The following is a 93,550-nucleotide window of genomic DNA, read 5'->3' as shown; positions in this document are numbered from 1 at the left end:
GGTGCCCCACTCTATTTAAGTTATATGAAATGACCGCTAATTTTACCTGTTGATAAGTCAGATCACCAGCAATTGATCACAGATCCAGTGAATAAGATCCAAGTTATTCACAATAAATAGTGCAAAACTGGATGGATCCACACATCTTGCCCCTACTTTACTCACACAACGATCCACTTATGCCCGGATCCTTGCTAGTTATCCCCAAATCGAGAATACGATCTGGTTATGGTTAATAACATCTGGTTATTTATTCTATTGAGCATTTTCCCAGTAACATCCAACCCTATAAATATAAGGAGTTACCAAATGAATAACTGGATTAAGGCTGCAATTGCGGCTATCGCACTCTCTGCTGCTACTGTTCAAGCTGCGACTGAAGTTAAAGTCGGCATGTCTGGTCGCTACTTCCCATTTACGTTCGTTAAACAAGACCAACTACAAGGTTTTGAAGTGGATTTATGGGATGAGATCGGTAAACGTAATGACTATAGCGTTGAATACGTAACGGCAAACTTCTCTGGTCTGTTTGGTCTTCTTGAAACGGGTCGAATCGATACCATTTCAAACCAAATTACAATAACGGATGCACGTAAAGCGAAATACCTATTCGCAGACCCTTACGTAGTAGACGGCGCACAAATTACCGTTCGTAAAGGTAATGACAGCATTAAAGGTATCGAAGACCTAGATGGTAAGACGGTTGCGGTAAACCTTGGCTCAAACTTTGAGCAACTGCTGCGCAGCTACGACAAAGAAGGCAAAATCAATGTCAAAACCTACGATACCGGTATTGAACATGATGTCGCTCTTGGTCGTGCCGACGCATTCGTAATGGATCGCCTATCAGCACTAGAGCTTATCAAGAAGACTGGTCTACCATTACAGCTAGCAGGACAACCATTCGAGACAATCGAAAATGCTTGGCCTTTCGTTAACAACGACAACGGTCAAAAACTGCAAGCAGAAGTAAACGAAGCATTAGCAGCAATGCGCGCAGATGGTACGCTAGAAAGTATCTCTCAGAAATGGTTTGGTGCGGACATTACTCAGAAGTAACGACTCACTTTCCCATTTGAGGCCCACTGCTTTACACAGCGGTGGGCTTTTTGCTTTTGTGCACTGATTAAAAAGCCTGATATAACAGTATTTCCAAACAATACTTCCAATAAAAATATGAGATAGATTATGGGATTTGACTTTAATTACATGCTAGGTCTGTTGCCAATACTGCTGAAGTATTTAGGCACCACTATGGAGATGGCAATCTGGGGCTTATTTTTCGCCCTAATTCTATCTTTGATACTGGCGAACATTCGTGTATTCAAAATCCCAGTACTCGACCAGCTTAGCCAGCTGTATATTAGCTTCTTCCGAGGCACGCCACTGCTGGTGCAACTGTTCCTTCTATACTATGGCCTACCACAAGTGTTTCCGTGGATGGTTGGACTTGATGCGTTTGGCGCCGCGGTTATCGGCTTAACCTTACACTTTGCTGCTTACATGGCTGAAAGTATTCGTGCCGCGATTATCGGTATCGATCGTAGTCAAATGGAAGCAAGCCTGTCAGTCGGTATGACAACCAGCCAAGCCATGCGTCGAGTGATCTTGCCGCAAGCGACACGTGTAGCACTGCCTTCTTTGATGAACTATTTCATCGACATGATTAAGTCGACTTCACTTGCATTCACCCTAGGTGTAGCCGAAATCATGGCTAAAGCTCAGATGGAAGCTTCTTCAAGTTTCCGCTTCTTCGAGGCTTTTTTAGCAGTCGCGCTGATTTACTGGGGCGTGGTGGTTATCCTCACTCGTATTCAAATTTGGGCCGAAGTGAAACTGAATAAGGCGTATGTACGATGATCAAATTACAAAATATCCACAAGCAGTTTAGTGACACCGAAGTATTGAAAGGGATCGACCTCGAAATCAAGCAAGGTGAGATAATTGTCATCATAGGTTCAAGTGGTACGGGTAAGTCTACCCTGCTGCGTTGTGTGAATTTTCTAGAGCAAGCCGATCAAGGTACGATTTCGATTGATGATATCAAGGTTGATACTCAGAAACACACTAAAGCAGAAGTGCTTGCACTGCGCCGTAAGACCGGTTTTGTGTTCCAAAACTATGCACTGTTCGCTCACCAAACGGCAAGGCAGAATATTGCGGAAGGTTTGATTACCGTTCGTGGTTGGAAAAAGCAGCAAGCTCATGAAAAAGCACAACAAATACTCGATGATATTGGCCTAGGAGAGAAAACAGATAGCTATCCAGCAGCGCTCTCTGGTGGCCAGCAGCAACGTGTTGGTATTGGCCGTGCGATGGCCCTACAACCAGAGCTTTTATTGTTTGATGAGCCTACTTCAGCGCTCGATCCTGAGTGGGTTGGCGAAGTGCTTAACTTAATGAAAAAACTGGCAAATCAGCATCAAACCATGCTGGTGGTTACCCATGAAATGCAGTTCGCTAGAGAGGTCGCAGACCGAGTGATCTTCATGGCTGATGGTCACATTGTCGAACAGGGATCTCCACAGGATATTTTTGGTAATCCACAGGATCCTAAATTAAAGAAATTCTTAAATAAGGTCGGGATCGAATAAGGATCCTTGTGATTTTAGTTATTCTACGTATAATCCCCCGACCGGAATTTTAGTTAACCCAATCATTGACACTTTTTGTGACAGTGATTACAATTCCGCCTCTTTGTTGAGAGGCGTCGGTTTTCCTTTCTTATATAAAGAAGAGAAAAAATGCCCACGCCGGGTTTAACAAAAACCTAAAACTACTGATCAGTAAGGTAATTACAATGAAACGCACTTTTCAACCTACAGTTCTAAAGCGTAAGCGTACTCACGGTTTCCGTGCTCGCATGGCTACTAAGAACGGTCGCGCAACAATCAATGCACGTCGTGCAAAAGGCCGTAAGCGTCTTTCTAAGTAATCTTTGATTATTTTGAATAAGCTAGCCTTCGGTCGGGAGTTACGCTTGTTAACTCCCGAACATTATCAGAATGTCTTCAAGCAAGCTCATCGAGCAGGCTCCCCTCATTTCACCATCATTGCCCGAAATAACTCTCTTTCAAATCCTCGCCTTGGATTAGCTGTTCCGAAAAAGCAGATTAAAACCGCCGTGGGTCGTAACCGATTCAAGCGTCTTACTCGTGAAAGCTTTCGTAACACTCAACACAAACTTCCTAACAAAGATTTTGTTGTAATCGCTAAGAAGAGCGCGCAAGATTTAAGCAATGAAGAAATGTTCAAGCTACTCGACAAATTATGGCTTCGCCTGTCTCGCCCTTCGCGTGGATAGCGCTAATACCCATCTATTTTTATAGATGGTTTATTAGTCCACTCATCGGCCCACGCTGCCGATTTACTCCAACCTGCTCTTTATATGCGATAGAAGCGTTGAAAGCTCACGGTTTTGTAAAAGGGTGTTGGTTATCAGGCAAACGTCTATTAAAATGCCATCCTTTGAACGAAGGGGGCTTTGACCCCGTTCCACCAGTCCAAAAACAAGACAGAGATAAATAACGATGGATTCTCAACGTAATATCCTGTTAATCGCATTGGCTTTGGTTTCTTTCCTACTGTTCCAACAATGGAACGTAGCTCAGAACCCAGCTCCACAAGCGATTGAGCAGGCACAATCTGACAGCACCCTACCAGCGCCATCTTATGCAGATGACTTAGACCCAGCTCCGGGCCAACAAGTCGCTTCTGCAAAAACTATCACAGTAACAACTGATGTACTGACTCTGTCAATTGATACGGTTGGTGGTGATGTCGTTCAAGCAAACCTAAATGATTACTCTGCTGAGTTTGATTCTGAAGATACGTTTGTTCTTCTTAAGAACGAACCTGGTCACCAATTTATCGCACAAAGCGGTCTAGTTGGCCCACAAGGTATCGATTTAAGCAGCACTAACCGCCCTAGCTACACGGTTTCAGCAGACAGCTTCACGCTTGCTGATGGTCAGGATGAACTACGCATCCCGATGACTTACCAAGCGAACGGCCTTGATTACACGAAAACATTCGTCCTTAAGCGTGGCAGCTACGCAATGGATGTTGAATACGATGTAGTCAACAACTCTGGTACTAACGCGACATTCGGCATGTACGCTCACCTACGTCAAAACGTTATGGATGACGGCGGTAGCTTAACAATGCCAACTTACCGCGGTGGTGCTTACTCTACGGAAGATACGCGTTACAAAAAATACAGCTTCGACGACATGCAAGATCGCAACCTGTCTCTTAACCTAGCCAATGGTCAAGGTTGGGCAGCGATGATTCAGCACTACTTTGCAAGTGCTTGGATCCCACGCGATGAAGCAGGCAGCAACCTTTACACTCGTGTCATTGGTAACCTTGGCGACATTGGTGTTCGCATGCCGAACAAAACCATCGCTACTGGCGACGAAGCAAGCTTTAAAGCAACGCTTTGGGTTGGTCCTAAACTTCAAGACCAAATGGCTGCTGTAGCACCAAACCTAGACCTAGTAGTTGACTACGGTTGGTTATGGTTCATTGCTAAACCACTTCATACTCTGCTTTCGTTCATTCAAGGCATCGTTGTGAACTGGGGTCTAGCAATCATCTGTCTAACGTTTATCGTTCGTGGTGCGATGTACCCACTAACGAAAGCTCAGTACACGTCTATGGCGAAAATGCGTATGCTTCAGCCTAAGCTGACTGCAATGCGTGAGCGTATTGGCGACGACCGTCAACGTATGAGCCAAGAAATGATGGAGCTGTACAAGAAAGAGAAAGTAAACCCACTTGGTGGCTGTTTACCTATCATCTTACAAATGCCTATCTTCATTTCGCTATACTGGGCACTGATGGAATCTGTTGAACTGCGTCACTCACCGTTCTTCGGTTGGATTACTGACCTTTCAGCACAAGACCCATACTACATCTTGCCACTTCTGATGGGTGCTTCAATGTTCCTAATCCAGAAGATGAGCCCGACAACTGTAACGGATCCAATGCAGCAGAAGATCATGACCTTTATGCCGGTTATGTTTACATTCTTCTTCCTGTTCTTCCCTTCAGGTCTGGTTCTTTACTGGCTAGTATCGAACATCGTAACTCTGATTCAGCAAACGCTTATCTACCGCGCGCTGGAAAAGAAAGGCTTACATTCTAAGTAAGTTCGATAATAGAAAGAGATAAAGAAAGGCGACCAAAAGGTCGCCTTTTTGTTTTTAGCTGATTACAATTCAGCTAATTGATTAATCGTGAACGCCCCTTTTTGGCTCTCACATGCTAGCAGGCACAACTATGACTACAGATACGATTGTTGCTCAAGCGACCGCGCCCGGCCGTGGTGGCGTCGGTATTATCCGCGTTTCCGGCCCATTGGCGACTCAGGTTGCCCTAGAAGTAACAGGAAAAACACTCAAGCCTCGCTACGCTGAGTACCTACCGTTTAAATCTGACGATGGCATCGAACTCGATCAAGGCATCGCGCTTTACTTCCCTAACCCGCACTCGTTTACTGGCGAAGACGTATTAGAGTTGCAAGGCCACGGCGGACCAGTGGTTATGGATATGCTAATCAAACGCATCCTAGCCATTTCAGGCGTACGTGCAGCGCGTCCAGGTGAGTTTTCAGAACGTGCCTTCTTGAACGATAAGATGGATTTAACTCAAGCCGAAGCGATTGCTGACTTAATTGATGCCAGCTCAGAAGAAGCAGCAAAATCGGCGCTTCAATCGCTACAAGGCGAATTCTCTAAACGCATTAATACGCTTGTAGATTCTCTGATTTACTTAAGAATCTACGTTGAAGCAGCGATCGATTTCCCAGAAGAAGAAATTGATTTTCTTGCTGACGGTAAAGTCAGTACTGACTTACAGGCTATCATCGATAACCTCGAGGCTGTACGTCAAGAAGCGAATCAAGGTGCGATCATGCGTGAAGGCATGAAGGTCGTGATTGCAGGTCGCCCAAATGCCGGTAAATCGAGCCTATTGAATGCGCTGTCTGGCAAAGAATCTGCGATTGTGACCGATATTGCCGGCACCACACGTGATGTATTGCGTGAACATATCCATATTGACGGTATGCCACTGCACATTATCGATACCGCAGGCCTGCGTGATGCCTCTGATGAAGTAGAAAAAATCGGTATTGAACGCGCTTGGGAAGAAATTGCTCAGGCAGACCGAGTTTTATTTATGGTTGATGGCACGACAACAGACGCAACAGACCCGAAAGATATCTGGCCAGATTTCGTTGATCGTCTACCAGACAACATCGGAATGACGGTAATTCGTAATAAAGCGGATCAAACCAGTGAAGAGTTAGGCATTTGTCATGTTAACGATCCAACCCTGATTCGCTTATCAGCAAAAACAGGCCAAGGTGTCGACGCTCTGCGTAGCCATCTCAAGGATTGCATGGGCTTTGCTGGTGGTCATGAAGGTGGCTTTATGGCGCGCCGCCGCCACTTGGATGCACTAGAACGCGCATCGGAACACCTTGATATTGGGCAACAGCAGCTTGAAGGCTACATGGCCGGAGAGATATTAGCAGAAGAGCTTCGTATCACCCAACAGCACCTCAATGAGATCACAGGCGAGTTCAGTTCCGATGATCTTTTAGGTCGAATCTTCTCTTCATTCTGTATCGGTAAATAACATAAAGGCTGGCTTACGCTGGCCTTTTCTTTTGTAAGGACAGCTTAATGATCCACATTATTACAGGCAGCACCTTAGGTGGCGCTGAATACGTTGGCGATCACCTTAACGATCTTCTAGAGGCTCAAGGGCACGAGATAGAACTTCATAATCAGCCTGAATACAATAATATTCCTCAGCAAGGTACTTGGTTAGTGGTGACATCAACACATGGTGCGGGCGATTTTCCTGATAATATCCAACCGTTGATCAACGCATTGACTCAAGAATCTCCAGATTTAAGTGCTATTCGTTATGCTGTTATCGCACTTGGTGATTCAAGTTACGATACCTTCTGTTCTGCGGGAAAATCAGTCCACAGCCAACTGAAAAAACTCGGTGCACAACCTATTTCAGACTGCTTTACCATCGATGTATTGGAAACTCCGGTACCTGAGGATGCAGCTGAAGAGTGGTTTAACGATCATAGTGACCAGTTCTAGTCCCTCAATTTCCCCAAAAAGCGGCTTATGCCGCTTTTTTTGTCTCTGAATATCGTGATTGTGAATAACTTTTTTGAAAAAAATTCGAAAATTAAAGCAAAAACCTCAATTTCCTCTGTGGATAAGATCATACATATACGGTGATTAACCTATAGTTATCCAAATAACAACTTTCAAGCCAATTCTCCCCTGTGAATAAGTAGCCATTTTGATCCCAGCTAATCCTCATTATGATCAAAGTTAGATCACATACTTTGATCCAAAAAAGATCCATGATCTTGTTGATCATTTTTGACTTATCCACAGACACCCTCGATCCTAATAATAGATATAATAAAAGATCTCTATAAAGATCTTATCTATATTAATTAAAAACAGCTTTATCGAAAAATCCCAAAAACGTTTTCTCAAGCTATGAAAACAGGTAGAATATCGCTCCTTTTTATCAATCTAGAAAACGTTTGAATACCCGAGGTCGGTTCATGCTTTATCACGAAAAATTTGACGTCATCGTTGTTGGTGGTGGCCATGCAGGAACGGAAGCCGCACTCGCATCTGCACGTACTGGTCAAAGTACGTTACTACTCACTCATAATATCGATACGTTGGGACAAATGTCTTGCAACCCTGCTATTGGCGGGATCGGTAAGGGCCACTTGGTAAAAGAGGTCGATGCAATGGGTGGATTAATGGCGCAAGCTATTGATCATGCAGGTATTCAGTTCAGAACGTTAAACGCATCAAAAGGTCCAGCGGTACGTGCAACTCGTGCACAAGCTGACCGCGCGCTTTACAAAGCCTTTGTTCGAAATGTTCTTGAAAACACACCAAACCTAACTCTGTTTCAACAATCGGTTGATGACTTGATCGTTGAGCAGGATCAAGTGGTGGGTGTTGTTACACAGATGGGCCTTAAGTTCCGCGCTAACGCAGTGGTACTGACGGTCGGTACATTTCTAGGTGGAAAGATCCATATTGGTATGGAAAGTTCTTCAGGCGGTCGCGCTGGTGATCCACCATCGATCGCACTGGCTGACCGTCTTCGTGATCTTCCATTCCGAGTTGATCGCCTGAAAACGGGTACACCTCCTCGTATCGATGCACGTAGCGTTGATTTTTCAGAGTTAGAGGTTCAGCACGGTGATAACCCAACACCTGTATTCTCGTTCATGGGTAGCCGAGCTCAACAGCCTCGCCAAATTCCATGCTACATCACGCACACTAACGAAAATACGCATGACGTTATTCGCGCCAATCTCGATCGCAGTCCAATGTACGCGGGCGTGATTGAAGGTATTGGTCCGCGCTACTGTCCATCGATTGAAGACAAAGTGATGCGTTTTGCTGACAAGAACAGTCACCAGATTTTCATTGAACCTGAAGGTCTAACGACACATGAGCTATACCCGAATGGTATCTCGACAAGTCTGCCATTTGATGTTCAGGTAAAAATCGTTCACTCAATGAAAGGTTTTGAAAATGCTCATATCGTCCGCCCAGGCTATGCGATCGAGTATGATTTCTTTGATCCTCGCGACCTTAAGCTGACTTACGAAACTAAGTTTATTAAGGGTCTATTCTTTGCCGGTCAAATCAACGGTACCACTGGCTACGAAGAAGCGGCAGCACAAGGCTTGATGGCCGGTCTGAATGCAAGTTTGTTTACACAAGGCAAAGAGGGCTGGAGCCCGCGTCGTGACCAAGCTTACATGGGCGTTCTTATTGATGACTTGTCGACGATGGGTACCAAAGAACCTTACCGTATGTTCACGTCTCGCGCGGAATACCGTTTGTTACTTCGTGAAGACAACGCTGATATCCGCTTGACTGAGAAGTCGCGTGAGCTTGGCTTGGTGGATGATGCTCGTTGGGCTCGATTCAACGAGAAAGTAGAAAACATGGAGAAGGAACGTCAACGTCTAAAAGAAACGTGGATTAATCCAAAATCTGAAGATGTTGATCAACTGAACCAAATTCTTAAAACACCTATGTCTCGTGAAGCAAGCGGTGAAGATCTTCTTCGTCGCCCTGAAATGACTTATTCACAGCTAACGGCATTGGATCGTTTTGGCCCGGCATTGGAAGATCAACAAGCATCCGAGCAAGTTGAGATCCAAGTGAAGTACGATGGTTATATCCAGCGTCAACAAGACGAAATTGAAAAATCACTGCGTCATGAAAATACCAAATTGCCTGCTGATATCGATTACAGCAAGGTGAAAGGACTTTCTAACGAAGTGGTTCTTAAACTAACGACTGCTAAGCCTGACTCAATTGGTATTGCTTCTCGAATTTCAGGTATTACGCCTGCAGCAATCTCAATTCTGTTGGTTTATTTGAAAAAACACGGCCTGCTGAAAAAAGGTGAGGAAGCATAATGAGTGCATTACGCGAAAAACTGGATCACCTGATTGGCCAGACTGAACTTGAAGTATCTGAAAAGCAACGTGGCCAATTGGTTGGCTACGTTGAGTTACTGAACAAGTGGAACAAGGCTTACAACTTAACGTCAGTTCGTGACCCGCAAGAAATGATGGTGAAACATATCTTAGATAGCATCATTGTTAGCACTCACTTACAAGGCAAGCGCTTTATTGATGTTGGTACAGGCCCTGGTCTTCCTGGGATTCCGCTCTCAATCATGAACCCTGACTGCGAGTTTTACTTGCTCGATAGCCTAGGTAAGCGTATTCGTTTTATTAAACAAGTGATTCATGAATTGGGCATCGACAACGTGGTGCCGGTTCAAAGTCGTGTTGAAGAATTTCAACCCGAAGAAAAGTTTGATGCCGTGCTCAGTCGCGCATTTGCGTCAATGACAGACATGGTAGAGTGGTGTCACCATTTACCTAAAGAGCAATCCGGTGTATTTTTGGCTCTTAAGGGACAACATCCTAGAGACGAAATCGACCTGTTACCTGAATGGTGTTCAGTGACAGACATTAAAGCTTTGCAAGTGCCAGAGCTTGATGGAGAGCGTCATCTAGTTACTTTATCGCGTCAGGGATAATCAGCGAGGCCATAGTGGGTAAAATCGTAGCAATTGCCAACCAGAAGGGCGGCGTAGGAAAAACAACAACTTGCATTAATTTGGCAGCATCAATGGCGGCAACAAAACGCAAGATATTGGTTGTTGACCTCGATCCTCAAGGTAATGCCACTATGGCGAGCGGTGTCGATAAGTATCAAGTTGAAGCAACTGCTTACGATTTGCTGGTTGAAGACACCCCATTTGATGAGGTAGTTTGCCGAAGTACATCTGGCAATTATGACCTCATCGCCGCAAACGGTGATGTGACTGCGGCAGAAATCAAGTTAATGGAAGTATTTGCTCGTGAAGTTCGTTTAAAAAACGCACTCGAATCCATTCGCGACAACTATGATTTCATCTTTATTGATTGCCCCCCTTCATTAAACCTTCTTACAATCAACGCGATGGCTGCGGCCGATTCCGTATTGGTTCCTATGCAATGTGAATATTTTGCTTTGGAAGGTTTGACTGCGTTGATGGATACCATCAGTAAGCTCGCTGCGGTAGTAAACGAGAATCTGAAGATCGAAGGTCTTCTTCGTACAATGTATGATCCTCGTAACCGCTTATCGAATGAAGTCTCTGATCAACTCAAAAAACACTTCGGTAGCAAAGTTTACCGAACTGTGATCCCTCGAAATGTACGTTTGGCAGAAGCGCCGAGTCATGGCAAGCCAGCAATGTACTACGACAAGTATTCCGCAGGTGCTAAGGCATATCTTGCTCTTGCAGGCGAAATGTTGCGTCGTGAAGAAGTCCCAGTATAGGTCTAACCAAAGGAATTCGCTCAATGTCTAAGCGTGGTTTAGGAAAAGGGTTAGATGCATTGCTTGCAACTAGCTCATTGGCTCGTGAAAAACAACAAGTTGCTTCTCATAGTCAGGCTTTGTCTGCAGAAGGTGAGTTCACAGAGATTGCTATCGGTAGCTTGAAGCCAGGTGTATATCAACCGCGTAAGGATATGGCGCCAGAAGCGCTAGAAGAGCTGGCCGCATCTATTCAATCTCAAGGTATTATCCAACCTATCGTCGTGCGTCCTTTAGCGTATGGTCAATATGAGATTATCGCTGGTGAGCGCCGTTGGAGAGCTGCTCGTCAAGCTGGCTTAAAACAGGTGCCGTGCTTGGTCAAGAAGGTTGAAGACAAAGCTGCGATTGCGATGGCATTGATTGAGAACATTCAGCGTGAAGACTTGAATGTTATCGAAGAAGCACAAGCGCTAGAGCGCTTACAGAACGAATTCGAGCTGACACATCAACAAGTCGCCGAAGTGATCGGTAAATCGAGAGCAACGGTTAGTAACTTATTACGTCTAAATCAGCTAGAAAATGAAGTAAAAGGTTTAGTTTCCAATAAACAACTGGAAATGGGTCATGCTCGAGCATTGCTTGCGCTTGAAGGTGATACCCAGATTGAAGCAGCAAACACTGCGGCAACCAAAAAAATGACCGTGCGTCAAACTGAGCTGCTTGTCAAAAAGTGCTTAAAACCAGACGTTGAACCAGAATCGAAGCCTGAAGACACAGAAGCTATCGAACTTTCACGAAGACTCACGGAAAAATTGCAAGCAAACGTTTCAGTTACTCGTTCTGTTAGCGGTAAGTCAAAAGTGACGATTACTCTTGATGAGCCTCACAAATTAGAGCAACTTATTGCTAAACTAGAGTACTAAATGAGATAATTGATTTAGGTCAATTATGTAATAAACAAGTAATTTCGTACAAAAGTTGTCGGTTTGTATGCAAAAATGTAAAAGATTGCTGCATTGTGATTGCAATCAATTTGGCTGAACGTATAATTTTCGCCAATTTCTCAGCACGCTTATAAGCGAGTGGTAAAGTGGGCTTAAAGAGGAACGAATACATGGTAGCGGCGTTAGCAAGACCAGGACGAGTGCTTGCAAAGCAAATGTTATTGATCGAGCTTAGCGCGGTTATATTAGTGGCGATAGGGTTAGGTTTAGCTGTTAATCCTGATTGGGGTTTTGCTGCATTAATCGGTGGCGGTATTTTTGTCATCGCGAATGTAGTTTTTTGTGTGTGTGCTTTCCTATTTTGTGGAGCTCGTGCAACTAAGTTAGTTGCGGCGTCGTTCTATGCTGGCGAAGTGCTCAAAATCTTAATCACAGTTTTACTATTCTCTATTGTCTACATGTATATGCAGGTGGAATTAATTCCCCTCAAACTGACCTATTTACTGGTTCTAGGTATTAATATCTTTGCGCCAGTGCTTTTCATTAACAATAAAAAATAGGATGAGTTATGGCTGCGCCAACAGCATCCGGATACATTGAACACCATTTACAAAACCTTTCTTTAGCTAAGTTTGGTCTTGTAGAGGAAACAAGTTTCTGGAACGTACATATAGACAGTCTGTTTTTTTCTGTGCTGACAGGGGTGTTATTCCTTTGGGTTTTTCGCTCAGTCGCTAAGAAAGCAACAGTAGGTGTACCTGGTAAGCTTCAGTGTTTTGTTGAAATGGTAGTGGAATTCGTTGGCGACAACGTTAAAGAAACTTTCCATGGCCGCAATCCTCTGGTAGCTCCATTAGCACTGACTATATTCTGCTGGATTATCATAATGAACTTGATGGACTTAGTGCCTATCGATTTCTTACCGTATCCTGCAGAGCATTGGCTAGGTATCCCTTACTTGAAAGTGGTTCCTACAGCTGATGTAAATATAACAATGGCAATGGCTTTAGGTGTTTTTGCTCTGATGATCTACTACAGCATCAAAGTAAAAGGCTTAGGCGGATTTGCTAAAGAATTGGCACTGCATCCATTTAATCACCCAATCATGATTCCATTTAACTTGGTACTTGAGGTAATTTCGCTATTAGCGAAGCCACTATCTCTAGGTATGCGTTTATTTGGTAATATGTTTGCGGGTGAGGTGGTGTTTATTCTTATCGCGGCAATGCTACCGTGGTACTTACAATGGGTAGGTGCACTACCTTGGGCTATCTTCCATATCTTGGTTATTTTGATTCAAGCGTTTGTTTTCATGATGTTGACAATCGTTTACCTATCAATGGCCCATGAAGATAGTGATCACTAAAAAAATTTTTAAGCTTTATTCTAACTATTAATGTTAATCGGAGAACGTAAATGGAAACTGTACTAAGTTTTTCAGCAATCGCTGTTGCTATCATTGTTGGTCTTTGTGCCGTAGGTACTGCAATTGGTTTTGCTATTCTTGGTGGTAAATTCCTAGAAGGCGCTGCGCGTCAACCTGAAATGGCTCCAATGCTACAAGTTAAGATGTTCATCATCGCTGGTCTACTGGATGCTGTTCCAATGATCGGTATCGTAATCGCACTACTATTCACGTTTGCTAACCCATTTGTAAGTCAGCTAGCAGGCTAATTAACTCTTAATAGTTAATTAAATTTTTGTAGTTGATTCTTAACGAGGAGTAGCTGTTGTGAATATGAACGCAACTCTGTTAGGTCAAGCAATTGCTTTTTCGCTGTTTGTTTGGTTCTGCATGAAATATGTATGGCCACCAATCATGCAAGCAATTGAAGAACGTCAGAAGAAAATTGCTGACGGTCTTGTAGCCGCTGAACGCGCTGCTAAAGACTTGAACCTGGCACAAGCCAACGCTTCTGAGCAAATGAAGGAAGCGAAGCGCACTGCAACTGAGGTTATTGATCAGGCAAACAAACGTAAAGCTCAAATTATTGATGAAGCTCGCGAAGAGGCTCAGGCAGAACGCCAGAAGATCTTAACGCAAGCTGAAGCTGAAATTGAAGCTGAACGCACACGTGCCCGTGATGACCTGCGCAAACAAGTCGCAACTCTGGCTATAGCTGGTGCTGAGAAAATCCTTGAGCGTACAATCGATAAAGATGTACACAATGATCTTCTTAACAACATTACTGCAAAACTTTAAAGCAAGGGGCTGTATATGTCTGATTTGACTACAATCGCACGCCCCTATGCTAAAGCAGCGTTTGACTTTGCGGTAGATAAAGGTGAGCTAGACCAATGGGGTCAAATGCTTACTTTTGCTGCCGAAGTGGCACAAAATGATGATGTTCATAATTTATTAAGCAGTTCAATGACTGCTGAAAAGTTAGCTGAAATATTCATTGTAATTTGTGGCGAACAATTTGATGAATTCGGCCAGAACTTAATTAAAGTGATGGCAGAGAATGGTCGTTTAATGGCCTTTCCTGATGTTTGTAAACAGTTCTTATTGCTTAAACAAGAGCACGAGAAAGAAATCGACGTTGACGTTACTTCAGCGGTTGAACTTTCTGAAGAACAGCGCACAAGCATCATCAGCAAATTGGAACTGCGCCTAGCGCGCAAAGTTCAGCTGAATTGCAGTATAGATGAGACTCTACTTAGTGGAGTTATTATTCGAGCCGGAGACCTAGTCATCGATAACTCAGCGCGCAGTCGTTTAGACCGCCTGAGCGATGCATTGCAGTCTTAATGGGGATTGGAGCATGCAACTTAATTCCACTGAAATTAGCGATCTAATTAAACAACGTATTGAATCTTTCGACGTTGTTAGTGAAGCTCGCAATGAAGGTACTATCGTTTCTGTAAGCGATGGCATCCTTAGCATCCACGGCCTAGCGGACGTGATGCAAGGTGAAATGATCGAACTACCGGGTGGCCGTTACGCGCTAGCACTAAACTTGAACCGTGATTCGGTTGGTGCTGTTGTAATGGGCCCGTATGCTGACCTACAGGAAGGCATGAAAGTTACAGGTACTGGTCGTATTCTTGAAGTACCAGTAGGTCCTGAAATGCTTGGTCGTGTTGTAAACACGCTAGGTGAGCCAATTGATGGTAAAGGTCCTATCGAAGCGAAACTAACTTCGCCTGTAGAAATTATCGCACCAGGTGTAATCGACCGTAAATCGGTAGATCAACCTGTTCAAACTGGTTACAAGTCAGTTGACTCAATGATCCCTATCGGTCGTGGTCAACGTGAACTAGTAATCGGTGACCGTCAGACTGGTAAAACAGCAATGGCGATCGATGCGATTATCAACCAGAAAGACTCTGGTATTTTCTCTATCTACGTAGCTATCGGCCAAAAAGCGTCGACTATTGCTAACGTAGTTCGCAAACTAGAAGAGCACGGCGCACTGGCAAACACTGTTGTTGTTGTTGCATCTGCTTCTGAATCTGCAGCGCTGCAATACCTTGCACCGTATGCTGGTTGTGCGATGGGTGAATACTTCCGTGATCGCGGCGAAGATGCACTGATTGTTTATGATGATCTATCTAAGCAAGCGGTAGCTTACCGTCAAATTTCACTACTACTTAAGCGTCCACCTGGCCGTGAAGCGTTCCCTGGTGATGTTTTCTACCTTCACTCTCGTCTACTAGAGCGTGCTGCTCGTGTAAGCGAAGCATACGTAGAAAAGTTCACTAACGGTGAAGTGACAGGCAAGACTGGTTCTTTAACTGCTCTTCCTATCATCGAAACGCAAGCTGGTGACGTATCTGCATTCGTACCAACGAACGTAATCTCGATTACTGATGGTCAGATCTTCCTACAAACTGAACTATTCAACGCGGGCGTACGTCCAGCTGTTGACCCTGGTATCTCAGTTTCTCGTGTAGGTGGTTCGGCGCAGACTAAAATCATCAAGAAGCTATCTGGCGGTATCCGTACTGCTCTAGCTCAATACCGTGAACTTGCAGCATTTGCACAGTTCTCATCGGATCTTGATGAAGCGACCAAAAAGCAACTAGACCACGGTCAAAAAGTTACAGAACTGATGAAGCAGAAACAATATGCTCCTATGTCTGTATTTGACCAAGCTCTAGTAATCTTCGCTGCAGAGCGTGGATACCTTCAAGACGTAGAACTGTCTAAAGTTCTAGATTTTGAAGCTGCTTTACTGTCGTTTGCTCGTGGTCAATACGCTGATCTAGCAACACAGATCGACGCAACGGGTGCTTTCAACAAAGAAATCGAAGCTGAGCTGAAGAAGCTTGTTGACGATTTCAAGGCAACCCAGACCTGGTAATTGGTAGGTGGTCTTAGGGCCACCTCATACCATTAACGGAGAGTAACGATGGCCGGCGCAAAAGAGATACGTAATAAAATCGGTAGTGTTAAAAGCACACAGAAGATTACGAAAGCAATGGAAATGGTAGCAGCTTCGAAAATGCGTCGTTCTCAAGACGCAATGGAAGCTACTCGTCCATATGCAGAAACAATGCGTAAAGTGATCGGTCATTTGGCTAATGGTAGCCTCGAGTATAAGCATCCTTATCTTGAGGAACGTGAAGCCAAACGTGTTGGTTACATCATCGTTTCTACAGACCGTGGTCTTTGTGGTGGTTTGAACATTAACTTGTTCAAAAAAGCTATGAACGACATGAAAGATTGGTCTGAGAAAGGTGCTGATGTAGAGCTTGCAATTGTAGGCTCTAAAGCAACAGCATTTTTCAATAACAGCGGCGCGAAAGTAGCAGCTCAAGTTTCTGGTCTGGGCGATCGTCCAAGCCTTGAAGACTTGATTGGCTCTGTAAGCGTTATGCTGAAGAAATATGATGAAGGTGAATTGGATCGCCTGTTCGTAGTGTTTAACAGATTTGAAAACACTATGGTTCAAGAACCAACGATCGATCAATTACTTCCTTTGCCTAAATCAGACAGCGAAGAAATGAAACGCAGTCATTCTTGGGATTACATTTATGAGCCCGAGCCAAAACCACTACTAGATGCACTATTAGTTCGATACGTCGAATCTCAAGTGTATCAAGGTGTGGTCGAGAATCTTGCTTGTGAGCAAGCAGCTCGAATGATTGCAATGAAATCAGCAACAGATAACGCTGGTGACATTATTGATGACTTAGAACTTGTGTATAACAAAGCCCGTCAATCGGCGATTACACAAGAACTTTCTGAGATCGTTTCAGGCGCAGCTGCGGTTTAAGCTTAGGTAAAACTAAATAGTTAGAGGATTAACGATGGCTACAGGTAAGATCGTACAGATCATTGGTGCGGTAGTCGACGTAGAGTTCCCACAGGGCGAAGTACCTCGTGTATACGATGCTCTGAATGTTAATGAAGTGACAGAACGTCTAGTTCTTGAAGTTCAGCAACAACTTGGCGGTGGCGTAGTACGCGCAATCGTAATGGGTAGCTCTGATGGTTTACGTCGTGGTTTGACAGTTGAAAATACTGGCGCTCCAATCTCGGTACCAGTAGGTACTAAGACACTTGGTCGTATCATGAACGTCCTAGGTGACGCAATTGATGAGTGTGGTGAAATCGGTGCTGAAGAGCATTACGCAATTCACCGCGAAGCTCCAAGCTACGAAGAGCAGTCTAACGAGACTTCTCTTCTAGAAACTGGTGTTAAAGTAATCGACTTGATTTGTCCATTCGCTAAGGGTGGTAAAATCGGTCTATTCGGTGGTGCTGGTGTAGGTAAGACCGTTAACATGATGGAACTTATCAACAACATCGCACTTCAACACTCAGGCCTATCTGTATTTGCAGGTGTAGGTGAGCGTACTCGTGAAGGTAACGATTTCTACTTTGAGATGCAGGAAGCAGGTGTTGTAAACATCGAAAACCCTGAAGAATCAAAAGTAGCGATGGTTTACGGTCAGATGAACGAGCCACCAGGTAACCGTCTACGTGTTGCACTGACTGGTCTAACAATGGCTGAGCGTTTCCGTGACGAAGGTCGTGACGTTCTACTGTTTGTTGATAACATCTACCGTTACACACTAGCAGGTACTGAAGTTTCAGCACTTCTAGGTCGTATGCCTTCTGCGGTAGGTTACCAACCTACACTAGCTGAAGAAATGGGTGTTCTACAAGAGCGTATCACGTCAACTAAAGCTGGTTCTATCACGTCTGTACAGGCGGTATATGTACCTGCGGATGACTTGACTGACCCGTCTCCAGCAACAACGTTCGCTCACTTAGATGCAACGGTAGTACTTAACCGTAATATCGCATCTATGGGTCTATACCCAGCGATCGACCCGCTAGATTCTACTTCACGTCAACTGGATCCATTGGTAGTTGGACAAGAGCACTACGACATCGCTCGTGGCGTTCAGTCTACTCTTCAGCGCTATAAAGAGCTGAAAGATATCATTGCTATCCTAGGTATGGACGAGCTATCTGAAGAAGATAAGCAAGTTGTATCTCGTGCTCGTAAGATTGAGAAGTTCCTAACTCAGCCTTACCACGTAGCGGAAGTATTTACAGGTGACCCAGGCGTTTACGTACCTCTTAAAGAGACTCTACGTGGCTTCCAAGGTCTTCTATCTGGTGAATACGATGACATTCCAGAGCAAGCGTTCATGTACTGTGGTGCAATTGACGAAGCTATTGAGAATGCTAAGAAGCTATAAGGCTAACTAGGAGGCGATATGGCAGCAATAACCTTTCACCTAGACGTTGTAAGTGCAGAGAAACAAATTTTCTCAGGCCTTGTTGAGACGTTTCAGGTGACCGGCAGTGAGGGTGAGCTTGGTATTTTCCATGGTCACACTCCACTGCTGACCGCTATCAAGCCTGGTATGGTGCGTATTGTTAAGCAGCACGGCCACGAAGAAATTATTTATGTTTCTGGTGGTATGGTAGAAGTTCAACCTGGTACAGCGACTGTACTGGCTGATACGGCTATCCGTGGTGAAGAACTAGACGCAGCAAAGGCGGAAGAAGCTAAACGCAAGGCTGTGGAGAATATCCAAAATCAGCATGGCGACATAGACTTCGCACAAGCGGCCGGTGAACTGGCTAAAGCCATTGCTCAGTTACGAGTTATCGAACTGACAAAACAGCGCCGTTAATCTTTTATAAGATTATTGGTTCTGTAATAAAGGCGACCTTAGGGTCGCCTTTTTGCTTTTCTGGAATCACGGAAATGTTCAGTTTTACGTATCAGTAATGGTTTAGTTGCCATTGATATTTAATTTTTTGGCTAAAAACGGTTACAATATCGGCTTAATAAAAATAATGTTGGATAGGTTTACAATGAAGTTTAGTGCGGTAATTCTCGCAGCGGGCAAAGGCACTCGCATGTATTCAAACACACCAAAGGTTCTGCATACTCTTGCGGGTAAGCCGATGGTGAAGCATGTTATCGATACATGTAATGGTCTTGGTGCTCAAAACATCAACTTGGTTTACGGTCATGGTGGTGATCAGATGAAGGCTACTTTAGCTGAAGAATCGGTAAACTGGGCACTGCAAGCTGAGCAGTTGGGTACTGGCCACGCTGTGGATCAGGCATCTGCACATTTCGCTGATGATGAAAAAGTACTCGTGCTATACGGTGATGTTCCATTGATTTCACCTCAAACCATTGAAAACCTATTAGACGCTCAACCAAACGGTGGCATCGCGCTACTTACGGTCGTGTTAGATAACCCAATGGGCTACGGTCGTATTATTCGTCGTAATGGCCCTGTTGTGGCTATTGTTGAACAAAAAGACGCAACGGATGAGCAGAAGCTTATCAAAGAGATCAACACTGGCGTTATGGTGGCGACTGGTGGCGATCTGAAGCGTTGGTTGTCTGGCTTAAGTAACGATAACGCACAAGGTGAATACTACCTGACAGACGTTATTGCAGCGGCTCACGATGAAGGTCGTGCTGTAGAAGCTGTACACCCAGTAAGCCCAATTGAAGTTGAAGGCGTAAACGACCGCTCTCAACTGGCTCGTTTAGAGCGCGCTTACCAAGCAGAGCAAGCCGACAAACTATTGAAGCAAGGCGTTATGCTGCGTGACCCAAGCCGCTTTGATCTACGCGGTGAATTGCAGTGCGGTATGGATGTTGAGATTGATACTAACGTTATCATTGAAGGTAGCGTAAGCATTGGCGACAACGTGGTTATCGGTACCGGTTGTGTATTGAAAGACTGTGAGATCGATGACAACACCATCGTGCGTCCATACAGTGTAATCGAAGGTGCAACGGTCGGTGAAGACTGTACGGTTGGCCCTTTCACTCGCTTACGTCCAGGTGCTGACATGCGTAACAATTCGCATGTAGGTAACTTTGTTGAAGTGAAGAACACTCGTCTTGGTGAAGGTTCGAAAGCGAATCACCTTACTTACCTAGGTGATGCTGAGATCGGTCAACGTGTAAATGTGGGTGCAGGTGCTATCACTTGTAACTATGATGGCGCAAACAAGTTTAAGACCATCATCGGCGATGACGTATTCGTTGGCTCAGATAGTCAATTAATTGCTCCAGTTACTATTGGTAATGGCGCTACCGTTGGTGCTGGCTCTACAGTAACTCGTGATGTTGCTGAAAATGAGTTAGTTATCAGCCGTGCTAAAGAACGTAAGATTGCTGATTGGAAACGTCCAACTAAGAAGTAAGTACTAATGTCCAAAAGATATTCTGATACAAGCCAGTCGCAATGCTACTGGCTGCTTTCTAAATAACTTTAGATATAAAAAAAGGTTCATCGCGGATTAGCGGGAACTAAAAACAAAAACGGTAGTAAGTGATATGGTTTAGTCGCCAAACAAAAATCATACACAAACTACCGTTTCTATGCCGAATCATACTTTCCTATCTTCATTCTGGGAAGGCTTTCAAATAGTAAAGTCTCTCCAGACAGCATCACTTATTACCCTGACTCTTAAACCTAGCTCTGAGGCTAAATGCCTTTGTGGTCTTGAGGCCGAGGCTATCCATGAGTATCAATGGCGTCACGTAAAGGATGCCATGTTGCTCGGTGTGCCTGTTGAACTTTCCGTTCAAACTCGAAGGATTAAGTGTCGTGACTGCGGCATAAAAACAGAATCTCTCTCTTGGTTAGAGCCTTATGCTCGTATAACAAAGCGCCTAAAAAGCTATATAGAACAACTGCTACCCCTGCTTCCCATTAAGCATATATCCCAAATTACGGGCGTTCATTGGCACACCATTAAAGAAATAGATAAACGCCGACTTCGACAAGTGGTGCCGCCAGTGAAATGGGGTGAGCTAAAGCAGCTCGTGATGGATGAGTTCGCCATCTTTAAAGGGCATCGATATGCCACCGTCATCGCTGATGCGAAGACTCATCAAGTCATTTGGGTTGGATTAGGCCGCAGCCGCAAGGACATACGGCCGTTCTTCGAGCAGCTAGGCGAGAATGGGGTAAATATCGAAGCAGTAGCGATGGACATGAATACGGCTTTTGACCTTGAAGTTCAAGCGCACTGCCCGAACGCAAAAATCGTTTACGACTTATTCCATGTTGTTGCTAAGTTCGGTCGCGAGGTGATGGATAGAGTCAGAGTCGACCAAGCCAACAAACTCAAGCAAGATAAAAAAGCGAGGCAATGGGTGAAGCGCTCACGGTGGGTACTGCTGAAAAATAGAGGCAACTTAAATACACGTCAAGATAGCTATCTTACTGAAATATTGAATATCAATAAGGACTTAATGACCACTTATATACTCGGAGCCCAACTCAAAGAGCTTTGGTATTGTGAATCCGAAGGGCACGCGAAGGGGCTCTGGGACACGTGGTGGGAACAAGTGCAAGAGAGTGGAATTAAGCCATTGAAAGAGTTCGCACGAAAACTGAGTCCTTATCTTCACGGCATTATCGCATCGGCAAGTTATCCGTTGAACACCTGCACACTTGAAGGGATAAACAACAAGATAAAGTTAATCAAGCGAATGGGGTATGGGTATCGAGATACAGACTACTTCTTCTTGAAGATAAAAGCGGCTTTCCCCGGAAAGCCGCGATGAACCTAAAAAAAGAGCGAGATTACTCGCTCTTTTTTGTTTTTGTTAAACGAGAAACTAGTCTTGTTTATCGTCAGCAACTACTCGAGAGTTATCCGGTGTTGCGAAGTGTTCAGAAAGCTCTTTATTCGAAACAATATAGCCAATCCACAGTGCACCTAAACAAATTACTACCGCGATACCTGTTGCGCTTAGTGCTTGGCTTGCCATTGCTGCAACCAATGCACTTGCTAGGCCACTAATACTGATTTGCAGGCTGTTTTGTAAGCCAGCCGCTGTCGCAGGGCTCTGTTTCGCGCTTGATAGAGCACGGTTTACTACGATTGGGTAAAGTGCGCCATTCGCTACGGCAATTAGACAGAAAGGTGCCAGTAGAGGCCAGATTGAAGTCAGTGCCCATTGTGATGCAATGAAAATTAGTAATGCGGCAACACTAAACAAACCAATAAGATTTCTTAGTACGACACCATCGCCATACTTCTTCACAGCCTGCTTACCGAAGTAACCACCCGCCATAAATGCAATGGTTTGTGGAATAAAGCTCAAACCGATGTCTTTTGCTTCATAACCCAGCTGAGCCATGATCTCTGGCATACCGGTTAGGTAAGCGAAGAACGCTGCTGACGCTGAAGCAAACATCAACACATTACCCATGTAAGGCTTTGAATGAAGCAGTGCTTTGATATCGGTTTTGATCGACGTTTGTTTTACTTCTGGCGCTTCTTTTGGTTGAGCCATGGTCGTTGCGATCAACAATGCGCCCATTAGCGTCAGTGTGATAAAGATACTGTGCCAACCAAAGCTATCTGCTAGCAACACACCCAGTTGCGGTGCTAATGCTGGAGATAGCGCTACTAGAGGCATGATAGTCGCAAAAATTTGCTGGCTGCTGCTTTGAGAGTAACGCTTAATAACCATTGCTTGCCAAATTACCGCAGGCGCACACACACCGATCGCTTGAATGAAGCGCAGTGTTAGTAGGTGCCATACCTCGGTGCTGAATGCTAAGCCGAATGAAGCTGCAGTAAAGATAACAAGACCAACCGCTAGCGTATTACGGTGACCATACTTGTCACTCGCCAGGCCCCAAAGAAGCTGACCCATTGCCATACCACCAAGGAATACGGTTAGAGACAGAGCAATCTGCTCTGGACCAGTTGCAAAATCGACTTCCATTGCCTTAAATGCAGGAAGGTACATATCGGTCGCAATAAAGCCAAGCATGGAAAGAACTGCAAGGTAGACCAATTGAAATTTAGAAATATTCATAAGATGCCATTAAGCTAAAGGTAGTGATGTTTTTATCATCAAAAAAATTGTTAGATATTCAGGAGTAAGAACCCCTGTTTATTTATGCTGACATTCTATTTTTCAGAGCTGATAAAATAAAACGCTAAAATATGTAGTTATCAATCAAAAAATTTGAAGGCTTATGTTCTCTAAATCCTCGTTAGAAATGCTTGATACCGTTGCTCGCTTGGGCAGCTTCACTGCGGCTGCAGAGCAATTGCACAAAGTACCATCGGCGATCAGCTATGGGGTTCGGCAGGTAGAGCAAGAGCTTGATGTTCTACTTTTCAGACGCTTACCAAGAAAAGTAGAGCTGACGCCTGCTGGGGAGCTGTTTATTGAAGAGGCTCGTCAACTGCTGAGACAGATGGAAGAACTCAGTGCGCAAACTCGCCGAGCTGCGCGTGGTTGGAAGAAAACCTTACGTCTAACCCTTGATAACGTGGTTAAGCTCGACAAGATGAAGCCTATGATTGAAGAGTTTTATCAAACCTTTGAGTTCGCTGAGCTGCAGATCAACATGGAAGTGTTTAATGGTTCTTGGGAAGCCATTGCACAGGGTAGGGCCGATGTCGTCATTGGAGCCACTTCGGCGATTCCGGTTGGCGGTGACTTTGAAGTTAAGGATATGGGGCGGTTAGATTGGGCATTTGTAATGTCACCCAGTCACCCGTGTGTGCGAGAGCAAAACCTTAATGAAGTCTTTGTTAGCCAGTATCCTGCGATCTGCTTGGATGATACCTCTAGCGTACTGCCAAAGCGTCACACTGGCCATTATGCGAGTCAGAGACGTCTTCTATTACCTAATTGGTACAGTGCGATAGAGTGCCTCAAGAATGGTGTTGGGGTGGGTTACATGCCAAGGCATATTGCCGCGCCTATTATCGAACAAGGCTTGCTAGTGGAAAAAATACTGCCTGAACCGAGCCCACAGAGTCACTGTTGTTTGGTGTGGCGAAAAGACGATAACCATAAATTGATCGAATGGATGGTCAAATATCTAGGATCAAGTGAACAGCTTCACCAAGATTGGTTAGATCATCGTAAAGCACTTTAATGATCTATTTGAAATAAGATCGTGTGAGGTTTATCGGAAACGCTCAAATAAAAAGAGCGAGTTAATACTCGCTCTTTTTGGTTCGATAGCTTAACTCTTAAGACAAGAAGAACTTGTAGGAAGGGTTGTCTGTTTCATCTTTGCACTGGTAGCCAAGTTCTTCTAAGTGTGTAGAGAACTGAGCTAAATCGTCATCACCGAGCTCGAAGCCACACAGCACACGACCGTAGTCGGCACCGTGGTTACGATAGTTGAACAGGCTGATATTCCAGTGAGTACCTAAGGTATCAAGGAATTTAATCAATGCACCTGGGTATTCTGGGAACTCAAAGCTGTATAGGCGTTCTTTCAGAGGTTTCGATGGTTTACCGCCAATCATGTAGCGAATGTGCAGTTTTGCCATCTCATCATCTGAGAGGTCGACAACCGGGTAGCCGCCTTCACGTAGGTCATTGATGATGTGCTCGAGCTCTTCTTGTCCACCTTGCAGACGTACACCAACGAAGATATTCGCTAGGCTTTCGTCGTTGTGGCGGTAGTTAAACTCAGTCACCGCTCGACCACCAATAATGTTACAGAACTCTAGGAACGCACCTTGTCGCTCTGGAATAGTCACCGCAAGTAGACCTTCTCGTTTCTCACCCAATTCACAACGCTCAGAGACATAACGCAGACCGTGGAAGTTGGTGTTCGCACCAGACAGTACCGTTGCTAGTTGCTTATTTTGCAGTTGGTTTTGTTCTGCAAACTTCTTCAAGCCAGCCAGAGCAAGCGCTCCTGAAGGCTCAGCAATCGCACGGGTATCTTCAAAGATGTCCTTTACCGCAGAGCAAATTTCATCGCTGGAGACGGTAATATGACCATCAATGTACTGTTGGCAAAGACGGAAGGTTTCTTCACCAATGCGTTTAACCGCAACACCATCAGCAAACATGCTGACCTGATCCAGTACCACTGGTTCACCCGCATCCAGTGCTGCTTTCAAGCAAGCCGAGTCTTCAGGCTCTACCGCAATCACTTTAATCTCTGGCATTAGTTGTTTGATTAGCACTGCAACACCAGCGGCTAAGCCACCACCACCAACCGGCACAAAGATATAATCCATGTGGCCGTTTTGCTGCAGCATCTCCATACCCATCGTACCTTGCCCTGCAATCACGAGTGGGTGATCGAAAGGAGGAACAAAGGTGAAGCCATGTTCAGCCGACAGACGTTCCGCTTCCGCTTTCGCTTCATCGAAATTACTGCCGTGTAAAACGACCTTACCGCCAAATCCGCGTACTGCATCAACCTTGATGTCAGGTGTCGTTTTTGGCATCACGATTGTGGTTTGAATACCCAACTTAGAGCCAGATAACGCCATTCCTTGTGCGTGATTCCCTGCGGATGCCGCAATCACACCAGCGGCTTTCTGTTGCTCATTGAGGCTTGATACCATGTTGTAGGCACCACGCAACTTGAACGAGTGCACAGGTTGGCGATCTTCGCGTTTTAGCTGAACCTGATTACCGATACGCGCACTCAGACGTGGCATATCTTGCAGCGGCGTCACGATTGCTGCTTCGTAAACCGGTGCTCTCAGGATCTGGCGCAGATAATCTGCGCCACTTTGTTTTTTGGGGCTGGAGGTGTCATCACTCATAGTTAGCCCTCAAGCTTAGACTTATCACGCACAGCGCCTTTGTCGGCGCTGGTCGCCATACTTGCGTAAGCTTTCAGTGCGAAAGACACTTCACGTTGACGGTTTTCTGGTTTCCAGCCTAGAGCATCTTGCTTAACACGACGCGCTTCTAGTTCTGCTTCAGGAACATCAAGCGTGATTGAGCGGCTAGGGATATCGATAGTGATGATATCGCCTGTGTTCACTAGACCAATTACACCACCGCTTGCTGCTTCTGGAGAAGCGTGACCGATAGACAGACCTGATGTACCACCAGAGAAACGACCATCGGTTAGAAGAGCACAAGACTTGCCTAGACCCATCGATTTTAGGTAAGTCGTTGGGTAGAGCATTTCTTGCATACCCGGGCCGCCTTTAGGACCTTCGTAACGAATGACAACCACTTCGCCTGCTTTTACTTTACCCGCTAAGATGCCTTCTACTGCCGTATCTTGGCTTTCGAATACGATTGCAGGACCTTGGAATTTTAGGTTTTCTTCATCAACACCCGCGGTCTTAACGATACAACCATCAACGGCGATGTTACCTGAAAGTACCGCTAGGCCACCTTCTTGGCTGAATGCGTTCTCTTTGGTACGAATACAACCTTCTTTGCGGTCGTCATCTAGACGATCCCAACGGCAATCTTGTGAGAAGGCTTTGGTGGTACGGATGCCTGCAGGACCTGCACGGAAGAACTTAAGCACGGCTTCGTCTTCTGTTTGCATGATGTCGTATTGAGCGAGCTGCTCTTGCATACTTAAGCCAAGTACGGTGCGAGTTTGATTATTCAGTAGGCCTGCACGATCAAGCTCACCTAGGATAGCCATTACGCCACCAGCACGGTGAACGTCTTCCATGTGGTATTTCGGTGTTGAAGGTGCCACTTTACATAGGTGTGGAACACGGCGAGACATCGCATCGATATCATCCATATCGAAATCAATGTCGCCTTCTTGAGCGGCCGCTAAAAGGTGAAGTACTGTGTTACTAGAACCACCCATTGCGATATCAAGCGCCATCGCATTATCAAAGGCTGCGCGGTTTGCGATGTTGCGTGGCAGTGCTGATTCGTCGTCTTGCTCGTAGTAGCGCTTGGTTAGATCAACGATGCGCTTACCGGCATTGATGAACAGTTCTTCACGGTCTGCGTGCGTCGCTAGCATAGAACCGTTACCAGGCTGAGATAGGCCAAGTGCTTCTGTTAGACAGTTCATGGAGTTAGCTGTGAACATACCTGAACATGAACCACAGGTTGGACATGCAGAACGTTCTACTTGCTCACTTTGCTCATCTGAAATCGTTGGATCGGCACCTTGGATCATTGCATCAACAAGGTCGAGCTTGATGATTTGATCTGAAAGCTTGGTTTTACCTGCTTCCATTGGGCCGCCTGATACAAAGATCACTGGGATGTTAAGGCGCATTGCAGCCATCATCATTCCCGGAGTGATTTTGTCACAGTTAGAGATACACACCATTGCGTCCGCACAGTGTGCATTGACCATGTATTCCACTGAGTCTGCAATAAGCTCACGTGATGGTAGTGAGTACAGCATGCCACCGTGGCCCATTGCGATGCCATCATCGACTGCGATGGTGTTGAATTCTTTAGCGATACCGCCCGCTTTCTCTATTTCACCCGCAACCAGTTGACCCATATCTTTAAGGTGAACGTGGCCTGGTACGAATTGAGTGAAAGAGTTTACAACCGCGATGATTGGCTTACCGAAGTCATCATCTTTAACGCCAGTTGCACGCCATAAAGCGCGCGCACCAGCCATGTTGCGTCCGTGGGTTGTCGTTGCTGAACGATAGATTGGCATTGTTTAAATCCTTATAAAATATTTGGCTGTTGCTTACTTATTTGTTTGTGTTTGGTTTTCTGACGCATGGTCTGCTGGATAAACGTAGTCTAACCAGCCCCACTTATCTTCAGTGGTTCCATTGAATAAACCAAAGTAAGCTGCTTGAACTTTTTCAGTGATAGGACCGCGTTTGCCTTCACCTACTGTAATTTTGTCTACACTGCGAACCGGAACGATCTCTGCAGCTGTGCCTGTCATGAATACTTCATCGGCAAGGTATAGCGCTTCACGAGCAATGTTTTCTTCACGGATTTCGTAACCCATGTCTTTTGCTAGTGTCATGATTGAATCACGGGTGATGCCCGGTAGAATCGCGCTGGTTGCTGGTGGCGTTGATAACACACCGTTACGAATCACAAATATGTTCTCGCCAGCACCTTCTGAAAGGTAACCATCGACGCTCAGTGCGATACCTTCATCGTAACCATGACGACGAGCTTCACCACCAACCAGTAATGAAGATAGGTAGTTACCACCAGCTTTCGCAGCGGTAGGGATAGTATTTGGAGCGGCACGATTCCAGCTTGAAATCATCGCATCTACACCATTCTCTAGCGCTTCTTCACCTAGGTAAGAACCCCAAGGGAACGCAGCGATGATCAGATCCATCTCAGTATTTTCTGGCGGACACACACCCAAACCAACATTACCTACAAAGCCCAGTGGACGTATGTACGCAGACTGTAGCTTATTTTGGCGCAGCGTTTCGCGAGTCGCTTCCATAATTTCTTCCTCAGTAAAAGGAATTGGAAAGCGGTAGATTTTTGCTGAGTCTTTTAGGCGTCTTGCATGCTCTGGGTGACGGAAGATTACCGGCCCTTTTGGCGTGTTGTAACAACGAACGCCTTCAAACACAGAAGTACCGTAGTGCATTGCGTGAGTCAGGACGTGAACGTTCGCCTCTGCCCAAGGAACCATTTCACCGTTAAACCAAATATAGTCTGCTGTTTTAGCTGTCATGTTTGCGGTTCCTTATGCGTTTATCTTTTGCTGTAAGTTGTTATTTGGCAATTCATTACGACTGATAGAGATAACGTCAACGGAACGTACATCCCACAGCTTTTCGATTTGGTTTACCAAAAAAGAGATCGGACGGTCACTGTCGACAATGATCTCTACACTCGCCACTTTGCTTTCGTGGTTTTGAGTGCCCGCAACTTGCTTAACAATGAAGCCACGGTGACGAATAACACGAAGAACACGCTCTAGTAGTACTGGCTTATCATCGGCTTTGATGTCTAATAGGTATCTTTTCATGTTATGTGTTCTCCAACATCTCACTGTTTGAAGCACCTGGCGGTACTAGTGGCCATACGTTTTCTTCTTCATCGATAAGAACATGAAGTAGGTAAGCGGTTTTGCTTTCTAGCATCTCTTTCAATGCTGGTTCTACTTCTTCTTTACGCGTGATGGTTTTGCCCGGAATATCAAATGCTTTCGCGAGCATGACGAAATCAGGGTTGTCATCCAAGATGGTTTCACTGTGTCGGCCATCAAAGAACAGAGATTGCCATTGGCGAACCATGCCTAAGCGAGAGTTATTCAGAAGCACCATCTTGACTGGGATATGACGACGCTTTAGCGTGCCAAGCTCTTGTATGTTCATCATGAATGAACCATCACCAGAGATAAGAATTGATTGGTCATCAGGACGGCCAACCGATGCACCCATAGCGGCTGGTAAACCAAAGCCCATAGTGCCTAAACCGGCTGAGGTGATGAAGTTTTGTGGATCGCGAGGCTGAATGTGCTGAGCGGCCCACATCTGATGTTGGCCAACATCCGTCGAAATGATAGAGCTTGCTGGCATCATGTCTGATAACTGCTTTAGCAGTAGTGGAGCAAAGATCAGATCACCAGGGTGGTCGTAGCGCCACTTGAATGAGCTACGAAGACCTTCTGAGTGATGAACCCAAGATGAGATGTCTTGGCTCAGTTCTAGTTGAGGCAGGATCTTGTTGATGTCACCGCGAATTGGCGCATCAGCTAGGCGCAGTTTACTGAACTCTGCCGCATCGATATCGATATGGATAACTTTTGCGTGAGGAGCAAAAGTATCAAGCTTGCCTGTTACTCGGTCATCAAAACGAGCGCCAACAACAATCAACAGGTCACTTTCTTGAACCACTAGGTTAGCGGCTTTAGTGCCGTGCATACCAAGCATGCCAAGGTAGTGTGGGTCGTCACGCTCGATAGTGCCTAAGCCTTTCAGTGTGCTTACGGCCGGCATTGGGTTAAGGCGTAAAAACTCGCGAACTGCATCGGTTGCTTTCGCCAGTTGAACGCCACCACCTACGTATAAAACAGGGCGAGTCGCTTGAGACAAGAAGTACTGAGCTTGTTCAATAGCATCCGTTGTCGCAACAGGAATGGCTGGTGGTGTAAATTCAGGAAGAATTTTTACAGGGGATTCGGCTAGTTGAACATCTTTAGCGATATCGACAATAACCGGACCGGGACGCCCTGCTTTTGCAACGATAAATGCTTCAGCCAATGTTGGCGCAAGATCTTCAATATCGGTAACGAGGTAGCTGTGTTTAGTACATGACAGAGACATACCAATTACATCCATTTCTTGGAATGCATCGGTACCGATGTGGGAGCTAGCAACTTGACCAGTGATAGCGACGAGGGGGATGGAGTCCATAAAGGCATCAGCAAGACCTGTTACTAGGTTAGTCGCGCCTGGGCCTGAGGTTGCCATACAAACAGCCACGTCTTGTGTTGCACGCGCCATACCAATGGCAGCCATTGCAGCACCTTGTTCATGGCGACAAAGGATGTGTTCAACACCGCCGTCATAAAGTGCATCGTAGATTGGCATGATGGCACCACCTGGGTAACCAAATACGGTCTCAATGCCTTGTTGCTTGAGTGCGGATACGACTAGTTCTGCGCCTTTCATCGTAATCCCTCCGTATTACCTTTATTTTGGTCATTGTTTCCGTTGTCTTTGCACATCTTGTGCTCCCATTCTTCCTGTAAATCGGCAAGGCCGAAAATAATAAAAATAATAAAAATAATAAAAATTATAAAAATCGAATCGCTAAATTAGAAAAAACCCCCGGACTTTTCAGTGCGGGGGTTTTTTCTAATTCGTGGTTACTTTCTTCCCACTCGCCCCCGCGCAGTCTTAATAATGACTACGATAATCAGGTTAATCAGTGCGTAAATGCGAGCGTTAAAAATCATAATATTCGAGTTTTCTCGTTTATTGTCTTCAGTAAAAGTCTACATCTCTAGTGTTATCACACAAATCTGCAGTATGACAAGGAAAATGTCATTCTTTTTTCACATTAAAACACCATTCCACCAAGCTATATAACAACCTTATCGCTTTGGTGAGCAACGAATACCCAGAGCGAATACTTTTAAATCAAAGACAAAGGAAAGTTATGGGACTCGCGATAATTCATAGCCGAGCTAGTGTGGGAGTAGAGGCACCAGAAGTGACTGTTGAAGTGCATATAAGCAACGGTATGCCTGGGTTTACGTTGGTGGGTTTACCTGAAACGACGGTCAAGGAATCTAAAGATCGAGTCAGGAGTGCCATCATCAATTCTCGTTTTGAATTTCCATCGAAAAGGATCACGGTCAACCTCGCGCCTGCTGATTTACCCAAGGAGGGAGGACGTTTCGATCTGCCAATCGCGCTTGGGATTTTGGTGGCGTCAGATCAACTTCCGACATCAAAAATAGCTCAACATGAATTTATCGGTGAGTTGGCATTGTCAGGAGAATTGCGCTCGGTAAAGGGCGTTCTGCCTGCGACGTTAGCCGCCGATAGTGTCGAACGATGCTTAGTGGTTCCACACCAAAATGGTGATCAGGCGGCCTTAGTCGGCAAGGGGGCCCATAAATCAGCGCAAACCTTGCTAGAGGTTTGTGCGGATATGTGTGGCCAGGCTCAGCTTGGTCTATATCGAACCGAGCATCATCATGTCGATGTGTCTGATAGTCGTGACTTACAAGATATTATTGGCCAGCAGCAAGGTAAGCGAGCACTGGAGATCGCCGCAGCGGGCAACCATAACCTACTTTTTCTCGGCCCGCCTGGAACTGGGAAAACCATGTTGGCTTCTCGATTACGCGATTTGTTGCCTGAAATGAGTGACGGCGAAGCGATGGAAACCGCTTCGGTAGCCTCTTTAACGCAACAAGAGATCAATCAATACAACTGGAAACAACGACCTTTCCGTTCCCCACACCATTCGAGTTCGATGGCAGCATTGGTCGGTGGTGGCTCGATACCTCGCCCCGGTGAGATATCTTTGGCGCATAATGGCTTATTGTTTCTTGATGAGATGCCAGAGTTTGAGCGTAAGGTGCTTGATTCACTGCGAGAGCCGCTAGAGTCGGGTGAAATCATTATCTCCCGTGTCGCGGGTAAGACGCGTTTTCCGGCGCGCTTTCAATTGGTGGGTGCGCTTAACCCAAGCCCAACAGGATATTACGAGGGCAATCAAGCTCGAGCGAACCCGCAAATTATCCTGCGTTACCTCAACCGCTTATCTGGGCCATTGTTGGATAGATTCGATATGTCATTGGAGATCCCTCTATTGCCCAAAGGGATGTTAGCCGAAGGAGGCGATCGTGGAGAAACCACTCAAGTCGTGAAGCAACGAGTTAAACAAGCGCGTCAGTTGATGTTATCTCGAAACCATAAGTCGAATGCACTGTTAGGTAGCCGAGAAATTGAAAAGTATTGCCCATTGCGACGGGAAGATGCGGAGTTTCTCGAGACCGCACTGCATCGATTGGGTTTATCGATCCGTGCCTATCATCGAATCATCAAGGTAGCGCGAACCATTGCTGACCTTGACGGTAATGAGCAGATTGAAAAGAAGCATTTATCGGAGGCGCTTGGCTATCGAGCGATGGATCGCTTGTTGAAACAACTCACGGCTCAAGCGGTGTAGTCATGCCAGTCGTAGTAAATAACGGGTCATTTATTTACTACGATTGGTATAAAAACAAGAAAGCCTGCTTTTTACGCAGGCTTTCGTTGTTATGAACTAATGGTTATGAGCGAGTAGTGATGCCTAACTAGAACTTGTAGTTCAGGCCGACTGAGACGATGTATTGCGATTCATCGTAGAAGGTTATATTCGAGTCGCTGGTGCCATAACCCGCAAGAGAAACAAACGACCAGTTTTCCCAATCCATAAATCGGTCATATTCATACGCGGCAAACAGGTTGATGTTGTCATCACTGCGTTTCTTGTCGTAGATCGGGTTGCTGGCATCGTAAGAACGTTGGTTGTAGCCCGCCGTTAGTGCATATTGATGGCGACCCATGCCACCAAATAAGCTGACTTCACCACCAAATTGGTCGTAAGACTCAGCGTTACCGTCGGCATCTCTTGTTTGATAAATGATCGATGGGATAAGCATCATGGTGCGGCTCAATGGAACGCGGTATTGGCCTTTCAGGTAGAAAGTTTCGGCATCACGCTGTAGAGCTTCTTCAACTCGATCATCTTTCACATCTTTAGTCGCGTAGGCCATGTCTAGCGAGAATGCAGAACCTGCGATGCTACTTAATTTCAAACGAAAGGCATTGCCGGTTTCATCGGTTTTGCTTCGAGCAACGTCTTCTGTGTATGGATTCGCCCAAGTTTCACCTGACATAATGGTTGGCAGGAGTGACGCGTCGATGGTCATGCCTGACTCTAGTTGGTATTTATAGCCAACCTCCAGCACTACAGTACCGGTTGCCACATCATCACGAGCGGTACCTGTGTACACCTGGTGATTTAGCTTCTCACCAAAGGTGTAAGCGACACTGCCTAAAGGTGCGACAAGAAATGAGCTTTCAGATGAGGCTTTCTGTTTATTTGACGAGAGGGTGCTATCAGCATCGGTATTAAAATTTGAGGAGGAAGAGGTTACCCCGGTATTGATAGAGATTTCACCACTGAAACCTTGTTCGTCTGCAAGTTTGGCAAAGGCTGGCGAAGTAACAACGCTTAATGCGAGAAGTGTGATTTTTATTTTCATTTAAGGGCTCCTTGCCCACCGGTTCTTAGGACGGGTTATTAATACCAGTAAAGCTCTGAGTTTTATGGCTGATTATTTATCAATGATGATTTTTGAACTAGGAAAAAAAAGGAAGCCGAAGCTTCCTTTAATCATTACCTTACTTCTTTAACAAGAAGTTAACCAGCTCGAAGTACTCATCGAGAGAGTTAATACCTTGAGCGTCAATCAGGTAGCGGTTGTTTACTACAACAGCTGGAACGCCTGACAAGCCGCTGTCTTTGAATGCTTTGTCGAAGCGACGAACCATCGAATCTACTGCAAAGCCGTTGTATGCCGCATCGAATTTCTTAGCATCAACGCCTTCATCTAGGAAGATTTGACGCAGTTCTGCTTCATCGCGTGGTGGCTTGTTCATGGTGTGGATGCGGTTAAACATCACTGGCACCATTTTATCTTCAATTTTCAGTGCAATCATGGTCGCGTAAGCTTTGCTCATTGGCAGGCCCATGTTGCCACCCATGAATGAAACATGGTTCTTCTGTAGCTTAGCGTCTTTAGGTAGCTGTTGTTTTAGCTGCTGGATGATTGGCTCAAAGCTATTACAGTGTGGGCAGTAAAAAGAGAAGAACTCTGTCACCATTGGTTTTTTTGATGCTTCTAGATCGAGAACTTTGTAGTGTTCACCTTCGTTAAATTTCGCAGCGTGAGCTGAAAGGCTCAACATGATCAATGAGAAAAATGCGAATAGCTTTTTCATTTATCCAATCTCCATTATGTTTGAATTTTTATCTAGTTGTATGTTGCGATTGCGTTTACCACTGAGGCATTAACGAAAGTGGTGGCTCTTGCAGGGTAGCAATTTGCTCTTTACAAGCAAGTACTTGTTGCTCCCAATATTTCGGGTCATTAAACCATGGGAAGGCCAAAGGAAACGCTGGATCGTGCCATCGCTTCGCCAACCATGCCATGTAATGCACCATACGTAGACCGCGTAGTGGTTCGATTAGTTTCAGTTGTGAAGGATTAAAATCACAAAACTCTTGATAACTCTCTAGCAGAATATCGAGTTGCATCAGCTTATCTTGGCGCTCACCGTTAAGCAGCATCCATAGATCTTGAACAGCAGGACCATTACGCGCGTCATCAAGATCGACGAACATTGGCCCATCGCGCCACAATATATTGCCCGGGTGGCAGTCGCCATGGAGACGAATGTTGTCAATGTTACTCGGCCACTGGCTCTCTAGTTCTTTAATCAGAAGGTCGACGTCATTGAAGAACGCGTTCTCTAGGTGCGTTGGGATAAACTGAGAGTTCTCTAGAATCTTACGTGGCTGATAAAGGTATTCATCTAAGCTGATGGTCGGGCGATGCTGAAATGTTCTTCCGGCACTGGCTTTATGAATACGGCCAAGGAAGCGTCCAACGCCTTCCAATTGATCTAGATTATCGACTTCATATTGCCTGCCACCGACACTTTCAAATAGTGCAAATAGATAGCCTTGATATTCATGCAAGGTTGCGCCGTTGATTCGCATAGGTGGAGCAACCGGTAACTCTTGTTCGATCAGCTCTAACGCGAAGTCGTGCTCTTCTTGGATCTGTGCGGTGTTCCAACGCTGCGGACGATAAAACTTAACGACGTAGCGTTTACGGTCTTCATCGGTGAATTGATATACCCGGTTTTCGTAGCTGTTGAGAGCGAGAAGCCCGGATTCAGCACGAACTCCAATGCTCTCCAGTGCGTACCACATGAAGTCAGGAGTCAGGTTATCAAAGTTAAAGGCTTGCATCGTCATAGAATAAAAAAGGCTCATTACTGAGCCTTTTTCCATTTATTGGGGTGTTATACCAAGCACTAAGGTGTCTGGTATCAGAGCTTCTTGATAAAGCGGCTTTCGACTTCCATCGTAAACTCTTCATTATCCGAGAGTATAAACTGAATTGTCGAAACTGGTGAGCTCAGTTTTTCTGGATCGACGCCTAAGCTGATAGGAAGGTTTAAAACCTCACCTGGGTCTACGGTGATCGTTTGTTTACCGTACCAGATAGAATCTGGTAGCCCGCTGACTTCAAGCTTGTACTCTTGCTCTTGTTGAGTTTTGTTGATTACTTTCAAGTTGTAAGTATTTTCGACAAGCCCTTGGCTATTGATTCTAAATAGCTGGTTTCTATCTCGTAGAACACTTAAGCCTGCAGGATCAACACTCGCTATCTGTGCGAAGAACAAACCCAGCATGACGATCAATATAGCGCCATAACCTAGCAGCTTAGGACGCATCACCTTGGTTGTGTGACCATCGAGTCTGTGTTCGGTGGTGTAGTTGATTAGGCCTTTGTCATAACCCATACGTTCCATGGTGTTGTCGCAGGCATCAATACACGCGCCACAGTTAATACACTCGTATTGTAGGCCGTCACGGATATCGATACCCGTTGGGCACACTTGAACACATAAATTACAGTCAATACAGTCGCCTAGACCAAGTTCTTTTGGATCGGCTTTACGAGAGCGAGGGCCGCGGCTTTCACCTCGTTCAGTGTCGTAACCCACGATGAAGGTATCTTTATCGAACATTGCAGATTGGAAACGCGCGTAAGGACACATGTGCAGACAAACAATAGAACGCATCCATCCGGCATTCGCATAAGTACACCCAGCAAAGAACAATACCCAAAACACCGGCCAGAAAGTCGAGTTAAAGGTAAAGAAGCCAACCACCAGCTCTTTGATTGGGATGAAGTAACCGACAAAGGTTAAGCCCGTCGCAATCGCAATCGCCCACCACGCGATGTGCTTGATGGTTTTTCTGAGAATTAAATTGCTCGTCAGTTTGCCCGAGTCTTGTTTTCTTCGCTTGTTGGCAGCACCTTCCAGTTTCTCTTCGAACCAGATGTACATGAAGGTCCAGACGGTTTGTGGGCATAAATAACCACACCAGACTCGCCCTAAGAAGGTGGTTATGAAGAATAAGCCAAACGCAGCAATCATAAATAGGATGGCGAGTAGGGTCAGATCTTGTGGGTATAACGTGGTGCCAAAGAAGTTGAACTGCTGGCTACCGATATCGAGCAAGATCGCTTGTCGTTCACCAAATGGAATCCATGGGATAAGCGCAAAAAGTAAAAGCAAGAACCAACCGCCGTAACGACGAAGTTGTTGGAATTTACCTTTGCTTTCTCGAACATAGATTCGGTTACTTGGGTTAAATCGATCTCCATTACCTTTATGTGTTTTTGGGTTAAAGGTTTTAGGAGTCACATCTTTGATGTCGATTTTATCCTGACTCATGGACTATCCTTTTTGTGGCTTGTTTGCCCGGTTAAGTCGGGCACGACGACATTACTTGAAAGTATGGTTTAGAGAACCTGTAGAAATTGAGCTTGGTGCATTTGTTGGTATCGCACTCACTCTTATTATTTTAGAAGATTCTTATGGATGGCGATTATAACGACAATCTTGTTCTCATTTCTTTAACGCTATCAACCTTTAACAACAAAAGTCATAACAGTTGTGACGAAAAAATAGCGAACAGAAACAAAAAAGCGACCGAGTGGTCGCTTTTCGAAATTGATTGTTTTATTTATACGGCCATTGAGTTCTAACCAAATAGGCGATTAAAGAAGGCCACGCGCTTTTAGAATTGCCGTTTTGAAATCATCTTCTTGGTCTTTTTTAAGACCTGGGATCATTTCATCTTTTTCGCTGTTACGCATTTTTAGATGGTAGATAAGAACATCGTCAGTCAGCTCTTCTAGCTTGCCTTGGTAGCCTGCTTCGTTTGATAGCTTAATGATGAACTCTAATAGGTTAAGCTCTTGATCTTTATGCCACTCAGGCTCCATCAGTTCAAGCAGTTCTTCAATGCGGTGACACTTCATACTTTACTTCTCCACAAATTTTATAATGATTTGTGGTTAAGGTATCAAATCGGGTAGGGAATACCAATGTGTAAAGGCATTTCAAGATGGGACCGGGCAAGAAAAAAGCGCAGTAAAAACTGCGCTTTTCGTTAAGCGGCTTTAATTACTTTTGTTGCAGTCGGTGCTAATAAAGCAGTCTTCTGAACGAGAGTCATTGTAGGAGCCAATTTCTTAGCCGTTGGAGCAGCAACAAAGCCACTACGACGACGCATCGCACTACGGTTGGTGTGCGAGAACCTGACAGCTGTTGGGCGCATTAATTTACCTAACGGTCAGGCATATCCATTGCCAATCTAATGGCCTGACTTATCATGAGCTTCGCTTCAATTACTTGAAGAGTCACTCGTCTGGCTTTCGCCAATCCGAAAAATAAATCAGGATAATGATATGCATGCATATCAAGGCTTAGATTATCACTATCTAAGTTATCGATCGACGCCTGAGTGATAATTAAACGATATTAGAGCTAAAATAGTGTGAGCAGTATATTTGAGTTTGAACCTCTTTCAGGCTTAAGATGATGCTTTAAAGGAGGTGCATATGTCGTTCTTAAAGAAAACGTTAGCTAGTTTTGGTATTGGATCTGCCAAGGTGGATTCTGTATTGCAACAGGAAGTGCTTTACCCAGGCAAGAAGGCGAGCATTATTGTGCATGTCTATGGTGGCGCTCAGCCACAAGAAATCGACAACATTGATCTCAACTTGTGCTGTCGTTACGTCAAAGAAGTCACCATGAACTCGCAAAGGCAAGAGGGCGGTCATAAACGCCGAATGCATCAGACGTACTCGTTGGCTAAATGGAGCCTGCCGTATGCCTTTGTGATTCAGCCGGGAGAAACCCGTGACTTTGAATGTGAGTTTGATGTACCGCTGAATACACCAGTCACGATTGGTGATTCAAAGGTGTGGCTGGAAACCGGGTTGGACATTGCGATGGCGATTGACCCATCGGATAAAGATACCTTAACGGTTCGTCCTGATGCACTCCTCGATGGCATCTTTAACGAACTTGAAGCTCAAGGGCTACGCATTCGCCAAGTCGAGTGTGAGGCGGTGGAAGGTTTCGAGTTACCGTTTGTGCAAGAGTTCGAATTTGTTCCGACGACTGGCCCTTATCATGGTCGCTGGCGTGAGCTTGAGGTTGTTGCTCATCGTGGTGAGACAGAACTTAAGTTGTGGTTTGAGATAGACCGCAATCGCGATGGCGCAAAAGGCATGTTGGCGAGTTTGCTGGGAATTGGTCAGCTACAGCGCCAATTGAGTGTCCCGCTTGATACCTCACCAGAAGACGCAGGTAAGATGGTGGTCGAGTATTTAGAAAGCGCATATTAGCTGAATCGCACATTTTATAAGTCATTTTGTCATAAAAATTTAAGCTTACACGTGTAAGCTTAATGTGTAATACTGGGGCAATCGAACATTTACTCTAGTAGGATACTCATGTCTGCATCATCAGCCAGCGAATACAGTGACATCGAAGAACGCGCTAATGCGATAACCCATGGTTTGGGCGTCGTACTTGGCGTAGTGGGCCTGATCCTGTTACTGATTCGTGCGTTTGATTACCAAGCTGACATGCTAACGGTTGCCAGTATGGCGGTGTATGGCAGCAGTATTATTCTGCTCTTTCTTGCTTCCACGTTGTACCACTCGATCACCACTGAGAAAACCAAGCGCTTACTCAAAACGCTCGATCACTGTGCGATTTATTTGCTGATTGCGGGCAGTTACACGCCGTTTCTTTTGGTGGGCTTAAGAACCCCATTAGCGATGGGCTTGATGGCGGTGATCTGGGGAATTGCGCTGGTGGGCATCATCATGAAGATTGCTTTCGTATACCGATTCAAGCGCTTATCGCTGTTCATTTACTTAGCGATGGGTTGGCTATCTTTGATTGTGGTTTATCAATTAGCGATGAACATCGATATAGGTGGTTTGGTGTTACTGGCGGTTGGCGGGGGGATTTACTCGCTGGGTGTGATTTTCTATGTGGCAAAACGCATCCCTTATAACCATGCCATCTGGCACCTGTTTGTGTTGGCGGGCTGCGCTTGCCATTTCTTCGCTATCTATCTGTTTGTGACACCGGTTTAGCGAGCCAGCACTTCAACGATTTCAGCTTTGATTTGATATTCTGGGTATTGATCAACAGCTAGGTTAAGCGACGTACCTTCGGCATCGGTTTTTGGTCGAAGGTAGGTATCTGCCATACGCTTTATCGATTTCCAAACCGCTACTGTTTTCTCTTCTAATAACTCACCACTTGGTGAATATACACCTAACTTCAAAGACACTAAGATGACAGCCTGCGTACCTTGGTTAGTAATAGCCGTAGGGATGATCAGCTCGCCGTCTTCATAGCGACTTGTTCCGAGTACAACATCCACTCCTGATTGAGACAGCTGTAAGCTTGGCTTCTTGCTATCAACGATAATCGTCGTACCACGCATATTAGTCGCGATTGGGACAGCTACAACCGGCGCTGCTACAACAGGGACTACGATTTCTGATGTTGTTGCCGTTTGTTTCTGTGCCACGTATTGCCACGTAAAGTCATCTTTTAGAAGTATCTGTTTACCATCTTGCAGAGTCACCATTTGGCCGGCGAATGCAGAGCTGCTAAGCAGTGCGCTTGCGATAAGTAGGTATGATTTCATCTGTGTTTCCTTAAATATTCGCGTAATTAGCGTCGCCAAAAGGCAGGGAAAAATAGAACAATTAGCGTCAGTATCTCAAGTCGGCCCATCAACATACCTAAACTTAATAACCATTTAGCGGCGTCTGGCAGTGGTGCAAAGTTACCCGTTGGACCGATCACGCTGCCCATGCCAGGGCCCACGTTGGCAACGGCTGTGATAGCGCCAGATATACTGGTCACAGGATCAAGCCCCATCGCGCTCAAGCCGCCTGCAATTAAGATAATCGTGATAAAGAACATCAAACCAAATGCCACGAGTGAACGCACAATATCGTCATTCACCGGTCGCTGATTGTAGCGTTGAACAAACACGCCCGATGGGTGAATTAGCTTCATCATTTGTTTGTGGAGCATGGTCATCGCGATCTGGAAACGGAAGATTTTAATACCGCCAGAGGTTGAACCCGAGCAAGCGCCCGCCATCATTAGGAATGCAAACAAGGTGGTTGGCAGTGCACCCCAGGCGGTGAAGTCTTCTAAGCCAAAACCGGTTGTGGTGACGACTGACACAATGTTGAACATCGAAACACGCATCGCATCCATGACAGTGTAGCCATCTCTAACCACCAACCATGTTGATATTACGGCGCTGGTGAACAAGAACAGGTACGTGAAACCTCTCACTTGCGCGTCTTTGTAGAGGATCGAGAGTTTTCGGCCTCGCAGTGCGCTAACAAACAGTAAGAACGGCAGTCCACCAAGGAACATGAACAGGGTTCCCACCCAGTGAGCACTGTTAGAGAAGTGGTTCATCGAGCCATCTGAGGTTGAGTACCCCCCCGTCGACAGTGTTGTGAACGCGTGATTGATCGCGTCAAAGATGCCCATGCCTGCAAACAAATAGCTAATGATGCATAAACCAGTCAGAACCAGATAAACCGCCACGATGTTCTTCGCGACGGTTTTTGCTCGTGGGCTGCTTTTATCTGACCAGTCGGATGATTCGGTTTGGAACAGGCGCATACCACCAACGTTGAGCATTGGTAGAACTGCTACCGCCATCACGATAAAGCCGATGCCGCCTAACCATTGCAGTATAGAACGCCACAACAGAATGCTTGGTGCCATGCTGTCTAAGCCGCTTAATACGGTTGAGCCTGTCGTGGTGATACCTGACATGGTTTCGAAGTAGGCGTCAGTGAAGCTGATGTGGTTAATGAAGACAAATGGCAGGGCGGCAAAGGCGCTGGCAATTGTCCAAACCAAAGAGGTGATAAGGAACATGTCCCGCACCCCAAGTCGGAACTTAGCGGAGCGGCCCAAGCTCAAGCAGATGAACGCCACAATGTGCGTGATCACTACCGATTGACCAAACTCGAGGAAGCCACCGGTGCCAGTAAAAAAGGCAACCAATGTGGGGATGTACATGAAAAGGGCGAGTTTTGATAACACTAACCCTATCACTAATAATATCGGACGAAAGTTGACCATAGCTTAATAGACCATAGCTTTAATTGATTACAGCTTTGTGCCGGAGCGTCCTTCTCACAAAAAGAAAGTTGCGAGAAGAAGCTTACGAGAACAAGGCTATAAGAAGAACGGGCTCGGTTGGAATAGAGACTCAACATCCGGTACGTATTTCTTGTCCACTAGGAACATCACTACGTGGTCATCCTGTTCGATTACGGTTCTATCGTGCGCGATAAGCACCTCTTCTCCGCGAACAATCGCACCAATAGTGGTGCCCGGTGGCAGTTTGATGTCGCCAATCGCTCGGCCAACGACTTTAGATGTGGTCTCGTCACCGTGAGCAATGGCTTCAATCGCCTCTGCAGCGCCGCGACGTAGAGAGGATACGTTAACAATATCAGCACGACGAACGTGAGTAAGCAACGCAGAAATCGTCGCTTGCTGTGGAGATATCGCAATATCAATCACGCCACCTTGAACAAGGTCGACATAAGCGCCACGCTGAATCAGCACCATTACTTTCTTGGCACCCATTCGCTTCGCCAGCATCGCTGACATGATGTTGGTTTCATCTTCATTGGTTAGAGCAATGAACACATCAACTTGATCGATGTTCTCTTCGGTCAGCAGCTCTTGGTCGGCTGCATCGCCACAGAATACGATGGTGTTTTCTAATTCTTCAGACAGCTTTTCGGCACGAGTGTAACTGCGCTCAATAAGCTTGATGCTGTAGCTCTGTTCAAGGCGTTTTGCCAAGCTTGCACCAATGTTACCACCGCCAACAATCATGATGCGACGATACGGTTTCTCTAGACGCTGAAGCTCACTCATTACTGAGCGGATATGGTTACTCGCTGCCACAAAGAAAACCTCATCATCGGCTTCAATGATGGTAGTGCCTTGTGGGCGAATAGGGCGACCTTGACGGAAGATAGCGGCTACACGAGTATCAATGTGCGGCATGTGCTCACGCAAAGCAGACAGTGCGTTACCAACCAATGGTCCACCGTAATAAGCTTTTACTGCTACTAGGCTAACTTTCTGTTCAGCAAAACTCACAACCTGCAGTGCACCTGGATATTGAATCAGGCGCTCGATGTAGCTGGTGACGAGTTCTTCTGGGGCAATTAAATGATCAACCGGAATCGCCCCTGATTTGAAGAGTGCTTCTTTCTCTTCTAAATACTGTGGAGAGCGGATTCGGGCAATTCGGTTTGGCGTATTAAACAGAGAGAAGGCAACCTGACATGCGGCCATGTTGGTTTCATCCATATTGGTTACGGCAACCAACATGTCGGCATCTTGCGCGCCCGCTTCACGTAGTGTGTTCGGGTGGCTGGCATAACCGTTTACAACCCTAAGGTCGTATTTGTCCTGAAGTTCACGAAGTCGGTCGGCATTACGGTCGACGATCGTGATGTCATTGTTTTCACCCACTAGGTTTTCAGCAAGGGTACCGCCAACTTGTCCAGCACCTAGAATAATGATCTTCATAGCCTTTCTCTTATTTTTTGCCGTTGTAATTCTAGTGATCTCTTTTCGCTTTGATAATGCACTAGAAAGAAACAGCGGCTAAGAAATAAATTCTTAGCCGCTGTTAGTTGTTATGCCTGTTTTACTAGAACTGCGTAGTAGAAGCCATCCATATCTTCTTCTCCAGGTAGTATTTGACGCCCCGGATTTTCGATATCAGACCCAACAAGTGTTGCGTTCTCTGTACGCTCTAGGAATGCCTTCACTTGCAGCACATTTTCTTGCGGTGTGATAGAACATGTCGCATAGACCATGGTGCCGCCTTCTTTCAGCTGATTCCACATTGCATCCATGATCTCACTTTGCAGTTCTGCTAGTGCGTCAATATCAGATGCGCGGCGTAGCCACTTGATGTCAGGGTGGCGACGGATTACACCCGTTGCTGAACATGGAGCATCAAGCAGGATGCGGTCAAACTTATCACCCATCCACCACTCTTCAGGATAGCGAGCATCGCCACAGATTACGTCGGCACGCAGTTGTAGGCGTTCTAGGTTATCGTAAACACGGTCTAGACGCTTGATATCGCAGTCAATCGCAACCACTTCTGTGTCTTTAGTATGCTCAAGAATGTGCGCGGTTTTACCACCTGGCGCTGCACAACAGTCTAGGATTAGCTCACCATCTTTTGGTGTTAGGTAATCAACGGAAAGCTGAGCGGCTGCGTCTTGTACTGATACCCAACCTCTGTCGAAGCCAGGAAGTAAAGTAACATCACAAGGCGCTGCTAATTTTATGGCATCTGCAGCTTCAGGGTGCAGTGTGTATTCAATGTTTTCGTTTTTCAGTAGTTCGGCGTACTCGTCACGAGTGTGGTGCTGACGGTTTACGCGCAACCACATTGGTGCCTTGCTGTTGTTTGCTTCAATTAATTGCTCCCACTGATCTGGGTAGCTTTCTTGAAGCATTTTAAGAATCCAGCTTGGGTGAGTGTATTTACCCGCATTGTGGCTAACCGCTTTTTCATCCAACTCTTCTTGGTCACGCAGGTAGCTACGTAACACAGCGTTGATCAAACCGCTTAGGCTTGGACCACGCAATGTTTTGGTTGCCTCAACAGTTTCAGCAACTGCAGCATGCGAAGGAATACGCATAAAGCTCAGTTGGTAAATACCCACTAAAATTAGGTGGTGGAATACACGCTTTTTGCCTTTAAGTGAGTTGTCCATTAATTCGTTAGCGATTGACTCTAAGCGAGGCAAGTAACGAAGTGCACCGTAGCAAATCTCTTGCAGTAGAGCATGGTCTCGCGGACGAATCGTTTTTTGAGCCGCAGGGAGAGCGTGTGAAAGAGAGTGGCCTTTGTCGACAACTTGGAATAGGACATTTGCAGCAGCAGCGCGAACATTCATGAGGGATACCGAATATTTATTTGAATACATGAGGGCATCTCTGCCCTCGTAAAGGTTTTCTAAGCTATTTTATCTAAAGCTACACGTTTCTAAGTGCATATAAAGTAGCTTTAAAGTGGTTAAGAAAGTTGAGTACCAACTTCAAACCAGCTTGCACGTGAGTTCAAGATATCCTGAACTGACATGGCTTTCTTACCTGGAACTTGTAGCTGTTCCAATACAAGTACTTTATCGCCAGTAGCAACATAGATACCCGTTTTATCAGCTTTGATAATTGTGCCAGCTGGCGCAGATGTTGATTCTTCATCAACACGTGTTTGCCAAACCTTAATGCTTATATCTGCATCAGAGCTGCTATCAACAATCGCAAAGTGACTCATTGGCCATGGATTGAAAGCGCGTACACAACGTTCGATGTGTTCTGCACTGTCATTCCAATCAATTTTAGCTTCTTCTTTGCTTAGCTTCTTCGCGTAGTTAGCAAGTTCGTCGTCTTGCTTTTCTGCGACGGCTTTACCTGAAGCGATGTTTGCTAAACAATCAACAAGAGCATCAGGGCCAAGGCCAGCCAACTTCTCGTACATTGAAGCGCTCGTATCTGTAGCTTCGATTGGTAGCGTTGCGATGCTTAGCATATCACCCGTATCTAGGCCGATATCCATCTGCATGATCGTTACGCCTGTCTCTTTATCACCCGCCCAGATAGAGCGTTGGATAGGAGCAGCACCACGCCAGCGCGGTAAGATAGAACCGTGCACGTTGATACAACCCAAGCGAGGTGTATCTAATACAGCTTGTGGAAGAAGCAAGCCGTAAGCTACGACAACCATGATGTCAGCATTCAAATCGGCTAGTTCTTGCTTAGCTTCATCTGACTTGAAGTTTTCGGGTTGGTAAACCGGAATATTATTTTCAAGTGCGATGTTTTTTACTGGACTCGCAGTCAGTTTTTTACCGCGGCCTGCTGGACGATCTGGCTGTGTGTAAACAGCAATAACTTCATGCTCCGAAGACAACAACGCCGCCAAGTGACGGGCGGCGAAATCCGGAGTACCTGCGAAGACAATTCTTAAAGATTGACTCAAGGTAGACTTCCTTCTTAATTTAGTAATAGCAGCGGTTATTAACCTTGTTTCTCGTTGAAACGTTTAATCTTCGCTAGCTTATCTTGAATACGTTTGCGTTTTAGTGGCGATAGGTAATCAACAAACAACTTGCCTTCTAGGTGGTCAAGTTCGTGTTGAACACAGATAGCCAGAAGGTCGTCAGCGTCGAATGTGAATTCGTTGCCTTCACGGTCTAATGCTTTAACCGTTACTTCTGCAGCGCGAGGTACTAGAGCTCGAGCGCCTGGTACAGATAGACAGCCTTCTTCGATACCATCTTCGCCACGTTTGTCGGTAATTTCAGGGTTGATCAGAACCATAGGCTCGTCACGTGTTTCTGAAATATCGATAACAACGATGCGCTGGTGGAAATCTACTTGCGTTGCCGCAAGGCCGATACCTTCTTCGTCGTACATGGTTTCAATCATGTCATCAACGAACTTTTGAATCTCTGGGGTAACTTCTTTTACCGGTTTCGCCACGGTACGTAGACGATCATCTGGTAATGTTAATACTTGTAATACAGACATATACACTCGAAATATTGAACTGTGCCGAAACAGCTTAAACCTTGTTGGCTCAATTCTAGACATTTTAGAGGTCAAATGACAGCATCCTGAAGGTAATTCTCTAATCAGATGTCATATATTCAGACCAAGGAACCTAGGTCATGCGTCATTTTTCTCCCACTTTTTCTCTTATTTGTGCCTCGTTTTCGTTCGCCGTTACGGCTGAAAATAGTGAGCAACCTTTAACCATCAAACAAGATGCACCTCAGGCCTATGTGGTGGTTAAGGGGGATACCTTATGGGATATTTCCGCGATGTATCTCGATAGCCCTTGGTTGTGGCCAAGGCTATGGCAGGTAAACCCTGAAATAGAAAACCCTCACCTTATTTACCCCGGAGATAAATTGTCTCTGGTTTGGATTAATGGCGAGCCTGTGTTGAGCCTCAAACCCGTCATAAAGCTAAGCCCTAAGATTCGTGTATCAGAGAAGAAAGCAGTACCTACTGTGAATGAGGGGCTTGTTCTACCGTATCTACAATCTGACCGCTTGGTTGAGCAGCAAGATATCCAGTCAGCGCAACGAGTGTTAGGGACCAGTGATGGCAAACGCTTCTTATCGGGTGAAGACCGATTGTTTATTTCTGGGAACCAGCAGCATCAAAAATGGGGTATCTACCGTGCCGTCGAGACTTATCAACGACAACAACCTCAAGCGAGTATTACCTCTTTGCGTTTGGTCGCCACGGCGCGCTTGAAAGAGGTGGATGCTGAGTTCAGTAGTTTACAGATAGAGACTCAACTGCAAGAGGTGTTACTTAATGACCTCGTGTTACCTGAACTTGGCGTTGATCAGATGAAGCTCTCAACCACATTTTATCCAGCGCCTAGTGCTGCGGGGCAGTTTGCTAATATCTTGGGTTCATTAGATGGCAGCCAATACAGTGCAAAGAATCAAGTGGTCGTTATTAATAAAGGCTCACAGGACAATCTTCGCCAAGGCTCTATGTTTACCCTCAGTGAAAGCGGCGCTGTGGTGTTTGGTAAGCAAGGTGAATACAGCTACAAAGAGTCTGCAGCGAGCGATAAGGTGCAGCTGCCAAGTACCTCACTTGGTAGTTTGATGGTCATTCGTCCTTATGAGTATTTTAGCTTGGCCTTGATCACTCAGAGCTCAAAACCGGTTAGTAATGATATTCTGGCGGTATCACCTTTGGATCTGGCTTTGAAGGAAGAAGCTAAGGGCACCGAGTGAATGAGCAACAACTGAGTGCTTGGTTAACTCTAAGTTTTGTTCCGCAATTGGGTGGCAAGCGCCTTTCTCGACTGCTGAGTATTGATTCTCCTTTGAATATTGTTGGTTACTCAAGTCAGCAACTGCAAGCGCTTGGTTTGTCTGCCAAGCAAATTGCCTATCTAAGAGAGCAAGCCCCAAGAGAAGTGGAGGCTTGCCTAGAGTGGCAAGCAAGACAACCCAACCATCACATCATTACCCCGAATTGCTCGCATTATCCCAAACTGCTGAATGAGACCGCCTCCGCGCCAAGCGTGCTTTTCGTTAAAGGTCACGTTGAAAAACTGATTGAGCCTCAAATCGCTATGGTCGGCAGTCGCAATGCCAGTCTCGAAGGGTTGCAAACCGCGAAGTCCTTCGCCAAAGAGTTCGTCCAAAATGGTTTGATTGTCACCAGTGGCTTAGCACTCGGTATCGATGGCTATGCTCATGATGGTGCTCTAGATAAAGGAGGGGAAACTTTTGCTGTATTGGGTTCTGGATTGGATTCCATTTATCCTGCGCGACACAGAAATTTAGCCGATAGGATCTGTGAAAATGGTGCGTTGATTTCAGAGTTTCGCCCAAGTGCCAAACCACGACCTGAACATTTCCCTCGCCGTAACCGTATTATAAGTGGGTTATCGCTCGGAACCTTGGTGGTTGAAGCGGCTGAGAAGAGTGGTTCTTTGATTACAGCTCGCTATGCCATGGAGCAAGGCCGAGAGGTGTTTGCGCTTCCTGGCTCTATTCATAACCCAACCAGTCGAGGAGGTAATAGCTTAATCAAAGCTGGAGCATGCTTGGTACAGAGTGCACAAGATGTTCTGATTGAAATAAAGAGTCTGTTAGACTGGTCTATCGATCAGCAACCCAGCTTGTTCGAACCTACGCCCAGTATGGGGGAAAATGAACAATTGCCATTTCCACAGCTGTTCGCTAACGTAGGGCTAGAGGCGACACCCGTTGATATTTTGGCACAGAGAACCCATATACCTGTGCATGAGGTCATGATGCAGCTTTTAGAGCTTGAGCTCTCAGGGCATGTTGTTGCAGTTTCCGGTGGCTATATTCGAAAGGGGAGAGGCTAAGCTATGATGATGGACATACTGATGTACTTGTTTGAAACCTACATCCATAGCGATTCTGAATTGCAGGTGGATCAAGATGAGCTGGAAGATGAGCTTCTTCGAGCAGGGTTTCACCAAGATGATATTTATAAGGCCCTCCATTGGTTAGAAGATCTTGCGGCATTGCAAGATACTGAGAATCAAGCGGCGATTACTATGTGTTCCAATACCTCGATGCGTATTTATACCAGTCGAGAGATTTCACGTATTAATATGGAGTGCCGAGGTTTCTTATTGTTCCTTGAACAGATCAACGTACTCACGACAGAGATTCGTGAAATGGTGATTGATCGTGTGATGGGGCTTGAGACGAGCGAATTTGAATTGGATGATCTGAAATGGATTATCTTAATGGTGCTATTTAATGTGCCGGGTAATGAAAGTGCTTACACGCAAATGGAAGAGCTGTTGTACACCAAAGAGCAAGGTATCTTGCATTAATACAGGCTTGTCATGAGTAGTAAGATTGATAATCAGCTTTTTTCGGCACATGAACATGCATTAGAGCATGAACCATGTCCACAGTGTGGTGGAGAGCTTCAGCTTCGCCATGGTAAGCACGGCCCATTTTTAGGCTGTAAGCAGTATCCTAGCTGTGATTACATCAAGCCTCTGCATCAGAACGATGGCCACGTAGTGAAAGAGCTGGGTGTACCGTGTCCTAAATGCCAAAACGAATTGGTATTAAGGCAAGGTCGCTTTGGTATGTTCATTGGTTGTAGTAGCTACCCAACGTGTAATCACATCGAATCTTTGGACCAACCAAAAGAACAACCTGAAGAGCAGCCACTTGTTGCTTGTCCTGAGTGTGGCAGAGGCCATTTGGTTGAGCGTAAATCTCGCTATGGCAAAACCTTCTATGCGTGCGATAACTACCCTAAGTGTAAGTTCGCCGTTAATCAGCCACCTGTTATAGGTCGTTGTGAAGAGTGTCAGTTCCCGCTGTTGCTGGAGAAGAAAACGGCCAGTGGCACTAAGAAGCAATGTGCTGATCGCAAGTGTCATCACATTCAATCTCAATAACTTGATGTTATAGACAAAAAACGGCGCTCACTGAGCGCCGTTTCTATATCCAATAAACGTTCTATATTCATCAAGCAATGTAGATTTACTTCATCTGCTCAGCAAATTCATGCACAGCAGGGTAGGCTTGCTTATCGAGAATGTCTGCCAGTGAGCATAGCGCTCTTTGCAGCTCTGCGTTGTAGTCAGCGCTCACGTTAATGTGGCCCATCTTACGACCTGCACGCTTCTCTTTACCATACCAATGAACATGGCAACCACCTTGAGCAAGAATTGCTTCAGGTAGGGTATCTTCACCAAGGATGTTGATCATTGCGGTTGGACGAATCAGCTTAGTGCTGCCTAATGGCATCCCACATACGGCACGTAGATGATTCTCAAACTGACAAGTTTCAGCGCCTTGTTGTGTCCAGTGGCCCGAGTTATGAACACGTGGTGCAATCTCATTTACCAGCAGTGAACCTTGAACATCAAAGAACTCTAGCGCGAGTACGCCAACGTAATCCAAACGCTCTGCAACTGCGGTGAACATGGTCTTAGCTTGTTCTTGCAGTTCAATGTCGTCAATCGCTGTTGATAAGCTCAACACGCCATCGGTGTGAACATTCTCAGCCAGTGGGTACACTTGGATCTCGCCATTGGCACCACGAGCACCCACCAGTGAGACTTCGCGGTCAAACGGGACAAACTCTTCAGCAACAATCGCTTGGTTGTCTGTTGCAGCGATGCACTCAGCCATTTCTGTCCAAGTCGCGTCAACATTATCTAATGTCTTTAAGCGCCATTGACCTTTGCCATCGTAGCCACCAAGTGTGCTCTTCAATACCATTGGTAAGCCAACGTGAGCGATCGCAGCGTCAAAGTCTTCGCGAGAGTTAATCACGTAGTACTTAGCATTTTTCACGCTTGCTTCGTCTAACAGGGCTTTTTCAAGGCGACGGTCACCGCCAGCTTTGATTGCTTCTGTTGTCGGTAAGAACTTACCGCTGCGCTCACACACCTCAAGTACATCATGAGGGATATGCTCGAATTCAGCAGTAATGACGTCCGCACGCTCAATCGCATTGTCTAAGCCGCTGCCTAGAATCGCTTGCGTTAATGGGTGAACAATATTTTTGCTGCCAACATCAAAAGCAGAAATTTCAATATTCAGCGGCGCCCCAGCTAGGGACATCATGCGAGCAAGTTGGCCCGCGCCTAACACAAGAACATGCATGGGAATTAGTCCTCTGCAGGGTTTGGATTAGCCAGAACCGCTTCTGTTTGCTCAGAGCGGAACGCTTCTACTTTTGCCATCACTTCTTCATTGTGAGTACCAATGATTTGGGCTGCTAGGATACCAGCATTGGCAGCGCCAGCTTCACCGATAGCCAAAGTACCTACCGCAATGCCTTTTGGCATCTGTACGATAGAAAGTAGCGAGTCCATGCCTTTTAGTGCTTTAGACTGAACTGGAACACCAAGAACTGGGACGCTTGTGAAAGCAGCCGCCATGCCTGGAAGGTGAGCTGCACCGCCAGCACCAGCAATAATCACTTTAATACCGCGCTCTTTCGCACTGGTTGCGTAGTCTGCAAGCAACTGAGGTGTGCGGTGAGCAGAAACCACTTTTGTTTCGTACGCCACGCCAAACTGATCCAACATTTCTGCAGCTAGCTTCATTGTTGGCCAATCAGATTTAGAACCCATGATAATACCGACAGTCATCTCAAACTCCTTCAGGTACGATTTAATTAGTGATTAGATATTTTGCGCGCATTATACGGGTAAAATTGCTTAAGGAAAACGTTTGCGTCAGTCTAAGTTGTTAATTGATACATTTTATAAACAAATAGCTTTAGTCACAGTGAGTGATAATTTGTACACTTAGCGAGTTCGATAACAGAATTAATGAGGCAACCCTTGGATAACTTTCAACATACTTTGCAGGCATTACAACAAGGTGAAGTCATTGCTTACCCGACTGAAGGCGTTTTTGGGATCGGTTGTGATCCCGATAATCCACAAGCCATTAAGAAATTGCTCGATTTAAAACAGCGGCCGATGGAGAAAGGGTTGATCCTAATTGCAGCGAGTTACGAGCAGTTGCTGCCCTATATTGATGAAAGCCAACTGACTGAAGCGCAGTTAGCGACCGTAAAAGCAACATGGCCGGGACCTGTGACTTGGATAATGCCAACCAGCAGTAAAGCAACTGATTGGGTCAGTGGCCAATTTGAATCCATCGCGGTGCGAGTGACGGATCACCCTTTGGTTCAAAGAATGTGTAATGAGTTCGGCAAGCCGTTAACCTCTACCAGTGCCAACCTGACTGGCGAGCCGCCTTGTATGACGACTGAAGAAGTTCAACAGCAGCTGGGTCAACACTTAGTCGCGATTCTAGAAGGTCAAACGGGTGGCCGTGAGAAGCCAAGCGAAATTAGAGATGCAAAAACGTCGAAAATATTAAGACAGGGTTAAACCCTGCAAAGGAAGTAAGATGTCAGCAATTGATAAAGAAGCAGTAAAGCAGTTTTTACTGAGCCTACAAGATTCGATTTGCCAGCAGCTTGAGCAAGCTGATGGTACTGCACTGTTTGAAGAAGATGCATGGCAGCGTGAACCTGGCGAGCGCCTTGGTGGCGGTGGTCGAACTCGTGTGATGACCAATGGTGCGGTATTTGAGCAAGGTGGGGTTAATTTCTCTCACGTAGCGGGTAAGGCAATGCCTGCCTCAGCCACGGCTCATCGCCCTGAATTAGCTGGACGTAAGTTTGAGGCAATGGGTGTCTCATTAGTTATCCACCCTAAAAACCCATATATCCCAACCTCACACGCGAACGTTCGATTCTTTATTGCGGAAAAAGAGGGGGAAGACCCGATTTGGTGGTTTGGTGGTGGTTTTGACTTAACGCCATTTTATCCTTTCGATGAAGACTGCCAATCTTGGCATCAAACCGCTAAAGATCTTTGTGCGCCGTTTGGTGATGATGTTTATCAAGAGCATAAAGAGTGGTGTGATAAATACTTCTATCTGCCTCACCGAGACGAAACACGCGGTGTCGGTGGTCTGTTCTTTGATGATCTGAATGAGTGGGGTTTCGATAAGAGCTTTGCTTATATGCAGGCGGTCGGTGAAGGCTTTGCAGCCGCCTATCTACCAATTGTAGAACGACGTAAAGATACGTTTTACGGTGAGCGCGAGCGTGACTTCCAACTTTATCGTCGTGGTCGCTATGTTGAATTTAACCTAGTTTACGACCGTGGCACCTTATTTGGTCTGCAAAGCGGTGGGCGCACAGAGTCTATATTAATGTCGATGCCGCCATTAGCTCGTTGGGAATACCGCTACGAGCCACAAGCGGGTTCACCAGAAGCTCTGCTTTATAGCGACTACCTAAAGCCTCGAGTTTGGTAGTTCTTCCTTCCTTATAGGGATAGTGATAGGGTCATCTATATAGATGACCCTTTTTTATTTCTGTTAGGTAAGGATATGACACAGCAAGTAGATCGTTATGCCGTTTTCGGTAACCCCATTGGGCAAAGCAAATCGCCATTCATTCACACATTATTTGCTCGCCAAACCAGCCAACAACTTACCTATACAGCACTCCAGCCAGAACAAGGTGAATTCATCATTGCTGCTCAAGCTTTTTTTAGTGAGGGTGGTAGAGGGTGTAATGTCACAGCACCTTTTAAAGAAGATGCGTATCAGTTCGCTAATCGCCTGACTGAAAGAGCTGAACTAGCAGGTGCCGTAAACACACTTAAGAAGCTCGATGATGGAGAGATTATTGGTGATAACACCGATGGTGAAGGCTTAGTTCAAGACCTTCTTCAACATCAAGTTGCGTTAAAAGGAGCTCGCGTTCTTCTTCTTGGCGCTGGTGGTGCTGCGAGAGGAGTGATTCAACCTCTTCTCGATCAAAAGCCACAACAGCTGGTGGTCGCTAATCGAACCAGCTCCAAGGCTGAACTTCTGGCTGAGATGTTTTCTTCGCATGGCAACATCAAGGGGATGGGGCTAAGTGATGTTAATGAAGGCTTTGATGTCATTATTAACTCTACTTCGTCTGGTCTAAGTGGGCAGCTTCCTGAAGTGTCTGATGCTATTTTCAATTCTAATAGCGCCGTTTATGACATGGTTTACGGATCTGGAACCACAGTATTTAATCAATGGGCATTAGATAACGGTGTTCATGCTGCTTATGATGGTTTGGGTATGCTAGTGGGGCAGGCAGCAGAGAGCTTTATGCTTTGGCGTGGCCTTCGCCCAGGAACAAAACAAATTTTAAGAGAATTACGTAGAAACTTAGAGATGTAACAAGGTAATTATAAAAAATGAATCAATCAATTCTATTTCCGGATATCCAAGATTGGGATGAAGCAAGTCAATCTATCACCTTCCCAGCACAACAGTCGGGTGCATTGATCGAATGTGTCTTATCTATTGAAGAATTATCACGATTGGCAGGTAAAGAGATAGAAGAGGGCGATCAAGCTTTAGTTATCTTTTCTGAGTTACGTTTTGATATTGAAGAGCTAGCGGAAGAGTTAATAGAAGAAGAGGAGTATGACTCCTCTAATCGGATTCAAATCAAAATGCTTTAGACTGGCAGCACAGAGTCTAGATAGTCGTTTTTATTCTGAACATAGTTGTCAGCTGACTTCTGTAAAAAGGCACGCTCTTTATCATTTAATGGGCGTGCTTGTTTTACTGGGCTTCCTACATATAGATAACCGCTTTCAAGTACCTTATTAGGTGGAACCAAGCTACCAGCACCAATCATCACTTCTTCTTTAACAATAACGCCATCAAGCACGATAGCTCCCATGCCAACAAGTACGCGATCTTCAATAGTACAGCCATGCAGCATTACTTTATGTCCGATAGTGACATCATTACCTATTAATAGAGGATAACCGTCAGGGTTTTCTGCATTCTTATGGGTGACATGCAAGACGCTGCCGTCTTGGATATTCGTTCTTTCCCCAATATGAATGTGGTTCACATCTCCTCGAGCTGCAACCAAAGGCCACACGCTAGAGTCGTCACCGATTTTGATATCACCAACCAGTACCGAACTTGTATCTATATAGACACCTTGTCCAATCTGAGGGGATATTCCTTTATAACTGCGTATTGAACTCATAAGTCCTCCTTTATATAGGTACCTTAAGCCCTTAATTAAGGGGAATACTAGTGATAATGAGGTGTTTTGAACAAAAAACGCTCGAACAATCAAAAAAGTAAGAAAAACTTCAAAAAGGGCTTGCCAGTGTGATCGAAATCTCTATAATGCGACCTCGTTGAAACGGGAAGGCTTCGTAAGAAACCAAAGCGAATCAACAAGCCAAATTAGCCAAGCTAAGCGCTTGAAAAAAGTTTTGAAAATAGTGGTTGACACTAAAACTTAAATCGCTAAAATGGCCGTCCGATTTGAGCGAAGCTCAAAAAGGAAAAGCTCTTTAACAATTTAAACCTATCAATCTGTGTGGGCACTCGTTGATGAATATCAAAACGTTATTACTTAGGTAATAGCAGTTACTTCGGTAACAAACTTGATTTCAATGAACTGAGTGGCCAATACAAAGTTAAGTTTACTTAATTTTGGCACAGTCAATTCATTACCATTCTGTTGGAATGGTAATAGCTTTAAAATTACATTCTTTATTTATAAAGAATAGTTTTGAAGTCAGTATTCGTTGAGTCACAAAATCTTAAATTGAAGAGTTTGATCATGGCTCAGATTGAACGCTGGCGGCAGGCCTAACACATGCAAGTCGAGCGGAAACGACACTAACAATCCTTCGGGTGCGTTAATGGGCGTCGAGCGGCGGACGGGTGAGTAATGCCTAGGAAATTGCCTTGATGTGGGGGATAACCATTGGAAACGATGGCTAATACCGCATAATGCCTACGGGCCAAAGAGGGGGACCTTCGGGCCTCTCGCGTCAAGATATGCCTAGGTGGGATTAGCTAGTTGGTGAGGTAATGGCTCACCAAGGCGACGATCCCTAGCTGGTCTGAGAGGATGATCAGCCACACTGGAACTGAGACACGGTCCAGACTCCTACGGGAGGCAGCAGTGGGGAATATTGCACAATGGGCGAAAGCCTGATGCAGCCATGCCGCGTGTATGAAGAAGGCCTTCGGGTTGTAAAGTACTTTCAGTTGTGAGGAAGGGTGTGTAGTTAATAGCTGCGCATCTTGACGTTAGCAACAGAAGAAGCACCGGCTAACTCCGTGCCAGCAGCCGCGGTAATACGGAGGGTGCGAGCGTTAATCGGAATTACTGGGCGTAAAGCGCATGCAGGTGGTTCATTAAGTCAGATGTGAAAGCCCGGGGCTCAACCTCGGAACTGCATTTGAAACTGGTGAACTAGAGTGCTGTAGAGGGGGGTAGAATTTCAGGTGTAGCGGTGAAATGCGTAGAGATCTGAAGGAATACCAGTGGCGAAGGCGGCCCCCTGGACAGACACTGACACTCAGATGCGAAAGCGTGGGGAGCAAACAGGATTAGATACCCTGGTAGTCCACGCCGTAAACGATGTCTACTTGGAGGTTGTGGCCTTGAGCCGTGGCTTTCGGAGCTAACGCGTTAAGTAGACCGCCTGGGGAGTACGGTCGCAAGATTAAAACTCAAATGAATTGACGGGGGCCCGCACAAGCGGTGGAGCATGTGGTTTAATTCGATGCAACGCGAAGAACCTTACCTACTCTTGACATCCAGAGAAGCCAGCGGAGACGCAGGTGTGCCTTCGGGAACTCTGAGACAGGTGCTGCATGGCTGTCGTCAGCTCGTGTTGTGAAATGTTGGGTTAAGTCCCGCAACGAGCGCAACCCTTATCCTTGTTTGCCAGCGAGTAATGTCGGGAACTCCAGGGAGACTGCCGGTGATAAACCGGAGGAAGGTGGGGACGACGTCAAGTCATCATGGCCCTTACGAGTAGGGCTACACACGTGCTACAATGGCGCATACAGAGGGCAGCAAGCTAGCGATAGTGAGCGAATCCCAAAAAGTGCGTCGTAGTCCGGATTGGAGTCTGCAACTCGACTCCATGAAGTCGGAATCGCTAGTAATCGTGAATCAGAATGTCACGGTGAATACGTTCCCGGGCCTTGTACACACCGCCCGTCACACCATGGGAGTGGGCTGCAAAAGAAGTGGGTAGTTTAACCTTTCGGGGAGGACGCTCACCACTTTGTGGTTCATGACTGGGGTGAAGTCGTAACAAGGTAGCCCTAGGGGAACCTGGGGCTGGATCACCTCCTTATACGAAGATACTTACGATGAGTGTCCACACAGATTGATTAGGTTTAGAAAAGTAAAGAGACGAAGAACTCCCAAGTTCTTCAATATCCAGTGTCCCGTTCGTCTAGAGGCCTAGGACACCGCCCTTTCACGGCGGTAACAGGGGTTCGACTCCCCTACGGGATACCATTGGGTCGTTAGCTCAGTTGGTAGAGCAGTTGACTTTTAATCAATTGGTCGCAGGTTCGAATCCTGCACGACCCACCATTTCCTCCCAAGGAAATAAAAATATGGGGCTATAGCTCAGCTGGGAGAGCGCCTGCCTTGCACGCAGGAGGTCTGCGGTTCGATCCCGCATAGCTCCACCATTCTTTCTCCATGAAGGAATTAAAACTATCATGGGCGATTAGCTCAGTTGGGAGAGCACCTGCCTTACAAGCAGGGGGTCACTGGTTCGAGCCCGGTATCGCCCACCATCTTTAAGCATTCTCGTAAGAGAGTATTTAAAAATGGTTTTGAAAGTTTAAAACTTGAAAAACTCTTGCTCTTTAACAATTTGGAAAGCTGACTGATTGATTACTTACGAGTAATTCAATCAAATTTAAAAGTTCTCAATGTTTATCTTTCATTAGATAAACACAACAAACACATTCAAGTGTCTTGTATTCGAATCAAACTTTAGTTTGATTCACAATTGAGTCCGGCAAACAGTTATCAAGAATTAACCCTTCTTGATGACAACCAAAAACCTTGGTTAGTTGCCATACGCTTATTTGTCTTCACTTTTTAAAGTGAAAGCAAATAGAAACCCTTTCGGGTTGTATGGTTAAGTGACTAAGCGTACACGGTGGATGCCTTGGCAGTCAGAGGCGATGAAAGGCGTAATAACTTGCGATAAGCCCAGATTAGGTAGTAATAACCTTTTGAGTCTGGGATTCCTGAATGGGGAAACCCACTTACATAAGTAAGTATCCTGTTGTGAATACATAGCAACAGGAGGCAAACCGGGGGAACTGAAACATCTAAGTACCCCGAGGAAGAGAAATCAACCGAGATTCCGAAAGTAGCGGCGAGCGAAATTGGATTAGCCCTTAAGCTTTTAATGAGACAGACGAAGGCTCTGGAAAGTGCCGCAGTAAAGGGTGATAGCCCCGTAGTCGACATCTCATAATCAGTGAAAACGAGTAGGGCGGGACACGTGATATCCTGTCTGAATATGGGGGGACCATCCTCCAAGGCTAAATACTACTGACTGACCGATAGTGAACCAGTACCGTGAGGGAAAGGCGAAAAGAACCCCTGTGAGGGGAGTGAAATAGAACCTGAAACCGTGTACGTACAAGCAGTAGGAGCACCTTCGTGGTGTGACTGCGTACCTTTTGTATAATGGGTCAGCGACTTAATTTTAGTAGCAAGGTTAACCGTTTAGGGGAGCCGTAGGGAAACCGAGTCTTAACTGGGCGTACAGTTGCTAGGATTAGACCCGAAACCAGGTGATCTAGCCATGGGCAGGTTGAAGGTTGAGTAACATCAACTGGAGGACCGAACCGACTAATGTTGAAAAATTAGCGGATGACTTGTGGCTAGGGGTGAAAGGCCAATCAAACCTGGAGATAGCTGGTTCTCCCCGAAAGCTATTTAGGTAGCGCCTCGGACGAATACTACTGGGGGTAGAGCACTGTTAAGGCTAGGGGGTCATCCCGACTTACCAACCCTTTGCAAACTCCGAATACCAGTAAGTACTATCCGGGAGACACACGGCGGGTGCTAACGTCCGTCGTGGAGAGGGAAACAACCCAGACCGCCAGCTAAGGTCCCAAAGTATAGCTAAGTGGGAAACGATGTGGGAAGGCTCAGACAGCCAGGATGTTGGCTTAGAAGCAGCCATCATTTAAAGAAAGCGTAATAGCTCACTGGTCGAGTCGGCCTGCGCGGAAGATGTAACGGGGCTAAGCTATACACCGAAGCTGCGGCTACGTACCTTAGGGTATGTGGGGTAGGGGAGCGTTCTGTAAGCCGTTGAAGGTGTGCTGTAAGGCATGCTGGAGGTATCAGAAGTGCGAATGCTGACATGAGTAACGATAAAGGGAGTGAAAAACTCCCTCGCCGGAAGACCAAGGGTTCCTGTCCAACGTTAATCGGGGCAGGGTAAGTCGACTCCTAAGGCGAGGCCGAAAGGCGTAGTCGATGGGAAACGGGTTAATATTCCCGTACTTCTTACAATTGCGATGGGGGGACGGAGAAGGCTAGGTGGGCCTGGCGACGGTTGTCCAGGTTCAAGTACGTAGGCGGAAAGTTTAGGTAAATCCGGACTTTCATTAACGCTGAGATACGATGTCGAGCTACTACGGTAGTGAAGTCATTGATGCCATGCTTCCAGGAAAAGCCTCTAAGCTTCAGATTGTAAGGAATCGTACCCCAAACCGACACAGGTGGTCGGGTAGAGAATACCAAGGCGCTTGAGAGAACTCGGGTGAAGGAACTAGGCAAAATGGTACCGTAACTTCGGGAGAAGGTACGCTCTTATCAGTGAAGTCCCTTGCGGATGGAGCAGACGAGAGTCGCAGATACCAGGTGGCTGCAACTGTTTATTAAAAACACAGCACTGTGCAAAATCGTAAGATGACGTATACGGTGTGACGCCTGCCCGGTGCCGGAAGGTTAATTGATGGGGTTAGACTTCGGTCGAAGCTCTTGATCGAAGCCCCGGTAAACGGCGGCCGTAACTATAACGGTCCTAAGGTAGCGAAATTCCTTGTCGGGTAAGTTCCGACCTGCACGAATGGCGTAATGATGGCCACGCTGTCTCCACCCGAGACTCAGTGAAATTGAAATCGCTGTGAAGATGCAGTGTACCCGCGGCTAGACGGAAAGACCCCGTGAACCTTTACTACAGCTTGGCACTGAACATTGAACCTACATGTGTAGGATAGGTGGGAGACTATGAAATTGCGTCGCTAGATGTGATGGAGTCGTCCTTGAAATACCACCCTTGTAGTTTTGATGTTCTAACGTTGGTCCCTGAATCGGGATTACGGACAGTGCCTGGTGGGTAGTTTGACTGGGGCGGTCTCCTCCCAAAGAGTAACGGAGGAGCACGAAGGTGGGCTAAACACGGTTGGACATCGTGTGGTTAGTGCAATGGCATAAGCCCGCTTGACTGCGAGAATGACAATTCGAGCAGGTGCGAAAGCAGGTCATAGTGATCCGGTGGTTCTGAATGGAAGGGCCATCGCTCAACGGATAAAAGGTACTCCGGGGATAACAGGCTGATACCGCCCAAGAGTTCATATCGACGGCGGTGTTTGGCACCTCGATGTCGGCTCATCACATCCTGGGGCTGAAGTCGGTCCCAAGGGTATGGCTGTTCGCCATTTAAAGTGGTACGCGAGCTGGGTTTAGAACGTCGTGAGACAGTTCGGTCCCTATCTGCCGTGGGCGTTGGAAAATTGAAAGGGGCTGCTCCTAGTACGAGAGGACCGGAGTGGACGAACCTCTGGTGTTCGGGTTGTCATGCCAATGGCATTGCCCGGTAGCTAAGTTCGGAATCGATAACCGCTGAAAGCATCTAAGCGGGAAGCGAGCCTTGAGATGAGTTTTCCCTGGCACTATAAGTGTCCTAAAGGGTTGTCGTAGACTACGACGTTGATAGGCAGGGTGTGTAAGTGCTGCGAGGCATTGAGCTAACCTGTACTAATTGCCCGTGAGGCTTAACCATACAACACCCAAGGGGTTTTGTGGACTCAGAAGTACCAGACCTTGAATGCGTTTGAAGAGAAATAACTTTTAGATAAGCTTTCCGAATTTTAAAATTTGCTTGGCGACCATAGCATTGTGGACCCACCTGATTCCATGCCGAACTCAGAAGTGAAACACAATAGCGCCGATGGTAGTGTGGGGTTTCCCCATGTGAGAGTAGGACATCGCCAGGCTTTAAATATCGTTACCTGTGTATACACGTAACAACATCTACAGTGTACTAATCTGTTGATGACAATTTGTTGGAGGGATGGCTGAGTGGTCGAAAGCACCGGTCTTGAAAACCGGCAACCGTTAATAGCGGTTCTAGGGTTCAAATCCCTATCCCTCCACCACCATTGAAAAGCCCGCTGAGAAATCAGCGGGATTTTTTCATATTTGTCGTTTAGAAAAACAAAAAAGAGCACTAACGTGCTCTTTATCTGTGACTCCACACCGGCTTGTTATCACTTATAGATAACTAGTCTTGGAGGTATTTACCTTCAGCGACCTGCCAAAATGCTCTAATTAACGGATTTTCTAACTGCGATCGCTTACAGCACACTCCCAATTCAAACGGCTTGATTGGCTCTATTTTTAAGCGGTCGACTTTATCTCTCACAGGGCTGTTGTTAATTACAACGTCTGGCGCGATACCAACCCCACAACCAAGAGCAACCATACTTACGATCGCTTCATGACCTGATACCTGAGCGTAAATGTTGGGCTTTATCTTCATCTTTTTGAACCACGCGTTCGCACGTTCTCGTGCAGTACCTGCTTCTGGGATGATAAAAGGTACTTCATTCCAGTTTGGTTTATCTGATTGCAGCTGCTGGCTAAAACTACTCACACCGGATGGGATGATGACTGACAGTGGTATATCGCTGATGGTTTCGAACTCTAATCTTGAGGGAAGAATGTCTGGCTTCGCTGAGATAGCAATATCTGCTTCATCATTTAAAATTTTGTCGATAGATTGAGCCGGATCGCCTGTAGAGAGCTTAAATTCAATGTACGGATGAATAGCTCTGAATTCTGTTATGAGCTCAGGTAGATGGCTGTAACTAGCCGTTACCGAGCAAAATATGCGAATTTCACCTTTAAGTTCTTGCTCACCACCTTTCAGGTGAAGATTGTATTGCTGCCACTCTCCAACGATGCTTAATGCTACTGGCAATAGGTGCTTTCCTGCTGGAGTGAGATCAACACTGCGGTTATCTCTGATAAGCAATTCTTGCCCCGTTTCTTCTTCAAGCTTTTGTACCTGACGACTAAGTGCTGAAGGACTGACGTGCATAGCAGCAGCGGTTTTGCTGAAACTTTTGCTATCACATAAATGTATAAATAATTGTAGAGATTTTATGTTCATGTTTTGCGATCGTTTCCATGTTGCATTTATTGCAATAACTAATTGTGAATATATCACTTTCAGCAACGGAGTGTCTGTTTTAGTATGAAGTCATTCGATAGAGAGATATCGACCTTACGGACTTATTTTTAAAGGAGTGCCCTAGAATGGCTAACTATTTCAATACATTAAACCTTCGTGAACAACTTGACCAATTGGGTCGTTGCCGCTTCATGGATCGTGAAGAATTCACGACAGAAGCTGAATATCTTGAAGGTAAGAAAATCGTAATTGTTGGTTGTGGTGCTCAAGGCCTAAACCAAGGTCTGAACATGCGTGATTCTGGCTTAGACGTATCTTACGCTCTACGCCAAGCGGCAATTGATGAAAAGCGTCAATCATTCAAAAACGCTGATGAAAACGGCTTTGTTGTGGGTAGTTACGAAACGCTAATCCCTCAAGCAGATCTAGTTATCAACCTTACTCCAGACAAGCAACATACAAACGTTGTTGAAACAGTAATGCCTCTAATGAAGCAAGGCGCTGCTCTTGGTTACTCTCACGGCTTTAACGTTGTTGAAGAAGGCATGCAATTACGTTCTGACCTTACGGTTGTTATGGTTGCGCCTAAGTGTCCTGGTTCTGAAGTACGTGAAGAGTACAAGCGTGGTTTCGGTGTTCCAACATTGATCGCTGTTCACCCAGAAAATGACCCTAAAGGCGAAGGCTGGGATATCGCTAAAGCTTGGGCTGCAGGTACTGGTGGTCACCGTGCAGGTTGCCTAGAGTCTTCATTCGTAGCTGAAGTTAAATCTGACCTTATGGGTGAGCAAACAATTCTATGTGGCATGCTACAAGCAGGTTCTATCGTATCTTACGAGAAGATGATTGCTGATGGCATCGAACCAGGCTACGCAGGTAAACTTCTACAATACGGTTGGGAAACGATTACTGAAGCACTTAAGTTCGGTGGCGTAACTCACATGATGGATCGTCTATCTAACCCAGCTAAAGTTAAAGCGTTTGAGCTTTCTGAAGAGCTTAAAGACCTAATGCGTCCGCTTTACAACAAGCACATGGATGACATCATCTCTGGTCACTTCTCTAGCACTATGATGGCTGACTGGGCGAACGATGACGTGAACCTACTTGGCTGGCGTGAAGAGACAGGTGCAACTGCATTTGAAAACTACCCAACTTCTGACGTAGAAATCTCAGAGCAAGAGTACTTCGATAACGGTATCCTAATGGTTGCTATGGTTCGTGCTGGTGTTGAGCTAGCATTCGAAGCTATGACTGCATCTGGTATCATCGATGAGTCTGCTTACTACGAATCTCTACATGAGCTTCCACTAATCGCAAACACAGTTGCTCGTAAGCGTCTTTACGAAATGAACGTTGTAATCTCAGATACTGCTGAGTACGGTAACTACCTATTCGCTAACGTAGCAACACCATTACTACGTGAGAAGTTCATGCCTTCAGTAGCAACTGACGTAATCGGCCGCGGTCTAGGTGAAACATCTAACCAAGTTGATAACGCTAAGCTAATTGAAGTAAACGAAGCTATCCGTAACCACCCTGTAGAGTACATTGGTGAAGAGCTACGTAGCTACATGAGCGACATGAAGCGTATCGCTGTAGGCGGTTAATTAGTCGCTTAGATACTGATAAATTTGCAGAAAAAGCGAAGCAGTATCACTAACTCCTTACAGGTTGGAGTTATAAATAAGCAACACAACATCTAATAAAAAGGCTTGGTCGTCGTTGACCAAGCCTTTTTGCTTTTAGTAACAAAGTCTTAAAAATCAATCAAATGAACATTTGAACATTGTTTGATCAGTCTTCGTCGACTTTTAGTTCTTGATTGATCTTCAGAAATACAAAAGGGTTGGTGCTTTCACACCAACCCTTTCAGTTTTCTTGCTTTACGCTTACTTGTCGGCAATCTTTGCTTCTAAGTCCGTTAGCTTTTGTTCCATTTCAGTCAGCTTTTGGCGAGTGCGCAGTAGTACTTGTGTTTGAACATCAAATTCTTCACGGCTTACAACGTCTAGCTTGTTCAGTTGGCCTTGGATAACCTGACGAACTTTTTGATCTACGTCTGAACCAAGCTCTTTTACTGGTTGAGGCATAGAATCGTGGATCTGCTTAGCAATCTGCTCTAGTTTTTTTGGATCAAACATATCAATTAAAACTCCTGAATATTTATCACTATTCTATTTAATCACACTTGAGATGTCGCCTATGGCGTACAAAAAAAGGCCACCGAAGTAGCCTTTTTATTGTTATTACGACTTAGTGATTACTTATTATCAGCTAATTCTCTGTGCGCTGCTTTTGCTTCATCGACGCGAGCTAGCTTTTCTAGGTCTTTGTCTTCAACAAATACAGGCAGAGGTTTGTGTTTTTCAGCCAAGTAGCTGTAAATCACTGGCAGTACAAATAGCGTGAAGATAGTACCAATCGCTAGACCTGCAACGATTACGATACCAATACTGAAACGTTGAGCCGCACCCGCACCACTTGCGTACATTAGTGGGATTAGACCCGCGATCATCGCAGCCGTTGTCATCAGGATTGGACGAAGACGAACCTTCGCCGCTTCCATTACCGCTTCAATACGAGTCTTGTGATTGTGTAGCTGTTCTTCTTTCGCTACCTCACAGATCAAGATACCGTGCTTGGTAATCAGGCCGACCAAAGTGATCAAACCAACTTGCGAGTATATGTTCATCGTTGCCGCACCCCAAGCCAGAGCGATTAGGGCACCACAAATCGCTAGTGGTACAGATACCATAATAACAAGTGGATCTTTTAGAGATTCAAATTGAATCGCCAATACCAAGAAGATGATAGCCAACGCTAAACCAAAGGTCGCGTAAAGTGCGCTACCTTCTGTTACGTATTGGCGTGCTTCACCCATGTAGTCATGGTTATAGCCACTTGGAAGCTTATTGGCAGCTGTGTCTTCAAACCACGCAATTGCATCACCCATTGCAGCGCCTGGAGCCGGTACCGCACCAATCGTAGCCGAGTTCAATTGGTTGAAGTGAGGAAGAGAGCGAGGCTCTGCCACAACATCAATCGTAATCAAACTGCCTAGAGGAACGGCGTTACCATCAGCGGCACGTACGTAGTAGTTGTTCATTGACTCTGGGTTCAAACGGAATTTACGTTCAACTTGAGGAATGACCTCGTAAGAACGGCCATTCAAGTCGATACGGTTTACGTAGCCATCTGACATCATGGTACCGAGTGTGATACCGATATCTTGCATGGTCACGCCGTATGCGCCCGCTTTATCCTTGTCAATGTTGATCTTCATGGTTGCTGAGTCGTAGTTCAGGTCGAGATCTGAATACACGAACAGTGGATTTGAAGAGACATCAGCCAGAATGTCTGTGGTGATTTGGAACAAGCTTTCAAAACTGTTTGGCGTTGTAATAACAAACTGAATTGGAAGACCTGAACCGGCACCTGGTAGTTCTGGCATTTGGAATGCAGTTACCGCCATTCCTGGAACGTCTTTCACCAAATTACCAACGCGGTTTGCTACTTCAGACTGGCTTGCTTCACGCTCACTCCATGGAACCATAGATGCGATACCAAAAGCTTGGTTTGCATTAGGCACACCTGTAAATACTTGCGCGTAAGCTACTTCTGGCTGATCAGACAGAATCTTATTTACGTCGTTCATGGTGTTTTGCATGAAGTCTAAGTTCGCATTCGACGGTGCTGTACCCATCAACATGATTACACCTTTATCTTCTGAAGGTGCTAACTCACTAGGGATGAACTTGAACAACAACGGCAAACTTGCAAATACGATGATAGCAAAACCAATAAATACTGGACGATGTTGCATTACCGCACCAAGCATACGCTCGTAACGGTTAGTCATGCCATCCAGCACGCTGTGAACTTTCTGCTCAAACTTGCTCGGCTCAGCGTGAGCTTTTAGCATTTTTGAACACATCATTGGCGATAGCGTTAGTGCCACGATACCCGAAACAAAAACTGAACCAGCTAGGGTTAACGCAAACTCTTTAAATAGCGAGCCTGTGATACCACCCATCATCGCGATTGGAGCGTATACCGCACCTAGCGTTAATGTCATTGCAATAACAGGGATCGCAATTTCACGGGTACCGATAATTGCTGCTCGGAAAGGGGATTCCCCGAGCTTGATATGCCGGTCGACGTTCTCTAGTACTACGATTGCATCATCTACTACCAGGCCGATGGCGAGTACCATTGCCAGTAGTGTCATCAGGTTCCAAGAGAAGCCCATTGCCTGCATCACCATTGCCACACCAATCAAAGACAGTGGGATAGTCACGATAGGGATCAGTACCGCTCGGAATGAACCTAAGAACAAGGTAATTACGATCAATACGATTAATGCTGCTTCAAGGATGGTCTTAATAACCTCTTGAATTGATTCGTTAATCGCAATGGTTGAATCGTACATTACATTCATCGAGATGTTGCTTGGTAGGTTCTTCTCTAGTTGAGGAAGAAGCTCAAGTACATCTGCAGCGATGTTGATTGGGTTAGCACTTGGTGCCGCGTTAATAGCTGCAACAACCGCTTCTTGACCATTAGCACTTGCGCGGTAAATGTCGTGGCTTTTCTCTAGCGAAACCTTAGCGATGTCGGATAGGCGAATGATCTCACCTTCACCGCTCTTCACTACTAGGTTTTCTAATTCTTCAGTGTTTGATACCTGAGTATCTGCACTGCCGTTGTAAAGCACGAACTCACCGGTCGCTTGACCTGTCGCTGATTGGTAGTTGTTAGCGTTCAGTACCGTCATCACATCAGATGCAGTTAGGCTAACCGCCGCCATTTTTGATGGGTCTAGCCATACGCGCAGTGCGTATTTCATACCACCATATAGGTCAACTTTGGATACACCATTTACCGTAAATAGCTGCGGGTTGATTACACGCTCTAGATAATCGGTAATTTGGCTTGATACGAGCTCATCACTGGTAAAGCCAATATAAAGTACCGCGGTCGTTGAACCAGTCGACATGGTTACGGTTGGATCTTCGGCTTCTTTTGGAAGCTGAGAACGCACCGAGTTTGTCTTGGCCAGTATGTCAGACAGCGCCGCATTCGGGTCGGTGTTCAACTTCATGTTAACTGTGATAGTTGAACTACCCAGTACAGAAGATGAAGTCATATAGTCGATATTATCCGCTTGAGCCACAGCCTGTTCGAGGGGCTGGGTTATAAAGCCTTGGATAAGATCGGCACTTGCACCGTAGTAACTCGTTGTTACGGTTACCACGGTATTCGTCATTTCAGGGTATTCACGCACCTGCATTTTGAAGATTGCTTGTAGACCAAGCAGCGCAATCAAAAAGCTGATGGATACCGCTAGAACTGGACGTTTAATAAAAACATCAGTAAAGCGCATTGTGCCTCCAGTTACAGCTTAGGTGTTTCAGATGGTGGAGTGATTGCATCACTTTCAACAACCTTAACTTTGGCACCGTTACTTAGACGTACTTGGCCAGAAGTTACAACTGTATCACCGGCTTTAACGCCTTCAAGGATGTGTGCGATCTCAGCGGTACGCTCACCTACTTTTACAACATGTTGAGCAACACGTTGAACGCCGTCTTCTTCCGTAAGGATGTATACATTGTCACCATATAAAGTGAAAGTAATCGCTGTTTGAGGCAAGGTTACTTGGTTCTCTAGCTTAGGCAGAATGATGTTAGCGCGAGCGAACATGCCGCTACGAAGTTGGCCATCATTGTTTGGAATATCCGCTTGAACTTGAATAAGACCACTTTGGATACTTACCGCTGGTTCAATGGCACTGATAGAGCCTTCAAACGGTTTCTCCGGGTAAGCATCAACAAATATGTCGATAGCCTGACCAACATTGATACGAGAGATATCTGTTTGAGATACAGTAAAGCGCAGGCGCATAACACTGGTATCTTCTAAACGAACAATATCCGTACCCGACTGCAGGTATTGACCTAGGTACACATTACGGATGCCGACTTTACCGTCGAATGGTGCACGGATTTCACGACGTTCGATCGACGCTTTCAGGCTTTCAATATCAGCCGATAGAGAGAAGTAGTTCGCTTCCGCTTCATCGTATGCTTCTTTAGAGATAGAGCCTTTTTTGAATAGACCTTGGTAACGCTTGTACTTTGCTTTTGCAGCAGGTAAACGCGCTTCCGAACTTTTCAGGTTCGCTTTCTCAACATCTGAATCTAAACGAACAAGTTGCTGGCCATTTTTAACGTCAGTGCCTGATTCGAACGAGATTTGATCAATAACGCCGCTGGTTTCGTTAGCCAGTGTTACACCTTGGTTTGGTTCGATGAAACCAATCGCTTCAATCACTGGAATCCAGTCGATCGGCTGAACTTCAGTCACCGTTACCGGAAACTCTGGCTCAGGACGGTTTGCCATGTACTCAGCAATTTTTTGTTGTTTGAACATGTTGAACCCGATAACGCTGCCGAAAAGCAGTACAGCGATGAGTAACATGAAGAAAGTCCACTTTTTCATTATGGTCAAAACTCCGATCTAGTGTGTAATTATTGCGTCCCAACTGGCTTCAATGGCTGCTTCTAATGCGGCCTCATCCATTTGGTAAAAACCTAAAGAGTGCTTGCGTGCAAGTGACACGCTAGCGGCTAAACTTAAACCACTTAAAATTTCATTATTGAGTGGTTTAAAAATTCCTTGCTCTTTACCCTCGTTAAACAGTAGCTCAATTTGGGCAAACATTTTTCTTTCAAGTTCCCTAAATGCCATGCTATTTATTGCAGGTAGAGAATCGTACTGAATCCTGTTTTTGATTGCTGCAGGGTTCGTGCCCGCTAGGTCCCATATGTTTAACCACATAGTTCTATAACGTAGCTTTATTGAATCTGAATCATTAACACCATTTTGAACAGCGTCCGCGACTCTTTGAGTTACCTGAATGCGAACATCTTCAATTAAATGGTCTTTATCATCGAAATATCGATAAATAGTACCGGCAGCCACACCTGCTTCTTTGGCCAATTTTTGCATTGATAAGCCTTGAAAGCCTACCTCGGCAATTAACTTTTCCGCAGCAGAGAGTATCTGTAAGCGTTTATCTTGAGATGTATTATTGGTCATAGACTAATCACTAGTGAATGAACGTTCATTCATTGTAGCCTGAATTACGTACATTTGTGCAACAGAGTTTTGCATAAATAGAGTAAAATTCTTGTGTAAGAGAGCATAGCATTCGTACCGTTGCACCATTATTATAGGCGCGCGTGAACAAATAGACCTTTTAACCATGTTGAGAAAGTAATGAAACTGAACCCAAGACAAGATGAAGCTGTGAAATACGTCTCTGGTCCTTGCCTCGTTTTAGCGGGCGCAGGCTCAGGTAAAACACGTGTAATCACCAATAAAATCGCTTATTTGGTTCAGGAATGTGGTTATAAAGCTCGTAACATTGCTGCGGTAACTTTTACTAATAAAGCGGCACGCGAGATGAAAGAGCGTGTTGGGCAAACTCTGGGTAAGGGCGAATCGAAAGGGCTGATTGTTTCGACCTTTCATACCATGGGTTTAACCATCATTCGTCGTGAATACAAAGCGCTGGGTTTGAAAGCGGGTTTCTCTCTGTTTGATGACCAAGACCAACTAGCTTTGTTAAAAGAGCTAACAGAGAGGCAGATCGATGGTGATAAGGATTTGCTGCGCGCTTTAATGAGCACCATTTCGAATTGGAAGAATGACATGCTGACGCCAGATCAGGCGAAAGCTCGAGCTCAAGGCGAACAAGAGCAGTTGTTTGCATTCTGTTTTGAGATGTACCAGAAACAGATGAAGGCATACAACGCGCTTGATTTTGATGATCTGATCGCGATGCCGGTATTGTTACTGAAAACCAATCAAGAGGTGCGTGAGCGCTGGCAGTCTCGTATTCGTTATTTGCTGGTCGATGAATATCAAGATACCAACACTAGCCAATATGAGTTGGTTCGTTTACTGGTGGGTGAACGTGGTCGTTTGACGGTCGTAGGTGATGATGACCAATCTATTTACTCATGGCGTGGCGCAAAACCACAAAACTTGGTTCTGCTAGGTGAGGATTACCCGAACCTACGTTTGATCAAACTAGAGCAAAACTACCGCTCGACCAGTCGCATCTTGCGAGCAGCGAATATCTTGATCGCTAATAACCCTCACGTCTATGAGAAGTCATTGTTCTCTGAAATTCCGGACGGTGAAAAGCTCAAGGTACTGAATGCTAAGAATGAAGAGCATGAAGCAGAGCGTATTACCGGCGAGATCATCGCCCACAAGTTTCTGAATCGCACAGAATATAAAGATTACGCAGTACTTTACCGAGGTAATCATCAATCGCGCTTGATTGAAAAAGCCTTGATGCAGAACCGTGTGCCTTACAAGATCTCTGGTGGTACCTCTTTCTTTGCTAGAGCTGAGATTAAAGACATCATGGCTTACCTACGTGTGTTGGTGAACCCTGATGATGACAACGCCTTCCTGCGTATTGTGAATACGCCGCGTCGTGAGATCGGCCCTGTTACGCTGGAAAAATTAGGCAGCTACGCCAACATGCGCGGTAAAAGTCTGTTTGAAGCCAGCTTCGAAATGGGTTTAGAGCAAACGCTGACGGGCCGTGGTTTGGAAAACCTGCGTCGTTTCAGCGATTGGATTGTTCGTATCTCGGATAATGCAGAGCGTGGTAATACAGTTGAGGCGGTTCGTTCTTTGGTTCGTGACATTAATTACGAAGATTGGCTCTACGAAACCTCTCCAAGCCCGAAAGCCGCTGAAATGCGAATGAAGAACGTATCTGATCTTTATAGCTGGATTGTGGCTGACCTCGAAGGTGACAACTATGATAAAGAAGAGAAGACGCTACGAGAGGTTGTTCAACGTTTAACTTTGCGCGACATGATGGAGCGTGGGGAAGATAATGACGATGCAGACCAAGTTCAACTAATGACATTGCACGCTTCGAAAGGCCTAGAGTTTCCGTATGTATTCTTGATGGGGGCTGAAGAGGGCATCTTGCCACACCAAACCAGTGTTGATGAAGGTAATGTAGAAGAAGAGCGTCGTCTTATGTACGTAGGGATTACGCGAGCGCAGAAAGAGCTGACTTTTACTAAGTGTCGTGAACGTCGTCAGTACGGTGAATTGATTAAGCCAACACAAAGCCGCTTCCTTGACGAGTTGCCGCATGATGATGTGGAGTGGGAAAGCGTTAAGAAACCACAATCCGCTGAAGAAAGAATGGAAAAAGGACAGGCACACATTGCTAATATTCGTGCGATGTTTAACAAAAAGTAGCGTCTGGTTCTGAAAGCATTAAATAGAGACAAATAAAAAGGTGACCATAGGGTCACCTTTTTTGAATCTGGCATTTTTAATTACAGATCGGTAAATTACAGACCAGCAATCATGTGCTCGATAGCATCTTTGATTTCGTCGTCTGAACAGTCCATGCATGAACCTTTCGCTGGCATTGCATTAAAGCCGTTGATTGCGTGGTTAGCTAGGATATCGCGACCTTGAGCTATACGAGGTCCCCAATCACCAGCATCACCTGTTTTAGGGGCGCCACTTACGCCAGATGCGTGACAAGCGATACAAAAGGTACCGTAAACTGTTGCGCCATCACGAGGGCCTGTTGGTTCTGCGGCTACTGGTTCGCTGCCGACTAGGTAAACTTGACCAACTGGTTTGATGCGTTCAGCAATTGCATCTTGCTCTGCTTCGCTAAGGCCTGAAGCCATTGCGCCAGTTGAAAAGGTTAAAACTGCGATGACAACGCTTAAAATTCGACGAGACATATCCATTAAACTCACTTTACATTCCCAAGGTAAGTACGTGCTTACCAATTTATAGTGTTGGAGGGTGTTTTGGCTTCACCAGCAAAGAGCAACTGTTAAACCAATGTAAATAATGGGTGATTATATCCCGATAAGTTGTTGCAATAAACAACAACTTATAAGCTGTGGCGGGTTGTAGTACTCAAATAAGGGGTTTATCACATATTAACTGTCGAAAAAGAGACCAAACAGAAAAAAAAGTTAAAAAAGTACTAGACGGCATTGGGTGATATACGTATTATTCCACTCCGCCGACAGGGCATGCGCCTGTAGCTCAGCTGGATAGAGCGTTGGCCTCCGGAGCCAAAGGCCGAAGGTTCGAATCCTTTCAGGCGCGCCATCCGGTCTCTTACTTCGGTAAGTGAGAAATTGGCAAAAAAGAAATAATGGTGGCTATAGCTCAGTTGGTAGAGCCCTGGATTGTGATTCCGGTGGTCGCGAGTTCGAATCTCGTTAGCCACCCCATTCTTTCTTTACAAAATATCGGTAGCTTCGGCTTCCAGTGTTGATTCATTATTCCCAAGAGTCGATACAAAATTAGTCGGTGAATAGCGCAGCTTGGTAGCGCATCTGGTTTGGGACCAGAGGGTCGGGGGTTCGAATCCCTCTTCACCGACCACTATTTCAATAATCGCTTTTAAGCGGTTATATAAAAAATTAGTGGTGGCTATAGCTCAGTTGGTAGAGCCCTGGATTGTGATTCCGGTGGTCGCGAGTTCGAATCTCGTTAGCCACCCCATTAATTTTGGTAGCTTCTTTGAAGTTCCCAGTTTGAGAAATCAAACAAAACGTCTCGGTGAATAGCGCAGCTTGGTAGCGCATCTGGTTTGGGACCAGAGGGTCGGGGGTTCGAATCCCTCTTCACCGACCACCTTAAGAAGCCTCGTCAGAAATGACGGGGCTTTTTTACGCCTAGAATTTAGATAATTTGAGACCAGAGGGTCGTGGGCTGGATCGCCAGTCCGATCAAATCCCTCTTCACCGACCACCTTAAGAAAGCTCATCAGAAATGATGAGCTTTTTTTCTATCTGGAGAAAAGATAATGGTGTATTCGTGGGCTGGAAGCCCAGTCGCATCAAATCCTTCTTTACCGACCACCTTTAAGAAAGCTCATCAGAAATGATGAGCTTTTTTTCATCTGTAGATCACTAGGCTGGAACCCTAGTGGGGTTCGTCTGATGTTCAAAGAATCTCTCTTCACCGACTACATTAAGAAGCCTCAGTCGAAATACTGGGGCTTTTTTGCATCTGGGATTTATTTAATTTGGGACCAGAAGGCCGTGGACTTGCCGCCAAGCTGATAGATCGCCAGCTCGGTGGTTCGTCAGGCCGCAGGAAGCGCTTCCGCGCCGAATCTCTCTTTATTTACCACAATAGAGATTTCAGTCGAAAGGTTGGGATTTTTGACATCTGTCGTTTCAGTTATTCTTGATTTTGAATACTGAGAGCCTAAATATTTCAACGCCTTGCTTGATGTAGCCTTGGTAAAATCCATATTCTATATAAGGCGATCTCTTGCTTTTTTCTAGATTATCGCGCCTTTCTAGAGGTGTCTGCTTTATTAAATGGGCTGATCGATATCTAATTTTATATAAAATTCACCGCCAATCATTCGACAAATTAATAGGTTTGGTCTAAAGATTTCTATGAAAAGTGAAATTTGACGCTAAATATGTTCCCTAAGGTCTGTATTTGACAGTTTTCTTTACATCAAGTCGCTCAAAATCGTCTCCATTTTAGTAAGTCTTTCGTTTCACTGGTTGGTATTCGCTGAAATGATGTGAGGGGTAATATATATGGTTAATATGCTTCTATCTGGTTGTTTTGTTTGCTTGAATGACAAAAATTAGCGTTTGTTTCTATAGTGTTAATTGTTTTTTGGAATAATTATTTGTTTTTAGTGACTGGTAGTGAGATCTGCTTTTAACCATAGGTTTAACTCTACAAGTAAGTGGTAGTAAGGGATTTGTGAGTATTTATTATCGACAATAGAATGTTGATTTTTATTACTATATGCTCTCTGGGTGAATAGTTATGTGGTGCTTTTGCTTGTTAAGCGTTTAATGTCGACTTTTTATCCTATTTTTGTTGCTTTTCTGTGAATTATTTGCCAAATTGTCAACCGTATAAAATATCAGAACAATATTCTGGTAAGAATGGATTCAATTTTGCAGACAGGGCAGAGAGCTGCCAAAGCAGTAGAGGTCTGGTAATGTCACTTTTAGAAGTAAAAAATCTTCGTATCGAATACCCATCTCGTCATGGAGTTCACGCAGCAGTAAAATCGCTTTCGTTCAACATTGAACGTGGTGAGATTGTTGGCGTTGTAGGGGAGTCTGGTGCCGGTAAATCAACAGTAGGCAATGCTGTGATCGATCTACTGAGCCCTCCTGGTCGCATTGCTAGCGGCGAGGTATTTTTGGATGGCGAAAAAGTCTCTGGCTTATCTCCTGAACAGATGCGTTCTGTTCGCGGCTCAAAGATTGGTTTTATCTTCCAAGACCCAATGACTTCTCTTAACCCTCTATTCACAGTAGAGCAGCAGTTAAAAGAAACGATTCATGCCAACATGAAGGTTTCGGATCAAGAAGCTTACCAACGCTCATTAGACTTGATGAACCAAGTTGGTATTCCGCAACCAGAAAACCGTTTAAAGCAGTACCCACACCAATTCTCTGGCGGTATGCGTCAGCGTGTTGTTATCGCGATCGCATTGGCAGGTGAACCTGACTTAATCATCGCAGATGAACCAACAACCGCACTGGATGTGTCTATCCAAGACCAGATTTTGGGTTTAATTCGCGACCTATGTATTAAGAAGAACGTAGGTTGTATGTTGGTCACGCACGACATGGGTGTCGTATCTAACGTTACCGATCGCGTAGCGGTTATGTATCGTGGTGATTTAGTTGAGTTTGGCCCGACGGCGAAAGTCCTTGGTACTCCTGAACACCCTTACACGCACAGTCTTATCTCAGCGGTTCCGCGTTCAGATCGTAAACTCGATCGTTTCCCTCTTGTGAGCTACATCGAAGAAGCGCACGAGATGGAACCACTTGATGTGAAAAACCACTGGTTAGGTCAAAGCCAAGATCACCGTGATTACACTGGCCCGTTGTTGAATGTTGAAAACGTCAACTTACGCTTTACCACCAAGGATTCTTTCTTTGAGAGTCGTCGTGAGTACGTTCAGGCGTCAAACAATGTGAGCTTTGAAGTACACGAAGGTGAAACTTTTGGTCTTGTGGGTGAATCTGGTTCGGGTAAATCAACGATTGCTCGTGTGATTGCTGGCTTGTACGCACCCAACTCAGGCAAAGTGACCTTTGAAGGTATTGACCTTACTGGGCTTAAGTCTGAGAAAGAGCGTCGCCCAATGCGTCGCCAAATGCAGATGGTGTTCCAAAACCCATACACATCAATGAACCCTCGAATGAAGATCTTCGACATCATTGCTGAACCTATCCGATTCCATAAGCTTACGCGCAACGAGAATGAAACTCGTCAGATCGTTCACGACCTGCTAGAGCACGTTGGTTTAGGCAAGATGGCTGGAGTTAAATACCCACACGAATTCTCAGGTGGCCAACGTCAGCGTATTTCTATCGCTCGCGCCTTGGCAACTCGCCCACGTCTTCTGATTTGTGATGAACCTACGTCGGCGCTGGATGTGTCGGTACAGGCTCAGATTCTTAATCTATTAAAAGACTTACAAGACGAGCTCAACCTAACCATGCTGTTCATCAGTCACGATTTACCGGTTATTCGTCAAATGTGTGATCGTGTTGGTGTGATGCAAATGGGAGAGCTATTGGAAGTAGCGCCAACAGAGCAGTTGTTCCAATCGCCTCAGCATGAATACAGCAAACACCTAATTTCTTTAATGCCTGAATTTACGGGTTTAAGAGAAGAAAAAGCAGTGGCAAAAGCCGCGATATAAAAATCAGCAGGCTGGAGTTTGGCTTGCTAAAAACAATAAACAGACGCAAATACAACAACTAGGGATCTGGATTCCCGCATGAAGGAGTTATGCAATGAAAACCATGAAAAGCAAATTAGCAGTAGCTTTAATGGCAGCTGGCCTAAGCTTTAGTGCAGCAGCAGCAGATATTACCGTTGGCTACGCAGCTGACCCGGTATCACTTGACCCGCACGAGCAGCTGTCTGGTGGCACACTGCAAATGTCTCACATGGTGTTTGACCCTCTAGTACGTTTCACTCAAGAGATGGATTTTGAAGGCCGCCTAGCATCTAGCTGGGAGCGTGTTGATGATACGACTTTCCGTTTTAACCTACGTAAAGGTGTGAAATTCCACTCTGGTAACGAACTGACTGCTGATGATGTTGTGTGGACTTTTGAACGTCTACAAGCTTCTCCAGACTTTAAGTCTATCTTCACGCCATACGAAAAAATGGTAAAAGTGGATGACTACACAGTTGAGCTAGTATCAAAAGCGGCTTACCCACTAGTACTACAAACAGCAACTTACATCTTCCCAATGGACAGCAAGTTTTACTCTGGTCAAACAGCGGAAGGTAATGATAAATCTGAGCTAGTTAAGCACGGTAACTCGTTCGCTTCGACTAACGTTTCAGGTACTGGCCCATTCATCGTAACTCAACGTGAGCAAGGCGTTAAAGTAACGTTCGAGCGTTTCAACGATTACTGGGACACAGAAACTGAAGGTAACGTAGACAAGCTAACACTTGTGCCAATCAAAGAAGATGCAACGCGTGTAGCAGCACTTCTTTCTGGTGACGTGGATATGATTCACCCAGTAGCACCAAATGATCACAAGCGTGTTAAAAACGCTAAGAACATCGATCTAGTAACGCTACCTGGTACTCGTATCATTACGTTCCAAATGAACCAAAACAGCAACGAAGCACTGAAAGATGTGCGCGTTCGTCAAGCAATCGTTCATGCGATTAACAATGAAGGTATTGTTAAGAAAATCATGAAAGGTTTCGCGACAGCTGCTGGTCAGCAAAGCCCAACAGGCTACGCGGGTCACAACGAAGATCTAGTTCCTCGTTACGATCTGAAAAAAGCGAAAGAGCTGATGAAAGAAGCGGGCTACGAAGATGGCTTTACACTAACTATGGCAGCGCCTAACAACCGTTACGTGAACGATGCGAAAGTAGCGCAAGCGTCTGCGGCGATGCTGTCTAAGATTGGTATCAAAGTTGATCTTAAGACGATGCCTAAAGCACAGTACTGGCCTGAGTTTGACCTATGTTCAGCAGACATGATGATGATCGGCTGGCACTCAGATACAGAAGATTCAGCTAACTTCAACGAGTTCCTAACGATGACTCGTAACGAAGAGACTGGCCGTGGTCAATACAACTGTTCTGGTTACTCAAACCCAGAAATGGATGCGATTGTAGAAGCTTCTAACACTGAAACTGACCCTGTTAAGCGTTCTAAGATGCTGAAAGGCGTTGAAGCAACACTTTACAATGACGCAGTATTCGTACCTCTACACTGGCAAAGTGAAGCGTGGGGCGCGAAATCTAACGTAGGTGCAGCAGACGTAGTAAACCCAATGGTTATGCCTTACTTCGGCGACCTAGTTGTAAAATAATCTAGCTTGCTAGAATCGAGAGCCTGAAGCTTTCAGGCTCTCAATATTATTAAGATATAGATTTAAGTTTCGGTATTTGGTCTTCCTTCAGTCTGGCTAAATACCTTTTTTAAGACTGAATTTTTTGTTGTCTAGTCGCGGATTTCGATTAGACAGTCATGGATAGATAAGGGGCAAGGAATGGTTACGTTTCTGGTCAAGCGCCTGTTTCAGGCACTGATAGTGATGTTTGTGATCAGTTTGGTGGCGTTTGCCATTCAGGATAACCTGGGCGACCCGTTACGTGAGTTAGTCGGTCAATCTGTTTCAGAGGCGGAGCGTCAAGCGCTACGCGATGAACTCGGCTTAAATGATCCCTTCGTTACAAAATATACTCGCTTTATAGGCGCAGCCCTACAAGGTGATCTTGGTACTTCATATTTCTTTAAACGCCCTGCTGTGGACGTAATTTTAGACAAATTGGTCGCGACGCTTGAACTTGTGTTCGGTGCTTCTCTGATTATTGTTTGTCTGTCGATTCCATTAGGCGTTTATTCTGCAATACACCCAAAAAGTTTCTTCACTAAATTGGTCATGGCGGGTAGTAGTATCGGCATCTCGGTACCTGTTTTCTTAACTGCAATCATGCTGATGTATGTGTTCTCTATTGAGCTAGGTTGGCTACCGTCATTTGGACGTGGTGATACTGCAAACTGGTTTGGTTGGGAGTCTGGCTTCTTAACGCTCGATGGCCTTGCACACTTGGTACTGCCGAGTATTGCTCTAGCATCTATCATGCTGCCTCTGTTTATTCGTCTAGTTCGTTCTGAAATGCTAGAAGTTCTAAGTTCTGAATACATTAAGTTTGGTAAAGCGAAAGGCCTAGCGCTAAACAAAATCTATTATCAACACGCATTGAAAAACACCATGCTACCGGTTCTTACTGTTGGTGGTGTTCAGATTGGTACTATGGTGGCATACACCATTCTTACTGAAACGGTTTTCCAGTGGCCTGGCACAGGTTTCTTATTTTTAGAAGCGATCAACCGTGTAGATACACCGCTGATTACCGCATACGTTATTTTTGTTGGTCTTATTTTCGTAGTGACTAACACGATTGTTGATTTGCTTTACGGTGTTATCAACCCAACCGTTAACATCACAGGGAAAGGAGCATAATCATGGAACAGACATCGACAGTGCCGTCTCGCTGGGAACGTTTTAAGCAATCAGACATTGTGTATTACTTCTTACGCGACAAAGTGGCAATGGTGAGTTTCGCCATTTTCTCAATCTTCTTAGTGATGGCACTAGCAGCACCTATTCTAGCGCCAACAGACCCGTACGACGTGACATCGATTGATATCATGGATTCAGAGCTGCCACCATCATGGATGGAAGACGGCGAAGAACGTTTCTTGCTCGGAACGGATGAGCAAGGCCGTGATATTTTATCTACCATGCTTTACGGTTCGCGCTTATCACTGACCATTGGTTTCTTAGCGGTAGGCCTACAACTGACGCTTGGTATCATAATTGGCTTGTCTGCGGGTTATTTCGGTGGCCGTATTGATAGCTTCTTGATGCGTTTCGCTGATGTTCAGCTTTCGTTCTCAACCATGATGGTTGCGATCATTGTTTCGGCCATCTTTAAGGCAAGTTTCGGTAGTGACTTCTACGCGCAATATGCCGTTGTTATGCTGGTGGTGATCATCGGTATTGCAGAATGGCCACAGTATGCGCGTACTATCCGTGCATCGGTATTAGCAGAGAAGAAGAAAGAATACGTAGAAGCGGCACGTGTGATGGGCTTTAGAGCGCCTCGCATCATGTTCCGTCATATTCTGCCTAACTGTTTATCACCGATTTTGGTTATCTCTACGGTACAGGTGGCAAATGCCATCATGTCAGAAGCGGCACTTTCTTTCCTAGGTTTAGGTCTTCCGGTAGACCAACCGTCACTGGGTGCTCTGATCAGTACAGGTTTTAACTACATTTTCTCAGGAGCATGGTGGATCACAGCATTCCCAGGTGTGCTTTTGGTAACATTGGTTCTAGTTATTAACCTATTAGGCGACTGGTTACGTGACGTGTTTAACCCTAAAATTTATAAAGGGTGATAGCTCTGATTGATTTTTAGATAAAAAAGTCACTAAATTAAGAGCCGTAAGCAATTACGGCTCTTTTTTTGCTTAATGGATCTGGAACTTAGTATCATTGATAGTGTCAATAATACTTAAAATGGAATTCATGTTTTATCGACATCGATTCGGTAATAATTAACCCGTAAGGGTTTAAGTGGTGGTTATGAAATTGACAATGAATGCTGTATGTCGTGCTGTGATGAGAAATTATCGTATGGGGCTTATCGCTGCATCTCTTTTGGTCTCGAGCCAAGTGAATGCAGAGTCGGTTCTATGTGATGCCACTCAAGCAAGCACCAACCAATTACCACAGCTAGAGCAGTCATGTCCGATCGGTAAGGGTGTGTGGGGAAGCAAGGCGCCTAAACGTCATTCAGATAACGAGCTGTTTTGGGTTCAATGTGGCCTGCTGAACAAGCCTCTGTCACTGAGCCGAGCAAAGCCTTTGTATGAAAAAATCTCGACCAACGTTTGGATGAAGCCTGAAGGCGGAGACTATCGTTGCTTAATCGGGCCTTATTCTACCTTCTCTGATGCGAGAAAAGACTTAGCTCAGGTGCGTAAGGTGTCTGGCTATAACGAAGCTTTTATTCGCATGGTCGATAAGTCGAAAACCTCATCACAGCCTATCGTTGCAAAACCGGCAGAGCCAAAAATGGTTAAGCCTAAGGCTCCTGTAAAACCAAAACCTGCTCCGAAACCTGTGGCAGCTAAGCAAGCGGCAGCGGTAACGAGTGCTGCAGCTATTCAGGCGCTACCAAGCGGTAACGCGAATTCAGATAACGATTTGGAAATCGAAATTCGTGTGACAGCCAATGTTGCGGGTAGCCAATATGCGATTCCTTACCTTCTAGACCATCAACAACAGTTCTATATGGAGCAAGGTAAGCCTTGGAGCCGCCTAGATTTCGATAGCGCTGAATTGGTGTGTAGTCAGGTCAACATGAAGCTGATTAGCGAAAAGCAGTGGCAGAGCATCTTGAGCTCAAAGGTTATGGAAAAACAGAACTGGCCAATGCATCTACCTTATTGGGGCGCAGATAAGAAAGGCCTGTTTACCAACGGAAACGTAAACCAATTGAAAGGTTCTTCACTGCTTAATGTGATGTGTGTGAAGTAGCGAAGACCCGTTGTAATACCAAATAAGCCTCAGCCATTGCTGGGGCTTTGTTGTTTATACACCTTCCTTTTTCAACATCGGTTCGACTTCTGGACACTCTTTCTTTATACGAATTTGACTAAAAATCGCTAGAAACTGTTCAAATAGAGCAATTGATGCGTAGAAAACCATAACTCAAGCAATAAGGTGATTGAGATTATGAGTTTAAAAAAACGATTAGAAGACGTGGCTCCACGCTTTGAAGCTGGAGGGAAGTACGAAAAGCTTTACCCTGTGTATGAGGCTTTTGCGACCATATTTTATACGCCCGGCAACGTAAACCAAGGCTTGACCCATGTTCGAGACAGCATCGATCTCAAGCGTATTATGATTCTGGTGTGGCTAGCGACCTTTCCCGCGATGTTTTGGGGGATGTATAACGTCGGACACCAAAGCTTCCTCGCATTAACGTCCAGTTATCAACTTAACGAACTTACCTCTGTTATTGAAAGCAGCTGGCGCTTGTCATGGGCATTTGGTGATGCACAGTCATTGATAGCAAGTGGCTGGGCAAGTCAGATGTTGCTTGGTGCACTCTATTTTCTACCTGTTTATGCCACAGTGTTTGTTGTTGGTGGCTTCTGGGAGGTCTTGTTTGCAGTCGTTCGCAAGCACGAAGTTAATGAAGGCTTCTTTGTCAGCTCGGTGCTGTTTGCACTAATCCTCCCGCCAACCATTCCGTTATGGCAAGCCGCATTAGGTATCACTTTTGGTATCGTTGTCGCCAAAGAGCTGTTCGGTGGTACAGGACGAAATTTCCTTAATCCTGCGTTAGCTGGACGGGCTTTCCTCTATTTTGCTTATCCAGCCAACATGTCGGGTGGGCTTGTGTGGGTTGCCGCTGACGGCTATTCAGGCGCGACACCACTGAGTCAATGGTATGAGGGTGGTAGTACTTCGCTAATCAACAATATGACTGGCGAGGCGATCACCTGGATGGATGCGTTTGTCGGTAATATTCCAGGGTCGATGGGTGAGGTTTCTTCATTGCTTATCATGATGACGGGTCTGATTCTGATTGCCATGAAGATAGCCTCTTGGCGCATTGTGGCGGGTGTGATTATTGGCCTTGTGGCGACCTCTAGTTTGATGAATTGGATCGGCTCCGAAACCAACTCGATGTTTTCGATGCCGTTCTACTGGCACTTTGTGTTGGGTGGTGTTGCCTTTGGTACCTTCTTCATGGCAACAGACCCTGTATCTGCCGCGTTTACCAATCAGAGTAAATGGGCCTATGGGATTTTGATTGGTGTGATGACGGTTGGTATACGAGTGCTCAACCCTGCTTATCCAGAGGGCATCATGCTGGCTATCTTGTTCGCCAACCTCTTCGCCCCACTGTTCGATTTTATTGTGAAAGAGCAAAACATCAAACGCAGGCAGAAGCGGACATTGCGTTGATTTGAGTGAATAAGAGGGAAAGTTACTCCCATAAGAAAGGCTTACATTGATGTAAGCCTTTTAATTTTTATCGCGACTGATTTGAAGTTGATTTAACTCCACTTCAAATCAATCTCGAACGGTTGGGTGTGGCCACAATGCTCACCACACATTTCGTCGTAGGCACTGTTGTGAACCAGCATTGCCGACGCCACGCCTTGGTCGCTAAAGTGGTCGCGTGCTTGGTTAACACTCAAAAACTTCATTGGGTGCTGGTGGTCGTCTTTGATTAACTGTTTTTGCTCGCCAATGATTTGGTAAGCCAAGTAGATCCCGCCTTCAAATGATTCAATTAGTAGATTCATCACAAACTCCATTGCTGTTCTAGATAGGTTTTGGTTTTTGTATCTACGTTGATGGTTGTTTGAAGGTTCATGTGGGGTAAAAATGAAAAAAAACAGAAGCAATACTTCTGTTTTTTTTAAGAGGTAATCAAATCAGTGATTAGTTGATTTTCTGCATGATGCTAACACGGCCTTTTGTTGATCCGTTTGGAGTCATTTTACGGCGAGTTAACAATCCTTCATCCCAGTCAGTGCCAGCAGGTTGGTATTCCCACTTAACGAAGTACTCATTGTTGCTATCACAAGTATTGTCCTCAGGAATGCTTGAATCTGGATCAAAGTCATCTTGGTCGCAGAAACGAACTACAGTGTTCAGTTCTGTTAGTGTCGCTTTTGAAGCTCGGTCTGTTTGACCAAGCCACCAGTAATCGATAGCACCTAACTCCGCGTAGGTTGCATCAAACTGGCCAATATCTTCTGGTGAAGATTGGCCGCCGTTTTCGCTGCCACACTCAAAACCTGATGTAGTTACTTTTGTTGCGCCAAATACCATGGTACTTACGGCAACTTCGCCATTGTCACAGAACTCTTTTGTTTGCCATGTACCAGTGAAATCCACGTAACGTTCAGAATCTTTCGCTGGAACTTCGTAGTAGTACGCAACACGCTCTGTTACGCGAGATGGGTTATTGCTAGCGTTGCTACCCAGAGTTTCTTTCTTAACGATCTCAGAATAAATGCCTGTTACAGGATCGAAAGAACCAGAAGTAGTATCACGAATCCAGTTTGATGTGTTGCTGTCTTCATCTTTGTCATCCCAGACATTGTTTGCTGTGTAGTGATTCAAGTCTGATGCTTTTTGTGCATCAAATGGCTTCCATCCTTCGATGTCTGCGGCTGTGAACTCTTCGTCAGCGGTTGTTGATTGTGCTAAGTCTCGCAGTTTGTAGGCAAAAGCATCATCGAGAACATATGCAGTATCAGGTGTAAGATCGCCATTCTCATGGTCTATTTGGTTATCACCATCAATATCACAACCCTTCCTTTCTGGATCTTCTTCTTCGATCCATTGGTTTGTCGCATCAGAAACACATGTTAGGTACTGTTCAGCAAAGCTTTCTGATAATGAATAGTCGTTAGATCCCGTAAGCATCGTTACTGAGTTCGCAGAATTCACTTTGAATGTCATTTCGGTCATACCGCGAGTACGCTCGAACATTTCTTCTTCCATTAGCTTATCAGCATGGACGTAGGTGAATTGGTCTGAGTTCTGGGTTACATCAATATAACGAACGAATTTACCAGCAGTGATAAATGGGTTTGCAGAGTCATCACCGCGTTCCATTGAGCCAAACGCAGACTGCATATGCGTTAGAGCGTCGCTTTCTGAAGTGATATTTGCAGCTTCTACACCCATCGCATCTAGGAAGGCAATCACGCTAGCACGGTCATCAAGACTTAGGTCTTTCATCTTCGTCAGAGTTGCAGTATCAGGTTCACGTAGCTCATCTGGGAGAGTTAACACTTCGTCTGAAGTGTCACCAAACTGGTTATCCATAGACTGAAGTAAAATTGCTAGGTTAAGTGCGCGAGCGTATTTACCTGCCGCTTCAAATGGAGTCAGTACATCACGGTTTGATGCTGCGCCTACTTTTAAGCCGTTTTCACCACCAATGAAGAAGGTCACTGTGTCGTTAGTTTTAGCGGTAAATTCGCCTTCGCTATTTGTAACACCGTTTAAGCCAGAACTGGTGTTGTAGTAGATACCTTCAACAGCTGCATCGATAAATTTGTTGGTTGTTGTTGATGGTTCTGTCGGTGTTGTGACACCTGAATTAGAACTGTCGCTACCACAACCTGTTAAAGCCACTGCAATCGCCGCTGCGAGAATACTCACTTTTTTCATTACTCGTACATCCTTTATGTAATAGAGCTATTTGTTATTTTTATGCGTGTAATTTTATAGCGCGCGATTGTAGTGTGATATTACTTCCAAGTTAAGTATGTAAAATGCTGTTCGGTTAATAAATATTCAAACCATACGGTAAAAAACACAAAAAGCCGACATCTGTCGGCTTTTTCATAATATTTCTTTGACTTACAAAGGTTTAACGCATGGTCACAAATTCTTCGCTGCCCGTTGGGTGGATAGCCACAACAGAGTCGAAGTCTGCTTTGGTTGCGCCCATCTTCATTGCAACGCCGAAGCCTTGAAGCATTTCATCAACAGTGAAGCCGATGCCGTGCAGGCCGACTACTGTCTCTTCTTCACCAGCACATACAAGCTTCATCTTACAAGGTTGACGGTGCTTGGTTACTGCTGTGTACATTGCAGTGAAGCCAGATGTGTAAACCTTGATGTTGTCTTTGCCGTACTTCTCTTCAGCTTCTTGAGTTGTTAGACCGATCGTGCCGATAGGTGGGTGGCTGAATACAACAGTAGGCACTAGCTCGTAGTCCATCTTAGCGTTCGTTTTGCCGTTGAATAGGCGCTCAGAAAGCTGACGACCGGCTTTAACCGCGACAGGCGTTAGTTCGATGCCGCCTTCCATGATGTCGCCAACACAGTAGATGCCAGGAACGTTGGTTGCTTGGAACTCATCTACCTTGATGTAGCCGCGGTCGTTGGTTGCAACACCCGTTGATGCTAGGTTGATAGCGTCAGTCGCTGGGTGACGGCCGATAGCCCAAATTAGGTGGTCAACGTTTTGAGTGTTGCCGTTCTCTAGGTGCAGAGTCAGAGTACCGTCCGCTTCTTTCACAACTTCTTTAGGTACAGAATGCGTGTGAAGTGTTGGGCCTTCCGCTTCCATTACTTCAACCAATGTTTCGATGATCATTGGGTCAAAGCTACGAAGTGGTGACTCTTTACGACAGAACAGGTGGGTTTCTGTGCCAAGTGCACTTAATACGCCTGCGATTTCTACCGCGATGTAGCCTGCACCGATTACAGCAACACGCTTTGGTTGCTCCATCAGGTCGAAGAAGCCGTTTGAGTCGATACCGTGCTCTGCGCCAGGGATGTTTGGAATAGTTGGACGACCACCCACTGCGATCAGAATGTGATCAGCTGTGTAATGCTCACCGTTAACTTCAACAGTCTTCTCATCGACAAACTTAGCAAAGCCTTTGATTACGTTTATTTTGTTGTTACCCAAAACGCGATCGTAAGATTCGTGGATACGTCCAATGTACGCTTGGCGGTTTTCAACCAGCTTGCCCCAGTTGAAGCCTTTTACTTCAACGTCGAAGCCGTAGTCTTCTGAATATAGGTTGATCGCTTCAGCAACCTGAGCACCGTGCCACATCACTTTTTTAGGAACACAACCAACGTTTACACAAGTACCACCAAGGTCTTGAGCTTCGATAAGTGCAACTTTTGCACCGTGCATTGCTGCGCGGTTAGCTGATGCGATGCCGCCTGAACCGCCACCGATACAGATGTAATCAAAATGAGTCGCCATTACTTTCTCCATTTATTGAAGGCTGTAGTCACAGTGAGAACACTGGATACCTACGTCCTATAGATTCTTAAATTGTCTAATTATTATATTGAGGGCAGATTGGTTGAACTCAATCTCCCTGTTTAAAATTTATTCGTGTATGTCACAGTCTATTGAAGATTCTTCAAACTATGCCATCGAGTTTGAGATTACTCGGGTACGATCCACTCTACTTTGAAGTGACCGGTCGCTGGCGCAATTGCTTCCTTCAAGAATGGAAGAATTTCATTCATTTGGCTTTCTAGCTTCCAAGGCGGGTTGATCACAATCATGCCTGATGCTGTCATGCCACGCTCGTTGGTGTCTGGTGATACGCCAAGTTCGATTTGTAGAATTTTGTTGATGCCTAAGCCTTCAAGGCCTTCGATCATGTCTTCGATATCACAACGGTTTACCACCGGGTACCAAATTGCGTAGATACCGGTTGCCCAGCGCTTATGGCTTTGAGCAATCGCAGTCACAACATCGCGATACTCTTTTGCCAGCTCGTAAGGCGGATCGATCAGTACCAAACCACGACGCTCTTTTGGTGGCAGGCTGCCTTTTAAGCGTTGGAAGCCATCTTCTTTATAGATAGACACCTGACGATCGCGGTGGAACTCTTGCTCAAGCAAAGGGTGGTCTGCAGGGTGAAGTTCGGTTAATACCATGCGGTCTTGATCACGCAGGTGTGCACGTGCAACACGTGGTGAACCTGGATAGAAACGCAGTTTTTCGCCATTGTTGAGTGCAGAGATAGACTCAAGGTAGCTTTGAATGTCTTCAGGAAGTTCTGTTTGTGCCCAGACGCGTGCAATACCTTGTTTGTATTCGCCAGTTTTTTCAGACCATTCATGCGTTAAGTCGTAACGACCTACACCAGAGTGAGTGTCATGATAAACAAAAGGCTTATCCTTCTGTTTCAAAGAATTAAGAATAAGGCTCTGTACGATATGCTTTACTACGTCGGCATGGTTGCCTGCGTGGAAGCTGTGGCGATAACTTAACAAATTAAACTCTCGTAACACTCTCGAAGTAGAGTGTGGTTAGTGTAGGTAGGGTTAATCTGACCATTATAACCCTCAATGAGCTATAAATTCTCGAACAATTCAGGAACAGTCGACAGCTATATGCAGTTAGTTATTGGTTCTACTATTGAAATTTGCCTTCATGGGCACTATTTAATAACTATTCGCAGGTGATTTTTTAGGGCGCTCCTGAGCCTGATGACTGTAAGACGACCTCATTATAGAAAGACGAAAGTCTCCAAAGCCAAAGGAATGTTTATATGTCTAATCCGCTATTAACCTTCACGGACTTACCTCCGTTTTCACAAATCAAGCCTGAGCACGTTAAGCCTGCGGTTGAGCAAGTGATTGAAGAGTGTCGCAACAAGATAGAACAAGTACTTGAAGGTAATACTTCACCAAGCTGGGACAACCTCGTTGCTCCGATTGATGAAGTGGATGATCGTCTAGGCCGCATTTGGTCACCAGTAAGCCATATGAATTCTGTGATGAACAGCGATGAGCTGCGTGACGCTTATGAGAGCTGCCTGCCGGTACTTTCTGAATACGGTACTTGGGTTGGCCAACACAAAGGTTTGTTCGAAGCGTACAAAGCGATCAAGGCGAGTGAGGCATTCTCGGCACTCGACCAAGCTCAACAAAAAACCATTACCGACGCGCTACGTGATTTTGAATTATCAGGCATTGGCTTACCAGCTGACGAGCAGCACCGCTACGGCGAAATCAGCAAGCGTCAGTCTGAGTTAGGCTCTCAATTCTCAAACAACGTGCTTGATGCAACCATGGGTTGGAGCAAGCAGGTGACAGACGTGGCTGAACTGGCCGGTATGCCTGAATCAGCACTGGCGGCAGCACAAGCCGCGGCAGAAGCTAAAGAGCAGGAAGGTTACCTACTGACTCTAGATATCCCATCATACCTACCGGTGATGACCTACTGTGATAACCAAGAACTACGTAAAGAGCTGTACGAAGCTTACGTAACGCGTGCTTCAGATCGCGGTCCAAATGCTGGCAAGTGGGACAACACTGAGATCATCACAGAGCAACTTAAGCTGCGCCACGAGATCGCACGCATGCTTGGCTTTAGCACTTACAGCGAAAAATCTTTGTCGACTAAGATGGCAGAAACGCCAGACCAAGTACTTGGTTTCCTTAACGACCTAGCAGTAAAAGCCAAACCGCAAGGTGAGCGCGAAGTAGAAGAGCTACGTCAGTTTGCTGAGAAAGAGTTTGGTGTCTCTGAGCTAAACCTGTGGGACATCGCTTACTACAGCGAGAAACAAAAACAGAACTTGTTCGAGATCTCTGATGAAGAGCTTCGTCCATACTTCCCTGAGTCGAACGCAGTTTCTGGTTTGTTCGAAGTACTAAACCGTGTGTTTGGTATGTCGGTGACTGAGCGTGAAGGTGTGGATACATGGTATGATTCAGTGCGTTTCTTCGACATCTTTGATGCGACAGGAACATTGCGCGGTAGCTTCTACCTGGACCTATACGCACGTGAACACAAACGTGGTGGCGCTTGGATGGATGACTGTCGCGGTCGTCGCATTACTCAATCTGGTGAACTACAAACACCTGTTGCTTACCTAACGTGTAACTTCAACAAGCCAGTTGGTGATAAGCCTGCACTGTTTACCCATGATGAAGTGGTTACCTTATTCCACGAATTCGGCCACGGTATTCACCATATGTTAACGCAAGTTGATGCGGGTGCTGTGTCAGGTATCAATGGCGTGCCTTGGGATGCAGTGGAGCTACCAAGTCAGTTCCTCGAAAACTGGTGTTGGGAAGAGGAGGCGCTGTCGTTCATCTCTGGTCACTTCGAAACGGGTGAAGCCTTACCAAAAGAGATGCTAGAGAAGATGCTAGCAGCGAAGAACTTCCAGTCAGCGATGTTTATCCTGCGTCAGCTAGAGCTTGGCCTGTTCGATTTTACGCTGCACACAGAATACGATCCAGAAGTCGGTGCTCGCGTACTAGAAACGCTAGCTGACGTGAAGTCTAAGGTATCGGTACTGCCAAGCCTTGATTGGAACCGCTTCTCACACAGCTTTGGTCACATCTTTGCTGGTGGTTACAGCGCAGGTTACTACAGCTACCTATGGGCAGAAGTGCTATCGGCAGATGCGTTCTCAGCATTTGAAGAAGAAGGTATCTTCAACACTGAAACGGGCAATCGCTTCCTGAACAACATCCTTGAGATGGGTGGCAGTGAAGAACCGATGGAGCTGTTTAAACGCTTCCGCGGTCGTGAGCCTCAAATCGATGCGATGCTTCGTCACGCGGGCATTCAAGCTTAGATTTTCGTTTATATAGCTTAGATTCGAGACGACATAAACTAGATAAATTAAAGGCTGAACATTGCGTTCAGCCTTTTCTTTGTGGGTCACCCAAACATAATCTAGTGCGTATATAGATTATGGATTCACATTGCGATTGATTGGGTTTTGCAGCGAGATAAGAGTCTCAGTCGATTGAACCTCGTCGATCGCCTGCAATTTATCAATCAGCACGAACTGCAATTCTTCTATCGATTTACACATCAACTTGACGAAAATATTGTAGGCGCCGGTGGTGTAGTAGGCCTCAACCACCTCATCTAAAGCATTGAGTTTGGCAATGGCTGAATGGTAATCGCGGGCTGCGTTAAGGTTAATACCAATAAAGCAGCACACGTCGTAACCCAGCTTTTTGGTGTTTACCACAACTTCTGTTCGCTCAATAATGTCTGCTGATCTCATCTTTTCGATGCGAACGTGAATCGTCGCAGGGCTGACATCGAACTGCTTTGCCATTTCAGCATAAGGAGTACGTGCATCTTCCATCAAAGTTTTGAGAATGGCACGGTCTAGATCATCTAGACGAGCTGTAGTTGTGGACATGCATAATCCTTAGATTGAATGAAAAACATACCGGCTTGAGTACACATCATAGCCAAGGGTGATAATATTAGCAGTAACTATAGGGTTAGGGTGAATTCAGTGCGATTTTCGTTATTTTTTATTGTGATGTGTTGGAGTGTTTTTGCTTCAGCTCAGGCAAAAGATGTGTTGGTTATTCACTCTTATCATCAAGGCTTTTTTTGGACGGATGATTTCCATAAAGGGCTGGCTGAAGAACTCGATCGAGATGGGTTGTCTTACCGGGTTGTTTATCTCGATACCAAGCGAACTCAAAACGCTGAATACTTAGAGCGAATCTATCAGCTATACCGCACCAAGCTGTCACATGAAGAGTTTGCCGCTGTAGTCGTCAGTGATAATAACGCCCTCAATCTGATGAAACGCTTAGCGCCCGAACTCAATGGCACGCCTGTTATTTTTGGCGGCATCAACAATTTCTCTCCACAGATGATAGAAGGCTTGCACGCGACTGGTATCACTGAAGATATTGATATGGCGAGCAATATCGAGTTGATTAAGCGACTGCAATCTACGGTTAAAAAAGTATATGTGGTCACCGACCATTCGGTAACGGGTGAAGCTATTCGCGCCCAAGTGGATTTGTTCCTACAAAATCGTCCTGATTTTTCTGGGCTGGTGGAGCAATATACGCCTGATTCTTATCAAGAACTGATGACGTTCGCGCAACGCGCTGATCTAACCAAAAGCTTGTTGTTCTGGGCCTACTACCGCGACATCAATGGTCGTGTCAGCAGCAAAGAAGACTGGCGTCAACTCAACAAAAAAACTCAGATGCCATTGTATATTGTGCATGATTTAGGACTTGGGTTTGGTGCGATTGGTGGCGTGATCCACAGTGGAGAAACGCAAGGACGAGACACTGGGCGAGTGCTACTGAATGTGCTCGCTAATCCGGATAAACCGCTGCCCCAAGTGGTTGCTGGCGCGCCAGAAATCAAACTCGATTACCAACAAATATCTCGTTGGGATTTGGGCGCAGAGAATGAAGCGGCGGTGACTTTCTTAAACAAACCCAAGCCATTTTGGGTTCGTTATCTCGATGAAATTCGTACGATCGGCCTGCTTTTCTTAAGCATGTTATGTGTGATCGTCACCTTGATGTACTACCTTAATCGCCTTCAAAAAAGTGAACGTACAAGCCGTCAGAGCCAACTACTTCTTGAGTCGATATTCGATCAAAGCCTGCAATTTATGGGAATTATTGATAAGGGCGGAGTGTTAGTGTCGAGCAACAGCAAGTTGCATGAACTTTTGTATAACCAAGGCTATAAATTGGGAACATCTCTTCAACATCACCAACACTGGGAAGACTCGGCTAGGCAGGTGTTGAAGGAGTATTTCATCTCTCGAGAGGAACATCAGGTTTTACGATTTGAAGCGGAAGTGTGGTGTCGTGATCGTGGTGCGATGGTGTTAGATATCTCTTTAAAGCCTATGCCGGGCAGTGAAGAGGATGATGTTCAGTTCTTATTTGAAGCTCGTGATGTTACTTCGGGTAAGCTCGCGGAGAATAAGTTGTTCCAGCGTGAAGCCAATCTCAAGCTGTATTACGACAAACAACCCGTGATGATGATTACGCTCGATGGCAATAATCGCATTCAACAAGTGAACCAGTTTGCTGAGCAGTTACTAGGTTACCCGCTAGACCAGCTACTAGGTCATCGTCCTAGAGAGTTCTATGTCGATGAAAACTCAATGATCCCGCGTCATATCTTATTGCAACCACAACATAAGATTCGTGGCGTATGGCGTCGTGATATTGAATATCGCCATGCTAATGGCAGCACCATCTGGATTCGTGAAAATATTCGCCCGCTGGTTGAGTCTGATCAGTTGTTGATTGTTGGAGAAGACATTACCGAAACTCGTGAGTTGTCTGAAAAGCTAGAATATCAAGCTCGTTATGACTTGCTGACGGACACGTTTAACCGTAACCACTTTGAGCAAGAGCTGCAAAAGGCGCTCAAAGAGGTTGAGAGCCACATGCGAACTCACGCGATGTTGTTCTTGGATTTAGACCAACTTAAGGTCTTGAACGATACGGCGGGGCATGAAGCGGGAGATGCCGCAATCATGTTTAGTGCTAAGCTGCTGGAAGAGGTTCTGCCATACAATGCCGTGTTAGCGCGAATGGGTGGTGACGAATTTGCAGTATTAATGAAAGACTGTACTGAGCGAGATGCGGTGAATGTGTGTCGCAGTATTATCTCGACGATGAGCGAGAACCCATTCTTGTGGGGTGATATTCGCCTTAATCTTACCAGCTCTATTGGTATCCGATTGATTGACCATACTGCGGCCTCACCACAGATGGTACATGCTCAGGCCGATGCTGCTTGTCATGCTGCTAAAGAGGAAGGGCGTAACCGTTACAACCTGTACCATCAAGATGATGAAGACTTGCGTCGTCGTCACCTAGAGATGGAATGCGTGAATCTAGTGCATGAGGCTTTGGCTAACGATCGCTTAGAGTTGTTTGCTCAGCGCATTCTTGGTTTAGACAAAGACAGCGAGAAAATGCACTTTGAAATCTTGGTTCGCATCAAGAATATCCACGGTGAATACATCTCTCCGGGGATTTTCATGCCAGCCTCAGAGCGTTATAACATAGCGCATTTGATTGACCGCCAAGTTGTCAGTCAAACCTTGAGTTGGTTGGAGCAACGCCCTGAGGTTATTGAGGAACTAGGGATGTGTTCAATCAACCTTTCTGGTCATTCGATGGGTAATCGAGAATTTGTCGAATTCTTGATTGAGAGCTTGAGAGACTCGTCGATACCGTGCCATAAAATCTGTTTAGAGATCACCGAAACGGCTGCGATGAGTAACATGAAGCAGGCGATCAAGTTCTTCACTCGCATCAAAGAGCTTGGCTGTATGATTGCACTGGATGATTTTGGCTCTGGATTATCGTCGTTTGGCTACCTGAAGAAACTGCCGGTCGACATTGTGAAGATCGATGGCTTGTTTGTGCGTGATATTGCGGTCAACGAGATGGACCATGTGATGGTTCGCTCGATCAATGATTTAGCTAAGCAGATGGGTAAACACACGGTGGCCGAATTTGTTGAAAATACCCAGATAATCGACAAGCTGATCGATCTTGGCGTGAACTATGCGCAAGGCTACATCATTGGCCGACCTAAGCCACTCGCGGAGCTCGTTGAAGAGTTAAGACAAGAACGAGAGACAGAGCCATTGGTTTAGGTAAGCCGACTTTAGCCGGGAATACTTTTCACCGCTAATATGTATTGTTGAGGCAATCAGGTAAACTGGTTGCCTCTTTTGTTTTGAATACTACTGTCTGTTGGAGACGACCTTGCAACTACAACTGATTTGCGAAGATGCTACCCAAATCGATCATCTAAATGACTTAGCGACCCGTTGGAATTTATCTCATGATGAAAACAGCGATTTTGCTTTGGTACTGACTTGCGAGCGACTTGAGCTACGTAAAGTCGATGAGCCTAAGCTTGGCGCTATTTTTGTTGATTTAGTGGGAGGCGCAGTCGGTCACAGACGTAAGTTTGGCGGTGGTAAAGGTCAGGCGATTGCTAAAGCGGCAGGTTTAAACAAAGGTGCAACGCCAACTATCCTCGATGGTACCGCTGGTCTAGGACGTGATGCGTT

The 93,550-nt window shown here is 45.5% G+C and carries 79 protein-coding genes, 10 tRNA genes and 3 rRNA genes (1 of these 92 running past the window's edge); 60 read left to right on the top strand and 32 right to left on the bottom strand.

Annotation, left to right across the window (positions count from 1 at the left end):
* The first annotated feature begins 309 nt into the window (after positions 1-309).
* The 24 genes from AC3CHU_RS16100 (at position 310) to AC3CHU_RS15985 (ending at position 21,867) form a co-directional block, all read left to right on the top strand.
* Positions 310-1,059 (top strand): amino acid ABC transporter substrate-binding protein, encoded by a 750-nt coding sequence (locus AC3CHU_RS16100; protein WP_054548324.1) that lies wholly within the window; start codon positions 310-312, stop codon positions 1,057-1,059.
* Positions 1,060-1,188: 129 nt separating this feature from the next.
* On the top strand, positions 1,189-1,860 hold the full coding sequence (locus AC3CHU_RS16095) for an amino acid ABC transporter permease (protein ID WP_004735796.1): 672 nt from the start codon (positions 1,189-1,191) through the stop codon (positions 1,858-1,860).
* On the top strand, positions 1,857-2,594 hold the full coding sequence (locus tag AC3CHU_RS16090) for an amino acid ABC transporter ATP-binding protein (protein WP_488524910.1): 738 nt from the start codon (positions 1,857-1,859) through the stop codon (positions 2,592-2,594). Before AC3CHU_RS16095 ends, AC3CHU_RS16090 begins: the two co-directional genes overlap by 4 nt.
* Positions 2,595-2,800: 206 nt before the next feature.
* The gene (gene rpmH / locus AC3CHU_RS16085; protein ID WP_004735800.1) at positions 2,801-2,935 is read left to right on the top strand and encodes a 50S ribosomal protein L34; all 135 of its coding nucleotides are present in this window, start codon (positions 2,801-2,803) and stop codon (positions 2,933-2,935) included.
* Between the two features lie 45 nt (positions 2,936-2,980).
* A complete protein-coding gene (rnpA, locus tag AC3CHU_RS16080; protein WP_017055478.1) occupies positions 2,981-3,304 on the top strand; it encodes a ribonuclease P protein component in 324 nt (107 codons plus the stop codon).
* On the top strand, positions 3,271-3,528 hold the full coding sequence (yidD, locus tag AC3CHU_RS16075) for a membrane protein insertion efficiency factor YidD (protein ID WP_004735802.1): 258 nt from the start codon (positions 3,271-3,273) through the stop codon (positions 3,526-3,528). The genes rnpA and yidD overlap by 34 nt, the downstream gene beginning before the upstream one ends.
* A gap of 2 nt (positions 3,529-3,530) precedes the next feature.
* A complete protein-coding gene (yidC, locus tag AC3CHU_RS16070) occupies positions 3,531-5,153 on the top strand; it encodes a membrane protein insertase YidC (protein ID WP_488524909.1) in 1,623 nt (540 codons plus the stop codon).
* Positions 5,154-5,283: 130 nt separating this feature from the next.
* On the top strand, positions 5,284-6,645 hold the full coding sequence (mnmE, locus tag AC3CHU_RS16065) for a tRNA uridine-5-carboxymethylaminomethyl(34) synthesis GTPase MnmE (RefSeq protein WP_004735804.1): 1,362 nt from the start codon (positions 5,284-5,286) through the stop codon (positions 6,643-6,645).
* A 47-nt stretch (positions 6,646-6,692) separates the two neighbouring features.
* Positions 6,693-7,127, top strand: a complete 435-nt coding sequence (gene mioC, locus AC3CHU_RS16060) for an FMN-binding protein MioC (RefSeq protein ID WP_114634140.1) — start codon at positions 6,693-6,695, stop codon at positions 7,125-7,127.
* A gap of 482 nt (positions 7,128-7,609) precedes the next feature.
* On the top strand, positions 7,610-9,505 hold the full coding sequence (mnmG, locus tag AC3CHU_RS16055) for a tRNA uridine-5-carboxymethylaminomethyl(34) synthesis enzyme MnmG (protein ID WP_054548321.1): 1,896 nt from the start codon (positions 7,610-7,612) through the stop codon (positions 9,503-9,505).
* Positions 9,505-10,137, top strand: a complete 633-nt coding sequence (gene rsmG, locus AC3CHU_RS16050; RefSeq protein WP_017058801.1) for a 16S rRNA (guanine(527)-N(7))-methyltransferase RsmG — start codon at positions 9,505-9,507, stop codon at positions 10,135-10,137. Before mnmG ends, rsmG begins: the two co-directional genes overlap by 1 nt.
* Positions 10,138-10,151: 14 nt before the next feature.
* Positions 10,152-10,925 (top strand): ParA family protein, encoded by a 774-nt coding sequence (locus AC3CHU_RS16045; RefSeq protein WP_017077301.1) that lies wholly within the window; start codon positions 10,152-10,154, stop codon positions 10,923-10,925.
* Between the two features lie 23 nt (positions 10,926-10,948).
* A complete protein-coding gene (locus AC3CHU_RS16040; RefSeq protein WP_474356030.1) occupies positions 10,949-11,830 on the top strand; it encodes a ParB/RepB/Spo0J family partition protein in 882 nt (293 codons plus the stop codon).
* 191 nt (positions 11,831-12,021) lie between these two features.
* Positions 12,022-12,411, top strand: a complete 390-nt coding sequence (locus AC3CHU_RS16035; protein WP_004735732.1) for a F0F1 ATP synthase subunit I — start codon at positions 12,022-12,024, stop codon at positions 12,409-12,411.
* A gap of 8 nt (positions 12,412-12,419) precedes the next feature.
* Positions 12,420-13,217 (top strand): F0F1 ATP synthase subunit A, encoded by a 798-nt coding sequence (gene atpB, locus AC3CHU_RS16030; RefSeq protein WP_004735733.1) that lies wholly within the window; start codon positions 12,420-12,422, stop codon positions 13,215-13,217.
* A gap of 50 nt (positions 13,218-13,267) precedes the next feature.
* Positions 13,268-13,525, top strand: a complete 258-nt coding sequence (gene atpE, locus AC3CHU_RS16025) for a F0F1 ATP synthase subunit C (protein WP_004735734.1) — start codon at positions 13,268-13,270, stop codon at positions 13,523-13,525.
* A gap of 58 nt (positions 13,526-13,583) precedes the next feature.
* Positions 13,584-14,054, top strand: a complete 471-nt coding sequence (gene atpF / locus AC3CHU_RS16020; RefSeq protein ID WP_017077303.1) for a F0F1 ATP synthase subunit B — start codon at positions 13,584-13,586, stop codon at positions 14,052-14,054.
* Positions 14,055-14,069: 15 nt separating this feature from the next.
* Positions 14,070-14,603, top strand: coding sequence for a F0F1 ATP synthase subunit delta (gene atpH, locus AC3CHU_RS16015; RefSeq protein ID WP_004735736.1), 534 nt, complete (start codon positions 14,070-14,072; stop codon positions 14,601-14,603).
* 13 nt (positions 14,604-14,616) lie between these two features.
* Complete coding sequence (gene atpA, locus AC3CHU_RS16010) at positions 14,617-16,158, top strand: F0F1 ATP synthase subunit alpha (RefSeq protein ID WP_004735737.1); 1,542 nt, start codon at positions 14,617-14,619, stop codon at positions 16,156-16,158.
* A 48-nt stretch (positions 16,159-16,206) separates the two neighbouring features.
* Positions 16,207-17,073: a F0F1 ATP synthase subunit gamma gene (gene atpG, locus AC3CHU_RS16005; RefSeq protein ID WP_004735739.1), complete on the top strand. Its 867-nt coding sequence runs from the start codon at positions 16,207-16,209 to the stop codon at positions 17,071-17,073.
* Between the two features lie 34 nt (positions 17,074-17,107).
* Positions 17,108-18,511, top strand: a complete 1,404-nt coding sequence (atpD, locus tag AC3CHU_RS16000) for a F0F1 ATP synthase subunit beta (protein WP_017077305.1) — start codon at positions 17,108-17,110, stop codon at positions 18,509-18,511.
* An 18-nt stretch (positions 18,512-18,529) separates the two neighbouring features.
* Complete coding sequence (locus AC3CHU_RS15995; RefSeq protein ID WP_004735742.1) at positions 18,530-18,952, top strand: F0F1 ATP synthase subunit epsilon; 423 nt, start codon at positions 18,530-18,532, stop codon at positions 18,950-18,952.
* A gap of 184 nt (positions 18,953-19,136) precedes the next feature.
* Positions 19,137-20,495, top strand: coding sequence for a bifunctional UDP-N-acetylglucosamine diphosphorylase/glucosamine-1-phosphate N-acetyltransferase GlmU (glmU, locus tag AC3CHU_RS15990; protein WP_065608163.1), 1,359 nt, complete (start codon positions 19,137-19,139; stop codon positions 20,493-20,495).
* A gap of 178 nt (positions 20,496-20,673) precedes the next feature.
* A complete protein-coding gene (locus AC3CHU_RS15985; RefSeq protein ID WP_488524348.1) occupies positions 20,674-21,867 on the top strand; it encodes an ISL3 family transposase in 1,194 nt (397 codons plus the stop codon).
* Between the two features lie 54 nt (positions 21,868-21,921).
* On the opposite strand, the gene punC is transcribed toward AC3CHU_RS15985, so the two are convergent.
* Positions 21,922-23,133, bottom strand: a complete 1,212-nt coding sequence (gene punC, locus AC3CHU_RS15980) for a purine nucleoside transporter PunC (protein WP_488524908.1) — start codon at positions 23,131-23,133, stop codon at positions 21,922-21,924.
* Between the two features lie 163 nt (positions 23,134-23,296).
* Here punC and punR point away from each other — a divergent pair, with 163 nt between their 5' ends.
* Complete coding sequence (punR, locus tag AC3CHU_RS15975) at positions 23,297-24,211, top strand: DNA-binding transcriptional activator PunR (protein ID WP_237291183.1); 915 nt, start codon at positions 23,297-23,299, stop codon at positions 24,209-24,211.
* Between the two features lie 97 nt (positions 24,212-24,308).
* On the opposite strand, the gene ilvA is transcribed toward punR, so the two are convergent.
* The 5 genes from ilvA to ilvG are packed head-to-tail and all read right to left on the bottom strand — an operon-like array spanning position 24,309 to position 30,644.
* Positions 24,309-25,853: a threonine ammonia-lyase, biosynthetic gene (gene ilvA / locus AC3CHU_RS15970; protein ID WP_054548318.1), complete on the bottom strand. Its 1,545-nt coding sequence runs from the start codon at positions 25,851-25,853 to the stop codon at positions 24,309-24,311.
* 2 nt (positions 25,854-25,855) lie between these two features.
* Positions 25,856-27,697 carry a dihydroxy-acid dehydratase gene (ilvD, locus tag AC3CHU_RS15965; RefSeq protein WP_054548317.1) on the bottom strand — a complete coding sequence of 614 codons (1,842 nt, stop codon included), beginning with the start codon at positions 27,695-27,697 and terminating at the stop codon, positions 25,856-25,858.
* 33 nt (positions 27,698-27,730) lie between these two features.
* The gene (locus AC3CHU_RS15960) at positions 27,731-28,699 is read right to left on the bottom strand and encodes a branched-chain amino acid transaminase (RefSeq protein ID WP_065205707.1); all 969 of its coding nucleotides are present in this window, start codon (positions 28,697-28,699) and stop codon (positions 27,731-27,733) included.
* 12 nt (positions 28,700-28,711) lie between these two features.
* Positions 28,712-28,996 carry an acetolactate synthase 2 small subunit gene (gene ilvM, locus AC3CHU_RS15955; protein WP_017077311.1) on the bottom strand — a complete coding sequence of 95 codons (285 nt, stop codon included), beginning with the start codon at positions 28,994-28,996 and terminating at the stop codon, positions 28,712-28,714.
* A 1-nt stretch (position 28,997) separates the two neighbouring features.
* Complete coding sequence (ilvG, locus tag AC3CHU_RS15950) at positions 28,998-30,644, bottom strand: acetolactate synthase 2 catalytic subunit (protein WP_488524907.1); 1,647 nt, start codon at positions 30,642-30,644, stop codon at positions 28,998-29,000.
* 490 nt (positions 30,645-31,134) lie between these two features.
* On the opposite strand from ilvG, the gene AC3CHU_RS15945 reads away from it, so the two are divergent.
* Positions 31,135-32,658, top strand: a complete 1,524-nt coding sequence (locus AC3CHU_RS15945; RefSeq protein ID WP_488524906.1) for a YifB family Mg chelatase-like AAA ATPase — start codon at positions 31,135-31,137, stop codon at positions 32,656-32,658.
* Between the two features lie 127 nt (positions 32,659-32,785).
* On the opposite strand, the gene AC3CHU_RS15940 is transcribed toward AC3CHU_RS15945, so the two are convergent.
* The 6 genes from AC3CHU_RS15940 to AC3CHU_RS15915 all read right to left on the bottom strand — a co-directional run bounded on the left by AC3CHU_RS15940 (position 32,786) and on the right by AC3CHU_RS15915 (position 37,902).
* Positions 32,786-33,739 (bottom strand): DUF2860 domain-containing protein, encoded by a 954-nt coding sequence (locus tag AC3CHU_RS15940; RefSeq protein WP_114634148.1) that lies wholly within the window; start codon positions 33,737-33,739, stop codon positions 32,786-32,788.
* Between the two features lie 139 nt (positions 33,740-33,878).
* Entirely contained in the window at positions 33,879-34,478 is a 600-nt protein-coding gene (locus tag AC3CHU_RS15935; protein WP_054548312.1) for a thiol:disulfide interchange protein DsbA/DsbL, read from the bottom strand.
* A gap of 55 nt (positions 34,479-34,533) precedes the next feature.
* A complete protein-coding gene (locus AC3CHU_RS15930) occupies positions 34,534-35,520 on the bottom strand; it encodes a serine/threonine protein kinase (protein WP_171309178.1) in 987 nt (328 codons plus the stop codon).
* Between the two features lie 74 nt (positions 35,521-35,594).
* The gene (gene ccoG, locus AC3CHU_RS15925) at positions 35,595-37,013 is read right to left on the bottom strand and encodes a cytochrome c oxidase accessory protein CcoG (protein WP_017092340.1); all 1,419 of its coding nucleotides are present in this window, start codon (positions 37,011-37,013) and stop codon (positions 35,595-35,597) included.
* Between the two features lie 326 nt (positions 37,014-37,339).
* A complete protein-coding gene (locus AC3CHU_RS15920) occupies positions 37,340-37,603 on the bottom strand; it encodes a DUF1040 family protein (RefSeq protein ID WP_372236394.1) in 264 nt (87 codons plus the stop codon).
* A 131-nt stretch (positions 37,604-37,734) separates the two neighbouring features.
* Positions 37,735-37,902 (bottom strand): hypothetical protein, encoded by a 168-nt coding sequence (locus AC3CHU_RS15915; protein ID WP_004735761.1) that lies wholly within the window; start codon positions 37,900-37,902, stop codon positions 37,735-37,737.
* A gap of 283 nt (positions 37,903-38,185) precedes the next feature.
* Between AC3CHU_RS15915 and AC3CHU_RS15910 the strand changes: the two genes are divergently transcribed.
* On the top strand, positions 38,186-38,977 hold the full coding sequence (locus AC3CHU_RS15910; protein ID WP_488524905.1) for a sporulation protein: 792 nt from the start codon (positions 38,186-38,188) through the stop codon (positions 38,975-38,977).
* A 108-nt stretch (positions 38,978-39,085) separates the two neighbouring features.
* Positions 39,086-39,739: a PAQR family membrane homeostasis protein TrhA gene (trhA, locus tag AC3CHU_RS15905; RefSeq protein ID WP_488524904.1), complete on the top strand. Its 654-nt coding sequence runs from the start codon at positions 39,086-39,088 to the stop codon at positions 39,737-39,739.
* On the opposite strand, the gene AC3CHU_RS15900 is transcribed toward trhA, so the two are convergent.
* The 6 genes from AC3CHU_RS15900 to def form a co-directional block, all read right to left on the bottom strand.
* A complete protein-coding gene (locus AC3CHU_RS15900) occupies positions 39,736-40,302 on the bottom strand; it encodes a DUF3157 family protein (protein WP_488524903.1) in 567 nt (188 codons plus the stop codon). The two genes, trhA and AC3CHU_RS15900, sit on opposite strands and share 4 nt — an antisense overlap.
* Positions 40,303-40,328: 26 nt before the next feature.
* The gene (locus AC3CHU_RS15895) at positions 40,329-41,774 is read right to left on the bottom strand and encodes a TrkH family potassium uptake protein (RefSeq protein ID WP_017087275.1); all 1,446 of its coding nucleotides are present in this window, start codon (positions 41,772-41,774) and stop codon (positions 40,329-40,331) included.
* A 96-nt stretch (positions 41,775-41,870) separates the two neighbouring features.
* Positions 41,871-43,247, bottom strand: a complete 1,377-nt coding sequence (trkA, locus tag AC3CHU_RS15890; protein WP_004735766.1) for a Trk system potassium transporter TrkA — start codon at positions 43,245-43,247, stop codon at positions 41,871-41,873.
* 110 nt (positions 43,248-43,357) lie between these two features.
* Complete coding sequence (rsmB, locus tag AC3CHU_RS15885) at positions 43,358-44,638, bottom strand: 16S rRNA (cytosine(967)-C(5))-methyltransferase RsmB (RefSeq protein ID WP_017073855.1); 1,281 nt, start codon at positions 44,636-44,638, stop codon at positions 43,358-43,360.
* A 119-nt stretch (positions 44,639-44,757) separates the two neighbouring features.
* Positions 44,758-45,723, bottom strand: a complete 966-nt coding sequence (fmt, locus tag AC3CHU_RS15880) for a methionyl-tRNA formyltransferase (protein ID WP_488524902.1) — start codon at positions 45,721-45,723, stop codon at positions 44,758-44,760.
* 38 nt (positions 45,724-45,761) lie between these two features.
* Positions 45,762-46,274 carry a peptide deformylase gene (gene def / locus AC3CHU_RS15875; RefSeq protein ID WP_004735769.1) on the bottom strand — a complete coding sequence of 171 codons (513 nt, stop codon included), beginning with the start codon at positions 46,272-46,274 and terminating at the stop codon, positions 45,762-45,764.
* 140 nt (positions 46,275-46,414) lie between these two features.
* On the opposite strand from def, the gene AC3CHU_RS15870 reads away from it, so the two are divergent.
* From AC3CHU_RS15870 to AC3CHU_RS15855, 4 genes are read left to right on the top strand one after another with little or no spacing between them, the layout of a single operon-like run.
* Positions 46,415-47,506, top strand: coding sequence for a LysM peptidoglycan-binding domain-containing protein (locus tag AC3CHU_RS15870; protein WP_488524901.1), 1,092 nt, complete (start codon positions 46,415-46,417; stop codon positions 47,504-47,506).
* On the top strand, positions 47,503-48,615 hold the full coding sequence (gene dprA, locus AC3CHU_RS15865; RefSeq protein ID WP_488524900.1) for a DNA-processing protein DprA: 1,113 nt from the start codon (positions 47,503-47,505) through the stop codon (positions 48,613-48,615). Before AC3CHU_RS15870 ends, dprA begins: the two co-directional genes overlap by 4 nt.
* A gap of 3 nt (positions 48,616-48,618) precedes the next feature.
* Positions 48,619-49,095 (top strand): DUF494 family protein, encoded by a 477-nt coding sequence (locus AC3CHU_RS15860; protein WP_004735774.1) that lies wholly within the window; start codon positions 48,619-48,621, stop codon positions 49,093-49,095.
* 12 nt (positions 49,096-49,107) lie between these two features.
* Entirely contained in the window at positions 49,108-49,677 is a 570-nt protein-coding gene (locus AC3CHU_RS15855; RefSeq protein ID WP_004735775.1) for a DNA topoisomerase family protein, read from the top strand.
* An 85-nt stretch (positions 49,678-49,762) separates the two neighbouring features.
* Here the strand turns inward: AC3CHU_RS15855 and AC3CHU_RS15850 are convergent, their stop codons facing one another.
* Positions 49,763-50,893 (bottom strand): 5-(carboxyamino)imidazole ribonucleotide synthase, encoded by a 1,131-nt coding sequence (locus AC3CHU_RS15850; RefSeq protein WP_488524899.1) that lies wholly within the window; start codon positions 50,891-50,893, stop codon positions 49,763-49,765.
* A gap of 5 nt (positions 50,894-50,898) precedes the next feature.
* Positions 50,899-51,384 (bottom strand): 5-(carboxyamino)imidazole ribonucleotide mutase, encoded by a 486-nt coding sequence (purE, locus tag AC3CHU_RS15845; RefSeq protein WP_488524898.1) that lies wholly within the window; start codon positions 51,382-51,384, stop codon positions 50,899-50,901.
* Between the two features lie 195 nt (positions 51,385-51,579).
* Here purE and tsaC point away from each other — a divergent pair, with 195 nt between their 5' ends.
* The 4 genes from tsaC to AC3CHU_RS15825 all read left to right on the top strand — a co-directional run bounded on the left by tsaC (position 51,580) and on the right by AC3CHU_RS15825 (position 54,267).
* Entirely contained in the window at positions 51,580-52,137 is a 558-nt protein-coding gene (tsaC, locus tag AC3CHU_RS15840; protein WP_488524897.1) for an L-threonylcarbamoyladenylate synthase type 1 TsaC, read from the top strand.
* Positions 52,138-52,156: 19 nt separating this feature from the next.
* Positions 52,157-53,074, top strand: a complete 918-nt coding sequence (gene hemF, locus AC3CHU_RS15835; RefSeq protein WP_488524896.1) for an oxygen-dependent coproporphyrinogen oxidase — start codon at positions 52,157-52,159, stop codon at positions 53,072-53,074.
* Positions 53,075-53,149: 75 nt separating this feature from the next.
* Entirely contained in the window at positions 53,150-53,980 is an 831-nt protein-coding gene (gene aroE, locus AC3CHU_RS15830) for a shikimate dehydrogenase (RefSeq protein WP_061025237.1), read from the top strand.
* Between the two features lie 17 nt (positions 53,981-53,997).
* Positions 53,998-54,267 (top strand): DUF1488 family protein, encoded by a 270-nt coding sequence (locus AC3CHU_RS15825; RefSeq protein WP_488524895.1) that lies wholly within the window; start codon positions 53,998-54,000, stop codon positions 54,265-54,267.
* Here the strand turns inward: AC3CHU_RS15825 and AC3CHU_RS15820 are convergent.
* Entirely contained in the window at positions 54,264-54,809 is a 546-nt protein-coding gene (locus AC3CHU_RS15820) for a gamma carbonic anhydrase family protein (protein ID WP_010433372.1), read from the bottom strand. The two genes, AC3CHU_RS15825 and AC3CHU_RS15820, sit on opposite strands and share 4 nt — an antisense overlap.
* Positions 54,810-55,379: 570 nt before the next feature.
* On the opposite strand from AC3CHU_RS15820, the gene AC3CHU_RS15815 reads away from it, so the two are divergent.
* The 8 genes from AC3CHU_RS15815 (at position 55,380) to AC3CHU_RS15780 (ending at position 61,006) form a co-directional block, all read left to right on the top strand.
* Positions 55,380-56,934, top strand: a 16S ribosomal RNA gene (locus AC3CHU_RS15815).
* A 91-nt stretch (positions 56,935-57,025) separates the two neighbouring features.
* Positions 57,026-57,101 (top strand) — tRNA-Glu (locus tag AC3CHU_RS15810).
* A 2-nt stretch (positions 57,102-57,103) separates the two neighbouring features.
* Positions 57,104-57,179 (top strand) — tRNA-Lys (locus AC3CHU_RS15805).
* Positions 57,180-57,204: 25 nt separating this feature from the next.
* Positions 57,205-57,280 (top strand) — tRNA-Ala (locus AC3CHU_RS15800).
* Between the two features lie 32 nt (positions 57,281-57,312).
* Positions 57,313-57,388, top strand: a tRNA-Val gene (locus AC3CHU_RS15795).
* A gap of 348 nt (positions 57,389-57,736) precedes the next feature.
* Positions 57,737-60,630, top strand: a 23S ribosomal RNA gene (locus AC3CHU_RS15790).
* Positions 60,631-60,728: 98 nt separating this feature from the next.
* Positions 60,729-60,844 (top strand): 5S ribosomal RNA (gene rrf / locus AC3CHU_RS15785).
* The 16S, 23S and 5S rRNA genes sit together here with 5 tRNA genes alongside, the layout of an rRNA operon.
* A gap of 71 nt (positions 60,845-60,915) precedes the next feature.
* A tRNA-Ser gene (locus AC3CHU_RS15780) sits at positions 60,916-61,006 on the top strand.
* 125 nt (positions 61,007-61,131) lie between these two features.
* Here the strand turns inward: AC3CHU_RS15780 and ilvY are convergent.
* Positions 61,132-62,022 carry an HTH-type transcriptional activator IlvY gene (gene ilvY / locus AC3CHU_RS15775; RefSeq protein ID WP_054548024.1) on the bottom strand — a complete coding sequence of 297 codons (891 nt, stop codon included), beginning with the start codon at positions 62,020-62,022 and terminating at the stop codon, positions 61,132-61,134.
* A 146-nt stretch (positions 62,023-62,168) separates the two neighbouring features.
* On the opposite strand from ilvY, the gene ilvC reads away from it, so the two are divergent.
* A complete protein-coding gene (gene ilvC, locus AC3CHU_RS15770; protein ID WP_102463260.1) occupies positions 62,169-63,653 on the top strand; it encodes a ketol-acid reductoisomerase in 1,485 nt (494 codons plus the stop codon).
* 282 nt (positions 63,654-63,935) lie between these two features.
* On the opposite strand, the gene ubiK is transcribed toward ilvC, so the two are convergent.
* The 4 genes from ubiK to AC3CHU_RS15750 all read right to left on the bottom strand — a co-directional run bounded on the left by ubiK (position 63,936) and on the right by AC3CHU_RS15750 (position 69,147).
* Positions 63,936-64,187 (bottom strand): ubiquinone biosynthesis accessory factor UbiK, encoded by a 252-nt coding sequence (gene ubiK, locus AC3CHU_RS15765; RefSeq protein WP_004735787.1) that lies wholly within the window; start codon positions 64,185-64,187, stop codon positions 63,936-63,938.
* Positions 64,188-64,306: 119 nt separating this feature from the next.
* Positions 64,307-67,429, bottom strand: a complete 3,123-nt coding sequence (locus tag AC3CHU_RS15760) for a multidrug efflux RND transporter permease subunit (protein WP_054548022.1) — start codon at positions 67,427-67,429, stop codon at positions 64,307-64,309.
* Between the two features lie 11 nt (positions 67,430-67,440).
* Positions 67,441-68,547 (bottom strand): efflux RND transporter periplasmic adaptor subunit, encoded by a 1,107-nt coding sequence (locus AC3CHU_RS15755; protein ID WP_488524894.1) that lies wholly within the window; start codon positions 68,545-68,547, stop codon positions 67,441-67,443.
* 18 nt (positions 68,548-68,565) lie between these two features.
* Positions 68,566-69,147 carry a TetR/AcrR family transcriptional regulator gene (locus AC3CHU_RS15750; RefSeq protein ID WP_488524893.1) on the bottom strand — a complete coding sequence of 194 codons (582 nt, stop codon included), beginning with the start codon at positions 69,145-69,147 and terminating at the stop codon, positions 68,566-68,568.
* Between the two features lie 180 nt (positions 69,148-69,327).
* On the opposite strand from AC3CHU_RS15750, the gene rep reads away from it, so the two are divergent.
* Complete coding sequence (gene rep / locus AC3CHU_RS15745) at positions 69,328-71,346, top strand: DNA helicase Rep (RefSeq protein WP_488524892.1); 2,019 nt, start codon at positions 69,328-69,330, stop codon at positions 71,344-71,346.
* A 95-nt stretch (positions 71,347-71,441) separates the two neighbouring features.
* Here rep and AC3CHU_RS15740 read toward each other — a convergent pair whose 3' ends face one another.
* Positions 71,442-71,855: a c-type cytochrome gene (locus AC3CHU_RS15740; protein WP_054548019.1), complete on the bottom strand. Its 414-nt coding sequence runs from the start codon at positions 71,853-71,855 to the stop codon at positions 71,442-71,444.
* 296 nt (positions 71,856-72,151) lie between these two features.
* On the opposite strand from AC3CHU_RS15740, the gene AC3CHU_RS15735 reads away from it, so the two are divergent.
* From AC3CHU_RS15735 to AC3CHU_RS15685, 11 genes are all read left to right on the top strand, one after another.
* Positions 72,152-72,228 (top strand) — tRNA-Arg (locus AC3CHU_RS15735).
* A gap of 49 nt (positions 72,229-72,277) precedes the next feature.
* A tRNA-His gene (locus AC3CHU_RS15730) sits at positions 72,278-72,353 on the top strand.
* 77 nt (positions 72,354-72,430) lie between these two features.
* Positions 72,431-72,507: transfer RNA gene (locus AC3CHU_RS15725), tRNA-Pro, on the top strand.
* 44 nt (positions 72,508-72,551) lie between these two features.
* Positions 72,552-72,627, top strand: a tRNA-His gene (locus AC3CHU_RS15720).
* Between the two features lie 55 nt (positions 72,628-72,682).
* A tRNA-Pro gene (locus tag AC3CHU_RS15715) sits at positions 72,683-72,759 on the top strand.
* 1,342 nt (positions 72,760-74,101) lie between these two features.
* Positions 74,102-75,829, top strand: coding sequence for a dipeptide ABC transporter ATP-binding protein (locus AC3CHU_RS15710; protein WP_004735537.1), 1,728 nt, complete (start codon positions 74,102-74,104; stop codon positions 75,827-75,829).
* Positions 75,830-75,923: 94 nt separating this feature from the next.
* The gene (locus tag AC3CHU_RS15705) at positions 75,924-77,477 is read left to right on the top strand and encodes an ABC transporter substrate-binding protein (protein ID WP_054548018.1); all 1,554 of its coding nucleotides are present in this window, start codon (positions 75,924-75,926) and stop codon (positions 77,475-77,477) included.
* Positions 77,478-77,657: 180 nt separating this feature from the next.
* On the top strand, positions 77,658-78,635 hold the full coding sequence (locus AC3CHU_RS15700; RefSeq protein WP_004735540.1) for an ABC transporter permease: 978 nt from the start codon (positions 77,658-77,660) through the stop codon (positions 78,633-78,635).
* Positions 78,636-78,637: 2 nt separating this feature from the next.
* A complete protein-coding gene (locus tag AC3CHU_RS15695; protein ID WP_004735541.1) occupies positions 78,638-79,576 on the top strand; it encodes an ABC transporter permease in 939 nt (312 codons plus the stop codon).
* A gap of 187 nt (positions 79,577-79,763) precedes the next feature.
* Positions 79,764-80,720: an SPOR domain-containing protein gene (locus tag AC3CHU_RS15690; RefSeq protein WP_488524891.1), complete on the top strand. Its 957-nt coding sequence runs from the start codon at positions 79,764-79,766 to the stop codon at positions 80,718-80,720.
* 198 nt (positions 80,721-80,918) lie between these two features.
* A complete protein-coding gene (locus tag AC3CHU_RS15685) occupies positions 80,919-82,160 on the top strand; it encodes an NADH:ubiquinone reductase (Na(+)-transporting) subunit B (RefSeq protein WP_488524890.1) in 1,242 nt (413 codons plus the stop codon).
* A gap of 92 nt (positions 82,161-82,252) precedes the next feature.
* Here the strand turns inward: AC3CHU_RS15685 and AC3CHU_RS15680 are convergent, their stop codons facing one another.
* From AC3CHU_RS15680 to AC3CHU_RS15665, 4 genes are all read right to left on the bottom strand, one after another.
* The gene (locus AC3CHU_RS15680; protein ID WP_017091425.1) at positions 82,253-82,504 is read right to left on the bottom strand and encodes a DUF6482 family protein; all 252 of its coding nucleotides are present in this window, start codon (positions 82,502-82,504) and stop codon (positions 82,253-82,255) included.
* A 139-nt stretch (positions 82,505-82,643) separates the two neighbouring features.
* Positions 82,644-84,389 (bottom strand): hypothetical protein, encoded by a 1,746-nt coding sequence (locus AC3CHU_RS15675; protein WP_488524889.1) that lies wholly within the window; start codon positions 84,387-84,389, stop codon positions 82,644-82,646.
* 202 nt (positions 84,390-84,591) lie between these two features.
* On the bottom strand, positions 84,592-85,947 hold the full coding sequence (gorA, locus tag AC3CHU_RS15670) for a glutathione-disulfide reductase (RefSeq protein WP_146454024.1): 1,356 nt from the start codon (positions 85,945-85,947) through the stop codon (positions 84,592-84,594).
* A gap of 188 nt (positions 85,948-86,135) precedes the next feature.
* Complete coding sequence (locus tag AC3CHU_RS15665; protein WP_029224298.1) at positions 86,136-86,975, bottom strand: 23S rRNA (adenine(2030)-N(6))-methyltransferase RlmJ; 840 nt, start codon at positions 86,973-86,975, stop codon at positions 86,136-86,138.
* A 278-nt stretch (positions 86,976-87,253) separates the two neighbouring features.
* Here AC3CHU_RS15665 and prlC point away from each other — a divergent pair, with 278 nt between their 5' ends.
* A complete protein-coding gene (gene prlC, locus AC3CHU_RS15660) occupies positions 87,254-89,296 on the top strand; it encodes an oligopeptidase A (RefSeq protein WP_488524888.1) in 2,043 nt (680 codons plus the stop codon).
* A gap of 117 nt (positions 89,297-89,413) precedes the next feature.
* Here the strand turns inward: prlC and asnC are convergent, their stop codons facing one another.
* Positions 89,414-89,878: a transcriptional regulator AsnC gene (gene asnC, locus AC3CHU_RS15655; RefSeq protein WP_004735550.1), complete on the bottom strand. Its 465-nt coding sequence runs from the start codon at positions 89,876-89,878 to the stop codon at positions 89,414-89,416.
* Between the two features lie 126 nt (positions 89,879-90,004).
* On the opposite strand from asnC, the gene AC3CHU_RS15650 reads away from it, so the two are divergent.
* Positions 90,005-93,127, top strand: coding sequence for an EAL domain-containing protein (locus AC3CHU_RS15650; protein WP_488525503.1), 3,123 nt, complete (start codon positions 90,005-90,007; stop codon positions 93,125-93,127).
* A gap of 112 nt (positions 93,128-93,239) precedes the next feature.
* Positions 93,240-93,550: the beginning of a class I SAM-dependent methyltransferase gene (locus AC3CHU_RS15645; protein WP_017081709.1), read on the top strand. Its footprint extends 469 nt past the window's final position; only the first 311 of its 780 coding nucleotides appear in the window; it begins with the start codon at positions 93,240-93,242; the stop codon falls past the right edge of the window.

The organism is Vibrio sp. QJM3NY_39 (genome assembly GCF_057785895.1).
Note: the sequence above shows the minus strand (reverse complement) of the source record. Positions and strands in the feature narration are given on the sequence as shown.

Bases quoted from the DNA above. Each gene is read 5' to 3' on its own strand.
- atpD (WP_017077305.1), top strand. From the start codon at position 17,108: ATGGCTACAGGTAAGATCGTACAGATCATTGGTGCGGTAGTCGACGTA.
- AC3CHU_RS15695 (WP_004735541.1), top strand. From the start codon at position 78,638: ATGGAACAGACATCGACAGTGCCGTCTCGCTGGGAACGTTTTAAGCAA.
- AC3CHU_RS15705 (WP_054548018.1), top strand. From the start codon at position 75,924: ATGAAAACCATGAAAAGCAAATTAGCAGTAGCTTTAATGGCAGCTGGC.
- AC3CHU_RS15675 (WP_488524889.1), bottom strand. From the start codon at position 84,389: ATGAAAAAAGTGAGTATTCTCGCAGCGGCGATTGCAGTGGCTTTAACA.
- ilvY (WP_054548024.1), bottom strand. From the start codon at position 62,022: ATGAACATAAAATCTCTACAATTATTTATACATTTATGTGATAGCAAA.
- AC3CHU_RS15860 (WP_004735774.1), top strand. From the start codon at position 48,619: ATGATGATGGACATACTGATGTACTTGTTTGAAACCTACATCCATAGC.
- atpA (WP_004735737.1), top strand. From the start codon at position 14,617: ATGCAACTTAATTCCACTGAAATTAGCGATCTAATTAAACAACGTATT.
- AC3CHU_RS16100 (WP_054548324.1), top strand. From the start codon at position 310: ATGAATAACTGGATTAAGGCTGCAATTGCGGCTATCGCACTCTCTGCT.
- AC3CHU_RS15870 (WP_488524901.1), top strand. From the start codon at position 46,415: ATGCGTCATTTTTCTCCCACTTTTTCTCTTATTTGTGCCTCGTTTTCG.
- atpE (WP_004735734.1), top strand. From the start codon at position 13,268: ATGGAAACTGTACTAAGTTTTTCAGCAATCGCTGTTGCTATCATTGTT.
- AC3CHU_RS15920 (WP_372236394.1), bottom strand. From the start codon at position 37,603: ATGAAGTGTCACCGCATTGAAGAACTGCTTGAACTGATGGAGCCTGAG.
- AC3CHU_RS15935 (WP_054548312.1), bottom strand. From the start codon at position 34,478: ATGAAAAAGCTATTCGCATTTTTCTCATTGATCATGTTGAGCCTTTCA.
- AC3CHU_RS15750 (WP_488524893.1), bottom strand. From the start codon at position 69,147: ATGACCAATAATACATCTCAAGATAAACGCTTACAGATACTCTCTGCT.
- purE (WP_488524898.1), bottom strand. From the start codon at position 51,384: ATGACTGTCGGTATTATCATGGGTTCTAAATCTGATTGGCCAACAATG.
- AC3CHU_RS15940 (WP_114634148.1), bottom strand. From the start codon at position 33,739: ATGAAAATAAAAATCACACTTCTCGCATTAAGCGTTGTTACTTCGCCA.
- AC3CHU_RS15995 (WP_004735742.1), top strand. From the start codon at position 18,530: ATGGCAGCAATAACCTTTCACCTAGACGTTGTAAGTGCAGAGAAACAA.
- punC (WP_488524908.1), bottom strand. From the start codon at position 23,133: ATGAATATTTCTAAATTTCAATTGGTCTACCTTGCAGTTCTTTCCATG.
- AC3CHU_RS15960 (WP_065205707.1), bottom strand. From the start codon at position 28,699: ATGACAGCTAAAACAGCAGACTATATTTGGTTTAACGGTGAAATGGTT.
- AC3CHU_RS15900 (WP_488524903.1), bottom strand. From the start codon at position 40,302: ATGAAATCATACCTACTTATCGCAAGCGCACTGCTTAGCAGCTCTGCA.
- glmU (WP_065608163.1), top strand. From the start codon at position 19,137: ATGAAGTTTAGTGCGGTAATTCTCGCAGCGGGCAAAGGCACTCGCATG.
- AC3CHU_RS16090 (WP_488524910.1), top strand. From the start codon at position 1,857: ATGATCAAATTACAAAATATCCACAAGCAGTTTAGTGACACCGAAGTA.
- ubiK (WP_004735787.1), bottom strand. From the start codon at position 64,187: ATGTTTGATCCAAAAAAACTAGAGCAGATTGCTAAGCAGATCCACGAT.
- asnC (WP_004735550.1), bottom strand. From the start codon at position 89,878: ATGTCCACAACTACAGCTCGTCTAGATGATCTAGACCGTGCCATTCTC.
- AC3CHU_RS15910 (WP_488524905.1), top strand. From the start codon at position 38,186: ATGTCGTTCTTAAAGAAAACGTTAGCTAGTTTTGGTATTGGATCTGCC.
- AC3CHU_RS15850 (WP_488524899.1), bottom strand. From the start codon at position 50,893: ATGCATGTTCTTGTGTTAGGCGCGGGCCAACTTGCTCGCATGATGTCC.
- AC3CHU_RS15685 (WP_488524890.1), top strand. From the start codon at position 80,919: ATGAGTTTAAAAAAACGATTAGAAGACGTGGCTCCACGCTTTGAAGCT.
- ilvG (WP_488524907.1), bottom strand. From the start codon at position 30,644: ATGAAAGGCGCAGAACTAGTCGTATCCGCACTCAAGCAACAAGGCATT.
- AC3CHU_RS15895 (WP_017087275.1), bottom strand. From the start codon at position 41,774: ATGGTCAACTTTCGTCCGATATTATTAGTGATAGGGTTAGTGTTATCA.
- atpG (WP_004735739.1), top strand. From the start codon at position 16,207: ATGGCCGGCGCAAAAGAGATACGTAATAAAATCGGTAGTGTTAAAAGC.
- AC3CHU_RS15700 (WP_004735540.1), top strand. From the start codon at position 77,658: ATGGTTACGTTTCTGGTCAAGCGCCTGTTTCAGGCACTGATAGTGATG.
- rsmG (WP_017058801.1), top strand. From the start codon at position 9,505: ATGAGTGCATTACGCGAAAAACTGGATCACCTGATTGGCCAGACTGAA.
- AC3CHU_RS15740 (WP_054548019.1), bottom strand. From the start codon at position 71,855: ATGGATATGTCTCGTCGAATTTTAAGCGTTGTCATCGCAGTTTTAACC.
- AC3CHU_RS16040 (WP_474356030.1), top strand. From the start codon at position 10,949: ATGTCTAAGCGTGGTTTAGGAAAAGGGTTAGATGCATTGCTTGCAACT.
- AC3CHU_RS15945 (WP_488524906.1), top strand. From the start codon at position 31,135: ATGGGACTCGCGATAATTCATAGCCGAGCTAGTGTGGGAGTAGAGGCA.
- AC3CHU_RS15855 (WP_004735775.1), top strand. From the start codon at position 49,108: ATGAGTAGTAAGATTGATAATCAGCTTTTTTCGGCACATGAACATGCA.
- atpB (WP_004735733.1), top strand. From the start codon at position 12,420: ATGGCTGCGCCAACAGCATCCGGATACATTGAACACCATTTACAAAAC.
- ilvA (WP_054548318.1), bottom strand. From the start codon at position 25,853: ATGAGTGATGACACCTCCAGCCCCAAAAAACAAAGTGGCGCAGATTAT.
- trkA (WP_004735766.1), bottom strand. From the start codon at position 43,247: ATGAAGATCATTATTCTAGGTGCTGGACAAGTTGGCGGTACCCTTGCT.
- mioC (WP_114634140.1), top strand. From the start codon at position 6,693: ATGATCCACATTATTACAGGCAGCACCTTAGGTGGCGCTGAATACGTT.
- atpH (WP_004735736.1), top strand. From the start codon at position 14,070: ATGTCTGATTTGACTACAATCGCACGCCCCTATGCTAAAGCAGCGTTT.
- mnmG (WP_054548321.1), top strand. From the start codon at position 7,610: ATGCTTTATCACGAAAAATTTGACGTCATCGTTGTTGGTGGTGGCCAT.
- AC3CHU_RS15710 (WP_004735537.1), top strand. From the start codon at position 74,102: ATGTCACTTTTAGAAGTAAAAAATCTTCGTATCGAATACCCATCTCGT.
- ilvM (WP_017077311.1), bottom strand. From the start codon at position 28,996: ATGAAAAGATACCTATTAGACATCAAAGCCGATGATAAGCCAGTACTA.
- gorA (WP_146454024.1), bottom strand. From the start codon at position 85,947: ATGGCGACTCATTTTGATTACATCTGTATCGGTGGCGGTTCAGGCGGC.
- AC3CHU_RS15760 (WP_054548022.1), bottom strand. From the start codon at position 67,429: ATGCGCTTTACTGATGTTTTTATTAAACGTCCAGTTCTAGCGGTATCC.
- AC3CHU_RS15820 (WP_010433372.1), bottom strand. From the start codon at position 54,809: ATGAGTTCAATACGCAGTTATAAAGGAATATCCCCTCAGATTGGACAA.
- AC3CHU_RS15690 (WP_488524891.1), top strand. From the start codon at position 79,764: ATGAAATTGACAATGAATGCTGTATGTCGTGCTGTGATGAGAAATTAT.
- AC3CHU_RS15825 (WP_488524895.1), top strand. From the start codon at position 53,998: ATGAATCAATCAATTCTATTTCCGGATATCCAAGATTGGGATGAAGCA.
- rpmH (WP_004735800.1), top strand. From the start codon at position 2,801: ATGAAACGCACTTTTCAACCTACAGTTCTAAAGCGTAAGCGTACTCAC.
- AC3CHU_RS15680 (WP_017091425.1), bottom strand. From the start codon at position 82,504: ATGAATCTACTAATTGAATCATTTGAAGGCGGGATCTACTTGGCTTAC.
- AC3CHU_RS16035 (WP_004735732.1), top strand. From the start codon at position 12,022: ATGGTAGCGGCGTTAGCAAGACCAGGACGAGTGCTTGCAAAGCAAATG.
- AC3CHU_RS15985 (WP_488524348.1), top strand. From the start codon at position 20,674: ATGCCGAATCATACTTTCCTATCTTCATTCTGGGAAGGCTTTCAAATA.
- yidC (WP_488524909.1), top strand. From the start codon at position 3,531: ATGGATTCTCAACGTAATATCCTGTTAATCGCATTGGCTTTGGTTTCT.
- AC3CHU_RS15930 (WP_171309178.1), bottom strand. From the start codon at position 35,520: ATGACGATGCAAGCCTTTAACTTTGATAACCTGACTCCTGACTTCATG.
- punR (WP_237291183.1), top strand. From the start codon at position 23,297: ATGTTCTCTAAATCCTCGTTAGAAATGCTTGATACCGTTGCTCGCTTG.
- mnmE (WP_004735804.1), top strand. From the start codon at position 5,284: ATGACTACAGATACGATTGTTGCTCAAGCGACCGCGCCCGGCCGTGGT.
- def (WP_004735769.1), bottom strand. From the start codon at position 46,274: ATGTCTGTATTACAAGTATTAACATTACCAGATGATCGTCTACGTACC.
- AC3CHU_RS15755 (WP_488524894.1), bottom strand. From the start codon at position 68,547: ATGAAAAAGTGGACTTTCTTCATGTTACTCATCGCTGTACTGCTTTTC.
- ccoG (WP_017092340.1), bottom strand. From the start codon at position 37,013: ATGAGTCAGGATAAAATCGACATCAAAGATGTGACTCCTAAAACCTTT.
- AC3CHU_RS16095 (WP_004735796.1), top strand. From the start codon at position 1,189: ATGGGATTTGACTTTAATTACATGCTAGGTCTGTTGCCAATACTGCTG.
- rep (WP_488524892.1), top strand. From the start codon at position 69,328: ATGAAACTGAACCCAAGACAAGATGAAGCTGTGAAATACGTCTCTGGT.
- prlC (WP_488524888.1), top strand. From the start codon at position 87,254: ATGTCTAATCCGCTATTAACCTTCACGGACTTACCTCCGTTTTCACAA.
- ilvD (WP_054548317.1), bottom strand. From the start codon at position 27,697: ATGCCAATCTATCGTTCAGCAACGACAACCCACGGACGCAACATGGCT.
- AC3CHU_RS15915 (WP_004735761.1), bottom strand. From the start codon at position 37,902: ATGCGCCCAACAGCTGTCAGGTTCTCGCACACCAACCGTAGTGCGATG.
- ilvC (WP_102463260.1), top strand. From the start codon at position 62,169: ATGGCTAACTATTTCAATACATTAAACCTTCGTGAACAACTTGACCAA.
- yidD (WP_004735802.1), top strand. From the start codon at position 3,271: ATGGCTTCGCCTGTCTCGCCCTTCGCGTGGATAGCGCTAATACCCATC.
- aroE (WP_061025237.1), top strand. From the start codon at position 53,150: ATGACACAGCAAGTAGATCGTTATGCCGTTTTCGGTAACCCCATTGGG.
- rsmB (WP_017073855.1), bottom strand. From the start codon at position 44,638: ATGAATGTTCGCGCTGCTGCTGCAAATGTCCTATTCCAAGTTGTCGAC.
- AC3CHU_RS15650 (WP_488525503.1), top strand. From the start codon at position 90,005: ATGTGTTGGAGTGTTTTTGCTTCAGCTCAGGCAAAAGATGTGTTGGTT.
- hemF (WP_488524896.1), top strand. From the start codon at position 52,157: ATGTCAGCAATTGATAAAGAAGCAGTAAAGCAGTTTTTACTGAGCCTA.
- trhA (WP_488524904.1), top strand. From the start codon at position 39,086: ATGTCTGCATCATCAGCCAGCGAATACAGTGACATCGAAGAACGCGCT.